This window comes from Roseibium aggregatum (assembly GCF_017309185.1).
Classification (GTDB): Bacteria; Pseudomonadota; Alphaproteobacteria; order Rhizobiales; family Stappiaceae; genus Roseibium; species Roseibium aggregatum_B.
Map to the genome: position 1 here is coordinate 342,756 of NZ_JAEKJZ010000003.1, position 114,117 is coordinate 456,872.

Consider the following 114,117-nt stretch of genomic DNA (forward strand, 5'->3'; position numbering starts at 1 on the left):
GTCGGTGTCACGACGGACGGAACGCCGCGGCCGGATCTGTTCGAAATCGAGCCGACCGGTATTCCCATGGACGCGGTTCGCACGGCGGCCCAGGGCTTTCTCGACAGTTTGCCGGAAGATGTGCGGGAAACCGTGATTTATCCCGTCGAAAGCGACGAATGGCGGCACTGGTCGAACTTTCACCAGTTCCCGGGGCGCAACGGTCTGTCCATGGAAGACATGAGCGATGCGCAGCGCGAAGCCACATACAACCTGTTGCGCGCCTCGCTCAGCGCCAAGGGCTACGAGACCTCACGCGACATCATGCGGCTCAATCATCATCTGGGGGAACTGGTCGACAACTTCGAGGAATATGGCGAGTTCAAGTACTGGGTGACCGTTTTCGGGACCCCGTCTTCCGAGGAACCCTGGGGCTGGCAGTTCGAAGGCCATCATCTGGTGATCAACTATTTCCTGCTGGGCGATCAGCTTGTGATGACCCCGACCTTCATGGGGTCCGAACCGGTTCGTGCGCAGAGCGGCAAATATGCAGGCACGGAAGTCCTTCAGGAGGAGCAGGATGCAGGGCTGGCCTTTCTCCATCTCCTGCCTGAAGACCTGCGCGAGCGGGCGATCATCGGCGGCAAGGAAGGCAGATCGAATGCGCTCGGTGAGCTTTTCAAGGACAATATCGTGGTGCCTTACGAAGGTCTGCCGGCGAAGGATCTGGACCAGGAAACCTTGAAGGCGTTGACGGGGCTGATCGCCCTTTTTCTGGAAAGCCTTCCGGAAGACCAGGCGAGCCGCAAGATGATGGAAGTGCTCGATCACCTCGACGAAACCTATTTCGCCTGGCGGGGCGGTACGGATGACGAGAGTGTCTATTACTTCCGAATCCAGAGCCCGGTCGTTTTCATTGAATTCGACCACCAGGGCCTGATCGCGCTTGAGGGCGACTGGAACCTGCCGTCGCGCAGGCACGTCCATACCGTCATCCGCACGCCGAACGGAAACGATTACGGCCGGGATCTCCTGCGGCAGCACTACGAAGAAGCCGCCGCCGATCCCGATCACGGGCATTCACACCCGCATCGGCCCCAGGCAAAGTAGGTTGGAATGGAGGGGCTCCGCCGGAAAGCCTTTGCAGGCTCGCCAGCGGAGCGTTGTCTCAGTTCGGTCCCTGACGCAGGTTGTCCGGCAGCCAGGTGGCGAGGTCCGGGAAGAGGATCAGGACGAAGACCATCAGGACCATGATCAGGAACATCGGTACCGCGGTGCGGGCGATATAGCCCATCTCGTGATGGGTCATGCCCTGCATGACGAACAGGTTGAAGCCTATGGGAGGCGTGATCTGCGCCATTTCGACCACCACCACGATGAAGATGCCGAACCAGATCAGGTCGATGCCCGCAGCCCGGATCATCGGCTCGACCACGGCCATGGTCAGCACCACCGAGGAGATGCCGTCCAGGAAACAGCCGAGGATGATGTAGAACACCAGAAGCACCATCAGGAGCTCGAACCGGCTCAGGTCCCAGGCGGCGATCAGATTCGCCAGGCCGCGCGGCAGGCCGGTGAAGCCCATGGCGAGCGACAGGAAGGCCGCACCCGCCAGGATCAGGGCGATCATGGCGCTGGTGCGGGTCGCACCCATCAGGCTCTCGGTGAAGGTCTTCCAGGTCAGCGAACCCTGGCTGGCGGCCAGGATCAGTCCGCCGATCACGCCGAAGGCAGCCGCCTCCGTCGGTGTCGCGTAGCCGAGATACATGGACCCGATGACGACGACGATCAGCGCAAGGACCGGAAGAAGGAAGCGGGAGTTCTGGAGCTTCTCCGCGAACGTCATCGGATCTTCCACGTCCGGTCGCCACTTGCTGGACACCTTCGAGTAGATGGCGACATAGGTCATGAACATCATCGCCAGGACCAGACCGGGAACGATGCCGGCGAAGAACAGCTTGGTGATCGACTCGTTGATGGTCACGCCATAGACGATGAGCGTGAGCGACGGCGGGATCATCAGGCCGAGCGTGGCCGCGCCGGAGAGGGTGCCGATGATCATGTTTTCCGGATATTTGCGCTTGCGCAATTCCGGGATCGACATCTTGCCGACGGTGGTCAGCGTGGCCGCGGACGAGCCGGAGACGGCGGCGAAGACCGTGCAGCCGACGATGTTGGTGTGCACCAGGCCGCCCGGCAACCGGGCCATCCAGGGCGAAAGCCCCTTGAACATGTCTTCCGACAACCGGGTCCGGTAAAGGATTTCTCCCATCCAGATAAACAGCGGCAGCGCCGTCAGCGTCCAGCTTGAGGACGCGGACCAGACGGTGGTCAGCATGACGTCGCCGACCGGGCGGGTCGTGAACAGCTCCATGCCCACCCAGGCAACGCCCATCAGCGCCAGGCCGACCCAGACGCCGGTGCCCAGAAGCGTGAACAGCACGAACAGGAAGAGAATGACGATCGAAAGGTTTTCCATGGATCTACTCTCCCGAACTCTGGTCCGCCAGATCCCGTTCGATCCGGTGGGTGCCACGGAAGACCACGTAAAGAAGGTGATCGGTCAGGGCGATGGCAAGGATGATGCTGCCGACCAGTAGCGGCATTTGCGGAATCCAGAGCGCGGTGCGGTCCTGGCCCTGGCTGACGTCGTTGAACTTCCAAGACCAGTAGACGAAACGGAAGCAGTAATAGACGAAATACCAGGTAATGGCCGCGCCGATCAGGAAACACCAGGCGTCGAGCCAGCGCGAGGCCTTTTCAGGCAAGGCGTTGAGCAGAAGCGAGACACGGATGTGCGAGCCCCGGTTCAGCGCATTGGCGAAGGCAAGGAAGGAAGCGGCCGCCATTGTGTAGCCGGCGTAATCGGGTGCGCCGGGAAACACCTCGCCGGTCCAGCGCGCCAGCATCTGGAGAACGATCAGCAAAAGGATCGCGATCAGGCACAGGGCCGCGGCGACGCCGGCCGCCAGATAGATAAAGTCGAGACCACGGCGAAGTCCCCGCAGGAACGCCATCACCCACCTCATTCGTTGGTAACTTGGAAAAAGGCCGCTCCGGGTTCGCCGGAACGGCCTCAGACTGTCAGCTTAGTTGCCGGAGGCCTTGAAGGCATCGACAATTGCCTTGCCCTGATCGCCTGCGTCGGCGAGCCATTCCTCGGTCATGGTCTCGCCGATTTCCTTGAGCTGAGCCTTGAGCTCATCGGACGGCGGAGCGACGGTCATGCCGCCGTCGCGCAGCCCCTGCAAGGTGAACTGGGTGTATTCCTTGGCGCGCCAGGTGCCGGCATATTCGGCCAGTTCCGCACAGCCCTTGATGACGTTCTTGTTGGCATCGGAAACGCCGGACCAGACATCGGAGTTGACCATGATGTAGTTGCGCGGCAGCCAGGCATCGACCTCGTAGAAGTAGTTGAGGCTCTCCCAGACCTTGCGGTCGTATCCGGTGGCGCCGGAGGAGATCATGCTGTCGGCGACGCCGGTGGCGAATGCCTGGCTGATTTCAGCCGCTTCGATGGTGACCGGGAGCATGCCGGTCAGCTCGGCCAGACGCGAGGTGGCGTTGGAATAACTGCGGAACTTGACGCCCTTCATGTCGTCCACGGACTTGACTTCGTCCTTGAAGTACAGGCCCTGCGGCGGCCACGGCACGGAGTAGAGCAGGGTCAGGCCCTGGTCGGCGAGAACGCCGGTCAGCGGGTCCTTGGCCGCATCCCAGAGTTTCGCGGCGTCATCGAAAGAGGTTGCCAGGAAGGGGATGGAATCAACCCCGAAGATGGCGTTTTCGTTCTGGTGGCCGGACAGCAGACGCTCGCCGATCGGCACTTGGCCGGTCTGGATGGCGCGCTTGATCTGGGCGCCGGGGAACAGCGACCCGGACGGATGGGTGACGATCTCGATTTCGCCGCCGGTGCCGGTGGTCACGCATTTGGCGAATTCCGCCGCCGTCATGGAGTGAAAGTTGGTCGCCGAATAGGCCAGCGGCATATCCCATTTTTCCGCGGATGCCGGTACAGCCGCAGCCGCCGTCATCGGCAGAACCGCCACGGCGGCCTTCAAGGTGGTTTTCAATCTGTTCATGTTCCGCTCCGTTGTTTTAAGGAAGGTGATTTTTTTATCTTGGCACCTGGTGACTGAAACGTCCCGGCGCATAGGGGGTGAGGTCGAGGTTCACCGGTTGGTTCGCCACGAGCCCCGCAACCAGGCGGCCGGTTTTCGGGCCGCCGGTCAAACCGATATGATGATGGCCGAAGGCCGTGAAGACCCCCGAGCCATTGACCTCGCCGATCAAGGGCAGACTGTCGCTCGGCGCAGGCCGGTGCCCGAGCCAGGGTTCCTCGCGCGAGAACTTCAGGTTCGGGAAGGTCTCCTTCACCTTCCGGCGCAAGAGCTCGAGAGGAGCCTTGCTCGGACCGGCCTCCAGTCCGCCGAACTCGACAATGCCGGCGCAGCGCAGGCCCGCGCTCATCGGCGTCGCGACGAACTTGCCTGAAGCGACCATGGCCGGTGCTTTCGGCCCGCCTTCGGGATCTTCAAAGACAATGTGGTACCCGCGTTCGGTTTCCAGCGGTATGTTCAGGCCGAGCTTCTTCATGAGGGGAGCAGACCAGACACCGGTCGCCAGGACAACCCTGTCGCAGTCGAATGGGCCTTCTGAGGTCAGAACTTTGGTGACCGTACCGTCTTCAATGTCGAAATCCTTTACCTCGGCCTCGACGACGACACCGCCCAGTGCGGCGAAATCCTTGGCAAGGGCGGCGACATAACCGCCCGGATCCAGAACGAAGCCGTGGTCCTTCATGGAGGCGAGCAGGGTGACGGCGGGGCCGAAAGCCGGATCGTAATCCTGAACCTCTTCTCCCTCGATGAGTCGCGGCTCGAAGCCGGAAGCCTTGCGAAGGTCCCACACATAGGCGTCGGCGTCGAAGGCCGCCCGGTCCCTGTAGGCGAAATTATAGTCGCTCTGTTGAACGAAGGTGCGCGCGCCGAGGCCGTCGGTCAGGGAGAGATGTTGCTCGACGGTATCGCCGACAATCGGATTGAGGGCGGTCGCGATCCGCCTGGTGTCGGCGTCATTGGCGTGGCCGAGGTATTTCGTAAGCCATGGCAGCAGCTTCGGCAGGTAGCCCCAGCGCAGGAAAAGCGGAAAGTCCGGGTCGAGCAGAAGCTTGAGGCCCTTGAGGATCAGTCCGGGCGTCGTTACGGGCACATTCGAACAGGCGGCGAGAACGCCCGCGTTGCCGAAGGAGGTTCCCTGACCCGGTTTGTCCCGGTCGATCAGCGTGACGTCCAGCCCCATGCGACGGAGCCAGATGGCGGTTGAAACGCCGACGATGCCGCCGCCGATCACCACGGCCTTCATCGGCATGTCCCGGTCTCCCTGTCCCCCAGAAAACCCAGCCTAGTCCCCATTCGCTCCGGTTCCCCTTACCTGACGATAATTCTCATTTGCCTCAAGGAGCGGAAAGCTGTCCCCGGATGGGCATGCTTTCAAAAGCCTGAACGTAAGTCCTTGAGATTAGTGCATCGTTTGACGATCCGTTCAATAGGCAATTGTGAATTTTTCTCTGTACTTGACGCTGCACTTTGATCTGTATACAGACGGTAATGCAAAGTCAACACGCCCTTCGGATGGGCAACCGGGAGTTGGAACGTGAAGGAACGGAACACGGCGAACACCATGACCGGCGCGGAAGCGATGGTGCGGATGCTGGAAGCGCATGGGGTGCGGCACATCTTCGGGCTGTGCGGCGATACAACCCTGCCGTTCTATGACGCGCTATATCGTCTGGATCACAAGATCGAACACATCCTGACCCGCGACGAACGCTGCGCCGCCTATATGGCCGACGGCTATGCGCGGGTGACGAAAAAAGTCGGCGTCTGCGAGGGGCCGTCCGGCGGCGGGGCGACCTATATCCTGCCCGGTCTGGTGGAGGCGAATGAAAGCTCCGTACCGATTCTGGCGATCACTTCCGACGTCGGTACGCGCTCAAAAGGCCATTATCCGTTGACGGAACTGGATCAGGAAGGTCTGATGCGGCCCCTGACCAAATTCAACACGGTCATCCAGCACGCGGATGCCATACCGGATACGGTGCGCACCGCGTTCCGCAAGATGACGACGGGCCGACCGGGCACCGCGCATCTGGGGCTGCCGATCGACGTTCAGCGCGGCGAGGCCAATCCGGACGATATCTGGGCGGATCCGGCGCATCAGACCTATCCGGCCTATCCCTCCGGACCGGACCCGGATGCTGTCGAGGGGGCGCTGGACGCGCTGCTCTCTGCCAAGTTCCCGGTGGTGATCTGTGGCGGCGGGATCGTGCTCGCCGGCGGCGAGGCCGACTTCGTCTCATTCGTGGAATCGCTCGACATTGCCGTGGCAACGACGATTTCCGGTCAGGGCTCCATTCCCGAAACCCATCCGAACAATATCGGTGTGGTCGGATCGAACGGTGGTGTGCCGGCGACCCGCGAACTGGTGCAAAAGGCGGACCTCGTGCTCTTCATCGGTTGCCGGGCAGGCTCGGTGACGACGGAACTGTGGCGTTATCCCTCCAAAGCGACCCGGATCGTCCATATCGACAGCGATCCGGAAGTGATCGGCGCGTCCTACCGGACCGAGGCCGCCCTGGTCTCCGACGCAAGGCTGGCCTTGAAGGCGCTGAACGGGGCGCTGGCGGCGCGCGGTCCTCAAGCGGGCTTTGGCGGGGCGAGCGCCGTCGCGCCGCTCAAGACAAGGAAATGGGAGGTCTTCAACCGTTTCTCCGGAACGGCGGAGACGCCCATTCGGCCGGAACGGACCATCGCGGCCCTGCGACGGGTTCTCGACGACGACGCGATCCTCGTCGGCGATCCGGGAACGCCCTGTCCCTATCTCTCCGCCTACTACGAACTCAACACCACGGGGCGGACACTCTTTTCCAACCGCGCGCATGGCGCACTCGGTTACGCGCTTTCGGCCGCCATGGGCGTCAGCGTCGGCGCGCCCGGCAAGAAGGTCGTCTCGCTCATGGGCGACGGCAGCTTCGGCTTCACCTGCGGCGAACTGGAAACAGTGGTCCGCAAGAACATGCCGATCACCTTCATCGTCTTTTCCAATTCGGTCTACGGCTGGATCAAGGCCGGACAGAAGACCGGCTTCGACGAGCGCTATTTTTCCGTCGACTTCAACCGGACCGACCACAAGGCGGTGGCCGAGGCCTTCGGCGTCAAGGCGTGGCGGGTGGAAAATCCGGAAGATCTGGACAGTGTCCTGCGTCAGGCGGTCGAGCATGACGGCCCGACGCTGGTCGACGTGATCAGCCAGCCGCTGAACGAGGCGAATGCGCCGGTCAGCGAGTGGATTGCGTGATGGCGGATCACAGAATTGAACGCCTTCGGGTTCATCGGGTGCATATCCCCGCGAAGGCGGTCCATTCCCATGGCTCCGGCGATGTCTCGGGCATCAGCGCGGTGCTCGTCGAGATTGTCACCGATACCGGCCTGACCGGATGGGGGGAGGCATCGCCCTGGCCGGTCTTTACCGGCACCGTCGAGGCCAATGCTGCGGCCTTGCATACCTATTTCCGACCTTTCCTGATCGGCAGCGATCCGTTGCAGGTCGAGGTGCTGGTGAACCGGGCCGACAAGGTGCTGGTCGGCCACCCGGAAGCCAAGGCGGCGCTGGAGACCGCACTGCTGGACCTGACCGGACAGATCGCCGGGCTTCCCATTGCCGAGCTGGTCGGTGGCCGGTTCCGCGATGAAATTCCGATGAGCTTTTCCATCGCCAATCCGGATTTCGACAAGGATCTGGAAGACGTCGCCGCGCTCTGGGCGGATGGGGTGCGGATCTTCAAGCTGAAGACCGGTTTCAACGATCATGCCTTCGACGTCATGCGCCTGGAGCGGCTGCGGGAGGTCTATGGCGCGGAGGCGGATCTCAGGATCGACTACAATCAGGGTCTTCCCGCCTATGACGCCGTCCGCCGGGTGCGCGACCTGGAACGCTTCGCGCCGACCTTCGTCGAGCAACCAGTCCTGATGCATGAGCGCGAGGTTCTGGCCGAGATCACGCGGGCCGTGGACGTGCCGATCATGGCGGACGAATCCGTGTTCGATCCGAAGGATGCCTTCCGGGGCGCCATGAACCGGGTCGCCGATATCTTTTCTCTGAAGATCTCCAAGTCCGGCGGTATCCGCCGGGCGCTGCAGATTGCAGCCATCGCGCGCGCGGCCGGGATCGACGTCTATGGCGGCTGCATGTTCGAGACGTCCATCGCCCACGCGGCAGGGGCGCACCTGATGGCGGCGGTTCCCGATCTGCGGCTCGGCTGCGAGTTCTACATGTCGAACTATTACGCGGAGGCCGATATCGCCCAGGTGCCTTTCGCGGTCACCGGTGGCAAGGTGCAGGTTCCGAAGGTGCCGGGCCTTGGGTGCGTCCCCGACCCGGACAAGCTCGCCCGCTACCGGCTGGAGGTTCTGGAGTAGATCGTGACCATGTCGCCGGTTCGAGACCGCTGGATGTATACAGAGGCGTATATTGAGTAACACCCGGCAATGTGCCAAGAGACCCCGAGTGTCGGCGGGAGGATGGAATGAGTGAGACGCGGGTCGAGACCCTATATGCGCGGGTGAAGGAGATGGCGGTGAATTTTCACCTGCGTCCCGGTGAGCGCATCAACGAGGTCAGCCTTGCGCGCGAGCTCAATGCCAGCCGCACGCCGCTGCGCGAGGCGTTGAACCGGCTCGTGACGGAGCAGCTGCTCGTGTTTCAGGCCGGCAAGGGGTTCTTCTGCCGTGCGCTCGACGCCCAGTCCATCTTCGATCTCTACGAAATGCGCGCATGTCTCGAAGTGATGTCCGTTCAACTGGCCTGCGAGCGGGCCTCGGACGAGGATATCGCGAAGCTGAAAGAGACCGAGTTCGTGGACGGCATGCTTTACGCGGGCCGCACGATCGGCGATGCAACCGCCGGCGACGAGGCCTTCCATGTCGCGATTGCCCGTCTCAGCGGTAACGCGGAGCTGGTCAGGCAGCTTGAGCGGATCAACGAGCGGACGCGCTTCATCCGGTGGGTGGCGATGGCCGAGGCCGTGGTGCGGACCAAGGGCGAGCATGAGATCATCATGCAGGCGCTCGAAAAAAAGGATGTGGCCAAGGCGGCCGACATCATGCGCGGCCATGTGATGCGCCGCATGGATCAGGTCGTTGCCGCCGTGCGGGAAGGCTATTCCAATATCTATGTGTCCGGACCGGAAGAAATTTTCGAGCGCAAGCTCGTTGGAGAAGAGGTGTCTCAGTGAAAGTTACGGGCGGCAAGGCAGTCTACGGGGCAAGTGTCGGCATCCTTATGCTGGAGGCCCGGTTCCCGAGAATCCCCGGCGACATGGGCAATGCGCTGACCTGGCCCTTTCCTGTGCTTTACAAGGTGGTGCGCGATGCCACGCCAGACCGGGTCGTGCGCAACAAGGCAAGCGGTCTGCTCGACACCTTCATCGGCGCGGCGCGCGAGCTTGTGGCGGATGGCGTCGACGGAATTACCACGAATTGCGGTTTTCTGGCCCTGTTTCAGGACGAGCTGGCGGAAGCCGTTCCGGTTCCGGTGCTGACCTCGTCCCTCATGCAGGTGGCCATGGTCAACCGGACTTTGGCCGGGGGAAAGCGGGCGGGCGTTCTGACCATTTCCGGCTCCACGCTGACGCCGCTTCACCTGGAAAAGGCCGGTGTTCCCGAAGGCACACCCCTTGGGACAACGGAAGGCGGGTGTGAATTCACCCGGGTCATCCTGGACAACGAGCTCGAACTGGATGTGGAGCTGGCGCGCCGGGATAATGTCGAGGCAGCCCTCAGGCTTCAGGCGGACAATTCCGATCTGGGCGCCATCGTGCTGGAATGCACCAACATGATCCCCTATGCCGCCGACATCCGCCGGGCAACGGGACTGCCTGTCTATTCCATCGAGAATTTCGTGCGCTGGTTCCAGGGCGCCCTGGTCCCGCGCACCTTTCCGGCACCGTGACTACCGTTTCTGTCCATAGGCAAGGGTGATGGAGTGCGCCGCGGCCGTCACCAGCGGCGCGAATTTTTCTTCCGCTTCCTCCGGTGTATAGCGGCTCCGCGAAACGCCGATATTGATGGCGGCGGTCGGACGCCCCGCGCGACCGAAGATGGGGGCGGCGACCGACAGATCGCCGATGAAATATTCCTCGAACGCCGTGGCATAGCCGTCGCGCCGGGCCGCGCGAACCCGGTCGAGCACTTCGGCCTCGTTCCAGATCGTATACGGTGTGACCGGCCGGAGATCCGAGCGCCCAAGCAGTTCGCTTAGCTCATTGTCGGCCAGACCGGAGAGCAGGGCACGTCCTGGCGACGTGCAATAGGCGGGCAGGCGGGTTCCTATGACGACATCGTTGTTGAGCACATGGCGGCTCATGAAACGGGAGACGAAAACGATCTCGGTGCCGTCGGGAACCGTCAGATTGACCGTTTCCTCCGTCGTTTTGCTCAAGTGCAGCAGGAAAGGCATGGCCTGCGCCAGGAGGGTATTCGAATGGGTGTAACGATAGCCCATCTCGAGAGCCTTCACGGTCAGTTCGTAGTGCCGTGTCTCGCTGCTTTTCCTCAAGTAGCCCAGCTCTGCAAGGGTATGGGTGAAACGCTGTGCGGCGCTCATGCCCATCCCGGTCTCGTCTGAAATCTGGGAAAGGCTCAGGGAAGGCCTGTGGCCGTCGAACAGATCTAGGACCCGGAAAGCCTTCTCCACCGAATGGACCATCAGGGGATCGCGGGCCACCGGATCCTTGCTTGTTCTTTTTTTCATTGAAGACCGTGCCGCTTCGAGAGGCCTCTCTCAAGAGACGTGCCGACACGAGACAATGCTCCGGCAAGCGAGTCAGCTTGACAGGGGTAATTTTCGATTACTATCATAATGCAATAAGAGTTATTGTATTGCAATAGTAGAGTGTGAAGAGGCATCCAGATGAATGAGTTTGTTCTGATTGAGCAGCGGAAGACCGTCGGTATCATCACCCTGAACCGGCCGGAGGTTCTGAATGCCTGGCACAGCCCCATGCGCAAGCAGCTTGTGGCGGCGTTGAAGGTTTTTGAAACGGATGAAGCGATCAGGGCGATTGTGCTGACGGGGGCGGGCGATCGGGCCTTCAGCGCGGGTCAGGACCTCAACGAAACCAAAACCTTCTCGCCGGAACGCAGCAAGGAATGGGTCGGCGAATGGGAAACCCTTTACGAGACGATCCGTTCGCTGTCCAAACCGCTGATCGCAGCGCTCAATGGTGTGGCCGCGGGGTCCGCGTTCCAGGTTGCGCTTCTGTGCGATTTCCGTGTGGCCCATCCGGGGGTGCGCATGGGGCAGCCGGAAATCAAGTCCGGCATCGCCAGCACCACAGGTCCGTGGATCATGAAGGAGATCCTGGGGCTTGCCCGCACCATTGACCTGACCCTGTCCGGCCGCCTGATGGAGGCGGACGAGTGCGAGCGGGTAGGCATTCTAAATCGGATCGTTCCCCAGCCAGACGTCATGCCGGAAGCCATCCGGCTGGCTGAAGACCTGGCGGCCCTTCCGCCGGTGGCCATGCGGCTCGACAAGCAGCGTTTCAGGGAAATGACCGAAGCCGGTTTTCGGGACTGTCTGGAGGCCGGCACGCGGATCCAGGCGGAAGCCTATGCGTCCGGGGAGCCCGCACGGATGATGGAGGAGTTTCTGGAAGCACGGCGCAAGCGCAAGGGGTAACTGCTTTGACCGAGCTTGCCTGCTTTGTGCGCTCGTTCCGGCAAAAGGCCGGGGCGTGCCCGGACAAGGTCTTTGCGACCTTCGACGGCGAGGCCATAACCTTTGGTGACCTGGACAGGATGTCGGACACCTTCGCGGCGCACCTTCGCGGCGAAGGTGTCCGGCGCGGCGATGCCGTCGCGGTGATGATGCGCAATTCGCGGTTTTCCCTTGCCATCCTGTTCGGCCTCGCAAAGGCGGGTGTCGTCTGGGTGCCCGTAAACGCCCAGCTCAAGGGAGAAGGGCTGGCCTACATCCTTCAGCACTGCGCGGCCAGGGCGGTGATCTGCAACAGGGATCTGCTTGAAACCATTGACGCCTGCGGAGCCGATCTCACCGGGCTTGAGCTGATTGTCGCAGACGATACGGAGCGCGCCGGCGCTTTGGAGCCGATCTTCGACAAGCCTCTGCCCTTTACCGAAACACCACCCGAGGCGCAGGACCTTTTCGCGGTCATGTACACCTCCGGGACGACCGGGCGGCCGAAAGGCGTCATGGTCACGCACGGCATGCTGCGCCTGTCGGGCGAGGCGGTGAAGCATCTCTCCCGGGCGGACGACGGCGACGTTTTCCTTGTGTGGGAACCGCTCTATCATATCGGCGGCGCCCAGCTCATTATCCTGCCGCTTCTGGCCGATGTCGTTCTGGCCATGGTCGCGCGCTTCAGTGCGAGCCGGTTCTGGGAGCAGGTCCGGACCTGCGGCGCAACCCATATTCATTATCTCGGCGGCATCCTGCAGATCCTTCTGAAGCAGCCGGAAGGTCCGGGCGACCGGAGCCATCCCGTGCGTGTCGCCTGGGGCGGTGGGTGTCCGAAGGAGATCTGGACCGCGTTCGAGGAACGGTTCGGCGTGGAAATCCTGGAATGCTACGGCATGACGGAAGCCTCCAGTCTCACCACCTGCAACGACGAGGGCGTTGTCGGCGCGGTCGGCCGGCCCATGCCCTGGTTTTCCGTCGAGGTCGTCGATGACGACGGCTTGCCGGTGCCGACCGGCGAGAAAGGCGAGATCGTCGTGGAGACCTCTTTGCCCGGAGCTCTTTTCAAGGGCTATCTGAACAACCGGGAAGCGACGGAAAAGGCGCTGCGGGACGGCAGGCTTCATACCGGCGATTGCGGATCGATCGATGGCAAGGGAGTCCTGTGGTTTCACGGCCGCCTGACCGACAGCGTGCGCTGCAAGGGCGAGAACGTCTCGGCTTTCGAGGTCGAAACCGTCGCCGGACGCTATCCGGCCGTCGAGGATTGCGCCCTGATCGGTGTTGCCGCGGAGGTCGGCGAGCAGGACATCAAGCTCTTCGTCAAGCCCAAGGCCGGGCAGGTGCTCGATTTACAGGCCTTTTCCGACTGGCTCGGCGAACGCCTCGCCGCCTATCAGCGGCCGCGCTACCTGGAGCTGGTCGAAGAGTTCGAGCGTACGCCAAGCCAGCGGATCATGAAGCACAAGCTTAGCACGGACGTCTCAGGGAGCTGGGACAGGCTGGCCACCTGATGCTATCGCTCTCCTGACGTACTCTGCCTGAGCTCACGAGCGACTTGCTCAAAGCGACAAAAACTAAGTCCGATATCCAGGCTTCAGGACCCGCTCACCGCGATTAACACGCAACTGTTTTCTTCAAGCCGCCGTACCTGGTGGCGCAAGGGGCCGGGGAATTGCACGGAATCGCCCTTGTTGAGGATAAGGTTCTGGTCCGGGAATCGGATCTCAACCCTGCCGGATACGACAAAGAGCAGTTCCTCGCCTCTGTGTTCGGCGTCCGGTTCGTCGACCAGTTCAACGGGCGGGTACATAAGGAAAACCTCGAGGCCGGAACTCGTATCGCTCTGGGTCAACAGGCGCATAACATAGTTGCCGTCGTCTGCCGTCAGTTCATTGGCCTCGTCCGCGCGGGTGACGAAAAGCAGATCGTGGTTCTCAGCAGCGCCGAAAAGCTGTGCAGCGGAGACTTCGAGAACCGTTGAGATGCGCAGGATGATGGCGACCGACGGCACTTTAAGTCCGCGTTCCACGCGTGACAGGTAGCCCTTGTCCAGAGACGCTGCCAGCGCGAGTTGCGACAGGGACATATCCTTCTCGGTCCGCAGGGCGCGTATCGCCCTTCCCAGACTGACGCCTGCCGGAAAGTCCATTTTTCGGGCCGTACCCTTGAGTGCCATGTTCACCAACCTCCCAGTTCTGGCGAATTGTTCATCTCAAACTTCTCCGGTCAACCGGCTGTCGCGCCAATGAGAGCATCGCCAACCAAAATCTGATTAAAGAGTCATGCAATCCTGCGTTGCCAGGATTCAACGTTGTTTTTTGCCTTATAGGCAAAAGACCTGGTCTCGTCCATAGTGAGATCGATATGTTTTCCCGTTGATATACGTATAAATGTTTATTTTTTAATCACTTTCGCACATATTTCGCGCATGCGGCATGATTGCCTTTTAGACAACGTTGTCTAAGATCTTCTTTATACAACAGAAGGGGACAATCATGAAATTCACCAAATTGCTCGCTGTGACGGCCTTGAGCGTTGCAACGGTTCTTCCGCTGGCATCCACAGCGTTTGCGCAAGATGCTCCGGTCAAATGGAAGATGGCGGGGACGTTCTCCAGCTCCCTGCCGCAGCTCGGAACGCTCGGCAAGCGCCTGGAGGAAAAGATCGGGCTTGTCTCCGGCGGCAATATCGAGCTGCGCTTCTACGAGCCGAACGCGCTGGTGCCGCCGCTCGAAACATTCGATGCCGTCTCCCTCGGTGCTATCGATGCCGCTTTCTCCACTCCGGGTTTCTGGGGTGGCAAAGTACCGGCCCTGCAGGTTTTCGCGGCTCTCCCGTTCGGCCCCTCTGCTCCCGAATATATGGCGTGGTTCTATTTCGGCGGCGGCAAGGAAATCTTCGACGAAATTTACGGCAAGTACGGCATCAAGTCGGTGATGTGCGGCATGCTGGCGCCGGAAGGGTCAGGCTGGTTTCGGGAAGAAGTCAAAAGCGTTGACGATCTGGCCGGCATGAAGCTTCGCTTCTTCGGTCTTGGCGCCAAGGCACTCGGCAAGTTCGGCGTTTCCGCGCAGCTTCTGGCGGCGCCCGATGTCTATCCCGCCCTTGACCGCGGTGTCATCGACGGCCTGGAATTCGTTCAGCCGGCGATCGACTTGAAGATGGGCTTCTACCAGATCGCCAAGCATTACTATTTCCCCGGCTGGCACCAGCAGTCGACCTTTTTCGATCTGATGATGAACAAGGACAAGTGGGATGCCTTGAGCGAGACCCAGCAGGCGCAGATTGAGGCGGTCTGCGGCGACAACGTGCGCCACGGGATCGCCGAAGGCGAGGCCATCCAGGTTCCGGCCCTCAAGGAACTTCAGGAAAAGGGCGTCCAGATTCACAAGTGGTCCGACGAGGACCTTGCCAAGCTGAAGGGCGCCGTCGACGAGGTCATAGCCGAACAGGTTGCCGCAGACCCCGACTTCGCACGGGCCTACGAGAGCTTTTCCACCTTCCGGGAAGAATATACGACCTGGCGCGAAATCGGGTACCTGAAGTAAACGCAAATGACCGCACTCCTGGTTTCTGCCCGTTTCTTAAAGGCGGTCGCGCGGCGTATCGGTCAGGTCTCGGCATGGCTCATCGTGCTGCTGGTCCTGACCGTCGTCCTCGACGTGATTACCCGCCGCTTCGTGGTCCTCGGATCCACGAAGCTGCAGGATCTCGAGTGGCACTTTCATGCCGCGCTGTTCCTGCTGTCTCTTGGATATGCCTATGTCGAAGGCGAGCATGTCAGGATCGATGTCCTGCTTGAGCGTTTCGGTCCGAAAACCGCCGCGGCGATCGAGTTTCTCGGCGCGGTCCTGTTTCTGGTGCCGTTCTGCGTCATCGTCCTCTACTTCGGCTGGACCTTTGTCGAACGGTCATTCCTGTTGAACGAAGGGTCGGCCTCACAGACCGGGCTTCCCTACCGTTGGATCATCAAGACGACTCTCCTGACCGGCTTCTTCACGTTGCTGGTCGCAGCTCTCGGCGTCATTGCGGACAGTCTGGCAACGCTTCTGGGGGGCAAACGGGACCCGGAACCCGATACTCATTACGACGAGGTGGGGTTGTGACCGCATTCGAAACCCTGCTTCCCCTGACGATGATGGGCATTCTCATCGTCATCCTGTTCACCGGTTATCCGGTGGCGTTCTGTCTCGCTGGTGTCGGGCTGATCTTCACCGTCGTCGGCGGCATGCTCGACATGTTCCATCCGATGCAGCTCTTCCTGATCGTCAGCCGCATCTGGGGTTCCATCGCGGAAAACCTGGTATTGGTCGCGATCCCGATGTTCATCTTCATGGGCATCATGCTGGAGCGCAGCGGCGTTGCCCGCCACCTTCTGGAAATCCTGTCGGTGCTGCTCAGGCGGGTACCGGGCGGGCTGGCGCTGGCGGTCGTTCTCATGGGAACGATCATGGCCGCGACCACGGGCATCGTCGGTGCCTCGGTGGTCATGCTGTCGCTTCTGGCGCTGCCGGTCATGATGGACCGCGGCTACGACAAGCAGATCACTTCCGGGGTCATTTCCGCCTCCGGTACGCTCGGCATTCTCATTCCGCCGTCGATCATGCTGGTGATCATGGGAGACATGCTGGCCGTGCCGGTCGGCGATCTCTTCGCCGGTGCCGTCATTCCCGGCCTCGTCCTGTCCGGCCTTTATCTTGTCTATATCGTCTTCATGGCCATGACCAAGCCTTCGCGCATGCCAAAGCTTGAGGAAAGCAATACCGATGACGGGCGGTCCTTGCTGGGTCTCATCCTGCGCGGCTTCCTGCCTCCGACGCTCCTCGTGGTAATGGTGTTGGGCTCCATCATCGGCGGCCTTGCAACACCGACGGAAGCGGCAGGGGTCGGGGCCTTCGGGGCAACGCTGCTCGCCGTCTACAACCGGACCTTCAGCCTGAGCCTGCTTCGGGACGTCGTTCGCGGCACGGCGCTCACAAACGCCATGATTTTCGGGATCTTCTGCGGAGCGACACTGTTTTCGTACGTATTCCGCGAATTGGGCGGGGACGACGCGATCATCCATGTGATCGAGGTCCTCGACCTGCATGACTGGACGCTGCTGGTCCTGTTGATGGCAATCATCTTCGTGCTCGGCTTTTTCTTCGACTGGCTGGAAATCACGCTGATTATCCTGCCTGTCTTCCGGCCCATCGTGATGTCGCTGGATCTCGGAAATGCGGTTCCTTCGGATCATCTGCTCCTTTGGTTCGCGATTGCCGTGGCGGTCAACCTGCAAACCTCGTATCTGACACCGCCTTTCGGCCCCGCGCTCTTCTACCTGCGCCAGGCCGGGCAGGGATATCTGTCCCTCGGCGACATCTACAAGGGGGTCATTCCCTTCACCCTGCTGCAGCTCACCGGACTGGTCCTGTGTCTGCTGTTCCCGGCACTCGTGCTCTGGCTGCCGACTTATCTCGGTTATTGAGCCAGCCATCGGACAACCCCAAAAACATCAAGAGAGGAAAATCATGTCCCGCACCGTAATCGCTCCCCCGTCGCTGACCGCTCCCGGCGTTCCCCTGTCTCCGGGCATTGCCTTCGAGACCCTGGTCTTCGTCTCGGGACAACTGCCAATCGATCCGGAAACGGGCGCATTTCCCGATGGCGTCACAGCGCAGACGAAGGCATCTCTGGCAAATCTGAAAACCGTTCTTGAAGCGGCCGGCGCAACCATGGAAGGCGTGGTCAAGACCACGGTCTTCCTGAAGAACATGGATGACTTTTCGGCCATGAATGCCGTCTATGCGGAGGCATTCCCCAGCGAGCCGCCGGCGCGTTCCGCCATTGAAGTCGCCCGTCTTCCCAAGGACGCCCTCGTTGAAATAGAAGCCGTCGCCATTCGCGCGCGTTGAGTTTGAGCCATGACAGACCAGAATCCTGAAATGACCGAAGCCTTCCGCCACCCGGCGGCGAAAGCCGCGCTGGAAACCGAAGGCGGCACGACCGACTGGAAAGGCGTCCTGCTGCACATCCATATCGCGCCAAAAGCGAGTTTCGAAATGGAGGAGCTTTCGGAAGCGGAATGCGTTCCGGGCCGGGGTATCGTCGGCGACAGATACTTTCTCGGTACGGGAACCTATTCCCCCCGGCCGGATGTACGTGAAGTCACCCTGATCGAGCAGGAAGCGCTGGATGCGATTGCGCGAAACGACCCGCCGCTTCAGGAGGGCTCCATCGAGCTCAAACCCGTCGATCACCGCCGAAACCTGACCGTGCGCGGCGTGCCGCTCAATCATCTGGTCGGGCGCCGGTTCCGGGTCGGGGAGGTGATCCTACGCGGCGGACGCCTGAATTTCCCGTGCAAATACCTGGAGAACCTGCTCGACTCCCCGGTGTTCCTGCCGCTCTACAACCGGTCGGGGCTGAATTGCGGCATCGAGAAGGGCGGCATCATCCGCCCGGGTGACGAGATCGAGCTGCTGGACTGACCCATGCCAAACCGCCTGATCATGAGGCTCTCGGTCCAGGATGTCCGGGCCGAGACACCGGACGTTATTGTCCTGAGCTTCTCGCATCCCCGCCGCCCGGAGCTTCCCGCATGGAGCGCTGGAGCTCATGTCGACGTGCATCTGCCTGACGGCTCGGTTCGCCAGTATTCCCTGTGTGGCGACCCGCAGGACAGATCCATCTACACAATCGCCGTCAAACGCGAGCCGGACGGGCGGGGTGGCTCGCTGTGGCTGCACGAGACTGCGGCGGCCGGTCTGGAAATCCCGGTCTCGGCGCCCAGAAACCACTTCAGCTTTCATCCCGAGAGCGGCCGCCACGTTCTGGTTGCCGGAGGGATCGGGATCACGCCGCTGGCGCCCATGGCGAAGCGGCTCGTGGCGGAGGGACAGCGCTTCGTCCTGCATTACTGTGCAAAAAGCCGGTCGAAAGCCCCGTTTTTCGCAGAGCTGGAAGCACTTTGCGGCAGCAGGCTTCGGCCTTGGTTTTCCGAGGAAGGCACGAGGTTCGATCCATTGAGCGCCCTGACCGGCGAGACCGGTTCGGAACTCTATGTGTGCGGACCGCAGGGACTGATTGCTTCCATTGAGGAAGCTGCCTCAAAGCTCGACTGGCCGAACGGGAAATTCCACATGGAACGCTTCACGGCGCTTGCGAACGACACCTTCGTGCCAGAACCGTTCAAGGTCGTTATCGCTTCGAGCGGAAAAGAGCTCGATGTTCCGGAGGAACGCACCTTGCTTTCGGTCTTGAGGGAAAATGGTTTCGCGCTCCATTCGTCCTGTGAGACAGGAACTTGCGGAAGCTGCGAATGCGGCTACAGGGAGGGCGACGTTCTTCATCGGGATGTCGTGCTCACGCCGGACAAACAGAAATCCAGGCTGATGCCCTGCGTTTCCAGGGGCAAGGGAACGCTCGTCCTGGATCTTTGATCCAGGCAACCGGAATCCACTGAGCACGGAGGTCTCAGGGAGCTGGGACAGGCTGGCGACTTAGTGTACGGCTTCTAACCCATGCGCTCCGAGGCGTAGGAACCCGGGGAGGCGGGGAAGACGATGGTGCGGTTGCCGCTCAGAAAGACGCGGCGGTGAATATGGGCGTGGATCGCACGGGCGAGGATCCGGCTTTCCACGTCCCGCCCGAGAGACACATAATCGTTGGAGTTCTGGGCATGGGTGACCTGAACAGTGTCCTGATTGATGATCGGGCCTTCGTCCAGATCGGACGTCACGTAGTGCGACGTTGCGCCGATCAGTTTCACCCCACGTTCGTAGGCCTGCTTGTAGGGATTGGCGCCCTTGAAGCTCGGCAGGAAGGAATGGTGGATGTTGATGATCCTGCCTGAAAGCTTGCGGCACATGGCGTCCGACAGAACCTGCATGTAACGGGCGAGCACCACCAGTTCTGCGCCGGTTTCCTCCACCACACGCATCTGGGCCGCTTCGGCCTCCGCCTTGTTGTCTTTCGTGACCTTGATGTAGTGGAAGGGAATGTCGTGGTTCACCACCAGCTTCTGGTAGTCCAGATGATTGGAAATCACCGCCACGATGTCGACGGGAAGCGCGCCGATCCGCCAGCGGTAGAGCAGGTCGTTCAGGCAATGGCCGAACCGCGACACCATGATGATTACTTTCATCCGCTCCGCCTCGTCGTGGATCGCCCAGGTCATGCCGAAGGGCTCCGCGACCGGCTTGAAGCCTTCTCGCAGGCTGTCGATGTTTGCATCAAGCTCCGACTTGAAGCTGACGCGCATGAAGAAATCGCCGGAGGCCGGATCGTCGAACTGGGCACAGTCGGTGATGTTGCAGCCGGCCTCGGACAGGAAAGCGGTGATCGCGGCGACAATGCCGCGCCGGGACGGGCACGTGACCGTCAGGACAAACTGGGTCATGGGAAACTCCGAGGGAATTGATCTGGTCAGGCGCCGGGAGGCAATTCGGCGAACTGGAAGCCCGATCCGAGACCTTCCGCCGTTTCGGTGAGCACATCGAGTGCGAAACCGGCGGAAGAGACGTCGAGGAAGAGCTCATAGGAGGGGCTGCCAAAGCGGTCGAAGCGGACGGCCACCACGTCGAGATGCAGAGCGCGGGTCTGGGCCACCTGATTGACGGGAAAACCTTGCGGCCTCAGATCGGTCATGGAGATTCGCGCCATCAATTCCGGCGCGGCGGGACCGGACACCAGGAACCAGGCCCAGCCTTCCTCGCGATAGGCGTCGTAGCCCTTCGTCTCAAGCGTACTTTCCAGCCACGCCTGCCGAATTTCCCGCAACCGCTCTCCACTTCCGCCCGGTGGGGCGGTGAAGAGAACTTCCTCCTGGCCGAGCCGCAGGAGCGCGGTGCCGCAGGGCAGGATCACAGCGGCGTTCACCTTCTCCGGCGCGGTCATCTCCCGGGAGGCGATCCAGCTCATGGTGCCCGGCCCGCGCAAGCCGAACCGTTCCGAACGGGTGCAATCGAGAACACAGTTCCGGTCGGCGCTAGCAATGGTGTCCGTCTGGGGCAGACGTTCGGCCAGGGGACTGCTGCGCATTGCCTGGTCGATGCTTGCGGGAGACACGGTGGAGGCGATGTCCTGTGTCATGTCAGATCTCCTGCCGCAGGTTCTCGGAGTCGTAGAAGGGCGTGGTGACGACCGGCGCGTTGAGTTCCTTGCCGCACAGCCCTCGGATCGTCAGACTGCCGCCCGGTTCGGCATCGCGCGGGTCCGCATAGGCCAGCCCGATCCACTTGCCCAGGGTCGGAGAGTGGCAGACCGACGAGACGAAGCCGACCGGCGTTCCCTCGCGCAGGACCAGGCAGGAGTCCGACAGCCGGGCGCCATGGCCTTCCGGCACCTCGAAACCGCAGAGCTTGCGCTTGAGCCCCAGGCCTCCGCGTTTTTCGACCGCCGTCTTGCCGATGTACATGGGCTTCTTTTTCGACAGCGCCCACTCCATGTTCAGTTCCGCCGGGCTCGACAGGGCGTCGGTGTCCTGACCGATGATGATATGGCCTTTTTCCAGCCGTAGGACGCGCGAGGCTTCGAGCCCGTAGGGTGCCAGGCCGTAAGGCGCGCCCGCTTCTTTCAGCTTGCGCCACAGCGCCGCGCCGAAGGAGCGGGGCACATGGAGTTCATAGCTCAGTTCCCCGGTGAAGCCGATGCGCATGACACGTGCCGGCGCGCCGCCAATGACGCCGGTCCGGCCGTTGAGATAGGGGAAAGCGTCCGGAGACAGATCGATGTCGCCGCCAAGGGCTTCCAGCACCTTGCGCGCGTTCGGTCCGGTCACATTGATGGCCGCGAAGGCGGAGGTGATGTTCTGAATGTCGACCCGCATGCCCCATTGGGCGTTCAGGAAGCTCATTTCGGTATAGACACGGGCGACGGCGCCGGTGGTGGCGGTGACATAGAAGTCAGTTTCGGACAGGCGGTAGGCGACGCCGTCATCGATGACAGAGCCCATGTCGTTGAGCATCAGGCAGTAGCGGACCCGGCCCACCGGCTGCATCGCATGGGCCATGGTGTAGATCCGGTCGAGAAAGGCTCCGGCGTCCGGTCCCCGTATCGCGAGTTTGCCCAGGGTGGAGACGTCGAGCATGCCGACCCTTGTGCGCACCAGATCGACTTCTTCGGCGATGGTTTTCGCAAGGTCCCGGTCGTTGCCATAGTGATAGGGCCGCCACCAGGCCCCGGCGGGCTTCATCCGGGCGTTGTCCGCCATGTGCTCGCTCTGGATGGGCGTATGCCGGTAGAGCACGTGCAGCGGTCCGGCGAGGACGCCCAGTTTCTCCGGCCCGAAGGGGGGGCGTGATGTGGTGATGCCGACGTCGCCAACCTTGCGGTCCGTCATTCCAGCGACGATCCGGGCCGTATTCAGCGCCGAATGACGGCCCTGGGAGGGGCCCATGCCGACGGTTGAATAGCGCTTGACCAGTTCCAGCTCGCTATATCCGTCCTTGACGGCGTTCCGGATGTCCTTGACCTGCAGGTCCTCGTCGAAATCGATGAAGTCGCGGCCTTTTTCATGAGGGATCAGGGCCTGGGCGTGGTTCATGCCGGGGGCGGCCGGGTCGGTGAGCGGTTCGGGTACGTCCGTCTCACATCCGCAGCTCACGGTGGCCCTGGCGCCCGCGATTTCTCCGCTGCGCAGGACGGCCTGAAGATCGAAGCATCCCGCAGCCGATCCGGCGACATGCATGGATGCGGGAAGGTTGCTCAGGACGAACTGGCGGCTGTCGTCGTCATATCCGAGCTTCGCACCGGCATTCAGCGGCAACTGATAGGTTGGCGTGTAGCCTGCCGCAACGACGAGAAGGTCGCAGGCAAGCGTTTCCGCCCCGTGGCCGTTTTGCTCGAAGGTGACCGCGCGGATATGACGGTTACCCGCCGTTGCCCGGGCTTCGGTGACCGTTGCCGCGCGGACCAGGCGCACGCCCCGGTTTTCCAGCCGTTTGGCGACCTCCGGGCAAGACGGGGTTGCAGAGGGTTCCAGTACCGCCTGGAGTGACACGCCGGCGTCGAGCAGGTCGAGCGCGGTCAGGTAACCGTCCCGGTTCCCGGCGAAAACCACCGCCTCTTGTCCGGGGCGCACCGCGTAGTGGCGCATCAGGCGCTGGGCGGCGGACGACAGCATGATGCCGGGAAGGTCGTTGTTGTGGAACACCAGCGGCTGTTCCTGCGACCCGGTCGCGACAACCACCTGGCGGGCGCGCACCCGGTAGAGCGTGTTGTCCTTCAGCACGGGCAGCCAGTTGTCGGCGAACCAGCCGTTGCAGGTCGCACCGGTCATGATCCTGAGCGAGGGCAGGGCCCCGGCTTTGGCGCGGAGGTCATCCAGCAGACCCTCCGCTTCCTCGGTCTTCGTTGCGAAGCGGGCGTAGGTCAAGGCGCCACCGAGTTCGGGTGCGGAGTCGACGAGAACAACGTCCAGTCCCGTTTCCGCTGCCTTGATCGCGGCCGACAGTCCCGCCGGTCCCGCGCCGACGACGAGCACATCCGTGTGGATGTTTTCCTTGATGTAGCGGCCTTTGGGGGCGGCGGGATCGATCCTGCCGAGACCGGCGGATTTGCGGATGATCGGTTCCCAGAGCTTCAGCCAGGCCTTGTTGCCGGGTTTGAAGAAACTCCGGTAGTAGAAGCCGACCGGCATGAAGCGGCCGAACCGGCCGAGGATCGAAAGCCGGTCGTTTTCCGCCGTGCCGCTGACATTCTGGGAGGTGACGTTGAGGCCGTCCGCGATTTCGCGCAGGTCGGCGCGCACGTTGGCTTCATCGGGAAGCTGCACCAGGGTGTTGGCGTCCTGACCGGCCATGGTCAGAACGCCGCGCGGGCGGTGATATTTGAAGGACCGCGACAGGATCCAGCGGCCGTCTCCCGCAAGCGCCGACGCGATCGTGTCGCCTTCAAACCCTTCGACGCCCTTGCCGTCGAAGGAAAAGCGGATTGTGCGGGACCTGTCGATGCGCGATCCGAAGGGGGCGTTCAGCCGTTCGCTCATGGTCAGTCGGGCTTTCTGCTGGGAAGATAGGTGGCGAGGATCTCATCCGTCACCGTGTGGCGTTCCGCGATGAAGACGGTGTTGGACGGCGTGTGGCGCCACCACTCCGTGAGCACGCCAAGCGGGTTCTCGGCGAAGAACAGCGCCTCGGTCAGCTCGCCCGGATCTTCGGCGCTGGCCGCGCGCACCGGACCCAGATATTGAAACTCGGTGATGTTGCGTGTCCCGTTCACAGGGCAGGTCAAAAGCTTCATCGTACCCTCGTCAGTGGCTGGCTGCCGTGGCGCCCATCTCGTTCAACAGTTCGAACTTCTCGAAGCGCTGGAGGTCGAAGGGTTTCAGGATGTCGGAGACTCGGCCCCTGGCGACGGTCTCGGCCATGTATTTTCCGGCGACCGGGGTCGCCTTGAAGCCCCAGGTGCCCCAGCCGCAGTCGAGCCAGTAGTTTTCCAGCGGCGACGCGCCCATGACCGGGCTGTAGTCCGGGGTCATGTCGGTGATGCCCGCCCATTGGCGCAGGAGCTTGACCTTGTGCAGGAACGGGAAGAGATGCAGCGCGCCTTCGGCCAGATGCTCCTTCTGGTCAAGGGTGGAGCGGGTCGAGGCCAGCTGATAGGGGTCGGAGCCGCCGCCGATGACAAGCTCGCCGCGCGAGGACTGCAGGATATAGGTGTGCAGGTTGGCGGAGGAAATCAGCGTGTCGAGGAACGGTTTCAGCGGCTGGGTGACCATGGCCTGCAGGGGGAAACAGCGGATCGGCAGGCGGATGCCGGCCAGACCGGCAACGTGGCCGTTGAGACCACCGGCGGCCTGCAGCACCTGGCCGGCCGCGATCTTGCCCCGGTTGGTCTTCACATGGGTAACCCGGTTGCCGTTTTTTTCGAAGCCGGTTACCTCGGTGCGCTGGTGGATTTCCACCCCGCGTTCGGCCGCCCGCTTGGCGTAGCCCCAGGCGACGGCGTCGTGACGGGCGGTGCCGCCGTCCTCGTGCCAGAGGCCGCCGAGCACCTCGTGCTGACCGCCCATGTCGAGATTGAGCAGCGGGCAGATTTCGGCAACGGTTTTCGGATCGACAACTTCGATCCGCGTGCCCATGTGTTTGCCCATTTCTGCGCGCAGATGAAAGCTGCGCAGGGTGGCTTCCGAATGGGCGAGGGTCAGCTGGCCGCGCTGGGAGAACATGATGTTGAAGCCGAGATCCTCGGACATGGTCTCGTAGAGCTTTACGGCTTCCTTGTAGAAGCGTACCGACGGTTCGGTCATGTAGTTGGAACGCACCACCGTGGTGTTGCGCGCCGTGTTGCCGCCCGCCAGATAGCCTTTCTCAAGGACGGCGACATCGCGGATGCCGTGCACATGGCTCAGGTAATAGGCCGCCGCGAGACCGTGGCCGCCGCCGCCTAGGATCACGACGTCATAGGACGGTTTCAACTCGGGCGTCGGCGGTATGTCGTTGAACGACACGTGCCTGTTGCGCAGACCGTATTTCAACAGGGAAAGTGGCATGGCGTCCTGCAGGTTCGGTAGCCGGATAACAAACCGCAGTGAGCCTTGCTTTCAGACTTGGCGCAAGAAACCGATCTTTACCCAGTGACCTCGTTTTCGTAATGTCTCCAAAATTTCATTGGGGTCTTTATGCGCAATCTGCCTCACCTGATCTATCTGGAAGCCTTCGAAGCGGCTGCGAGACATTTGAGCTTCACGCGCGCGGCGGAAGAACTGAACTGCACGCAGGCGGCGATCAGTCAAAGGGTGCGGGCGCTGGAGCATTTCTTTTCTAGACCCTTGTTTCACCGGCGCAGCAACGGTCTGGAACTGACCGAGGTCGGCGCGGCCTATCTGCCGGGGATCGCCGATGCGCTCGACCGGGCGGCGACAGCCACCGAAGGGCTCCTGGGGGCGCGGGCACCGGCGAGCGTGACGGTTTCCGCGCCGGTCAGTTTCGTGCTGCTCTGGCTGGCGAAGAATGTGAACCGTTTCGCCGACGCCCATCCCGAGGTCGAGGTGCGGCTCAACAGCACGGTCTGGACCGATCCGAATGTCGAACTGGCGGACCTGAGCATTGAGGTGATGGACAGTGCCCAGCCGGTCTCGGGCGCGCGCCGGCTCGGGCGGGAACGCCTGATGCTCGTTTGCGATCCCGAGACTGCGGCAAGAGCGGAGGAGATGCCAAGTGCCGATTGGGTCAATGCGGGAAGGCTGGTTTATGTGCAGGGCAAGATGCAGCTTCTCGACCGCTGGGCCGCTAAGCAGGGCATTCCTCTCACGCCGGGGGGCGCTCCGGTCAAGGTGGACAGCGTGGCCGCGGCCCTGGAGCTGATCTCAAGCGCGGGCGGCATCACGGCGGTCATGTCGACCTATGCGGAGGGCTATCTGACTTCCGGCCGGCTCGTCGCTCCATTCGGCCCGGGAGAGCTTCTCTCCCAGGCCCTGCATGTTTTTCCGAACCGGCAGGGGCGGATGTCCCGATCGGCATCCGCTTTTCTGGAGTGGATATCCAGTGAGTTTACCGCTTTAGCTTAAGGCGTTTCGAGCGCCGGACGCGACCAGCCGTCGAACGCCGAAACAAATCGCGCGCTGATCCAGCCGCCGTTGGACAACTGGTACCAGACCCCCTGCGGTCCCGGCACGACCCGGCACGCGGCGATCTGGATTTCCTCTCCGGCCCGCAGGCTGCCGACGGTCGCCGCCTCAAGAGAAGGGCTTTGGCGGACATTGACGTCCCGTCCGACGGTTCTTTTCCAGTCAACCTCCGACGTATTGTCCGTCGTGCCTCCGTAGGAGAGGACGTCGAGCCCCCAGTATACGAATTTTTTCGTCAGTTTGCCTTCGTTGCAGCCTGTCGCGAGTGCCAGAAGCGCATTGGTCGCCTTGAACATGCCGTTTCGGTCGCCTTTTTCCGCGCACCAGGCATCTCTTTCGAATTCGCCTGTCTCGCAAGGACGCCTGCCGGCTGTCATGCGTATCCCGACGGAGCCGTCGCTGTTATATTCAACCGTGCAATATCCCGCTCCGTTGTGGCTCGCGGAGAAGCGCGGTGAGCCGGCGCGGTCTGCCATGTCCTCGAGACCCAATTCGTTTGCGTCGGCGATGATCATGTCGATCGAACCGAATTCGTACTCGACTTCCGACTTCAGGATGGAATTCTCCGCCATGAAGAGCTGATTGCACATGGCATTGACGGCATTCATTTTCAGAGCGCTGTCGTTGAGCGGTTGCGCGAGCGGACCGCTGGACACCGGGCTCATTCCCATGGCGAAAGTCCTGATCCCGCCGGTCAGGTAAAAGAAGCTGTCCGGAGAACGGTGCGACAGGGCTTCCTCGAGCAGAATGGAGGGGGCGAGACCGCCCTTGATCAGGGAGACGTAGGTTTGGGTGACCTCATAGGCGAGGTTCATGGCCGTCTGCACGGCGACCAGTTGGTTGGCCTGCTCGTCGGGCAGGAATGCCATGTGATACCCGAGAAGGGCGCCGACTTCGACAAAACGCGTATCCTCGCCAAGGACAATGTTTCTGGGCGTTGCCGACAGGGTGAAGGCGAGCGCGCAGGCGGACAGGCACCTTTTGCCCTTCAGCACGAAGACGCCGTACAGGTCCGAGTCCTGAGAGCCGACATTTTCCTGAAGATAGCGGCCTATCCGAATGCCTTCGGTGAAACTGCCGCCGGGACTGTCGAACACGATGACCTTGCCCCAGGTATCGCCAACGGCTGACTGGAGTTTTTCCAGATCGCCCTTCTCGATGACGCCTGAAACGTGAAAAATCGCGGTGTCGCCGCCGTAAACGCTGGCATCGCTGTTCTGGCCGCGCGGGTAGAGCAATTTCAGTTCCGACAGGCGCGGCGCCAGATCCTGCCGGCGCGTGATTTCCGCGGCCTGCGCATGTCCCGCAGCCAAAGTGACCGCTATCAGAATCAGCAATGTCCTTAAAACCATAAGACGTATTTTCTCCTGGATGTCTGTCTGCGGAAAACGGCGAAGACAGCCTCAAACAAGTCCAGAAAACCGCCCGGCGCAAGCAAAAACAGGCTTGGCGCGAGAATTAAGATCGCGCACAAGTGTATGTTTCCAATCCGAAAAATTCCAGGTTGTCGATTTTGTTTGCGGAAACGTTGCCGGGGTGGAACGTGACCCGGAGATTCCGGCTATTGACTTCTGCTTCTTCCGGCAGACTTGTGTCCTCATATGCAATTCAGTGGGGCAACATGAAGAATTTTTGGTTGTATTTCTTTTCCCTGGCAATCCTTGTTGCAGGTGTTTCGTCCGCCAACTCGGCTGAAATCGCGGTCGGCGGAGACCGGTCTCTCAACTGTATTGCCACGATTTCCGGTCCGATCGCCACCGGCGACGCCCAGAAGCTCAAATCGTTCCTCGATGATTTGTCGGGACGTTCGAACGAGTCCATCAACGGCGTCAGTCTTCTGGCTTTGCAGGACGGCAATACACGGGCGCGCCTGTGCCTCGACAGTCCGGGCGGATCGCTGGCGGAGGCCGTGCGCATGGCGGATCTGCTGCTGAAGGATTTCGGCAGCAACTACTGGGTCAATTCGCTGGGCACAGCGGTCCCTTCCGGGGCAACCTGCGCGTCCGCCTGTGCCGTGTTTTTCATGGCCGGAGGCGAAAACACCGAGAGCGACATCGGACGCGTGGCGGACCGGGTTCTTCATGTCAACGGAATATTGGGCTTCCATTCGATTTCCATTTCGTTGCCCGAAGCCAACTACAGCCGCGACGACGTCGGCAAGGCTTTCGGGCTGGCGCTGAAAAGCATGGGGGCGGTCGCGACGCGGATGGAAGCGCTTAGGCTCCGGCTGTCGCTTCTGCAGACCATGCTCGCGACAGCGCCTGAAGACATGTACTACGTGGAGACGATTGGTGACGCCGCGCATTGGAACATCCAGCTTGCCGGGCTTCCGATCCTGAGGCAGCCGACACCCGCCAACATTCATGCGGCCTGTTCAAAACTCTCACGGCAGCTGACGCCGGAGGACGGTTCGACGGCGACGAACTATGCGCACGAAAAGGTTCAGGATGGTTCGAATGGCGTTCTTCAGCACCGCCTCTGGCCGGAAAACGACATTCGCCGCGACGCTTTCCAGAGTTACAACCAAGCTGAGGACGGTCGGATCGATTTCGTGAGCGACGGCGGAACCGAGCTCGGAGATATCGGCTGCAGGGGCAGCTACGATCCGTCCACTGGCGAGCTGGTCGCGAGTGTGGAAGCAAGCAATGGCTGGACCCTGGCGGTTCCGAACGCCTTCCTCTATCCGGGCGGCATGTCGCTCCGGGTTATTCTCGGTCTTGCAGAGGGAGGGGGGGATCTCGCACCGGATCTTGTGATCGCACAAAAGAGCGAGGCGCCTGTCGATACGACCTGTCTGGTTTTCAAAGGCGAAAACAAGACGGATGAAGACCCGTGCCGAAAAACCGTTGTCACGACCTTGAATGCCGGACTGCACAGCCATGGCATCGAGAGCTATCAATGGCCGTCCGGTGGCAAGACGGTTGTCGAACGCGAGGAGGGAAAGGTGCTCATCAACGGGGCGGTCGCGGAAGAACTCTGGCGCAAGACGAAGCCGAAGGCCGTTGCCGAAGAAACGGACATCAGCTGCCTGAAAAACTCGGCCTCAGGAAACGTGTTCTGTTACAGGCGCGTCTATTGACAATTTCCGGATGCCCGAGATCCGGCACAGCTGCTAAGGCCGGATCTCGTACTCCTTGTAGCCCGCCGCCCAGCTGACGCTGCGATTTGTGGTGTCTCCGGTCCAGACCGTGTTCAGGCGGCCGGAGATCTCCTTGATGAAGCCCATCTTGTCGTCGATCGGTTCGAATGTGCCGTTTGCCGCGAGCAGATCCTCAAGGTCGACCCGGTCTTGCGTCACGATCGCCAGCAGCTTGCCGTTTCCCGCGGGGGCTTCGGCCACGAAGCTGAAGCCGTAGGAGGGGTCGGGCACCGTCAGTGTCGAGTTGGCCCGGATCTTCCCGGTCTTGCCCGCCGCACGGTCTTCGTCGGTCGGGAACAGCAGGACGAGTTTGCCCTCCGCCGTCAGGTCGAGCAGGGTGAGATAACCGTCGAGTTCGCTGGTCAGCTGAAACTGGACCTCGTCACCGATCTCATGCATGGCGCCAGGCAGGATCCGGACCGCGATCTTGTCCCGTTCGCGTTCCGGCAGAACGTCGGAGACGTCCTCGGAGCTGTCACCCGTGACCGTCTGGACCGGTTCGGCGGGCCGGACCGGCTGAAGAACGAAGGCTTCGTTGCGGGGACTGACATTCGGTGTGAACTGAAGCTCCCGGCATTGCTCGACGCCCTGGCACCAGGCTTCCGTCTTGGGACGCATGAAGTTGAGCAATTCCGCGGTCGTGATCCGGCCGTTGCCGTTCTGATCCGCCTGTCCGGAGGACAGCCCCTGGATGAGCGTCTGCGTGAAAATGCCGGATCCGTTGGTTTCCCAGGCTAGTTGATGCGGCAGGGCCGCGGACAGGTTGAGGTGCGTGTCCACCTCTCGTGCAAGCGGTTCCACGTCGCGGGCGTCGGCGAAGAAGGTGGAAGACCCGGAGAAAGGGAGGTAGCGCGGCCTGGCGTCGATGCCGTCCTTCGCGAGTCCCGGGACGATATCGCGGTTGATGGTGCCGGAGTGACAGGAATCCGCGATCAGGATCACTTCGCGGCCCTTGAGCATGTTGAGAGCCCGCCCGATCTCGTCGTCGCTGAGCATGTCGCTCGCCTGGTCGCCGTTGCGGCCGAAATCAGTCGGTACGAAGGTCTCGTCCTTGCCGTCTTCCTCGTCTCCGCTGGTGTCCGGGATCTGCGAACCGTGGCCGGAGTAATAGATGATCACCCGGTCGCCGGGCTGGGTCGCTCCGGGCAGCCAGCTCTGGATCGCATTCAGGATCTTCTGCTTGGAGGCGTCTCCATCGACAAGAATGCGGATGTCGGACTTGGAGAAACCCCAATAGCCTTCGAGGAATTGCGTCATCGCACGAACGTCGTTCGCGGGACCGCTCAGTTGCGCTTTCGGCGGCAGATAGGGGTATTCGCCGGCGCCGATCAGCAGGGCCTTTTGCGCTGCCTGGGCCTGCGTTGCGCCAAGTCCCAGGCAAAGGCCGGCCGCGAGCGCTGCGGCTGAAAGGAATTTCACGGCTGTTCTCCTTTGTGGGAATAAAGTCCGATCCAGTCGAGGCCGAAAGACTGGCCTTTCAGGACATGGCCGAAATCCTGGGCCAGGGCGGCGAGGTCCCCTGTTGCCTCCGCCGTTTTGACGGCGTCGACGAGACCGGGCTCAAGACGGCCGGTGGTGATCGCGATCAGGTGGTCCGCGCCGAAGGGAGCGATCACCTCGGAACGGAATTTCTCCGTTCTTCCGGCGCGCAGCCTGCCGGAGGCCAGGCCGGAACCGCCTTTACGGACGGGGCCGACGAGCTGGATTTCGCCGGAAGAGGCCAGGTTGAAGAGCACGACATTCTCCTGTGACGGCGACTGGATGGAGAAGGTGACCCGTTCGCCCTCGTAATATGTCCGGCTGCCTTTGGAGAGGTTCAGCGCCGGGTTTTCCGTGGACGTGATGCCCGACAGAAACTGGATGAAGCGCCACTTGTCGACAACCGGCTGGAGGACCTTCGCCGTGAGTTCCTTCGGCAGGTCCGCCACCTTGTCGCCGGTCTTGTAAAGGAGCGCGCCGGTTTCGCCGTCGACAACCAGGTCGGCATCCTCCCTGCGCCCGGCGGGGCGGATACCCGTGAGGTCGGGCAGAGCCGTGCTTGCGCCGGCGAATACAGACAGGACCGGTAGTTCGAAGACGGCCGGCGCGGTCCCGGCTGTTTCGTTCAGGTCGATTTCCAGATCGCGCGAACCGGCATTGACCTCCGGTCTCTGGCGGCGCTCGGTGTGGCGCGTTACGGAACGGTTGACGAAGCTTTTCAGTTCGGCGGTGTTGAGCACCCGGTCGCCGTCCCGGTCGGCGTTGCCTTCCAGGGCGCGGGAAAAGGCATAGGAAAGGGCGCCGCGCGACTGGTCGTCGATGCGGATTTCCTGGGTAACCTTGTTGCGGTCCTGGGCGTAAACCCAGATCACGTGCTCAAGGGACGCTTCGTCTACCTCGCCCAGGGATTTTACCCTGTCGGCGACGTGGTCCTGGGCGGGATCGACCCTGACGTCGGCGACCCTGAGGCTGACATCCGTTCCAGGTGCGAGGTCCCGTGTCATGCCGCCGGCGAAGCAACTGTCGGCGACAAAGACCACGGTGGCCTCTTTTTCCTCAGCGAGCATGTGGCCGATCTCGTTGTCGACGATGCGCTCGTTGACGCCCGCACCGCTTTCGGCAAATCCCGCCAGAAGGAACATGTTGTCCATGTCCTCGTGCCCCGGAACGATGGCCTCCTGACGTGCGCCGTGACCGGCATAGTGAAAGACCAGCGTATCGCCTTCCCGGGCCAGCGCGGTGAGCAGCTGCCAGGATGCAAAGATGTTTTCGCGTGTCGCCTCGCCGTCGGTCAGCAGGATGATCTTCTCCGCGCCCAGACCTTCAAGTGTCTTTGACACATCCTTCGCGTCGTTGACCGCACCCGACAGGTCGTTCAGGTGGTCGTAGGTATCGATCCCGACAACTAGGCCGTAAAGCGCTCCCGCGGAAGCAGGCAGGGGCGCGAGGAGCGATGCGGCCAGAAGGGACGCGCCGAGAGAGGCGCGTTTCCAGAACGCGATCAAGGTCGGAGACTGTGTCATGAAGGAACCGGACATAGTTTGATCATTTCAGCACGAATTCCACCCGACGGTGCGCCTGGTTGCGGACGTCCTCGCTGTAAAGAGAGGGATCGTCAAAGCGGAAAGGCTGGGCCTCTCCCATGCCGACAACCTCGATCGAGCCCGCATAGCCGCTTGCCTGCAAGGCGCGGCGGATGGCCTCCGCCCGTTTCAGCGAAAGCTGAACATTATAGGCGTCGGACCCGACGGGGTCCGTATGGCCTATCACCTGAATGTCCGGCGCACCCTGCTTTATCAAGGCCTTTTGCGCGTCCTCGAAACTGGTTCTGCCGGTTTCCGTCATCACGTCCCGGTCGTAGACGAACTGGATCGGCACCAGGGTTTTCTTGCGTCCGTAGCCGCGCGTCTGGAAACTGTATTGCGAAATGGACTGGCCGCTGCGCGTCACCGGGATCTTGATGTCGCTCGGGTCGGTCGAAATCTGCGCGACCACGACGGCCATTTCGTCGAGGCGGTCTCTCAGGCGCGCGATCATCGCATGCTCCGGTTCCGCCGGTGTCAATTCCTCGTCGTCCACCAGACCGAGGGCTTCCTGGTAAGCCTTCAATGCGGGAACGGCTTGCCTTTGCTTGCGATAGATCTCTCCCAGGAGAAAGGAGATTCGCCAGTGGCTGCCGAATTCCTGCAGATCGAAAAGCCCCTGTTTCAGCTGCTCGGGATCGCCGCCAAATCCGTCGAGGTCCTGAAACGGAGCCAGCGCATCGAGGCGGGCCTCGATGATTTGCTTGCCGATGTTTTCGACGACTGCGCCGTCGCAATCGCTGTCGTTGAAAGCCTGATCGTAAACCCGGGCGCGGTCCTCGTGGGACGCGCTCAGCGGCAGGTTGCGCCAGGCTTCCTCGACCTTTGCACAGTCGATCAGCTGGGCGTTGGCGCCGACGGTGAAAAGGGGAAGGAGGAATGTGACGATGGCGGCACGGCGAAGAACTTTGTAGGGCACGTTTTCAGTCCGGTTTACGCAATTCAACATGTCTGAAAGTTTCTCCGGCATTAGCGTAATATTGCTAAAAATATATTTATTATCCGTAATTTACTTCTTTTGGCTGCGGCCGGAGGATCCGTTTCGCCCATATCGCCTCAAATTTGTCTTCAAGTCAAAATCCCGGTTGCCTGCGAAGTGCTTTTTTCGTTTCTTAACGTCCGGAAAAGATACTGATGCAAACAAGATTGAGGCGATTTTCAGAGTGCCATGACAGTTCAAAGTTCTTTTTTCTGCGGTACGCGCTCGCAGTGCGCGGTTCCGGGCGCGGTTTCGGGTGCGAAAGCCGCCTGGCTTTCAGCCTTCGCGGTTTTCTGGTTTGCAATCCTCGCGCTGACCGGCGGCGCCGTTGCCGCCGAACAGCGTTTCGCCCTGGTGATCGGGAATTCCGGCTATGAGAAGATTGGCCGTCTTGCCAATCCCGCCAACGACGCCGACCTGGTCGCAAAATCGCTCGAGGCGGTCGGCTTCGAGGTTGCCGTTCATTACGATCTTGATGAAGAAACCATGGGTCAGGCGCTCGACGATCTCGCCGACCGGGCGCCTGAGCTCGATGTCGCCGTGCTTTATTTCGCGGGCCACGGCATCCAGAAGGACGGCGAGAACTATCTGATCCCGGTGGACGCGCAATTGCGGTCGCCGACCGCGATCGAGAGGGAAACCGTGAGCCTGCGTTCCTTCATGGAGGTGATGGAGGAAGTCCCGATCAGTCTCCTGTTCCTCGATGCCTGCCGCAACAATCCCTTCGCCGAGGAGTTGCTGACCCAGGCCTCCTCCGAAGGCCGGTCGGCGGGGATCACGCGTGGTCTTGCCCCGATCCGCACGGTCGGGGACATGCTGGTCACCTTCGCCACGCTGCCGAATTCGGTGGCCAAGGACGGGTCGGGGCAGAATTCCCCCTTCGCCAAGTCGCTTGCGCGTCACATGAAGACGCCGGACGCGGAAGTGTCGGTTCTCATGAAACGCGTGACCCGGGACGTGATGGCGGAAACGGACGGCGACCAGCGGCCGCAGCAGCTGTCGCAGATGCAGACGGAGTTCTATTTCGAACGCACAGCGGCTTCCGCCCCGGTTAAGGACGATTTGCAAACCCTGCTTGCCGTTTATCCGGGCTCCGTGACGGTCGGTGAGGAAGTCTCCGTGCTGGCCGACGTGCCGCGAAAGTGCCTCCCGAATTTCTTCAATATCTCGCCGTCGAGCAAGGTAACGCCGATCCCGGCGCAGTTCTTCAAGACGGTCGAACTCGGCGGCGGACAGGTCCGCTACGAGATTTCGCCCGGCTCCAGATACGGCCTCATCGTTCAGGATCAGGACGAAAAGGGCGCGAACCGGATCGGTTTCTTCTGCTCCCTGGGGACAGCCCTTTCGGACGACATGAAGCGCGAGGTGCTCCGCCGTATCAACGGGCAGCTTGCAAGCAATGAACTGTCGGGAACGATCGGCTCGGCGCCCGAAGCGGTCGCCTATCATTTCGCCGAATTCAAGATCAACTGAACCAGGCCCTTCTGGACCGGCTTGCCGGTCCAGTGGGACCGTCGACGACTTCTCGGATCGTCATTCCGGACAAGTGAGGCGTTAGCCGAACGCAGATCCGGAATCCAGAAATCTTTGCGCCGAAGGCGCTCGATTCCGAAATCAAAACAAACAGATATAAGAATTGGAGCTCGTTGCCGCTCGCGCTGATTTCTGGCTTCCGGATCTGCGCGCAGCTTTGCTGCACTTGTCCGGAATGACGGTCCGAGGGGCGGTCAGCCGTCCGACGAGAGCGGCTTACCGGTCCCGTTTCGAAGTCATTTCACCGGAACGAGCACGAGCTGAACCCGCCGGTTCTGTTCGCCGAACGGATCGGAGGCGTCCTTGAGCTTGGAAGCTCCCATGCCCGAGGCGATGACGCGCTGGTCCGGCAGGCCCGCGCTGGCGGTGACGAAAGTGGCAACCGCCTGGGCGCGTTTTTGCGACAGCGCCATATTGTACTCGTCGCTGCCCTTGGCGTCGGTGTGCCCAAGCAGCAGGAAGCGGTAGTTCCGGAACTTGTCCTGGCTGAGCACGCGCGAGAGTTCGGCGATCTTGATGAGCTGGTCGGGGCGCAGGTTGGCCGAGTTGTAGTCGAACAGAATTTCCATATCGATCGACGGCAGCGGATCGGCGGCGGCGGTGACCGGTGCGCCGCCGGTCGAGGACTGGCTGTCCGAGACCTCCTCGCGGTCGACAATGCCGAGATTGACCACGTCGTCCAGCGAGAACGAGGTGTTGGACTTGTATTCGGAATTGTCGCAGGCGGTCGGGTCGAGCAGGCATTTTTCCATGTCCGAGCCGCCGGATGCGTCTTCACCGGCACCGCGAGAGGCGGTGGCCGCCGGCGCGGGATCGGACCCCAGATCGAAATCCTCCAGCGTGATGGTGGATTGGGCCATCGCAGGCAAGGATAAACTCAGGATGGCAAGGGAGACCGCAACAAACTTCATATGGAAAAATCCTGAACTTTATTTACCGTAGTTTCATGGACTTAGCAGCTTTAGTAACATAATTGAGGTAAGTCTTTCCAGAGGGAAAGGCAAACTAAAGCAAGGGTCATGGAGCTTGGTTAAGGCACCATGAGACTGTGCCTTTCCCGGCCTGTCATTGTGAAAACCGAAAGCAAAGGCACCCTGCATGTTTATTGGAATCTCAATACCGCTTTCGAGACGGCTTGTCGGCGGAACTGTTCTTGCGCTCGGTGCGCTTTTCCTCTCGCTCGGCGCTGGAAGCGTTGCGGAGGCGGCTGAAATACGCTTGCTCGACCGCAATCCGGCGGCGGGGCCGGGGTATGAGTTGCTGGATCTTGGAACGGTGACGGAACAGGCCTACCTGCATGCGACGGGCCTGGAAGACGGATTTACCTCCAAGGCGGAGGTCAAGGGTTCTTCGCTTGCCTATTTCGAAAACGGCATCGCGGGAGACGGGGCGCATACCTACGAGACGCTGCATATCGTTCCGGCGTGGGGCGGCCTCAAAACCGGACGGGTCATCTCCATCGAAGGCCAGATCGAAAAGGGAGATCTGGAAAAGCTCAAGACGCTGGTCGAAACCGCATCGTTTTCGGAGTGCCTGAAACCGGGTTACTGCCCGTATAACAACATTATCATGCTCAACAGCCCGGGCGGCAGTCTGCGGGAGGGACTTGAGCTTGGAAAATATATCGCCAGCCAGAACTTCATCACACTGCTGCCGGAAAACGCGATTTGCGAATCCGCCTGCTCCCTGGTCTTTCTGGGCGGCTACACGCGCTACGAGGGCTTTTTCTTTCCGCGCCGGTTCGCGCATGAAACCGCCCGGTTGGGCATCCACCAGCCGTTCATCCAGTTGCCGGAGGGCAACTACCGGTCGGCCGAGGTCAACCAGGTGGTGCGCACCATCAACCAGGGTTTCATCGAGGTCACCGACTACCTGATCGATACGGGTATCGGAATCGGTTTCCTGCGCAACATGTACAAGACCAAGCCGACCTCCATGTATCGTCTGTCCGTGTCTGAACTGGCGGCGGAAAACATCTTCGTGGTCGGGCGGCCGTCGCAACTGACGGAACTGAGCCGTGGCCAGATGCTGACTTACTGCGCGAACATCTACCAGAGCAAATACAACCGCGTATCGCCTGAATTGCTGGCCAATCTGCAATCCAGCGAGAGCGCCTTCCTGACATTCGTCACCGGCCAGAATTTCGTCTGTCTCGGTGTCAAGCAAAGCGCGGACGCACCCTGGAAGTCCTATGTGTGCGACGGCAAAAGCAAGTGCCTCCTGGCGGATTACGGTCAGGTGACCATCTTCGATCTGGAAGCGAAGGGTAAATTGAGCGGTTTCCGCAAGTCCGATCAGTCGGTCATTTACGGTGTGGCGACCGGCATCGACAACACCGAGGTCGGGTTGGCTCTCAAGGAGTATAACCACCGGGTGGCGCTGCTTCACTATATCCGGCTGTTCGCCAACAATATGGGGACCTTCGATACGACCTTTCGCGATATCCCCTCCAGTCAGATTGCCCGCAGCGTTCCGCAAGACTTCTGCGGTCAGGTGGACGAACACGACGCGGGCCTGGTCAGGAAGCTGCAGGCCTCGCTCAATGCCAACGGGATCGATGTCGGCAAGCCGGACGGGTCTCTTGGGCCGAACACCCGCAAGGGGATCAGAGCGTCCAACAACACACTCCTGAGCCGGAACACGGAGACCGTGGATACGGTGCTCCTGAAGGCCCTTGGCATGCCGCAGCAAGATATTGCGACGCATGTCTTTTGCCAATGACGATGGCTGAGGTCTGACATCGGACCCCCGCGTCGCCCTTGAACGCGGGGGTCTGAAAACACCTGAATGAAACGCAGCCCCGCGTCAGCGCGAGATGCTGCCCTGACGCACGACCGGACCCCAGGGGGTTCGCCGGACAACGGTTCCCGTGCAGGTGCCATTGCTGCACTGCCCGACCGCGGCGCGGCCGGGACGCACGGCGACACCGGCGCAACCGTTGCCGTTACACGCGGCGGCAGCGCCCGCGGGCGCCCGGTAATAGGTGTTCCAGCTGGCATACCAGGGCCGGCCGACGTAATAGGTGTTCCAGTAGGCCCTGTTGAAGGTGACGACCGCCAGTCCGACGGCGGGCGCGACCGCGGGTGTGACCACGACCGTCTGGCCCTGATAGGTGACCTGAATGTAGCTGGCGGAAACCCAGCCCCGGTCCGGCCCGAAGCCGACGTCGCACCATGTGGTGCCGGCGGTGCAGCCATAGATCACCACCGAAGCGCTTCCGGGAAGAACCCGGACAACGGGATAATGGGTGCCCGGCCCCGCCCGCATGTTCAGATCGGTCATGACAACCGCGGTTGCGGCGGATGCCCCGGTGGGGGCAAATGCGGTCAGGCTCAGGAGGACCAGGGTCGCGGCGGCAAGCGATAATCGTTTTATACTACGCATGAACAATCTCCGTTCAGAAAAGACTACCCTGTGTCCTAGGTAGGAAGCCGTCGTAACCGGCATGCAAACGGCGCGTGTCGAAATGTTTCGATTTGTAAAAAGGCGCTGGAGATCGCGCGGCGCGCCGCATCGAACCGGTTACGGAATGTAGAGAGGGACCGTCAGGCTTGCCCGGCCGCCGTCCGGGTGGTTGGACAGCTCGATTTGTCCGCCATGGGCCTCGGCCAGCGTTACGGCGACGGACAGACCGAGACCGGCGCCGCCGGTGTTTCGGGCGCGGGAAGGCTCGGCGCGCACGAAAGGCTCGAGAAGCAGGTCTGCTTCGTCCGGATTGAAGCCCGGACCGCGGTCGTCGACCTGAACCGTCGCGGTCTCGTGGTCGCGCAGAAGCGTTACCTTCGCGGATGTGCCGTATTTGACGGCATTCTCGATCAGGTTCGTCAGAATTCGGCGCAACGCCAGCCGGTCGCCCAGGATCATGGCCTCTACCGGCGCGGCCCGGCTGTCGAACGTGACGTCCAGGCCGACGGACTTCAGATCGGAGATTTCCGGCGGCAGCCACTCGACCAGATCCAGCATTTGCCGGTCCAGGGCGCCGAAGCCGGCTTTTGTGGTCAGCAGTGCGTTGTCCAGCAAACCGATCATGTCGTTGATGTCGGCAATGGCCCGTTCCCGTTCGAATTCGTCGGGAAGAGCCTCCACCCGCAGGCGAAGGCGGGTCGCGAAGCTGCGCACGTCGTGCTGAATGCCGCCGATCAGCGCCATGCGCGAGCGCGTGAGGGCCTGCAACCGGGTCTGAAGCGTGTCGAATGCCCGGCGCAGGGTTTTGATCTCGGGTGTTGTGGTGTGGAATTTCGGCAGGTCCACTTTCTCTCCGGCCGGATCGATTCTTTCGACCGCAGCGGCGAGTTTTTTCAGCGGGTTGATTTCCCGGTGAAACAACAGGAAGGCAAGGAAGGCGAAAACGGTGCCGACGATACCAGCCCCGAGGCCCGCGGGGAGCCCGAAGGGTGTCACGACGAGGGGGACGTTGGAGCTGGCGATCAGAACGGTGCCATCCTCCATGGCGATCCAGAAGCTCAGGGCGCGGGCCGGCGGGCTCATCGACCTCACCTGCCGGATGGCGACCCAGAAGGGTTCCCTCAACATGCCCTTCAGGCTGATCTCGACATGGAGCAGACGTTCGCCGAGCACGGCGGAATAGGGAGCGCCGATCGGGTCGTTGACCAGTTCGCCCGCGTCTTCCGCCGGAACGGCCTTTTCGGCCGGAACGACCTCAAGCTTCAGAAAAGACGACTGGATGGCCTGGAGAACGGCGTCTCTTTCGTCGGGCGGGACCTGCTCGATCAGGTTGACGATGGCCGCGAGCTTTTCCGGAGAGGGATTGATCTCGTCTCCGGATAGATCGTTTTTCATATAGTAATGGGCGATCACCAGGGTCCAGAAAGCCAGGAAAAGGCTCAGGAAGATCAGCAAGAACCGGAATGTCAGACTGACGCCCACGGCTCCGGCCCTAACTGATCTGCTTTACGTTGGCGGTGAAGAGATACCCCCCGTTGCGGATCGTCGAAATCAGATTGCAGCCGGGCTTCAGGTTCTCCAGTTTCTTGCGCAGCCGGGACACCAGAATGTCGACCGTCCGGTCCAGGGGATCGGCCATTCTGCGATGCGTCCAGTCGAGTATCTGGTCGCGGGACAGAACCCGCCTCGGGCGCAGCACGAAGCAGGAAAGCAGTTCGAACTCGGCACCGGTCAGTGGAACCAGTTCGCCGAGGTCGGTCTGAAGCTGGCGCGCATCGAGGTCGGCTATAAAGCCTTCGAAGGAAAACCGCCTTGAAAGCTGCTGGTGCTGTTGAGGACCCGTGCGGCGCAAGAGCGCGCGGATGCGTGCCAGAAGTTCGCGCGGCGAGAACGGCTTGACCACATAGTCGTCCGCGCCGATTTCCAGCCCGACAACCCGGTCGGTCTCGTCGCCCTTGGCGGATAGCAGGACGATCGGAACGTTCTGGTCGGAGCGCAGGCGGCGGCAGATCGAGAGGCCGTCCTCGCCGGGCAGCATGAGGTCGAGCACGACCACATCGGGGCGCAGTCTCTCCAGAACAGTGTCCATCTCGCGGCCGTCTCCGGCCAGTTCTACCTCAAAGCCTTCACCGCGCAGAAAACCGGCGATCAACCGGCGTATCTCCGGATCGTCATCGACAATCAGAACCGTCTTTTTTTCAATGTCCATGAGCGTAGATGGGCATTTCGGATCTTGAAAATCAACTGTCATGCTTGTTGCCGGATCGAGCTTGGGCGGAAAACGCCAGACGGCATTTGCCGCCATACGCCGGGGATGCCCCGGTGCGGAGACCTGAACAATGGTTTGCGCCGAGAGACGCTTCGTCAGGAAACGTCTCCCGGAACCGGGGTTCCTTAGTGACGGGCGCAAGACGCTGGCGGTGATCGTGCTGTCCGCCGGGCAGGTCTGGCTGTCGTGGAAAGGAAGACGTTCGGCAGAAACTGTCGCCGGTCAACTGGTCGGACAGGCAGATCGTATAGCCGGCCTCGTCAAGGAAGAACGCCGCGCATACTTCGAGGGCGGAAACGTCTCCGGGCAGGCAGATCTCCGTTACGGGCCCCGTTTCCGGTACGGGTTCGGCCTTGGGGTGTTCAGCGATGCTCGGCGAAGGAAGAAGAATGCCGGTCAGAGCGAACATGAAGATGGCGCATAGGGATTTGGAGGTCATGCAACTGGTCTTTTGCTCATCGATAGGGTCCAGCCGTCTGCGTTGCGCAAGACGCCGTGAGGTTTCGCTGGTCTAGGTAATGACACGAGGTGAACCAACTTCATCGGAAGTTCCGGCCGAGGGAGAATTGCGGTTGTCTGAGCCAATATCGGGACTGTTGTTGGCCGATGTTTTTCCGGTCTGTGCCGTTTTGTTGCAAAATGTTGCTCGGCAACCGGAGCGGCCGATTCTGAAAAACCGGCGTTGCCGAAAACATACGCCGGACGTGATGCTCCAGCGGGCTGTTGAAATAAATTTCAGTGTGTCTCCCAGGGTCTCCGCTTACGCAATGTCTGGGGGGACACTTCCGGGAGGCCTGTTTTCTCGACTTCCTGCTAGAACAGGTAATCCAGAACGGACATGTCGTTCAGCGAGCCGAGCGCGGCGTAGCTCGCCTCGAGCTGGACCTCGTAGTTGGAAGCCTCGACAATCAGGACCGCGATATCCGCGGACCCCAGTTCCGTGATCATTTCCTCGGCGCTGGCGATGTAGTTCTGCTCGGAGGATATGAAGGATTCCAGACTGGAGGCTGAGGCGGAACTCATGCTTTGCAGGGCAATGATGCCGTCCTGCGCGCTGACCAGCAGGTCGGCCAGGGCCTCCATGTCGTCCAGGGACAGCGTATCGGCGGTCGCCATGTAGGAGAGCGCGCGCATGGCCTCCTCGATCGCGTCCGCGTTGCCGGTTACCCCGTAGTCCAGCGTCCGGTCGGTGCTGAGGCGGACGGATTGAACGTAGTCGTCGCCGGTATAGTAGTCGGTGTTGACGGTGGTCAGATCGTCGGCTTCATAGGTTGTCAGGTCCACCGGAGGGGTCTGGGTGTTGCTGCCGGCGAAGAGATACCGGCCCGCGAGCTGCGTGTTCAGGAGGTCGGTCATGTCTTCGAGGTAGTTCTCGGCGATCAGCTGCAGGCTGGTCAGGTCGTCTTCCTCCACGACGCCGGTGACCTCCGCGCGCATGGACGTCAGGATATCGCTCACGCCACCCAGAACGGAATAGGTCATCTCGACCCGGGCGAGCGCGTCCTCGGCGACGGAGACGGCCGCTTCCGACCGGGCCAGGGAAACTTCCAGGTCGACCAGCGTCGCCGCGTCGTTGCCGAGCCCGGCATAGTCGGAGGAGAGAACACCGCTCGACTGCTGTTCCTGGTTCTGCGCGAGTTTGGCTTCCGTCCTGAGCGCGTTTTGCAGGATCGTCGACGACTGGCTGAATGTGGCGACACGCATGACCATCTCGGGTCCTCCTATTGGACTGCTTCGAGGAGGTCGTCGAACATTTCCTGGACGACGCTCAAAAGGGTCGAGGCGACGGAGTAAAGCTGCTCCAGTTCCGACAGGCGCGTCAGTTCCTCGTCCACGTTGACGCCGTAGGTCGAGGTGATCGTGTCAGTGACCGTGGTCAGTTCGGATTCCGCTATTTCAAGCTGGGTCTGTGAGGCGTTCGTTTTCACCACGGCATCGGCCAGAATGTCGTTTGCGTAGTCGGCGAAGGTCATGTCGCCGGCCGCCAGATTTCCGGCCGCGTCGAAGCTTGCTCCGGTCTGCAGGGCGTCCAGGAGGTCGTAGGCGACTTCGGACGGCAGGGTGTTGCCGAGAAGCTCCGTTGGGTCCGCTTTGACCGTGCCGCTGACGGCGATGTCCGAGGCGCCGGTTCCGGTCAAAAGGCCTGGGGTGATCGCGTTCAGGCTGTCGATGAAGGTCGTTGCCAGTTCGTCCAGCATGTCCTGGTAGGCGGGCAGGGTTTCGTCGCGCAATTCGATAAGGGCTCCGAGCTTGCCGTTGTCCAGCTCGCCGGTGATGTCGGATCCGTTGACGGACACGGTGGTCTTGCCGTCCGCATCGGTGTCTGTCGACAGAAGATGGGCGGCGTCGCCGACCAGCACCTGACCGCTCGACGTGTAGACCTTGACCGTGCCGTCGTCGGCCCGGAAGGTGGTGATTTCCATCTGTTCGGACAGGGTTACGAGCGCGACGTTGAGTTCGTCCTCCAGGTCCGCCGTGCTGACGCCACGCGCGGCGGCGGTTTCGATCTGCTCGTTGAGTGAATCGATGGTCGCAATCGCCTCGTTGGCGGCAGTCACGGCATCGCCGATTTCCTCGTCCGCCTGATCGATCTGCTCCTGGATGCCGGACGACAGGCTGTTCATCTGCGACGTGACGTCTTCAAGGGCCGAGACCGCCGCGCTCGCAAGGCTCTCGCTTTCCGGTGTCTCGGCGAGTTCGGTCAGAGCGCTTTCCAAATCGGCGATGGAGTTGGCAAGCGAACTGCCGTCGCCGTCGTCGCCGGTCGTCTGGCCGAGGGACTGCTGCAGGGCGTCGAGATAGTCCGCCGTGACGGTGGCGCCCGCCGTGTCGCTGGTCGCGCCGAGCAGGTCCTCCAGTAGATACTTGCTGACGCTGGAGGAAATGCCGGTGACGGCGACGCCGGCTCCGTAACCGAGCGTGGACTGGGAGGCAACCGTCGCCGATTTCGCGGTGTAGCCATCGGTATCGGCATTGGCGATGTTGGCGGAGGCGACAGACACCTGGACCTGGGTCGCCCTAAGCGAGCTTGCCGCGATATAGGACGCTGCGTTGAGGCTGGTCATGAGACGGTCTCCCTCCTGGGTATCGCCGGGTCAGGCCTCGTAGCGCGGGCCGACCGAAACAGGGTGGGAGGGCGTCGCGCCATACCCGCCCCTGCTGTCGTAGCCGGTGTTGGCGGCCTGCTTTTCCCGGATTGCCCGCATGATCGTTTCGACCCGGCGCCGGCTGGCTGTCAGGGCGCGGACGAGGTTCTGGCTGTTCGAGGACAAGGCAAGCGTCAGCCGTTCGTTGCTCATCTGCAGTTCGGTGAACTTTTTCGGCGACGCCAGCAGGAAGATGTTGCTCTGGGCCTTGAACTGTTTGAGGAACGTCTCCATTTCGCCGACCAGTTTGCGTTTGCATTCCAGAAGGTCATCGATCGTGGCCGGCCGGCCGCTTGCCAATCTGCGGTTTTCCTCTTCCGTGATCGCGAGAAGGTCCTCCGAAACCCTGATGGCGTTGTCGATGACGGACTCGACCTTCGCGATGTCGGCCGGAGACAGCAGGACCTTGACGCTCTTCTCCGACTTCCGCTTTTGAGGTTTCGCTGACATTCTCACTTTCCTTGTGTCTTCAATGCTTGCGCCGTTCTGGCGTAGACGTTGACGGCCTGGCTTACTGCAGTGGACCGGGACATCTGGCTTCCGGCCTCCGCCTGTTTTTCCCGCATGTGGCGGATCAGGTCCTGCAGGTTCCTCTTGGCAACGAGCAGCTTGAGCTTCGTGGCCGGAGAGCGGGGCTCCGCCTCCAGCCTGCGGATTTCCTGTTTGAGACGGCGGTGCTTTTCCCGGCACGCCTTGAGATCGCCGGACATCGGCGTTACCGGACCGCGTCGAGCAGCGTGTCGAACATGTCGTTGGCCGTGGACATGATCTGGGACGCGGCGGAGTATGCCTGCTGGGCCGACAGCATCTTGGAAAACTCGTCTCCCGTGTCCACCGTACTGGCCTCCAGCCAGCCGCCCTGGATCGTTCCGGCTCCGCCTTCGCCCGCCTCGTGCAGGGTCGCGTTGCCAGAGGTGGAGGAACGGGCGTAGATGCCGTCGCTCATTTCCTCCAGGCCGTCGGAGTTTCCGAATGTCGCGACAGGGATCTGGTAGATCGGGCGTTCCTCGCCATTGTCGAAATAGGCGATGACCATGCCGTCGTCGGAGATCTCGATGGAGCTGAGATTGCCGTAGGCCAGCCCGTCCTGGTCAATGGACTGGACGTCGATCGAGGGATCGTCCGTTCCGGAGGAATACTGGGTCAGCCCGTTGGTGCTGCCCGCGTCGCCGAAGTCCACGCTGATCGAGCTGTCGTCGGCGCCCGTCGTCCAACTCTCGATGGTGAGTTCCGCAGGATCCGGGTTCGTCGAGGCGAGTGTGCCGTCCGCATTGAACGTCACTTCCACCGTCCCGGACGTGACGGTTCCGATTGTCGCACCGGTGGAAGGAAGGGTCGGATCGGAGTAGCTGATTTCCCAGGTGTTTTCCGCGGTCTTCTCATAGGTCGCGGTCACCGTGCTCGTGGTCCCGAGGGAATCGTAGACCTCGAACGTTGTCTCGAAAGTGTCGCCGATCTCGGCGTCGGCAGGAAGGTTGGCCTGGATCGCGACGCTTGAAGTCGCATCCACCGAGCTCTGGACGGAGTCCAGATCGATCGGTTCAAGGGCGTTCTCGCTGGTGCCGCCGATCGGATTTCCGTCCGAATCCGTTGCCCAGCCAAGAAGATAGTAATCGCCGTTGACCAGATAGCCGTCGCTGTCGACGGCGAATTCCCCGTTGCGGGTATAATAGGTCGAGGCGCCGTCGGAGGAGTCCGACACAATGAAGAAACCGTCTCCCTCGATGGCCAGGTGGGTGGCTTCCGTCGACTGAACGAGAAGGCCTTGCTGATCGACATTCGAGACCATGGTGGCTGAGACGCCGCCGCTCGAATTGGAACCGCTCCCGGCGACTAGGCTTGAAAAGCTGGTTGAGGAGGATTTGTAACCGTTGGTCTGGGAATTCGCCAGATTGTCGGAGATGACGGAAAGCGCTGTGCTCTGCGCGGACAGCGCGGAGATGGACGCGTTGAGGGCTCCCTGCAAGCTCATGCCGGCCTCCCTTACTGCGTCGACTTGACGGCGAGGACGTTGTCCAGCAGGACGGACGCGTCGCCGATGCCCAGGACAGCGTCGTCACCGGAAGCGTCGATGGCGGTAACCTCGGCGATGACCGTGGTGGATCCCGAGACCTCGTTGCCGTCGGCGTCGTAGGCTTCAACCTGAATGGTGTACTGGCCGCCGTCTTCAAGCTGTTCCCCGTCCGAGGTCACGCCGTCCCAGGTGAAGGAATGTGCGCCGGAGCTGGTCTCGCCGCTTTCGCTGTAGACCGTGTTGCCGTCTTCATCGAGGATGCTGACGGTGACGGTTTCGGCTTCGCTGTCGAGCGAGTAGGACCACTGGGCCTCGCCGTCCTGAAGTGATGTGGTATTGCCGACGGCCTCCACGGTCTGACCGAGGTAGCCGAGCCCTTGCGAGTTCATGTAGGTGGAAATCGTGTCGGTCAGCGTGGCGAGCTGGTCGGAAATCTCCGACTGGGTTTCGTAGCTCGCATAGGAGATCATCTGACCGATGTATTCGCTGGTGTCGGTCGGGTCGGTCGGATCCTGGTTCTGAAGCTGTTCTACCATCAACATCAGAAATTCATCGCTGTCGATGGAAGTTCTGGCTGCATCCTCAGTTGCTGACGATGTTGTGCTTGTTGTTGCGCTGTAAGAATTTAGCGTGGATATAGTCATACCCGAGCCCTCATCAATTGAATTCGAGTCTCGGGCGAGTAAGACTTGTCATCGATCGATGGATCGCCCGATCTATTAGTGAAACGGGCGCGGGCAGCGTTCCGGGCGCGGTTTTTTCAATTTTTTACTTGGGAATAAATTGCCGGCCCTTGGTGTTTCCGGTGCGGAAATTGTTGCCTAGCTTGTGCCGGCCTTCAAAACGGAGAGATTGGCCAGTTCGCCCGCGCGGGCGAGCCGAAATTTCCATGAAGAAAATTGTTGATAGAGCCGCCGGAGCCGTCTCCGGCAAAAATTGCCGGTCGTCCACGCGGTGCAATTTCAGGAAAGATCCCGTCAGGACATGGAGGCTTTGAGCGGCGGACGAGGGAGGGTTTACGCCCGTCCGCTTGTTCGTATCAGGAAGACTCGCGCGCTTTCGCGATGATTTTTCCTGCGAGCCCCTTGGGGGCCTTGAGGGCAGGACGTGCAGACAGCAGGGCCGAAAGCGCCTGCTCTTCTTCCAGCAGTTGCCTCGCGTCGCTTGATGTTTTCAGTAATTCTCTTGCCGGACCCTGCTCAGTCAAAGGCCATGTGTCCAGGTTAGATCCATAACGATCCAGGAGCGCATTGAATTTTTCGAGTGCCATCAAAGGCATTGCAGCGACCATATGCGAACCAGCGTGTCTCCGAGCGTGCGTCGAACGGTACATGCCCGGAAACTGGTTGTCTATGGTTCAGAAATATTCTGCAACAATGCGTTCCCCGTGGATGTCGCTCATCAGCGTTTGCGCATTTCTCGGGGCGAGCGTGGTCATATCGGCCCAGGCGTTGCGCAGTTCCAGAAGTCCTTCGGCCAATGTCGCGAAGCGGTTGGCCGCATCCGGCTTTCCAACGGCGGTGTTGAGAGCAAAGATGTTGCGTGTGTACATGGTGATGAGCTGTTGCCCGAGCGCCTGGTCGATGTCCGGGTTCACGTTCTGGCGCAGGCCGCGCAGAATGCCGGTCGCCCGGGCAATGCGGCGATGGGATTCCTCGTAGTCCTTGTCGCGCAGATGGCGGGCCGCCAGCACGATCGCGTTCAGGACTTCGTCGAACAAAAGGGTCACCGCTGCGGGAGGGGCAACGGTCGTCGCGGCGGTACGGTAGGCCGAAATGGCCCGGTTCATGGCATAGCTCATCGCTTAATCTCCTGAATCGAGAAGAGCTTCGATATAGGCGAGGTCGGATTCCGCTTCCTCGATCTGGGCTTGGTAGTTCGCATAAAGAGTTGTCAGATAGTCCCGGTAATCCTCGGCGCTGGATATGATGCTGTCGTATTCCTCCTGATAGTCGCTGTTCTGCTCCGTCAGGTCGGTAATGATCTCGGTCAGCAATCCATCGGTGGCGTCCGCGTAGTAATTGACCGCGTTGTAGAGATTTTCAACGAGGCCGGAGGTGAAGGTCATGTCCACCGTCTGGCTTTCCGTGCCGGTGAACACGAAGCTGATGCCTTCGTAGGCGGTGCCTTCGACGCCCACGATCCGCGAGCCGCTGACCTCGAAAAGCCCGTCCTCGCCGTCAACGAGAACGCTTGTGACAGTGCCGTCTCCGTCCACTTCGATGTCGAGCGACAGTGCGTCCGGCATGGCGTCGTTGCGGGCAAGAAGCGCCAGATCGTTCGAGCTCGACTCAATGTCGAACATCAACAGGTCCTCGATTGCGTCGAGATCCGTCAGAAGCGCGTCGGCAAGGGTGTCGTCGTCGACCTCAAGATAGTTGCTGCTGTCATAGGACAGGCCGAGCAGGGCCATGCTGTCCTCGTCGATGACGGTCGAAAGACCGTCGGCGATATCGCTGTTGGTGCTGCGCAGGATGCTGTCGCCGAACAGCACCGCGTCGTCCGATGCGCCGCCGCCGGAGGCGACCTCCTGCTGGGTCAGCGCCCATTCCCTGTAGGCGTTGTAGGCGTCCACGAGCGCGTAGACGGCATCCTGGATGCTTGTCAGGGAGTTGGAAATCTCGACCGAGATGTAACTGTCGTCACCGGTCTCCTGGTAGACGGAAAAGGTGACGCCCTCGATGACGTCGTCGATCGTGTTGCTGTCGCGGGTGACCTCGACGCCGTCGACGCTGATGATCGCGTCCTGCGAGGCCTGCAACTCGTTCACGAAGGCGCCGCTCGTGTCCGTCAGGCCGAGCGCCTGTCCGATATCGTTGCCGGAGACCGCGTTCAGAACGATGTCCTGACCTGTCTCCGTCGCGCTGAGGACGAGCTTGTATTCATCGTCGGAAATCTGGATGACCGAGGCGGAGACGCCGGTGTCGTCGGAGTTGGCGTTGATCTCTTCGGCGATTTCGTCGAGAGACATGCCTTCCGTAATCTCGATCTCGACGGCCTCCTCGCTGTCGGCGCCATCGAGCGCGAGCGTGAAGGTGCCCGAAAGATCCATTCCCGCGGTGCTGTCCTCGAAGACGTCGCCCGCCACCTTCTGGCTCGTGGCCAGCTGCAGAACCTTGAGTTCGTAGGTCGCGACGTCGATGCCATCTTCCGCGGTCACGACTACCGCCGATTCCGCGTCCACATCGCCGAAGCCTGTCAGATAGGCGTCGCGGAGCGAAAACACGTCGTCGGATTCGGTCAGCGAATTGTCCGTGCCACGGATGGTGTCGAGCGCGGAGACAAGGTCCTGCAGCAGCGTCTGCATTTCCTCGTAAGCGGCGATCTCCGCCTCGTTCTCCTCCATCTTGATCTCGATGCTGTCGGCGGGAACCTGCTTTTCGAGGACCGCCGCTTCGATCAGCGCGTCCCAGTCGACGTCCGCGTCGGCGTTCGCCGACGCCGTGTAGACGGTCTGGGTCGTGGTTGTCGTTGTTGTGGAGGTCGTGTCGGTCACGCTCATTGCGGAGATCCGGTTTTCGTGCGGTCGAAAGGAGGGGTACGGACAGCCCCGGTCTCTGCATCGGCAGATCGGTAGTGGGACTGATCGGGACGGTCCGTACCCCTGGAGCATCGGAACCGATGTCGAGCGCGGTTCCGATGCTCAGGACGATTGGCCGTCAGGGATCGCCCGACGACCGGCCGATCTGCCGTTAGCGGATCAGCGACAGGAGGTTTTCAGGCATTTCGTTGGCCTGGGAGGCGGCGGCGACGGCTGCCTGAACCTTGACGCTTGCAGCCGAAAGCGCGGCCTGTTCCTTGGCGATGTCGACGTCGGCGATCGCGGACTGGGCCGCGTCGAGGTTTTCGATGCTGGTGTCGATCTGCGCGGAACGGAATTCGAAACGGGACATGGTCGCCCCCATCTCCGCCCGGGCGTTGGACACCTCGTCAATCGCCATGTCGAGAACGGAGAGGGCTTCCTTGGCGCCGTCCGCGGTCGACACGTCGAGATCCGCGATGCCGAGCGCCTCGGCTGTCAGTTCCGGAATCGACAGGTTGATCGTGTCGGCGGAAGACGAGCCCACGACGATATCGGCGCCGGTTGTGTCGACCTCGGTGGTCGTGCCCGTGGTGGTTCCGGCGGTCAGGCCGAGGGTGGCCAGGTTCAGGGTGCCGGAAACGTCGGCCAGGGTGATGGAGGCGTCGTCGCCGGTGTCCAGGGTGGTCAGCGTCAGCGTACCGCTGTCGTTGGTCGCTGTGATCGTGTATTCGCCCTCAGCCTGGAGGCCGTCGTTGATCAGGTCCACCATCTCGTCGACGGTCATCGATGTGTCGTCGGTGGTGAGTTCGATCTCGATCCCATTGATGGAGATGATACCGTCGGTATCGGCCGTAACGGTGGCGGCCGCGTTTGCACCGGTTACCTCGGCGGCTGTTTTGGTGCTGTCGTCGGAAAAGTCGCTGGAGCCGTCCAGAAGGCTCTGGCCGTTGTAGCGGGTGCTTTCGGCGATGCCGTCGATTTCTTCCTGGAGCTGTTCGAATTCCGCCTGGATGTAGGCGCGTTCGGAGTCGGTCACGGTGCCGGACGCGGACTGGGAGGCGAGGGTCTTCATCCGCTCCAGAATGTCGCTGACATTGGCGGCGCCGCCGTCGGCGGTCTGCAGCACGGAAATGCCGTGGGAGGAGTTGGTGGAGGCCTGCTCCAGGGCGGCGACGTCCGAGGAGATTCTGGTGGCTATGGCCAGGCCGGCGGCATCGTCCGACGCCTTGGTGATGCTGGAACCGCTGGCCAGCTTGGCAAGCGATTCCGACTGGTCGCTTGAGTTCATGTTCAGATAGCGGACCGCTGTATTGGCGGCGGTATTCGTTGAAATGACAGGCATTGCTTTCTCCTGATGTCACTCGATCCACGCCACCGGACGGCGTGCACAGCGCGATTGGCCGCGCTCTGACAGTTCAACGGAGGCACGGTGTGAATTCAGGCGATTTTTTGTTTTGACCGGATCAAGTAGAGTTAACGGTTTGTAAAAGCGTTCAGGATATCGGCGCTTTGCTTTTTCAGTATTACCCGAAGCTTTTGACGCCCTCGTTTGAGAAGAGACTCTACGGCGGACACGGTGGTGTCCATGATTTCAGCGATCTCGGAGTTGTTCATGTTCTCGTTGTAGGAAAAGACCAAAGCGATTCTTTGTTGATCGGGCAGTTTCATCATGGCTCGTTCAAGCATCTCGGTTGCTTCCCGGCGCTCCAGGTCCCGTGACTGATCGCAGTTGCCGTCTTCCAGCTCAGGGAGTTCGTCGACCGTCTCCGCACGCGGCTTGCGCAAAAGATCGATGCAGCGGTTGCTGACCACGCGGAACAGCCAGGTCGAAAATTTCGCCCGGCCGCTCTGCCACATCTCCCGGCGCGTCCAGACCTGAAGAAAGGCATCCTGGACGACGTCTTCCGCATCGGAACCGTTTTGAAGGATGCGATAGGCGACGGCGTAGCCCCGGTCGACATGGCGCTCGACCAGTGTCTGGAAAGCGTCTTCCCGGTTCGATGCAATAAGCTCCAGAAGCAGGTCGTCCGAAAGAGATTTCAAATCCGCTGTGGCGGACGGCATTCCCGGCTCGCTGTGCGACCCTGGATCCCCCTCGAACTCAATGCCTGTCGTCTCAGACTTAGATATCGCAACACCCATATTCCGTTTCCCAATAGACGTGGGCAAAATCGGTGAATAGCCATGGCTACAAGTCTATAACGTAGTAATAACCAAGTTCAGGCGCGAAAAAGTTAAATTAATTTCGTTTTTTACTAGGAAAAATATTCACTTTTACTAGGAAAAAATGTTCATCCGATAGGAAAAAAATGCCTACCTAAGTTTTTTTAACATTACATCTGGAAATAAAGCAATATACTATAGTTTATAAATTGTTAATTTTGTTTTTTATCTGGAACATCTATTGGGTTTGCTGAATTGTGTTGATGATATGTCGAAGCTGGAGGTGGTCATCTTGCCTGTAGTGCTCTGCGCAGACGGCAGGCGGTGACTGGTATTACGGCCACGCGGCATAAGAGTCGTCTCCCGCCGCGCGGCGCGCCTTTGCCCTTTTTCGGAACTGGGCCGGAGACACGCCGCTCATGCGATTGAAAAAGCGGGTGAAATAGGGCGGGTCTGAAAAGCCGAGCCGGAAGGCGACCTGCCCGACCGGCATGCCGGTGTTGGCGAGGAGTTCGGCCGCTTCGCGCATCAGGAGCTGGTGTAGGTAGCCCTGAGGCGAGAAGCCGGTGGCGCGGCGGACCGCCGTTCCGAGCCGGTCGCGGCTGACGCCGAGCGAGCGGGCATAGTCCTCCACCTTGATGTGTTCGCGCAGGTGCTGTCCGGCAAGCAGGACGAAGCGCTCGGCGAGACCCTGCGGCGCCCGGCCGTGGGTCACCAGGTCTACGCGGGCAAGCCGCCACACATACAGAAGCAGAAGCGAAACATAATGCAGCGCGGCAACGTCGGCTCCCGCCAGGCCGCCTCTCTGTTCGGCCTCCAGGCCTTCGATGATCTCTCTGATCCGGTTGGTTTCCTCGAAGGGGAGGGTCAGTTCCTGCCGAAGGGTGCGGGCGATCTGTTCTCCAAGCGGGGTCGCGGGCAGCGCGCCCGTCAGGACGAGCTGCGGTAGCGAGACCATGAGCGCGCGCGTGCCTGCGTCGGCAACCAATTCACCGCCGTCGCCGTCGGCGAACCACAGAATCCGCGGCCCGTCGGCCAGCGAGCGGCGTGCGCCTTTCGGCGGCTGGAACTCCAGCCGGCCCGCGAAGGTCAGGACAAGATGGGCGTTGCCTGCCGCGAGCGTATAGCCGCCCCGTGTCAAGGGGCTGGAAATGCGCAGCACCGCCGGCGTGGACCGGCGCGTGGGTATGCGAGGCAAGGAGGATGTCATTGTGCCGAGAATATCGGCAGATCAGGGATGGAAATCAAGCAAAAGTACAAATCATAGTCGCATGAGTGCATTTCTTGGGGCGCGCAGTTCGGACTACGGTCAAACCCAAGGCCTTTCGATAGCCGCGCTGAGACGCGGGTTCTGGCCTTGGGATATGCATCGGCTCGTGGAGGCGGGCCGTTTGAGCACCATGCGTCCGGTACGACGCGGGTGGGTTGCTCTCAAAACTAAATCAATCGGCATGTGGATTTGGGCCGGCTCCGGTCGGAAGGTCCGCCGATCCAGGGAGGATTTCATGACCAAGATTTCGCGGCGTGCGGCCTTGCGCGCACTCAGGTGCGGACTGATGGCAACCGCTACGCTTTCCGCCGGTTTCGCATCCGCCGAGGGGGAAACCGTCAAGATCGGCTATGCCGTTGCCCGGACAGGTGCGAATGCCACCGGGGCCGGAATCACGACGATCCCCAATTACGAGCTCTGGGTGAAGACCGTGAACGACGCCGGCGGGTTGACCATGCCCGACGGTTCCAAGCGCAAGATCGAGGTGATCGAATACGACAACCGGTCTTCCAACGGCGATCTGGTGCGGTCCATCGAGCGGCTTGCGAGTCAGGACAAGGTGGATCTGATCCTGCCGCCCTGGTCGACCGGCGCCAATCTGGCGGTCGCGCCGCTTTTCGCGAAATACGGTTACCCGCAGCTGGCAGTGACCGCCGTGACCGACAAGGCGCCGGACTTCGTCAAGCGCTGGGACCGCAGCTTCTGGATGCTGGGGGGCGGCCACGACTATGCCAACGGGCTTGTCGAGCTTCTGTCCGCCGCCCTTGAGGAGGGCAAGATCAACAACAAGGTCGCGGTCGTCTCCGTTGCGGACGGTTTCGGTATCGATCTGATCAAGGCCGCCCGCCCGGCTTTCAAGGAGGCGGGTTTCGAACTGGTCTACGACGAGACCTATCCGCTCGGCACGTCGGATTTCGCGGCGATCATGAGCGAGGTGCAGAACTCCGAGGCCGACAGCTTCGTTGCCTTCTCCTATCCGCCGGGCTCCTTCGGCATGACCAAGACGGCCCAGTCGATCGGCTACAATCCAAAGGTTTTCTATATCTCCGTCGGAGGCGCCTTTCCGATCTACCCGGGCATTGCCAACGGCAAGCCGGACGGGGTCATGGCCATAGGCGGCGTCGACGCCGACAGCAGCGCGATAAAGGACTATTTCGCCAGTCATACCGATTCCGTCGGCAATCCGCCGGACAGTTGGGCGAGCGCCATTACCTATGCCTCGCTGGAAATGCTCGAACAGGCGGTCGGGCGCGCAGGTCTCGATCACGAAGCCTTGTCGAAAGAACTGTCCACCGGCACGTTCGATACCGTCGTCGGCGAGGTGAAGCTGGAAGACAACCAGTTGCGCGATCTCTTCTGGGTCGGGCAGTGGCAGGACGGCGCGTTCCGGGCGGTCAGCCCCGCAGGCAAGCAGGGCGCGTCCGCTGCCGTAATCCCGAAGCCCGAATGGTAAGACCGTTCTGACCTATCCGACGCGGGCCGAAGTGTCAGGCCCGCGTCCTTACCGGTGAATTGAACTCCATGCTTTTAACCACCTTGATCCTGGGCCTCGTGCTCGGAGCGACCTATGCGTTGCTCGCTCTCGGCCTGACGCTGCAGTACGGCATCTGCCGGATCATGAATCTGGCCTATGGCGAACTGACGCTTGTGGCCGCGTTCCTGCTGGTCGTGCTGTTCAAGAGCTTCGGGCTGCCGCCGCTCGTGGCGCTGCTTCTGATCTGTCCAGCCGGTTACGCGGCCGGCTGGTGCCTTTACACGGTGATGATGCGGCCCCTGGTGCAGCGGTCCGGGGCGCGCGGCCGTCTCGAAGTCGACTCGATCCTCGCCACATTCGGTCTTCTGTTCCTGATCCAGGGCGGCCTTTTGGTGGTGTTCGGAGCGAATTTCACATCCATCTCCTACCTGGATCAAGGCGTTTCCGTGCTCGGCGTGCCGGTCGCGCTCAACCGTTTGGTGGCGCTGGTCATTTGTGTCGTCGCGGGCGGAGCCCTGGTCGCGGCGCTGAACCTGACCCGCTGGGGGCTGACCATCCGGGCGGTCGCCCAGTCGCCGGGATCGGCGCCGCTGGTCGGCATCGACGTCAATCGCGTGGCACGTCAGGGCTTCGCGCTCGGTACGTCGCTTGCCGCCACGGGCGGAGCGTCGCTTGCCATGTATCAGACCTTTTCCGCGACCGACGGGGTTGTCTTCACCATGAAGGCGCTGGTCATCGTGATCATGGGCGGGGTCGGCAATGTTGCGGGTGCGCTCGTTGCCGGCGTCGCGCTCGGTCTTGTCGAAACCGTTGTGGCAACCGCTATCGACCCCGGCCTGACCCTTGCCGCCACCTTTGCGATTTTCCTTGCCGTGCTGTTGTGGCGGCCGAACGGTCTCTTCGGCAGGAGGAGTTGAGATGAAGGTTCTTCTCATAGCGGCGGGCCTGGCTGTTCTCGCCTGTGCCCCCTTCGCCGTCTCCGACTACGGTCTCGGCCTTCTGATCGGCGCGGTCACCTATGTGACGCTTGCCAGCGGCTGGGCGCTCTTTTCCGGCCCGACGCGTTACGTGTCCCTGGCGACCGTTGCCTTTTACGGGATCGGGGCCTACACCGTGGCCGTGCTGAACGAAGCGCTGCCCTATCCGCTTGTTCTGATTTCCGCCGCGGCGGTCGGAGCCGCCATCGCATTGGTGGTCGGTCTGTCGACGCTGCGGCTTGCCGGGATCTATTTCGTGATCTTCACCTTCGGCCTTGCGGAACTGGTGCGCCAGTTGATCACCTGGTTCGAGGTCAATGTGACCGGAACGCTCGGGCGTTACATATTTCTCGACCTCACGGCGCGCGATATCTACTGGCAGATGCTTGCCCTCGGCGCGGCGACGATCGGGCTGACGGCCTGGATCAACCGGAGCCGGTTGGGGCTCGCGCTGCGCGTCGTCGGCGACGACGAGGTGGTCGCCGCCCATTCCGGCATCAACCTGGCGCGCACCAAGCTGATCGCTTTCGTGCTGTCGGCGACGATCCTGACCCTGGCCGGGGCAATCGCCAGTCCGCGCTTCGTCTATGTCGAGCCGGCCATCGCGTTCAACCCGACGATCAGTTTCCTGACCGTGATCATGGCGCTTCTGGGCGGCGCGAACCGCCTGTGGGGACCGGCGCTGGGCGCGGTTCCCCTGTTTCTTGTCTTTGAGTGGCTGTCGGCGAATTTTCCCGACACCTATCCGATCTTTCTCGGCCTTCTGTTCATCGCGGTCGTTTTCGCGCTCCCGGATGGAATTCTTGCGGGTCTTGAAAAACTGCGCCGCCGGGGCGGGGAGGTCAGGGCATGACGCTTCTTGCGATTGACGGCGCAACGAAAAAGTTCGACGGCCTGACCGCCGTGAACGAGGTGTCCTTCGGCCTCGAGGCCGGGGAGATCGTCGGCTTGCTCGGACCCAACGGGTCCGGCAAGACGACCCTGATCAACCTCGTTTCCGGTGAGTTGGCCGTTACCGCCGGCTCGATCAGTCTTAACGGGCAAAGACTGACCGGCCGGCGGCGGGACCAGATCGCCCGGGCGGGCATTGCGCGCACCTTTCAGCTGGTGCGCATTCTTCCCTCCTTGACCCTGATCGAGAATGTCACCATCCCGGCGGTGTTCGGTCCCGGCCGGCGGACCGTCGCAGAGGCGCAGGAGGTGGCTCTGGAAGCGCTGAAGCAGGTGGGCCTGTCCGAAATGGCCACCGCTTCGGCCGCGGATCTCACCTATATCGACCAGAAGCGTCTCGAACTTGCGCGCGCCCTGGCCTCGGAGCCGAAGGTGCTGCTGCTCGACGAATGGCTGGCCGGGCTCAATCCGACGGAACTCGCCGAAGGCATCGCGCTGATCAGGTCCCTGAAGGAAAGCGGGATCACGATCCTCATGGTCGAGCACATCATGGAGGCGGTGCGCGCGCTGTGTCCGCGCGTCGTCGTGATGAACTCAGGCAGGCTGATCGCCGACGAGGCGACCGAGACGGCGCTTCGGGATCCGCATGTTATCGCGGCCTATCTCGGGGAGGGAGCGGATGCTTGAGGTTCGGGATCTGACCATCCGATACGGCAAGCATGTCGCCTTGCAGGACGCTTCCCTGAGCGTCTCCAAGGGGACCATGGTCGCTATCCTCGGCGCCAATGGGGCGGGCAAGTCGTCTCTTCTGGGCGCGATCGGCGGCCGGGTGCGCCCAAGCGGCGGCGAGATTCTCTATGGGGCGCAGAACCTGCTTGAGCTGAAGCCGCATGAGCTGGTGGAAAAGGGGATTGCCCTCGTTCCGGAAGGCCGCGGCATCTTTCCGGGCCTGACGGTCTCGGAAAATCTCTCGCTTGGAGCCAATCCCGTCCACGCACGTGCGAAAAGCGACGCCGGCCGCGAACAGGTTTTCACCCTGTTCCCGAAGCTGGCGGAACGCAGGACCCAGATCGCGGGAACGATGTCGGGAGGCGAACAGCAAATGGTCGCCATCGGCCGGGCGCTGATGTCGGCGCCGGAAATGTTGCTTCTGGACGAGCCTTCCCTCGGTCTGGCTCCGATCGTGGTTCAGGAGGTCTTTTCGGCCCTCAGGCGCATTCGCCAAACCGGCCTGACGATCCTGATCGTCGAGCAGAATGCCCGCGCCACGCTCGATCTTGCCGACCACGCCTATCTGCTGGAGGCCGGGCGGATCAGCGGGTCCGGTCCGGCCGAAACCCTTAGAAACGACCCAGCCGTCGTCCGCGCCTTCCTGGGCGGGGCGGTAACGGCACAGACTTGAAAGGACCGCAGACATGCACAGTCTCAACCTCTATATCGACGGTCAGCATCTTCCCGCGGAAGGAAACCGGCGCTTCGTACGCGAAAACCCGGTCACCGGCGAGAGCGTGACCGAAGCGGCGGCGGCCAGTGTCGCCGATGCCACGCGTGCGGTCGACGCCGCGGCGCGCGCCTTTCCCGAGTGGTCCGCGACCGGCCCCGGCGAACGGCGCGCCAAACTGCTTGCGGCCGCGGACAATCTGAAGGCCCGCGCCGGCGATATCGTCGCGGCGATGAAGGAAGAGATTGGCGCGACCGAGGCCTGGGCCGGTTTCAACGTCAAGCTGGCGGCGGACATGCTGGTCGAGGCGGCCGCGCTCACCACGCAGATCAAGGGCGAGGTGGTGCCGTCCAACCGTCCCGGGTCAACCGCTCTCGCAATCCGCCAGCCTGCCGGTGTCGTCCTCGCCATGGCGCCCTGGAACGCACCGGTCATTCTGGGTGTCAGGTCCATCGCGACGCCGCTGGCCTGCGGCAACACCGTGGTCATGAAAAGTTCCGAACTCTGCCCGAGGGTTCATGCCCTGATCATCGAAGCCGTGGCGGAGGCAGGGTTTCCGGACGGCGTGCTGAACGCGATCTCCAACGACTCCAAGGATGCGCCCGAGATCGTCGAGGCTTTGATCGCCAACCCTGCGGTCCGCCGGGTCAATTTCACCGGCTCGACCCGGGTCGGCCGGGTGATCGGCGAACTGGCGGGACGCTATCTGAAACCGGCGCTGCTTGAACTCGGCGGCAAGGCGCCCCTGATCGTTCTGGAAGACGCGGATATCGATGCGGCGGTCGCCGCCGCCGGTTTCGGCGCCTACATGAACCAGGGGCAGATCTGCATGTCGACGGAGCGGATCATCACGGTCGGATCCTCCGGCGATGCCTTCGCCAGCGCCTTTGCCGCGAAGGTCGAGAGCCTGACGGCGGGCGATCCCGGCGAAGGCAAGCACCCGCTCGGCTCCCTGGTGACCCAGGCCGCGGCGGATCGTGTGCGCGCCCTTATTCAGGATGCGATCGACCACGGCGCCACCCTGATCGCGGGCGGCGGAAACGGGACCATGCTCAATGCCGCGGCTCTGGACCACGTGACCCCGGAGATGAGGCTTTACACGGAAGAAAGCTTTGGCCCGGTCTCCGCGATCATCCGCGCGGGCTCCGTGGACGAGGCCGTTCGGATCGCCAACGAAAGCGAATTCGGCCTGTCCTCCGCCGTCTTCGGCCGCGACGTGATGAAGGCGATGCAAGTTGCCAAACGGATCGAAAGCGGCATCTGCCACATCAACGGGCCGACGGTGCATGACGAGGCGCAAATGCCTTTCGGCGGCGTCAAGGCCTCAGGCTTCGGCCGTTTCGGCGGCACCTGGGGTGTCGCGGAATTCACCGAACTGCGCTGGATCACACTGCAGGACGGCGACCTGCATTACCCGATCTGAGGGCTGTTTGAAGCAAGCCGTACAAAGCCTCCTCGCGCCTGTTCGCGGCGCGTGGAGGCTTTTGTCTCAAGAGGGTCTGCCGCACTCTCTTGCATAGAGGTGGCAGTCCTCCGTGGCCTCGATCAGCGAAAACCCACTGGTCCGGAGCCTTGACGTCATTTCTCCGATTTTTTCTTCGCCAACCACATGCGGGTGGGTTTCGACGAAGATCTTGCCGACAGGTGCGAGGTCGGCGCTGCAGAGAAGCTCGACCTCCGCACCCTCGATATCCATGACGATGACATTGGGCCGGAAGCTTTGAAGAACGTCGGCAAAGGCATCGCACTCCACGCTTGTGCCGCCGCCAAACTTCCGGTCTATGAGGCTGGAGGAAATGATGTTGTCGTTGAAATAGAACGTTGTCGTGCCCGATTTCAACGCCAGCGCTTTTCCACGCAACCGAGGCTTCATGCCGTTGAGAGCGAAATTCTCCGCAATGAGTTTTTGCGACCGGGGATTTGGCTCGTAGCTCAAGATATTTTCTTCGCCGACGATCCTGGCGCACACCATGCTTACCAGACCGATGCCCGCGCCGATTTCCAGAACCCGGTCGTTCTTGTCCAGGTATTGCCGAACCAACATCCGTTCCGGCTTTTCGTAGCTGTCGTCAAACAGAAATTTACAGATGTCTTTGGGAGTGCGTCTGTAATCTGAAATCAGTTTCAGTCCGTTCACTGTGACGGTTTTCTTTTTGATAACGTGGAAGACTTTACGCCTGATCTTGAAAAAGTTTTCTTCAATTGATTTCTGAAGTTGCTCAACATGCATGGCTGGCTCCAGAATAACTCTGCGTATTCTGAATTTCTGGCATCTCCTACGGTAAGTGTCAAGAATTGCAACCTGGTTTCAGGCGCCCATGCTCCTGTGTTGGGGGGGGGGGCAATCGCCTCCTAGAAAGACGGACATCGCTCGGCCGAAGGTCTTTTCGTCAGCTTTTTGTGTTAGACGGGAGACACGCGTTGAAAAAAGGCCGGTTTGCCGGTACCGCCATGCGTTGCGATCCGACGTGCCAAGGGCCAGTACCGAGCCAGCTGATGACAAAACTATGCATTTTCACCTTTGCCTATCCGCACCGCTTGCACACCATGGTGAACTTTCACATCGAAAACCTGTTTTCGGGGACCTCATGTGTGTGCAGTACAAAGGGGCAAAGCGTTGACCCTTCCGGGCGCGCGGTCCTTTGCCGTTCCGACGTTCAGGGAAATTGGTCTGACGGGCTCCTGAAAGCGGTCGTCAAGGTCCGGAACAATCTTCTGAAGTTGCCGAAATACAGTATTTCCGGAACCGAACGGCAGAGAATTATCGATTTCCTGAAAGAGGAGCAGGTCGACGTCATTCTGTGCGAGTTCGGCGACCTCGGAGCGGAGGTCGCCGACAGTATCGGAAACATCGGCATTCCGATCTTTCTCTACTACCGGGGCTTCGACGGTACGCTGCGGATAAAGTCTCCCAAGCACCAGAAACTGACGGCGCGTGCGTTCAGGAAGGCCGAGGGCGTCTTTTTCGTTTCAAAGTATCTGCAGGACAATCTTGCGCGCTATGGCCTGGTTCATCCCAACAGCTACATCGTGCCAAGCGGCGTCAACACCGACGAATTCCGTCCGGCGGAGAAGAAAAAGGCCAGGTTCGTGGCGGTTGGCCGGTTGATTGAAAAGAAACGTCCGGAGATCACCGTGCAGTCCTTCTGCGACGAGGCCAGAGCACATCCCTCCGCCACCCTCACCATGATTGGCGACGGTCCGGCGCTGGAGGCCTGCCGGGACATCGTCCGGAAGGAAGGTATGGAAGACCAGGTCTCGTTCCTCGGCGATCAGCCGCACGATGAGGTCTGCAGGCATCTACGGGAGGCGGAATTCTTCCTGCAGCATTCCGCCCCCAGCCCCGAAGGCGACGCGGAAGGCGCGCCAAGATCGATCCAGGAGGCGCTCGCCTGCGGCTGTGTTGTTCTCTCCACCCGGCATGCGGGGATTCCGGAGCTCATTTCGGAAGGTGAAACGGGTTTTCTGGTCGACGAACTCGATGTAACCGGTTATCGCAAACTGATCAGCGACGCGCTGTCAGGCAGCTTCGATGTAGAGCGGATATCGCGCGCGGCACGGGCGTTCGCGGTTGAAAATCTCGACAACAGGCGGTTGACCGACCGGATCGAGGCCATCCTGAGCGCCAGCGCCGGCCGGTGATGCAGGCGGTTTCGGGTTAAATCGAAAATACGGGTCCAGAAAGTTAGACACCAAATATGTGCAGTTTCCTTTTTTCCTCGCTTCCGCCGGCCAATGACGACTTCAACCGGATCATGTCCCTGCGGGGCCCGGACCACACCCAGGGCATCACGATCAACGGTTATTTCTTCTGCCATAACCTGTTGTCCATGCGCGGAGACTTTGTCGGGCAGCCCTTTGTGTCGGACGACGAGAAAATCGTCATCATGTTCAATGGCGAGATCTACAGCTGCCCGGACGACTACGAGAGCGAAGTCCGTTACCTGCACGATCTCTACAAGGAGCACGGCGGAGCGCTGTTTTCAAAACTCGACGGCGAATACGCGATCATCATCGCCGATTTCGAAAACAACGTTCTGCATGTCGCGCGGGACTGCTTTGGAACGAAACCGCTGTTTTTCGGCGCCAGGGGCGGGGCTTTCGGGTTCGCGAGCTACCGGGATCCGCTGACCGTTCTGGGATTCGATGAAATCCGGCCGCTCAAGCCAAATCATTCCGTCGAATATGCGCTGGACGGCACGAACGTCGTCGAGCGGGAGACCTACGCCTTTAACATCGCCCAGTTCAAGACCGGGCTGGACGACTGGTGCGAGGCCTTCGACCGGTCCGTCGCGAAAAGGGTGAAGCATTTGCGGGGCGGGCCCTTCGTCGGCCTGTCGAGCGGTTATGACAGCGGCGCGATCGCCGCCTCCCTGATCGCCCAGAACAAGGATTTTCTGAGTGTCACGGTCGAAGGCCGGGAAGACCCGGATATCATTGGCGCGCGCCTTTCGGCGGTCAGGGGCTCCGGCAACCAGGCGGTGGTCATTCCCGAAACCGATCTGGTTGTCGAGGACCTGAGAGGGTGGCTCCAAAACCGGGTCGAGGACCAGCCTTATTTCATCGTCAACGACGACGGCGAGCGGCTTGAGGCCGGCAAGAGCATTTTCAAGGACAATGCGGCGCTGATCCTGTCAGGTGTCTGCGGGCGGGCGAAGAAGGAAGGCGCGCTGGTCTATCTGTCGGGGAGCGGCGCCGACGAGATCTACGCCGATTATGGCCACGGCGGTCACAAATTCTTCGCGCACAGCAATTTCGGAGGCCTGTTTCCGAACAATCTCCTCGGGCGCTTTCCCTGGGCGTCCGTGTTCGGGAGCACCCAGGCGGCCTATCTCTCAAAGGAGGAAATGGTTGCCGGATCCTTCGGAATGGAGGCGCGCTATCCCTTTCTGGACCTCGCCGTCGTGCAGGAATTCCTGAACCTGACGGCCGAGGTCAAGAACAGCGAATACAAATCCGTCATCCGCGGCTATCTGCGGCGCAGGGATTTTCCGGTGAAGGAAAACGTCAAGATCGGCTTCGGCTTTACCAAAGAGAACAATCCGAAGGCGAAGAAGAAGAAAAAGCTGTCGACGAAGCTGAAACGGATGCTGGGCTACAAGAAGCGCTGATCGGTCAAGGCAGCCTGCGCGTGTAGGGGCACAGGCTGCCTTGGGGGCCCTTCGGAGACCGGAAGCCGGTCATCAGATGTCGAGCGTCTGCTCCCGTTCCCAGTGGGACAGGTGAGAAGCGTAAGCGTTCCATTCGCCGTGCTTGAGCTTCAGGTAGGCGCTGGAGAAGGCCTCGCCCATGGCGCTTTTCAGCTCCGTGTCCGCGTCGTAATTGCGCAAGGCGTCGAGAAGGTTCAGCGGCAGGCGCGGCGCGTCGGTGACCAGATGGCCTTCCGCGTACATGTCGATGTCGTAGCGCTTGCCCGGGTCGGCCTTGGCCCGCAGGCCGTTGAGGCCGGCGGCGATGACGACCGCCTGCATCAGATAGGGGTTGGCGGCCCCGTCCGGCAGGCGCAGTTCGAAACGGCCGGGACCGGGCACGCGCACCATGTGTGTGCGGTTGTTGCCGGTCCAGGTTACCGTATTCGGCGCCCAGGTCGCGCCGGAGAGCGTGCGCGGCGCGTTGATGCGCTTGTAGGAATTGACGGTCGGATTGGTCAGCGCGACCAGGGCCTCGGCGTGTTTCATGATCCCGCCGAGGAAATGGCGTCCCTGTTCGGACAGTCCGAGTTCCATGGAGGGATCGGCGAAGGCGTTCTCGGTGCCGTCCTTGTTCCAGACGGACACGTGGCAGTGGCAGCCGTTGCCGGTCAGGTGGCTGAAGGGCTTGGGCATGAAGGTGGCCCTGAGACCATGCTTCTCGGCGACCGACTTCACCATGAACTTGAAGAAGGAATGCTTGTCGGCGGTCTTCAGGACGTCGTCGAATTCCCAGTTCATTTCGAACTGGCCGTTGGCGTCTTCATGATCGTTCTGGTAAGGGCCCCAGCCCAGTTCCAGCATGTAGTCGCAGATTTCGGAGATGACGTCGTAGCGGCGCATGACCGCCTGCTGGTCGTAGCAGGGTTTTTCGGCGGTGTCGTAGGGGTCCGAAATCTCGGTCCCGTCCGGAGAGATCAGGAAATATTCCGCCTCGACCCCGGTCTTGACGTAAAGGCCCTGGCTTTCGGCTTCCGCGATCTGGCGCTTGAGGGTGTTGCGTGGCGCCTGCTCAACGGCTTCGTCCTCCATGACGCAGTCGCCGGCGACCCAGGCGACGTCCTTTTTCCAGGGAAGCTGGATCACCGAGGAAGCGTCCGGAACGGCGAACAGATCCGGGTGAGCGGGTGTCATGTCCAGCCAGGTGGCGAAGCCGGCGAAGCCTGCCCCTTCCTTCTGCATGTCGGCGATCGCGGCCGCCGGAACGAGCTTGGCGCGCTGCGCGCCGAAGAGATCGGTGAAGGAGATCATGAAATACTTGATCCCCTTCTCCTTGGCATAGGCTGCCAGATCCAGTGTCATGAAGTTCCCCTTCTGCCTCTGTGTCTATTTTCGTGCGGTTTGCCCGCCGTATTTTCTGTCTAATCAAATCCCACTCTTGCCGGGAATCCAATCGGTGCCGGCAAGCGGGACACCGGCCATGGCCGCCGACTCGATGGTCAACGCGCAAAGATCTTCCGGTTCGAGATTGTGAACATGGTTCTTTCCGCAGGCCCGTGCGATGGTCTGGGCTTCCAGCGTCATGACCTTGAGATAGTTGGACAGGCGCCGCCCGGCGGCTTCCGGATCTAGGCGCTGCATCAGATCGGTGTCCTGGGTGGAAATCCCGGCGGGGTCCTTGCCTTCGTGCCAGTCGTCATAGGCGCCGGCCGTCGTGCCGAGCTTTTGATATTCCTCTTCCCACTTGGGATCGTTATCGCCGATGGCGACAAGGGCCGCCGTGCCGATGGAGACCGCGTCCGCGCCGAGCGCCAGAGCCTTGGCGACGTCGGCGCCATTGCGAATGCCGCCGGAGAGGATCAGCTGCACCTTGCGGTGCATGCCAAGGTCCTGAAGCGCCTGGACCGCGGGGCGGATGCAGGCAAGGGTCGGCTGACCGACATGTTCGATGAAGACTTCCTGGGTGGCCGCCGTGCCGCCCTGCATGCCGTCGAGGACGACCACGTCGGCCCCGGCCTTGACCGCAAGCGCGGTGTCGTAATAGGGCCGCGCACCGCCGATCTTGACGTAGATCGGCTTTTGCCAGTCGGTGATTTCGCGCAGTTCCAGGATCTTGATTTCCAGATCGTCCGGACCGGTCCAGTCCGGATGCCGGCAGGCGGAGCGCTGGTCGATGCCCTTGGGCAGGGTGCGCATCTCGGCGACCCGGTCGGTGATCTTCTGGCCCAGAAGCATGCCGCCGCCGCCCGGTTTCGCGCCCTGGCCGACAACCACCTCGATCGCGTCGGCGCGGCGCAGGTCGCGCGGGTTCATGCCGTAGCGCGACGGCAGGTACTGGTAGACGAGGGTCTCGGAGTGGCCGCGTTCCTCCTCGGTCATGCCGCCGTCGCCGGTGGTGGTCGAGGTGCCGGCCATGGTCGCGCCGCGTCCGAGCGCTTCCTTCGCCGGGCCGGAGAGCGAGCCGAAGCTCATGCCGGCGATGGTGATCGGGATCTTCAGCTCGATCGGCTTCTTGGCGAAGCGGGTGCCGAGGACGACGTTGGTGTTGCAGGTTTCCCGGTAGCCTTCGAGCGGATAGCGGGACATGGACGCGCCGAGAAACAGGAGGTCGTCGAAATGCGGAACTTTCCGCTTCGCCCCGCCACCGCGGATATCGTAGATCCCGGTTGCCGCGGCACGGCGGATCTCGGACAGCGTGTATTCGTCGAAGGCGGCGGCCTGGCGCGGGGTCGTGGTCGGATTCCGGTAGGTCATGGGCGCCTCAATACGCGTCGTAATTGTCGATGTTGAAATTGTAGAGCTTGCGGGCGGAGCCATAGCGGGTGAACTCCTCCGGCTTGACGTCGGTTACCCCGGCACGCGCCAGAAGACCGGCGAGCAACTCCAGATGCTCGGGCCGCATCTCCTTCTCGATGCAGTCCGCACCGAGGCTCTTGACCTCGCCGCGCACGAAAAGACGGGCTTCGTAGAGCGAGTCGCCGAGGGCATCGCCCGCGTCGCCCAACACCACCAGATTGCCCGATTGCGCCATGAAGGCGGACATGTGGCCGATATTGCCCTTGACCACGATGTCGATGCCCTTCATCGAGATGCCGCAGCGCGAGGAGGCGTTGCCCTCGATCACGAGAAGACCGCCGCGTCCGGTCGCCCCGGCGTACTGGCTGGCGTCGCCTTTGACGAAGACCGCGCCGGACATCATGTTTTCCGCGACACCCGGTCCGGCGGAGCCGTGAACCGTGACCGTGCCTTCGCAGTTCATGCCGGCGCAGTAATAGCCGACGCTGCCGCGGATATCGACGCTGACAGGCGCGTCGACACCGGAGGCAACCGCATGGGCGCCGCGCGGATTGAGAACTTCAAACGCAGTGTCGTTGCTGGCCGCCGTCACATCGTGAAGCGCCTGATTGAGGTCGCGTAACGGGGTCTCAGCCAGATCGAAGGTCGGCATTCTTCAGTGCTCCCAGAAATAGACGGTGGCGGGCTCGGGTTCCCAGACCTTCGCGGTCTCGATGCCGGGAAGGTTGGCCAGCGCCCGGTATTCGGAGCCGAAGGCGACATACTGGTCGGTCTCGGCCATGACCGCGGGTTTGCAGGCAATCGGGTCGCGGAGGACACCGAAACCGGATTTCGTTCCGACGACGAAGGTGTAGAAGCCGTCGAGGTCGGAAAGGCCGTGTTCCAGCGCCTCGCCGAGATTTTCGCCCTGAGCGAGCTTGTTGGAGATATAGGCGGCGGCGACTTCGCTGTCGTTTTCCGTTTCGAAGCTCATGCCGTCATGGATCAGCTCGCGGCGCAGGTTGTTGTGGTTCGACAGCGAGCCGTTGTGAACGAGGCATTGGTCCGGCCCGGTGGAGAAGGGGTGGGCTCCGAATGTGGTCACGGCGGATTCGGTCGCCATGCGGGTGTGGCCGATGCCGTGCGAGCCCCCCATGGAAGCGATGTCGAACCGGGTGGCCACATCTTTCGGAAGGCCGACTTCCTTGTAGATTTCGATGCTGTCGCCGCTGCCCATGACCGTCACATCCGGACGCAGGTCCGCGAGGATCGCGCGGGCTTCCGCAATCTTTTCGGCCGGCAGGGCGATGACCGCGTGGCTGGCCTTCGCGCGAACCGTCAGACCGGTTCCGAGCGCCGCCGACAGATCGGCTTCCAGGGTCGGGAAATCGGTGTCCGGGGCAGGCGATTGAACGGTGATCTTGCCGAGACCCGGCTCCCCGTTCGTGTAGATGGCGAGACCGGCGCTGTCCGGGCCGCGTTCCGTCATGGTGATCAGCATTTCGGACAAGAGCGCGCCCAACTTAGGCTCCAGCGTCCTGTCCTTTAAAAACAAACCAACAATACCGCACATGGGCGGATACCCTCCGTTCCGTGATCTGGAGCGGACGCTAACAGCCTCGATCTGGAAATTCAACTGGTGAGAATAAAATTTTCATTTCAGGAAATAAATCTGCCCGGGTCAGTCCCTCACTGCTCGCTGCGGGTAGCAGATGATCGACAGGTAGCGGATCGGAAACGCCATGAGTTTCTCCGGACCGTGGGGCGCATCCGCATCGAAAAACAGGCTGTCGCCCGGGCCCATGGTGAATTGCTGATCGCCGTGCCGGTAAACCACTTCGCCTTCGAGCATGTACAGGAATTCGGTACCGTCGTGCTGGAAGGTGGGAAAAACATCCGATTCAGCGGTCAGGGTGATCAGATAGGGCTCGACGATGACGCCGGAACTGGTGTTGTCCAGATGGCCGAGCAGATTGTACTGGTGTCCCGCGCGCGTGCCGCGGCGTTCGAGCTCGACACCTTCGCCGGCCTTGACAAAGACCGCGTTGCGGGGTTCCTCGTAGCGCCGGAACAGATCGGTCAAGGGCACGCCGAGGGCGCGCGCGACTGCCTGCAGGGTGGTCAGGGACGGCGAGGTCATGCCGTTTTCCAGCTTGGACAGCATGCCGACGGATATCCCGGTGGCCGAGGCAAGATCAGCGACCGTGATGCCGAGCTTCTTGCGAAAGGCCCGCACCTCGTGGCCGATGGCCGCCTCCAGGTTCTTCTCCTTCGGCTCGCGCAGGGCATGCGGGTCCTGGGCGAGGGGAGGGGCGGTCCCGGTTTGCGGCTGTGAAGGGGGCGATGGTTTGCGGGTCATCCTCAGGCCCTTGCATGTGCGGGAAGCGGTTTCTTCGCGGCGTGCACCTGCGGTGCGACGCCTGATCTCTCGCTCAATTACACCTGCAGTGAAATTTTTTCAACCTGGAGGAAAGTCCGTCAGCCGTTGAACATCGATTTCCGGATGATGGCGTGAACGCCCCAGTTTCCGTCAACCACCTGGGTCACGCCGAAATCGACCGCCGAACTCATGAGCATGATCGCCTCGTCCTCGCTCAGGCCGTGGGACGCCATCAGGAAACGGCGGGTCTTGCGGAAGGCGTCTTTCATGGCCAGGTCGAGAGAGGATTTGGCGTAGACTTCTCCCTGACCTTTCGCGCCGAACTCGGCCAGATAGTTGGGATGGCTGAAGCCGGTCAGGACCCATTCCTCGGGCGTTTCGATCAAAGGGTAGGTGAGATCGGAAAAGCGGTTGCCCTTCTTGTGCAGAACAATGGTGAAACGGCCGGTCATCGAGCATTCGATCGCCGTTCCGGCAACTTCGCCGTCGCCCTGCGCTGCGTGCGGGTCGCCGATGGACAGCAGCGCGCCCGGTACGGAAACCGGCAGATAGACGGAGGCCCCCTTGCCGAGCCGCCAATTGTCGATGTTGCCCCCGAAATAGGCGGGCGGAACCGAATCCACCGGATCGGCTTCGCGCGGAGCGACCGCGATCACGCCGAAATGCGGCCGAAGGGGGATCCTGACATCGCGCAGCACCGGATTGACCGGGGTTATCGTCGCCGGGTCCACGGGCACGCCCGGATAGTCGTAGGTCTTGTGGTTCACGCCGAACGGATCGGTCTGCGGTGCCCAGCGGTAGGAATAACGGGCCTGGGCATAGCCGCCTTCGAGTTCGTCGGGAAAGATCTCGTAGATGACGACATTTTCCCTCGGCCTGGGGTCCTCCAGCAGTTCCGAGTACTGGTAACCCCACCATGCGGCAACGGAGCTGCCGAAATAGCGGCCTTCGTAATCGGGATTGCCGCTCGGGCGCGGCGACATGTCGTCGATCCGGACTTCAAGCACGTCGCCCGGTTCAGCGTCATTGACGAAGATCGGTCCGGTACAGACATGCACGCCGAAGCCTTCGCCCGCGCCACGGCCGTAGACAGAGGCATCCAGCGGGCCTGCGCCGCGCCGGTCCACGTTCTTTTTTTCCGCGCTCCAGAAAAAGACGTCCTCGGCAGCCGTATCGCCCCGGATCATGAGGTCCGGATCGTCGGAGGCGTGCTGTGTCAGCGTTTCCACTTCAACGGTGTCTCCGGAAGTCACTTCGAGCACCGGTCTGAGGGACCGACTGAAGTAGCCCCAGTGAACGGTCCTGGAGTTGGCCGCCAGAACGTGATGGGTGGCGTCGGTGTCGCGCGCGTCGTCCAGACCGGGGTCTTCGCCCTGGGTTCCATCGACGGCGCTGCGTTTCTGCGCCTTGCGGTTGGTCAGGGCCTTGACCGGCCAGCCGCGCTGTTCCGCGTTGGCGGTCTCCATCAGGGTCTTGAGATGGTTGGTGCGGAACGCGCCGGGGGGCAGGCCGAACCGTTCCTTGAACAGGCGGTTGAAGTTGGCCGCGTCGGAAAAGCCGCAACTGTAGGCGACTTCCGCGATGGGAATGCGCAGTTCGTCGGGTGCGACAAGCGCCAGCCGGGCATGCTGAAGACGCCGTTCCCGAAGATAGTGAGTGAAACTTTCGCCGTTCTGCTCGAAGAGTTTTTGCAGATAGCGCTCCGAGATGCCTTCCTGTCCGGCTATGCGGCTCGCCGAGAGCTCAGGCTCCGACAGACGGCGTTCGATGGCCATGGTCAACCGGCTGAACAGCGCGGCCTGGCTCGCGTTGGTTCCGGTTTCCGAAGGGATGCAGGAGACGATCGTGGTCAGGAAAAGGTTCGCGATGACCTGTTCGAGGGATTGCCATTCCAGGTCGTTCAGACCGTCCAGGTCCTGAGCCGCGGCGCCAACCGTGCGGATGAACACGCTGGCCAGTCCCTTGGCCGAGATCAGGTGGGGCGCGACAAGCGGCGACAAGCCGAAGCGCTGGCCGTTCAGCGCCGAATCCGAAAGGCAGATGACGGCGACATGCATGGTGCGAGGCAGGCTTGCCTTCCAGCTCCGGTCCGCGGGAAGGATGACAGCCTGACCGCTGGCGACCGTGAACCCGCAATTTTCGGCCGAGATCTCGATGTCGTCGTCGAGCGGGATCAGGACGAGGGGCAGGCGGCCTCTCTGCCGGATCGGGGTCAGTGTCTGGGCTGTGGCGGTAAGACGGCCGAGAAGAAGACCGTCGGCATGGCCCCGCACGACGGCGGCGGTGAACTCGGCGCCTTCCTGGTTTTTGAAGTCGGAGCGCAGTTGCAGCGCGGCCAATACGTCCCGCCAGGCAGTGTCCCGCGTGTCGACCGGATAGGATTCGCTTATGAACTGCCTGATATTCATTCCCTGGTCCACGGTGCCGGCCGGCGTCACACGGACGCCGGTCAATTTATATTGCACCTGCGAAGGGAGGAATGCCAGTCCCGTTCGAAATATCATTCGAAGATGGCCTTGCGGATGGACCCGTGTACACCCCAATTCGCGTCCACGACCTGGGTGATGCCGAAATCGGCCGCCACCGACATCAAGGAGATCGCCTCGTCTTCCGACAGATTGTGGACGGTCATGAGGAAGCGCCGCAGCTTTCTGAAGGCGTCGCGCATGGCATTGTCCAGGCTGGAACTTGAGAGGATCTCATACTGGTGGTTCGGGCCGAGTTCCGACAGGTAATTGGTCACGCTGAAGCCGTAGACCGACCAGATCTCGTCGTTTTCCAGAAGGGGATGGGTGAGGCCTTCAAGGATTGTTCCGGGATGATCGGCCTTCTTGTGCAGGATAAACTCGAATTCTCCGGTCAGGGAGATCTCGATGGCGGTTCCGCTCAGTTCGCTGTCGCCCTGGGAAGCATGCGCGTCACCGACGGAAAAGAGAGCGCCCGGAACCGCAACGGGGTAGTACATGCGCGCGCCCTTGCCGATCCGCCAGTCGTCCATGTTGCCACCGGTATAGTTGGGCGGAATGGTGCTGACGAAGTCCGCTTCCGCCGGCGCAACACCCATGGTGCCGAAATGAAGGCGCGCGGGTATTTTGGCATCCGACAGGATTCCTTCCTTTTTGACGATGGTCGAATGATCGACCCTGACGCCCGGATAGTCGATGGTCGGGTGAACGATGCCGTCCGGATCGGTCTGCGGCGTCCAGAGGTAGGAATAGAGCGCGGAGACGGTCGCCGGTTCGCTCATGTCCAGCTCGTAGATGGTGACCACTTCGCGGGGCTTCGGCTCTTCCAGATAGTCCTTGTATTGAAATCCCCAGTTCGCGGACGGATTGGAACCGAAAAAGCGGCCCTCATAGTCCGGATTGGCGCTGGGGCGCGGATAGGCGTCGAGAATGCGCACTTCGAGGACATCGCCCGGTTCGGCGCCTTCGATCTCGATCGGTCCCGTCAGCAGGTGAACGCCGAGCCCCTCGCCGGACCCGTGCTGCAACGTTCCGTCCACGGGACCGGCGCCCCGGCGCTTGATCGTCTTTTCCTCCGCCGTCCAGCGAAAGATGTCTTCCGCTTCCTTGTCGCCGGCGATCATCCGGTCGTAATCGTCATTTGCGTGGTGGGTAATGGTTTCGACCGTCACCCGGTCGCCGGACTTGATGCTCAGGCGCGGCTCCAGGGTCTTGCTGAAATAGCCCCAATGAACGGTCTCTGGGGTGGCTGGAAGTTTATGATCGGTCATCGGGGTCTCTCCGGATGGTGCAGGTAAAAGGGGCTTGGGAAGCGCGGAGCTTCCGGTTTCGAAAGCAGGGCTTCGTTTGCGTCGGCGCCAAGGGTCTCAGCCGGCCAATACGGGGTCTTCCTTCATGATCTGAAGGAACTGACGGGTGCGCGGGTTGTCCGGCCGTGTCAGCACATGGTCCGCCGGGCCCTGTTCGACGATGGCGCCATCCGCCAGGAAGACGGCCCGGTCGGCGACATCGCGGGCAAAGCTGATCTGGTGGGTGGAAATCACCATGGTGAGCCCGTCCTCGACCGCCAGTCTGCGGATGACTTCAAGCACTTCGTTGACCAGTTCGGGATCGAGCGCCGAGGTCGGTTCGTCCAGGAGCAGAACCGCCGGGTTGGGCGCGAGCGCGCGGGCGATGGCCACCCGCTGCTGCTGGCCGCCGGACATGTGGCGCGGCAGGGCGTCGGCCCGGTGGCTCAGGCCGACTCGTTCCAGCAGTTCGTCCGCCCGGGTGTCGGCTTCCCTTGCCGTGGCGTTTTGGACCCAGCGCAAGGGTCCGGCGATGTTCTCCCTGGCGGTGAGGTGGCCGAACAGGTTGAAATTCTGAAAGACCATTCCGACACCGACCGCTGCCCTGGCGTTGGCGATTGCCGCGGGCGACAGCACCCGGCCGTTGTCGCCGACACCGAGCTGGCGCCCGATCACGCGGATTGCACCGCTGTCCCAGGGTTCCAGGCGGTTGATACAGCGCAGAAGGGTGCTTTTTCCCGAGCCGCTGGGGCCGAGCAGGGCGACGACTTCGCCGAGGCGCACCGTCAGGTCCAATCCGTCCAGAACCGGGCGGCCATTGTAGCTTTTGGTCAGGTTTTCGATTTCGACCGCGGGACGGCTGACGGCGATGGCCTGGGCGCGTTTCGCCCGGTCGAGCGGAACCGTTGCCTTGGCCCCCGCCGGCGGAAGAGTGGCTGCCGTTTCCTGCGCCTTCTCCGTGCCTTCGTTCGCATCCGGCAGGGCCACAGGAGTGCGGTACCAGGGCAGCAGGCGCGCGAACCGGGCCTTGGGGTCCGGGTGATCGAGGTCCATCATGATTTCCACCGCGATCTGCAGACCCGCGATGCTGCCCGCCAGAACCAGATACATCAGACCGGAGGCGAAGAAGATGGAGAAGAAGTCGAACGTCGCGGAGGCGAGCTGGGTGCTGCGCAACGTCAGTTCCTGAACAGAGACGACGGAGGCGAGCGAGGAGTTCTTCAGCGCGCTGACCGCTTCGTTGCCGAGGGCCGGTATCATGGTCCGGAACGCTTGCGGGACGACAATGCGGACCATGGTGACGAAGGGCGTCATTCCCAGCGCTTGTCCCGCGGCGATCTGGCCGCGGTCCACGGCGACGATGTTGCCCCGGATGATTTCGGCGATGAAGGGTGCCTCGTTCAGCGCCAGGGCCAGGCTGGCGGCCTCCAGGGCGGTCAACTTGATGCCGATCATCGGCAGGGCGTTGTAGCAGAAGATCATTTGCAGGATCAGCGGGGTGCCGCGGAAAATGACCGCGTAGATGCGGGCGGCAACGGACAGGGCGCGGAAGCGGCTCAACTGCATGCCGGCCAGGACGATGCCCAGGACAGCGCCGCCCGCCAGTCCGAACAGGGTGATCAGAACCGTGTAGACGATGCCGGTCAGCAGATAGGGCTGACTGAGATAGTGAAAGAAGAGTTCCATGGAAGCCTGTGCTCTTGATCGAGGCGGGAGTAGCGGCCCGGCGCGTGGCCGTGCCGCTTGGGCGCGCTTACTCGGCGAGGACGAGCTTCGGGGTTTCCAGCTGGTCTTCCGGCAGGTTCCACTTCTTCATCAGTTCGACCTGGAGACCCGACTTCTGGATTTCGGTCAGAGCCGCCATCACCGCGTCGCGGAACTCGACATTGTCACGCGGAACCGCGATGCCGACCGAATAGGGCAGCGTGACCGCCGTCGCCTTTTCCAGTTTGTCCGGATAGGCCTTCACCGCACCGTCAACGGTGTTCACATCGTTGATGTAGGTATCGGCGCGTCCGGACAGGATCGCCTGGATGCAGTTGGCGTTGTTGTCGTAAAGCTGAATTTCCGGTGCTGGCTTGCCGATTTTTTCACATTCGGCGGCAAGCGCCTGAATGAGCGGGACTTCCACGTATCCGGTGTTTTCAGCCGCGACGGCGCCGCACATGGACGTGTTGATGCCGTCGATGCCTTTCGGGTTGCCCTTTGCGACAAGCACGCCATCGAAGACCTTCAGATAGGTGATGAAGTCCGCGGCCTTGGCACGGTCGACGGTCGCATAGATGTCGGAGATGACGATGTCAGCCTGTCCGGCCTGCAGGGTGGTCAGCAGGGCCGCGAAGGTCACGGCCTTGTAGGTGAGGTCGAAACCGAGGCAGTCGCCGATGGCTTCGCCGAGGTCGATGTCGAAGCCGATGTATTTGGTCGGATCGTTCGGATCGATCGATTCATATCCCGGCGTATGGGGATTGATGGCGTTGACCAGGGTCTTGCCCTTGAGAGAGGGGTATTTGGCCTGCAGATCCGCGCAGGCAGCGGGAATGGCCGTTTCCGCCTGAGCGACGGTCGCTCCCGTCAGTGTGGCGCCGGTGAACGCGGCGGCGACCATGTTTGCCGCGAAGACTGCGCCCGCGGCCGATCTTGCTAGGGGAAGTGACCTCTTGAACCCGGTAGTTTTCATTTTACGCTCCGTCGTTTCGTGGAAGGCTGCTGTCTGAATTCGACAGTTGGAGCGTAAAACCGGCTTTGGAATTTGGCGTTGTCGGTAACCGTACTCTTTATTGTAATCTATTGTTCGGATTTTGCTTCGGTTCGATCATCTGATTAAGTAATTTGCATATTGTGACCATTAAATAATCAAAATGTCCTATTTTTAAACTTCGGTTTGATCGCGCTGGGATCTTGGTCGATGCGCCTCTCCGTTGGCCAAATTCGCGGACGGTGGTTCATTCCGTTGAAACGGACACGGCCGGCGGGAGCCGGCCGCGCGTGGCATATGGAGGCCTGACAGCAAGCATTTGCTGCGCTCGCCGTCTTAGCGCTTCCAGCCCTCGGTCTTCATGATCTCTTCCGCCTCCGGGGTCAGCAGGAAGTCGAGAAAGGCCTGGGCTTCCGGGTCGGCCTTGGGGGAAAGTACGACATTCACGTCGCGCCAGATCCGGTGATCCTCGTCCAGTTCGACGTAATCCAGGACATCCGGGTTGTTGATCGGCCAGTTCGGCCAGGTGATCCAGGCATCGGCCTGCTTGTCCTTGAACGCCCTGAAGCTGGCGCCGGAGCCCTTTTCGAAGGCCACTATATTGGCTCGGAAGGCGGCGACGTCGTCAAGACTGCCTGTCCGGCCCGCGACATCTTCCCAGACCCCGGTGCCGGAGGTGTTGGCGACGCCCGCGCCTTCCGTCACGACGATCTTCATGCCGTCCTTGAGAAGATCGTCAAAGCTTTCGATCCCCTTAGGATTGCCCGCGCGGACGGCGATGATGGCGGGGCGAATATAGATCGGACGGACTTCGGTGGTGTCGAAGCTGCCGTAGGTTTCCAGAAACGCGGTCATCGACTGTTCGGACGTGCCCCAGAGGATGTCGGCGTCGGCCTGCGCCTTTGCCGACCAAGTGGTTTCGGGACCTGCGGTGATGACGAGCTTTGTTCCTGTCTTTTCCTCAAAGACATCGGCGACCTTCTTGAAGGCGGTGTGCGGGCCGCCGGCACCGTAAAGTTTCACGACGCCGTCCGCGGGATTGTGTGTGGTCGCCGGATCGGACGGTGTGCTTTCCTGGGCATGAAGCGGTCCGCTCAAGGCGACGAGAGCGAGGGCGCATAGCATTGTTCTCATGGGACTATCCTGATTGAGACTGGTTGGAGAGACGCTTAGCGCAGAACCGTGCCACGTGTCAGGCGCCTCTGCCGGGAACCACGCGCTTCAGGGCAATTAAATTCCTCTCCACCCGGTCACGAACGCGAGAGTGCCCGGGCAGCTTACTGTTTTGCGCGGTCCGGATCGAACTGGGTCTGGATCAGATTGGCCAGGTCCAGCAGCTTCTGGCGGGAAAGGTCGCCGGTTACGGCGTAGGTGAAGCCGTTGTTGCTCCAGAAAAAGGCCTGTTCCGGCCCGGATTTGGCGAACTGGAACTTCGCTTCGCCGTCGGCGTCGCGGCGCAGATAGACCGTGACCCGCTTGCCGTCGGCATCGTCATACATGAGCTGCGCGGCCGGGTCGGCGGCGCCGGGCAGGAGGCGGCCACCCATGAGTGTCAGCCCGGCGACACGGAGGTCTGGAATATGGAAGGGGCGGTTCAGCCGGTTTCCGAGCCAGGTCGCCAGATGGCGCTCATCCTCGGCCGCGACCTCGACCGGGTGGACAACCTCCACGGCGAAGGTCCGGTGCGCGGCGAGCGCGTCGGAGAGAAAGGCCGCTCGGGCCGGTGGCTGGGTGACAGGTTTCAGTGTCCAGCCGGCGAAGACGCCGATCAGCAGCGCGGCGGCAATCGCTCCCGTCATGGCCAGCGGAGGGTAAGGAGTTGCCCGGCGCCGCTCCGCCAAGACAGGCGGGTTCACCGGCAGCCCGGAAAAAGCGGCTTTCAGATCTCCGGCGATCTTCCTGTCTTCGGCGACCCGATCCGCCGCGTCCCGGTTTTCCCGCAGATAGGCTTCGACCTCCAGGCGGCGTTGCGGAGACAGTTCATTGTCGACATAGCGGACAAGATCCTCCTCGCGAATGGGCGTTTCGGTGGACGAATTCATGTCACGCTCCTTAACTGGGGGCGCCTCGCCTTACTGGAGTCTTGCCGCAAACTGGCACGGGCCCGGCTGATACGGGACATGATTGTTCCTTCCGCAACCCCCAGTATTTCGGCTGCTTCCGCATAGGTGCAACCCTCGATCCCGACAAGATGCAGCGCCTCGCGCTGTTCGGCGGGCAGGTTCAGCATGCGTGTCAGCAAGCGGTTGAGCTCCGCGCTGCCTTCCTGGGCCGCCGGCACCTGAGGCGGCGCTTCCATCTCGTCCAGGGGAACCTGATTGTCATGTTTCTTCGTTCGCCGCCAGCGGCTGACATGAAGATTGCGCATCATCCGGAACAGCCAGGGCCTGAGAGGTACGGACGACTGGCGCAGCGTCCATTTTCTCAAGGCCCGTTCCATGCAATCCTGGACCAGGTCCTCGGCGTCCGACCGGTCGCGCGTCAGCGTGACCGCATATCGGTGCAGGACTTCGGTTTCTCTGAGCAGGCGCTGTGATCGGTCTGGCAAGTCTTCTTCCTCGCGGGGGACTGATATCGGCAACGCCGCTCGCGGCCATTCTATTCCATGCCGAACCGGATTTCTTTTTCGGCCGGTTGGGAAATTCCGTCTCGAACGGGATTTCTTGCGGAACCCGCAAGGATTTTCAGCCGAAGGGAAGCAGGTCAACATTTCGTGATCCTTTCGGACCGGAAGCAAACCGCCATTCGCAACGTAGACGCCACGGGATGCGGACGAACGCCTCCCTGTCTTGAAAGAATGGAGTTTCGAAATGAAATCGATCAGTCAATTTGCGACCGCCGCCCTTGTCGGCACCTTTTGTTTTGCCTCAAGCGCTTTCGCGGGTCCGGGGGAAGACATGGCGCGTGCGCATTTCGCAAGCATCGGCTCCGGCAAGGTGGATGCTCTCAACGCCGCCTACACGGACACGTCGGTGCTGGAATGGGTCGGCGGCCCCCTGGACGGGGTTTACACCGGCCAGGCCAAAATCGGTGAAGTCTGGAAGAAATTCACCGGGGCGCAAGGGGCCTTGAAGGTCGATGTCACGAACATTCAGGAAAACGCCAATCCGGCGGGTGTGACGGTCACCGCCGACGTGCGTTTTTCCGGCAAGAACACGATCCCGGTCCGTTATGTTCTGACCTATCGCGGCGATAAGCTCTCCAGCGAAGTCTGGCAGATCGATCCCAAGCTCGGGAAATAGGCGAAGACGCTGCTGCCGCCCCACCGGCAGCGGTGCCTTGCGGCCGAAAAGCCGGTCCGGCGCGTGTTCGGAACGAACGTGCCGGGCCTGGCTGACCAGTGCACAGCCGTTGGGCCCACAGAAATGTTCGTGGAAACTCCGGACTGAACGATCGAGTGCCTGCAAAAGCGGGCCGCTGCTCGTTCAATTGCTTTCAGCAGGTCCTACTCAGCGCCGAAAGATGCGTTTTCGGTCTCTTTCAGGGCGGCCTGCAATCGACGCTTGGCACGTTCCACATGGCGAAAGAACGCCTCTTGCGAACGCAGCTTGTCTCCCGAAGCCAGACTGTCGACCATCTCGCGGTGCTCTCGGTTGGAAAGTGCGAGGCTTCCCGGTTGAACAAGCGCCTTCGCTCGGCACAAGTGCAGCTTGTTGACGAGATGATTGTACTCTGTCTGCAGCGTCTTGTGCCGGGTTGAGCCGATAAGGAACTGGTGAAATTCCAGATTGACGGGGTAGTACGACTCGAAGTGCTTGTCCCTGGCCAGAGCGTCCATTGTGTCCACGAAGCCGTACAGCTTGGTCAGCATGTCGTCGGTCACGAGGTCGACCAGCAATCTGCCCGCCAACCCGAATACAGCCGCCCGGACATCGTAGATTTCGAGCGCTTCGTCGAAGGGGATTGAGCGGACGAAAACGCCTCGATTGGGAAAGAAGTCAACGAGGCCGCGCGCAGCCAAGGCCCGTGTCGCTTCCCTCAAGGGGCCGCGGCTGACGCCGAACCGTTCAGAGAGCTTGATCTCGTTGAGCTTTTGACCGGGTTTCAGATTTCCGGTCAGGATAAGGTTCTGCAACTCGCGTTCCAGTACCCCGGTCAACGAAGACGTCCGTAACACCTGAAGCTCTTCCGACCCGCTCTCCGGGGCTGCTTTGTCTAGATTGCTCTCAACCATGACTAAATTGTAGACAAAATACACTCTTCTGAGAAGAGCGTTGTGTTGCTTTTGCCGCTTTTTCCTAGTTCATGGCATTGAGGATTGCGTCGACCATCGAAAGTTGCGTTCCCGTTCCCCGGATGTCCTTCGTTCGTGTCTCCGGTCGAGCCAACGCCGCGTCGATGCCGGTCTTCATCAGCCGTGACATGTGCGACGCCCCTGCTAACCTCCTGTTGTTGCCGAGCCATTCGAACAACATGCGGGTCGATTCGATCATCGCGAACGGGTTGGCCAGGTTTTTTCCGGCGATATCGGGTGCCGACCCGTGCGTGGCCTGAGCCATGGCGATCGAGCCGCGTCCGATGCACAGTCCGGGAGCCATGCCAAGTCCGCCGACCAGGCCCGCGGCTTCGTCGGTCAGGATGTCGCCGAACATGTTGGTCGTCACGATTGTATCAAAACTCTGCGGATCTCTGACGAGACGCATGGCCATTGTGTCGACAATCACTTCATCGACCGTTACATCCGGAAAATCGCGCGCGACTTCGTAGCAGCTTTCGACGAACATCCCGCAGCCGAGTTTGAATACCGTGTTCTTGTGGACGAGCGTCAGTCGCTTGCGCCGGGAGCGGGCGATCTCGAACGCGGCACGGGCGACTTTGCGGCTTCCTTCAGTGGTTATCACCCGAACCGAAATCGACACGTCTTCGTTCGGCCTGAACTCGCCACACCCCATGACGACGTTGCGGTCGGGTTGGAAACCTTCGTTGTTTTCCCTCACGATTACCAGATCGATATCGTCGTAAAGGCACCCCAGGTCAGGGTAGGAGCGTGTCGGCCGGACGTTCGCGAAGAGATCGTAGCGTTTTCGCAGGATCGGGTGCGGGTTCACGGCTTCCGGGCGCCTTGGGTAATCTCTGTGGCCGATCGGGCCGAGAATCCAGCCGTCCAGCCCGTCCAGGGTCTTTAGCGTCCCCTCCGGCAAAGTGTGTCCGTGGGTCTCGAGAGCGCGGTATCCAATGGGTACGTCCACCCATTGGATCGTTTGGCCCGAGATTTCGGCCGCTTTTTTCGCGATTTCAACCGATGCGGGGACGATTTCGTGTCCGATATCGTCCCCCTCGAGAACTCCGATCTTCAGCGTCTCTCCGGTCAAGCCGCTGCTCCCGAAACCCAGGCGTTTTCGCTCGAGGTCCGCGCTACGTCGGCAACGTCATCCAGTTCCGGTGTGCTCCAGCTTACATCGAGCAGTTTTTGTGTGGCTTCCTCGCCGATGACAAGGGCGGACTGGGCTCTGAACTTCTCGGTTACCTGATCGTCCGTCAGCGGAACTTCGCGGCTGCCGAGCGCGCGCTCGACATGCTTGATGACAGGCGGACCGTCCTTGAACCGCACCTCGATGGTCACCGATGCGCTGTGACAGGCCGGATCGGCCACCGCCGTTATCGTGTCCCGGAGCGCGACGACATCGGGCTCCTTCACTACCGTATCGGTGAAGGCCGTCGGCGAACCGTCTCCGCGCAGCAACGCGCAGGCCGCCGAGTGAAATACGCTGAATTTTGCTTCGAGACCGGTTTGGGGCGTTTGTTTTCCCGTCAGTTCCAGGACGAGCGGATGCGCGACGAGGTGAACGCTTTCAATGTCGTTTACCCGATCGCCCAGCTCGGACCGCAGCTGGATGCAGCCGTCGATTGTCGGGTGAATGACAATGCCGCAGGCAAACGGTTTATAGGAGTTCAGCCCTGCTTCCCACCGGGTTCCCAGGCCCTCGATGATTTCGTCCCAGTCCTGCTTGTCGGACATGACGCAGGCGAAGCCGCGAGGGGCTTCCAGCACGCGCTCCGAACTGTCGAAGCCGGCCTGGGCGAGCAGGGCGCTGGCCAGTCCGTTTTGCGCCGCCCGGCCCGGGTGAAAGCTCTTCGTCATGGTGCCGAACTGCTCGCGGAAGCCGGAAGACTGCGTGCCGGCAATACCGAACGCCCAACGCATCTGTTGTTTTGTAAGGCCGAGGATCTTTCCGGCGGCGGCCGCCGCGCCAAAGACGCCGGCCGTTCCGGTGATGTGCCAGCCACGATCGTAGTGGGCGGGATAAACGCAATTGCCGATGCGGCATTCCGCTTCGACACCGAGAATGAGGGCTGTCAGAAAGTCGTAACCGGAAACGGGGCGCGTCTCAGCCAGAGCCAGAATGGCGGAGGCCACCGGACCGGCGGGGTGAATGATGGTCTTGAGATGTGTGTCGTCGTAGTCGAGCACGTGTGAGGATATGCCGTTGAGCAATGCCGCGTGGAGAGCGTCCATGCGCTCGGCCCGCCCAAGAACGGTGGATGTGGATCTCCCCGAAAAGGCCAGCAGTCCGTTAAGCGCCGCATCCACGGTCTCGTGAGAAGCGCCGCCTACCGCGCAGCCGACCCAGTTCACGAAAGTGCGCAAGCCTTCATGACGAATTTCGTTCGGGATGTCCGGGCCGTTCGTGTCGACAATCCAGTCGGTCAGGATGCCGGTTACGTTCGGTGTTCCGGGAGGGGTGGGTTGGTGTCCGCTCACATTCGTCTCCTAATTGCTCGATTCGCCTCCGAAGGCCGGTCTCAAGGGGGCGCCAAATCGCGCTGATCCTCAGGGTTCCGGCAAATCCCGGTTTTGCCGGGCGAGGGGTGATGCCGTTAAAGATGGCGGGAGCGTATCTTCTCGTTTTGTAAATTGTCAACAATATTGTCCAATTTCTTGATCAAGTAGATTTTGAGTCAGAAAATTTCCTGTTTTCTGGTGAGGTATTTTGCGAATTTATCGAATGTAGAATTTTAAATATCTGAAAATTAATGAGAAAATGAGATTCTATAAATTGTTGACAATATTGAGGTGTGGGGTTTATGTTTGCCTTGGGTGCTCGACGGATGGAGGTCGTTGTGCACGATGATTTCACCGAACATCAGTGGGAGGACTTAATGCTAAAGACAGCACTTGCGACCTGTGCGATCGCAATTTCATTCGGCCTGACGGTGCCGGCAAATGCGCAGGACTATCCTGTCGACACGATCACGCTCATAACGCATTCCAGCCCGGGCGGAGGAAGCGACGTCTTCTTGCGGGAAATGTCGTCGTTCCTGGCTCCCGTTATCGGCGCCAATGTGGTTGTCGAGAACGTGCGGGGCGGTTCCGGCGCCAAGGCGATGGCGGATCTCGCGAACGCGCCCGCCGACGGGTCCCGTTTTTATGCAACAACGCCGACGTTCATATACACGTCCCTGCTGTCGCAGCCGGAATATACCTACGAGGACGTCCTGCCGCTCGTGAACTTTTTCACGGATCCGGAAGTCATCTATACCGCCGCCGACAGCGACTACGAGACATTGGGGGAGGTTATCGCGGCGGCCAAGGAAAATCTGGGCCGGTGGGGCGCGGCCAATCCGGCGTCTCTGGAACGCCAGGCGCTCGAGCGCCTGAAAAGGGCCGCGGATGTGAACGCGGCGATCGTTACCCATGAAGGTGGCGGTGACATGATGATCAATGTCCTCAATGGCACACTCCAGATCGGGGTCGGAGAGGTGCAGGAACTGAAGTCGCAGCTCGAGGCCGGCCAGATCCGCTTGCTTGCCACATTCTCCGATCGCAGGCTGGACCAGTATCCGGATGTGCCGACGGTCGAGGAACTCGGCTACGGTGTAACCGTGCGAAAATTCCGGGGTCTCGCTGCTCCCAAGGGAACGCCAAAGGAAATCATTGCGCTCTGGGAAGCTGCTGCCCAGAAAGTGCTCGAGAACCCCGAATACCGGGCCAAGTACCAGGGCAACAACCTGCGGCCGGAATTCATTCCCCACGAGGAATACGTGACCTTCATGAACGGTTTCGCCGACGAAACCGCCGTCTTTCTGAAGGAAGCGGGTGTGATCGACTAAGGGCAACCCGACCGCTGCCTGGAAAATCCGGGTGGCGGTCTTTTTAAAAAAATCGCGAAATGGAGGCGGGGCATGTTCTGGACCCGGGATTTCGTCGGCGGTGCGGGCACCGCCCTCGTCGGTGCCATTTATTATTATTATGCGATCCAGATGCGGGTCAGCGCACTTGACGACACCGTCGGTCCCTCGGGGCTGCCAAAAGCTTACGGTCTTATCCTGATGGCGCTCGGTCTTGCGATCGCCGTCATCGCCCTGTTGCGCAGCTTGCGGCAGCGTTCCGCCGGGAGCGCGCTGGAAAACGAGTGGACCGGCCAGGGCATCAGGTTTGCCCGCGCGGCAGGTATCGTCGCTATCGGCGTGATTTACCTGCTGATCGTTTCCTATGTCGGCTACGCGCCGGGCATTGCCCTGCTGCTGCTGGCAACGGCGCTCTACCAAGGGGCTGCGAGAAACTGGCGCTCAATCGCAGTGGCGGTCGGTGGCGCGGCCGCGCTCTGGTGCATCTTTGTTCTTGTTCTCGGCGTCTCGATGCCGCGCGGTCTTCTGTTCCCGGGCTGAGAGGCCTTCGCTAAAAAAGAGGTCAAACCTTCATGGAGACAATTCTCCTCTCCCTGCAGTCCCTTGGTGATGTCACGTTGATACTTGCGGCGATCGTCGGGGTCGCCTGGGGCATTGTCGGCGGTGCCATGCCGGGAATTTCTCCGTCCATAACGATGGCGCTGCTCTTGCCGTTCACCTATACGATGAGTCCGGCTCCCGCGATCGTCCTGCTTGCTTCGACTTATGTCGGCGCGGAATACGGGGGATCCATTCCAGCCATTTTGATCCGGACCCCAGGGACCAATGCGGCCGCCGCCACCGTTATCGACGGCTACGAGATGAACCGGCAGGGAAAGGCCGGCGAGGCGCTGGGGATTTCTCTCTATTCGGGTGTCCTGGGCAGCCTTTTCGGACTCACGATGCTCATTCTCCTGTCGAAACCCCTGGCTGGCGTTGCCCTCTCTTTTACGCCTCCGGCCTATTTCGCGCTCGGCATACTGGGGCTTTCCGTGATCGCCACCTTGAGCGGCGAGAACATCCTCAAAGGGTTCGCCGCGGCCACACTCGGCCTCATGATCGCAACGATCGGGACCGACCCGGTGACGGGCGGCAACAGGTTCACTTTCGGGAGTTCGGATCTCCTGACCGGGATCGCACCGGTCATGATCATGGTGGGTCTCTTTGCGATGAGCGAACTTCTCGTTCAGGCTGCCGGCAAATCCGGCGGTGAAAAAGTCACGTCCCGACCGCGGATCGCCTTTCCCAACTTCGCCATGGCGAGGCGCCTGGCCGTGCCGCAGGCCATCGGTGCGGGCATCGGTACATTCGAGGGCTGCATGCCCGGGGCGGGCGGGACGGTCGCGTCGTTCATGTCCTATAACGAAGCGCGGCGCTGGTCTCCGAACCGCAGCCAGTTCGGCAAGGGGGCGCCGGAAGGGATTGCGGCTCCTGAAACCGCCAACAATGCCGTGGCCGAAACCGCGCTCGTTCCTCTTTTGTCGTTCGGTATTCCGGGATCGAATTCCACCGCAATCCTGCTGGGCGGTTTTCTTATTCACGGCATTGCCCCCGGTCCGATGCTGTTCCAGCGTTCCGGAGATGTGGTTTACGGCCTTTACGGAGGATTGCTGGCCGCGGCGATTGCTCTGCTGTTCGTCGGAATGGCGCTGTTGCCGGTGTGCATATGGATGGTAAACCGGCCCAAGCCCTGGCTGTCCGCCTTCATTTTCGCCCTGGTGATGTCCGGGATCTACTCGATCCACAACTCGCTTTTCGACCTGTCGGTTCTGCTGATTGCCGGTGTCGTGGGCTTCCTCATGAGGATCCTGAAGTTTCCGTTCCTTCCGGCCGTTCTGGGTCTGGTGCTCGGATATCTTGTCGAGAGCAATTTCAGAAGGTCTCTCGTCTTGTCGGGTGATGACTATTCCATTTTCTTCACCGACAAGATCTCGTTTGCCCTGCTTGCGCTTGCCGCGGTTTTCATTATCGGCGCCCTCGGAAAGCGGGTGTTCGATTTCTTTCTTGCCCCACCCAACGCCGACAAAGCCGGAGATGTTGCATGACTCAAATGAGTTCCGTTCAAAATGAGAGCCTGTCCGAGCAGCTGGCTGACTGGATCGCGTCCGTGTCACCCGAAGATCTGCCGGAGGCAACGCGCGGAAAGGTCCGGGATATTCTCACAGATATCGTCGGCCTGTGCATCGCGGCTCGTAAAACGGATTACGTCGCCGCTGCCAAAGCGGCGAATGAAGCTGGCGATCACATCATGATAGGCCACGTGGAGCGGGCGGCGGCGTCATCTTCCGCCCTGGTAAACGGAACCGCGGCCCACGGAGAGGATTTCGACGACACATTCGAAGGTGGGCCGGTGCATTCCGGCGTGGTCGTCGTGCCGGCGCTGTTGGCGGCGTCCCGGGCGTGTGGCTTCGGCAATGAAAGACTGGTTCTGGGGCTTGCCGTCGGCACCGAGCTTCTCTGCCGTCTTGCGATGACCGTTCCCAAGGCCGTGCACAAGGCGGGGTTCCATCCCACAGCCGTGCTCGGGGCTTTCGCGGCGACGGCCGGGATCTGCGCGGCGTGCGGCGCGGATCGAAAGACCACGGCCAACGCGCTCGGCGTGGCCGGTTCGATGGCGTCGGGCATTATCGAGTATCTGGGTGACGGCAGCTGGACGAAAAGAATGCATCCCGGTTGGGCGGCGCAATCGGCTCTGAAAGCCTACAAGCTCGCTGCTGCCGGATTTGTCGGGCCACGATTTGTTTTCGAGGGCACACACGGTGCCTTCAAGGCATTTGCGCCTTCAATTGAGGCGGACCCGGAAAAACTGCTCGGTACGCTGGGGAGGACCTGGGTCATGGACACGATCACGTTCAAGCCCTATCCCTGCGGGACCATGGTGCAGCCCTATATCGACTGCGCGGTGGCCTCGAAAAAAGCCGGAGCCGTTGCCGAGGGGATCGAACGGATCGTCTGCAAGACCGCGGAAGGTATCGTTCACCGGCTTTGGGAGCCACTCGAAATCAAGCGTTTTCCGCCGACACCCTATGCCGCGAAGTTTTCCGTTCCTTATGGTGTCGCGCTGGGGATCGTGCGTGGCCGCGCGGCGCTGGGCGATTTCACCGACGAGGCTATCCGGGACGAAGCTCTGCTCGGAGTTGCGTCCAAGGTCGATTTCGAGATCGATCCGGACAACCCGTACCCAGCCGCCTTCACCGGTCACGTGCGGATCGAATATGCAAATGGCCAGGTTCGGGAGCACGAGCAGGGCCACATGCGCGGTGGCGTTCTGGAACCGCTGAGCCGCGATGAGGTCGACGGGAAATTCCGCGCCAATGCCGCCTTTGGCGGGGCCGACGACGCCAGGATCGCCAAGGTTCTCGACATCTGCAACCGGATTGCGGCCGGAGACCCGGACGGAAACCTTCTGGAAGGATTGTCGTTCGCATGACGCAGCAGAGCTCCGGGAAGGTCGCACTTGTCACCGGCGCGTCGCGCAATATCGGGCGCGCCATTGCCGTCGAGCTGGCGCGCGCCTGTGCCCATGTCGTGGTTCACGTCGCCAACGACGTTTCGTCCGGAACTGGGACTGTTCAGGCCGTTGAGGCCGTTGGCGGTACGGCTTCGCTCGTTTGCGGCGATCTTGCCGCCGAGCAGGAAGTCGCGCGTGTCATCGAGGAGGCGGCCGGGACATGCGGGCGCCTCGATATCCTCGTCAACAACGCGGCGATCCGTCCCGAGGCGCATTTTTCCAGGCTGGATTTTTCCGAATGGAAACGCGTGATGGCGGTGAACCTGGATGCGGTCTTTCTGGCAAGCAAAGCGGTTCTGCCATTTCTCACCGATAGCCCGGAGGGGGCTATCGTCAACATAGGTGGCCTCACCGGACACACCGGAGCGCCCGATCGGGCCCATGTCATTGCGTCCAAGTCTGCGATTGTCGGTCTCACCAAGGCCATGGCACACGACCTGAGCAGTTCCGGGATCACGGTGAATTGCGTGTCGCCGGGTTTGATCGAAACTGAGCGAAATCCTCTCGGCTCCCCTCCCAAACACCATGGCAGCCGGCGCAATCTGCTGGGGCATCGCGGATCGCCTCAAGACGTGGCCGATGCAGTGGCGTTTCTGTGTTCCTCCAGAGCGAGGTACATCACGGGCGAAACGATGCACGTCAACGGCGGTGCCTATCTGGCGTAGCGGCCGTGCAGGCCGCTAGCCGGCCCCGTCCTCGAGTTCCTCCGCGATATCGGCGATCAGTTCGCGGCGGACGTTGGCCTTGGTTCCGAGCCTCTGGGCGACCGCACCGGCGAGAATCTGGCTCATGCTCAGAATGCTGGTCTGGGTGATCTCGTTCCATGGCGTGGAGACATGGCAGTTCAGCACTATGGCGTCCTGACGCTGGGCCTTGCCGGCGCTGGTCGGATCGGTGATCACCACGGACTTGAGGCGGGTGGTCTTGGCGAAGGCCAGGATGGTCGGGATCTGTTTCGGCCAGGGGCGCAGCGCGATCGTCACGAGGGCATCGTTCGGACCCGTCGAAGAGAATTCCTCCGGCCAGGTTGCCGCGTTTTCCGAGATCAGGTGAACGCCCGGCCTGACGCGGGCAAGCAAAATGCGCAGGATGCGGGCGATGCCGTTCTCGTTGCCGAGCCCCGCGACCCAGACCCGTCCGGCGTTGGCGACCTGTTCGGCCGCCTTGTTCAGAACATCGGTGCGCAATTCCTCGAAGGTCCGCGTCAGGTTCGCGCTTTCGACCTGCAAATGCATCGGCACCGTCATGGCCTTGCCGGTGGTGACCTGGGGCATCGGGATCTGCTGGACCGGACCCGTGCGATTTCGTTCCTCCCGGGCCTGAAGGCGCACATCGTTGAAATCGCTGTACCCCAAATTCCGGAACAGACGGGCCGCCGTGGCTTTCGAGACGCCTGAATAGCGCGCGAGTTCGGTTGCCGAAGAGGCGAGAATCTCGTCGGGGCGATCCAGAAGGAACTGCGCGAGCTTTTGTTCCGAGGGCGTCAGCTCGTCGTATCTTTCCTGAATGCGCAAGGCCAGGCGCGTTCCCATGAAGCGATTCCCCAAATCTCCGGTTCCGCCGTGATAGCAGGTTTTTCGCAGCGCCGAAAAAATGCGTGACAACGGCCGGGATCTATGAAACCATCGTTTCAGAAATTGTCAATTAAGAAACAAACGGAACTTTACGCGTGACCAAAACGAAGATCGTCCGGGAAAAAATCTGGTCGAAACTGGCTGACGTCGCTTTGCCGGACTCCCGGTTTCACAAGAATTTCGCGGAAGTCATTCCCGATTTCACCGGATCGGACAAAGCCACCGATCTTCTGGTGGAACAGGCCTTTTACAAGGACGGGTCCTACGCCTTCATCACGCCGGACAACTGCCTTGTCGATCTGCGCAAGCGCATGCTGGAAGCCGGCAAGAGCATGGTGGTCTCCACCTATGGCATCTACCGGGGCTTCTGGCTGCTGGAGCCGGATATGGTGCCGAAGGGGCAGGAGCTGTTTGCCGCCTGGCTCGACGGTCTGGAGCATTTCGGCCGTCCGATCTCACTTGAGGAAATCGCCCGAAAGGGCCGTTTCGACTTCATGGTGACCGGAGCCTCCGCCGTTTCCGTCGACGGCGTGCGTTTTGGCAAGGGGCACGGCTTCTTCGACCTGGAATGGGGCATGTTCACCGAGCTCGGCATCGTCGACGACAGGACGCCGGTCACCGCGGTCGTGCATGACGTTCAGGTGGTCGAGGACAAGCTGTTTCCGAGCCCGACCGATATTCTGGTCGACCATATCGCCACACCCACCGGCTTCAGAGGCGTGGAAAACCGCGGCGTGCGGCCGCGCGGCATCCACTGGGACCTGCTGGAGCCGGAGCAGATCGCCGCGACGCCGCCGCTTCAGGAATTGCGCAAGATGCGCGGGTTGGACGGTTGAATTCCAAAATCTTCCAGACGCAGAAAAGGGGATCAAATCCAATGTCAATTTCCATCACCAGACGTTCCTTCGTGAAGGCATCCGTCGCCGGAGCGGCGGCGCTTTCGGTTCCGGGCTTCCTGACGAGAGCGCATGCCGCGACGCCGCTCACCATGCAGGCGGCATGGATCAACGATGCCGAATTCTGCGGCTACTTTGCTGCCATCGACGACGGTCTTTATTCGGAAGCCGGGCTCGATCTGACCTATCTGCCCGGCGGTCCGGACGTTATTCCGGAAAGCAGCATCATCGCCGGCCGTGCCGATCTGGCGCTGACCACTCCGGACACGACCATCAAGGCCATCGTTGACCAGGGCGCGCCGTTCAAGATCATCGGCGCCCAGTATCAGAAGAACCCGATCGGGATCGTGTCTCTTGCCAAGGCGCCGATCAAGTCGCCGGAAGAACTCAAAGGCAAGACCCTGGCGGTGCCGCCGGTCAATGTCATCTCCGTCGAGGCGATGCTCGCAATCAACGGGATCGACAAGTCCGAGGTCAATATCGTGCCTTACGCCTACGATCCGACGCCGCTGATCAAGGGCGAGATCGACGCTTCCCTCGATTTCACCACCAACGTGCCCTACACAATCGAGCAGCAGGGCGAGAAGGCCCACAGCTTCCTGCTCTACGATTTCGGCTACAAGACCTACAACGACACCGTGGTCGTGACCGAGGAAACGCTCGCCGCCAAGCGTGACTTGCTGGTTGCCTGGCTGCGCGCCAGCCGCAAAGGATGGGACGCGAACTTCGCCGACACGGCGGCCTATCCGCCAAAATTCGCCGAGACCTGGTTCAAGGGAACCGGCCGGACCATCGACAACGAGATCTTCTTCAACGGCGCGCAAAAACCGTTGATGGAGCATGCGGGCGGCATCTTTACGATGGACGAGGCGGGGATCGACGCCAATATCGAAACCCTGAACCGCATCGGCATCAAGGCCACCAAGGACATGTTCGACACGAGCCTTCTGGCGGAAATCTAGGATCGTTGTGAATGCAGGGCCTTCCTCTTTCTTTCACGGACGTCGCAAAAACGTTCACGATCAAGGGCGAGGCCCTGCGGGTCATCGACGGGCTTACCCTCAATTGCCCCGCCGGTTCCTTCACTGCCATTCTGGGACCGTCGGGCTGCGGCAAGTCCACCTTGTTGAGACTGGCCCTTGCCCTGGAAACCGAGGACGGCGGCTCGGTGAAGATCGGTGGTGAGGATCCCGTCATCGCGCGGCGCTCCGGTTCCGTCGGCGTCGCCTTTCAGGATGCGGCGCTCTTGCCGTGGCGGAGCGTGCGCGACAATGTCCGGCTGCCTTTCGAGGTTCTGGGCACGGCGCCGGATGACGATCAGATTGCCGACCTCATCGAACTTGTCGGTCTCAAGGGCTTTGAAACGGCGAAACCGGGCGAATTGTCCGGCGGTATGCGTCAACGCGTGGCCATTGCCCGCTCGCTTGTGACCGACCCCCGTGTCCTGCTCATGGACGAACCGTTCGGCGCGCTCGATCTGATCCTGCGGCGCCAGATGAATCTGGAACTCCAGCGCATCTGGTCGGCGAAACGCCCGACGACGCTTCTGATCACCCACGGTGTCGACGAGGCGGTCTATCTTGCCGACCGGGTCATCGTCCTGTCTTCGCGGCCTGCAAGAGTCGTCGCAGACATCAAGATCCCTTTCGACCGGCCCCGTGGCCCGGAGCTGCTCCGCGAAGCCGAGTTTCATGGCCTCTGCGATGAGATCGGCGCCTATCTCGAAACCGGGCGGGAGGCCGCATGACGGGCCGCTTGACAGGCAATTGGGGTCATCTCGTCACAGCTGTCCTGATCGTTTGCCTGCTTCTCGCCTGGGAAATAGCGGGACAGATGAAGCTGGTGGCCGGCGGCACCTTACCTGCGATCTCGGCTGTGATCCTTCGCCTGATCGGCGAGTTCGACGATTACTGGCCGCATCTGACGGCAACGCTCAGAACGGCGTCAACGGGGTTTGTCATCGGCAATCTCGTTGCCGTTGCTGCCGCTGCGATGTTCTGTCTGTGGCCGTTTTCCGAACGCCTCTTCCGGGGGATCAACATCACGGTGTTCACCGTGCCGCCGATTGCCATCGCGCCGGTGCTGGTGATTGCGCTGGACGGGGATACGGCGCGGATCACGCTGGCAGCGTTATTGGTTTATTTCCCGACCATGACGGCGGCGCTGACCGGCATGCAGACGGCCGATCCTCGCGTTATCGACCTGGTTCATGCCTATGGCGGCGGCAATTTTAAGGCGCTCTATCTGGTGCGGCTCAGGACGGCGCTGCCCGCCATTCTAAGCGGCTTTCAGATCGCGGCCCCGGCCGCCGTTCTCGGCGCGATCCTGGCGGAATTCGGCTCCGGTGCCCGCTGGGGACTGGGCAGCTTTCTCCTGGGCTCGCTCGGGCGGGCGGAACCGGACCGGCTCTGGGGCATCGGCCTGACGGCAACCGCGATTTCGGCTCTGGGTTATGTCGTTGCCGCAGTCGCCGCGAAATGGGTCACGGGAGAAAACAAGGCGCTCAGCCTGACGGTCTCGCAGGTGCGGGCAGCCCCCGCCCAGGGGCGGCTGCAATCGTTCGCCATGGTCCTGGCCGCGCTCTTGTTTCCTTTCCTTGTCTGGCAGGGACTGATCTGGGCGTCCGGGTTGTCGCCGATCATCGCGAAAACGCCCTTCGGGGTGATCGACTACCTGTTTCTCGGCAAGACGGCGGAGTCCGCGCAGGCGCGTCTTCTTGTGGCCCTGTCCCAAACCGTTCCGATCACCTTGCTTGGCATGATCGCCGGATTGCTGTTTGCCTTTCTGCTCTCGCTCGTCTCCTTTGTATCGCCTGCCATCATGCGGGCGATCCTGCCCTTCGCGCTGTTCACCCAGACCATGCCGCTGGTCGCCCTGACCCCGCTTGCCGTTCTCATCTTCGGCCGCGGGATCACGGTCACCCTCGTGATCACGATCTCGGTGACGTTCTTCGCCGCCTTCGTGGTGCTGGCGCAGGGCTTCGCGCTGATCCCGAAATCGGCCTTCGATCTCGTCGAATCCTATGGCGCCTCGACCTGGAAGAAATTGTGGCTGATCGCCGTTCCGGCTTGCGGAAAATGGATCTTCGTCGCCGGCAGGCTGGCGCTGCCGAAGGCCCTTCTGGGCGTGATGATCGCCGAGTGGCTCGCGACGGGGAAGGGGCTCGGCAATCTGCTCAACCAGTCGCGCGGCTATCTGGACTACGGCATGATCTGGTCGGTCGCTGTGGTTTCCATCCTGCTTTCCGTCGCGCTTTACCAGCTCGCGGAACTGGCCGAGAGGCTCCTCGGCAACGGGCGGGTGACACGAGACTGACATCAATGATCCTTGGTATCGATCACAAATTGCCGCCAGGGTGCCCCATTCCTGGGATTCATTACCCGCGTTGAACCCCGTAACCTTTCAACGCTCCAGGATCTCATGCGACAGATGCTTCTCCTTGCCGGACTGTTTTTCGGACTGGCCTTTTCCCTTGCCGCCCACGCCTCGGACCTCGCGGGCCTGCGCGGGGAGTCCGAACCCTTCAGTTTCGAGGTGCTGATCGATCGCGCGCGTGACACCGCCGCGCACCCCTATCAGCCGGGTGAGGTGCGGGCGGCGGAAACGCTGGAGACGATCGACTATGACGCGCACTGGAAGATCCGGTTCAAAAGCGCGGAAACCGTAGAGATCGCGCCGGGCGTCCCGCTGCAGTTCTTTCATCTCGGGCGTTATTTCAAGGAACCGGTAAGGCTGCATGAAGTCGCGGACGGGACTTCGCGGGAAATCCTCTATTCACCGGACTACTTCAGCATGCCTGAGGACAGTCCGGGCAAAAGACTGCCATCTGATATCGGCTTCGCCGGCTTCCGGGTGATGCGGGAAGACCTTGAAACCGACTGGATTTCCTTTCTCGGGGCCTCTTATTTCCGGACCGACGGTCAGTCGCGGCAATACGGACAGTCAGCCCGGGCGCTTGCCATCGACACGGGCCTGTCGAAGGCCGAAGAATTCCCGCGTTTCACCGAGTTCTGGTTCGAGCCGTCCGCTTCCGGGGACGCGACCCTGGTCGTCTATGCGCTTCTGGACAGTCCGTCCGTTGCCGGCGCCTACAAAATGACCATGAAAAATGAGGACGGGGAGGGGCAGGTGATCGACGTTGACAGCCATCTGTTCTTCCGCAACGAAGTGGAACGGCTCGGTATCGCGCCGCTCACCAGCATGTTCTGGTACTCGGAGAGCAACCGTCTGAAGGGCCGCGACTGGCGGCCGGAAGTCCATGACACGGACGGCCTGGCGATGATCGGAGAAAGCGGCGAACAGATCTGGCGGCCGCTGAACAACCCGTCAGGGCTTCGAACCTCGTCATTCCAGGCGCACAACGTCCAGGGCTTCGGGCTGGCGCAGCGGGACAGGGTCTTCGACCATTATCAGGACGACGGCATCTTTTACGATAAACGTCCGTCCGTCTGGATCGAGCCGAAGGAGGCTTTTGGCGGCGGCGCGGTGCAGTTGGTGGAAATTCCGACCGACGATGAAATCTACGACAATATCGTGGCGTATTTCATGCCCGAAACGCTGCCGAAAGCCGGAGAGGAACGCCATTTCGCCTATCGTATGCACTGGCGCGACCGGCATCCCCTGCCGGATTCGGGAGCGCAGGTCGTGGCGACACGGACGGGGCCGGGCGGGGTTCCGGGCCAACCGCGGCCGCAGGAACAAATCAAGGTGGTCCTCGACTTTGAGGGCAAGTCGCTTGCGGGCATGACGAGAGAAGACGGCATCGAACCGGTGGTCGAGCTTTCCACGGGTGACGTGATCAACCCCTATGTGCTGCCGGTGGTCGGGACCGAGCGATGGCGACTGGTGTTCGACGCCAAGACATCCGGTGCCGAACCGATCGAGGCCCGCGTTTATCTGCGCAATGGCGACGACGTCCTGTCGGAAACCTGGCTGGGTCAGATTTCAGGGGAAATGCTGGCCAAACCCTGGTAAGCGCTTTCCGGAGGCCCTTGGCTGACCGGGCTACCAGGCCCGGCTGAACCGTGCCCTGAAAACGGAGGTGGGCGTTTCCGCCTGCAGGTCTTCGACGCTTGCCTGAAGCCGGAAGGTCTGGCTCACCGGTTGTTCCATCGACAGGCTCGAGTGCCAGGCCGCATCGTCCAGCGATGCGTTGAAGGCGGCCGTAAACTTCGTCTTCGTGGATTTCACCGACAGCTCGATCGCCTTTTTCGTGTTCCAGCTCAGTGTCTCCGGTTCGAAGCGGTCCGCGGAGAGTGCGTAGCTGTCGCGCAATGTGAAATCCAGCAGTCCGGTCAGGCTGAATGTCTTGCCCGCAGACAACTCGGAGGTTGCCGCGTCGGTTTGCGGATCGTAGCGCATCGTGAGGCCCGTATCGTCCAGACCGAAAAGTTTCCGATTGTCCGAAAACCGCAGTTTCGACCAGAGCGTTCCCGAGGGGACGTAGCTTCTTGGAGCATTCAGGGAATCCCTTGGCAGGGCGGAAGGCAGGGTGACATCGGAGCCGAATTCCGGTTGCCCGAGGACCGGCAGGCGCGCACCGACCGTCATTTCATACTTGCTGTTTGAAGGTTTTGCGAAAGACCAGATATAGGGCTTTATTTCGCCGGACTTCGCGGGGGTGACGGCCCCGGCGGTCATCGCCGCGAGGAGGAGGCCTGCCGCCTTTCCGGGTCTTGATCGGGTTGACAATCCGCTCGTCCATTCGCCTGTTTGCGTCTTGCAAACTCAAGCGTGGCGGAATTTGCCTCCCGATTGGTTAACGAAACGGGACCTGCCGATAATTGAGGCAGTTTGGCGTTGCTTTTCCCCGTTGTTCAACCTGTTGCAAATGAACGAACCCTGGGAAACCTGCTTTTCGAGAAAAGGGCATTCCGCTCTTTCCCGTGGCGGCGGCGAGGACTGTCTGCCTTGAAAAGAAGGCCGTCAGGCCAGTTCATTGACGATTTTTCTCAGGAGCGCGAGAAATTCCTCCTTCTTGTCGCCGACGATCGCGTCGAGTTTGCGGTCGTGCTCTTCGGCGTGCGTGAGCAGCGACCCGAGCTCTTCCTCGCCTGCGTCCGTGAGCCACAGGGTGACACGGCGCCGGTCGACGTCGCAGGACTTTCGAATAATCAGCCCCTGCTGCTGAAGCGCCTGAACAAGCGGTGTCACGCTGGACTTGTCGCGGGCAAGCGCCCGGCTCAACTCCATTTGCGTGAGGCCCGGATTTTGCCCGATCAGCAACAGAGCGCCGAACCGCCCTGGCTTGACACGCGATTCACCAACGTGGTGAGCGTACGTCTGGAAGGAGACATCCTGGGCAATGCGCAGGTGGAACCCGATAAATGTCTCCAGCGGCCCGAGAGCAATCTTTCCGCCGCTTCCGGAAGGCTCCACCAGCGGGTGCCCCTTGGTCTTCTTCATGCCCTCGTTCCCCCCTCGGTCAACCGCCTTGCGCCTGTCGACGCAGATGCCATTGTTCCCTCAGACCGACCATAACAACGCCGCTTGATATAGAGCTGCTTTTTCTCAAGACCAACTGCAACCGCCCCCAACCTGTCCGGCCGCGTTCCGGGCTACTCGCCCGCAAGCGCGGTTACGGGGTCGAGACGCGAGGCGTTGTGGGCCGGCAGGAAGCCGAAGACGACGCCGATCAGGCTGGATACCGCAACCGCCCAGAGCATGGTGTCGGCGGAATAGACCAGGCTGAAATTGGTGCCGAGTGCTGAAAAGCCGACGCCGAAGGCGAGCGCGGTCAGGATGCCGAGGGCGCCGCCCGTCAGGCAGACCAGCACGGCCTCGATCAGGAACTGCAGCATGATGTCGCTCTGGCGCGCGCCGACCGCCATCCGGACCCCGATCTCGACCACCCGTTCCGAGACCGAGACCAGCATGATGTTCATGACGCCGATGCCACCGACCAGAAGCGAGATGACGGCGATGGAAGCGATCAGGATGGTCAGGGTTTCCGTCGTGCTGGTGATGGTCTGGCGGATGTCGTCCGTGTTCAGAATGAAGAAATCCTTGCTGCCATGGCGCATGGTCAGGAACTCGGTGACGGCGGTTTCCGCGAGATCCGTTTCCACGTCGTCCGCGACCCGCACGGTGATGCTGCGCAGGCTGGTGGAGCCGAGCATGCGTGCCTGCACCGTCGTGTAGGGCAGATAGACCGACAGGTTCTGGCTGCCGCCAAATCCGCCCTGCTGCTGCTTGGCGACACCGACGATGCGCGCGGGCACCGTCCCGAGCAGGATCACCTTGCCGAGGACGTCTTCTTCCGTGCCGCCGAACATCGTCTCAAGGGTGTTTTCGTCGATGACCGCTTCCTGTCCGTAGGTCTTCAAGGCCCGCTCGTCGAAGAAGCGGCCCTGCAGCAGTTCCAGTCCCTTGGCGTCGAAATAGGAGACGCCGACGCCGTTCACCTGGGCGTTGGACTCGTTCGCGCCGTAGCGGACCGTGCTCGTGGTCGTCACCGTGGGGGTCACCGCGGCGACATAGGGCTGCCGTGCCAGTTGCTCGGCATCCCCGATCACCAGCGTGGTGATCTTGCCGGAGCGCGTGTCGCCGAAATCCTTGCCCGGAAAGATTTCCAGCGTGTTTGTTCCCAGGTTGGAGATGTTGGTCAGCACCTTCTGGCGGGAGCCTTCACCGAGGGCGACCACACAGATCACGGAGGCGATGCCGATGATGATGCCAAGCATGGTCAAAAGCGCACGCACCTTGTGAGCCCGCATCGCCCTGAGTGCCATCCAGAGCGCCTCGACGGACCGGTCGACAGAGCTCCTGAACGCTCCGAAGACCGATCGCGGCGGTGGCTCCTGCGTGCCCGGAGCGGTTTCGGGGACTTCAACAGCCGCTTCCCTTGCGATTGTCTTGTCGGAAACGATCTCGCCGTCGCGGATTTCGATTTCGCGCTCCGCATGCTGCGCGATCAGAGGGTCGTGGGTGACGAGAATGATCGTCTTGCCTTCGGCGTGCAGCTCCTTGAGAACCTGAAGAACCTCCTCGCCGCTCCTGGTGTCCAGGGCGCCGGTCGGTTCGTCTGCGAGGATGATCTCGCCGCCGTTCATCAGCGCGCGGGCAATCGAGACCCGTTGCTGCTGGCCACCCGACAGTTTGTTGGGCGTATGCTCGAGCCGGTCGCCGAGACCCAGCCGGATGAGGATTTTCTCCGCCCGCTCCCGGCGCGCGTCGGAGGGTGTGCCTGCATAAATCGCGGGAACTTCCACATTTCCGGTGGCGGTGAGTTCGCTCAAAAGGTTGTAGCGCTGGAAAATGAAGCCGAAATGCTCGCGCCTGTAGGCGGCGAGTTCATTCGCCTCCAGTTCGGAGGTTTCCCTGTCGTATATCTGATAGCTGCCGCTGCTTGGACGGTCCAGGCAGCCGAGAATATTCATCAGCGTCGATTTGCCGGACCCGGACTGACCGATGATCGCGACGAATTCCCCCTGCCGGAAATCCAGATCGACATTCTTCAGAACCTCGACTTCGCCGTCTCCGGAGGGAAAAGCCCGCCCGATGCCGCGCAATCTGAGACAGATCCCGCTCATGGTCAAAGTCCCATCGGTGGTCCGGGCCTCCGCGAGCTTGTCGCCGCGGACGCACCCGTCCGTTCACCCAGGATTACCCTGTCGCCTTCCTCAATACCGGACAGGATCTCCACCGTGATCTTGTCGTTGAGGCCCGCTTCGACGGCGCGGATGGCGACCGAACCGGAGGGGTCGAGCACCTGGACGGCGTAGGCGCCGGTGCTTGAACCGGATTTCAGCGCCGCGGCCGGGATCGTCAGAACGTCTTCCGCCCGGCCCAAAACGATGTGCACTTCCGCGGTCATGTAGGTTCGCAGCATGCCTTCCGGGTTGGGTACGTGGAAGATGCCGTTGTAGTAGATCGCCGAGGTGGAGGTGGATGAACTGGAGGACGAGGAGGAGGTTGACGACGTGATGCTGCTGTCGCTGGTAATGGATTCCGGCGCGGGTTCGATCGACTCGAGCTGTGAGGTGTAGGTCACGTCCGGCGCGCCGATGATCGAGAAGGAGACTTCCTGACCGGCCTTGACCTTCACGATGTCGGCTTCGGAGATTTCCGCCCTGACCGTCATGACATCGAGTTGCCCGATGATGACAATGGTCGGCGCCGACTGGGTCGCGTTGACGGTCTGGCCTTCCTGGCTGACCACCGCCAGAACGGTGCCGGAAATCGGCGTGGTGATCCTCGTGTAATCCAGATTGGCCTGCGCTGTCTCCACCGCGACTTCGGCGGAGATGATTTGCGCCTTCAGGGAATCGATCTGTGCCTCGACCGCTTTCATGTCCGCTTCCGCGGATTCCAGGTCCGCTTGAGCGGTTGCGTTTTGTGAAGAGAGTTTGGTCTGACGGGCGAAGGTACTTTGCGCAAGCACGAGATTGGCTTCCTGCTCGGCGAGTTCGGCCTTTACCTGGGCAAGAGAGGCTTCGGCCGTGCGCAGGTCGTTCTCCTGGGTGACACTGTCGATCTCGGCGATGAGGTCGCCTTCCTCGACTTCCTGTCCCAACTCCACATGCAGGGCCGTGATCCGGCCGGAGACCTGCGCGCCGACGGCGACGAGCTTGCGCGGCTTCAGGATGCCGGTCGCCAAAACGGTTTCCTCGACATCGCCCCGGGTCGCCTGCGCGGTCAGATAGGCCGTGGTCTCCTCCGCGGGCAGGAGGCTGCCGCGAAAATAATACCCTACCGCCGACAGTCCGGTGGCGAGCACCAGCACGAGAAACAGTTTCTTTCTTCTAGATGCACGCACAGTCATGTCCTGCTTCCCGGAGCGCTTCGGGGCCTTTTATTCGCGAGTTCATGTCTTGTTTGAAAAGTGTTCTAAGGGGTGCTGAGCTGTCGGGATAAGTTTCACTTCTGGAGCTGTGTTTCTTGTAAATACATGAGGCAACAAATATTCAATCGAGTGTGCAAGTCAATATCGGATATTGTATCTTTGTGTATTCGTCCTATGGAAATATTTGGAAATATATTTGTTTGAAATATGTTTGTCGGCGCTGTTTGTTGCGTTTCCAAAGACCGGCTATTGCGGCGCGAAGTTGAGTTCACGCTGTTTTCCACTTGTGGCTTGAATGCGGCAGGTCCGCTTCAGGACACTCTGGCGGTTCTGGGGACAGCGCGCTGCGGATTGTGCAGCCATTGGGTCAGGTCGAGTGTGGAGCGCTGGCCAAGGTCCGTCCCGTGGTCCGCCAAGAACCGTTCGGCTGTGCGTCGGCCGGCCTCGCGGAGGTCCTTGAGGAACTGCCATGTGGAGTTCAATTTCGACTGGCTGCTGTGTCCGTCCATTTCCTCGCCGGTGATCCGGTGCAGGCGCAGGTCCGAAATCGGATGGTTGCCGTTCTTGCCGTATTTCTCCCGGCGCCCGCCCAGGACGGACAAGGCGGATGAACCGCCCGGACGTCTCTGCGCGGAACCTGCTCCGGCTTGCCGTTTCAGTTCCGCAAGGAACCGGAGTTCCCTGATCAGGGGCGCGTTGAACGAAATCTCCTTTTCGCGCAGGGCGATCTGGCGGGCGTTCAAAGGCGCCTCGGACCAGGTCGTCGGGCTGGTCTGTACGATCAACAGATCGGAGGCGCCGGTCTCATGCACAAGCGGCATCAGGCTCGGGTTGCCGGTGTAACCGCCGTCCCAATAGCTCTCGCCGTCGATCTCCACCGCATGGAAGAGGGTGGGCAGGCAGGCGGAGGCAAGCAAAGTGTCGGCGCCGATCTCGTCATTTGCGAAGACGCGGGCGTCGCCGCTGCCGACATGGGTGGCGGTCACGAAAAACGCGATCGGAGACTGCGCGATTGCCTCGAGGTCGATCGTGTCCCTGATCACCTTGCGCAGCGGGTTGAAACCGGCAGGATTGAAGTCGTAGGGCGAGAAAAGCTGCATGCCGGCGCCGAGAAAGGGCTGCAGCGCGGCGGCATCTATGCCGAGCGCGCCGAAGGCGGCTTGTGCCGAAGCGATGTTTGTGGGGGCGAAGCGTCCCCGGTGCGAAACGCCGCGCCAGAAGGCTTCCAGTGCCTGACGCGCTCCGTCGCGGCCGCCATGGGCCAGGCCGGAGATCAGCGCCGCGCCGTTCATCGCGCCGGCGGAGGTGCCTGAAACGGCGTTGAAGGTTATGGATTTTTCCTCAAGAAGGCGGTCCAGAATACCCCAGGTGAAGGCCCCATGCGCACCGCCGCCCTGGAGACCCAGGTTGAGAGGGAGAGCCTCGCCGTTCGATCGCTGCTGTCTCACTGCCGCATCCTTTCCGTTGCATTGGTCCGGGCATGCGCAAGCCTTGCCCGTCACGTCCCTGTCGTGACCCGTTGTCGGGCCTTATCCTCCTCCAGAGATGAAATTCGTCGCGTGTTTTCGGTTAGGCCCGCACCGCGGGCGATGGACACGTGCTGTCCCGGCCCTCGAGGGGGAACGGGTCGAGACAGATTTATGTTGCAATGCAGCAAAATCAAGGCGGTCGCGTGCCGATATGCGTGTTTTCCCTAATGAGTTCCTAAGTCTCTCTCATTTTCAGGGGTCTGATCCTGTGGATTAGGCGTTACGACGGGGGAGCCGTCCCAAGCCGATCCCTTCAGGACGCGACATCCGGTTTCGACACAACAGCCCGTGCTGCCGCGCACGCGGAAGGGAGTTGCCGCCTGTTGCGAATTGCTTCCGTATCTGGACCGGATTTCGCATCTAAGGTACGAATAATACGTCCGGCGACAAAAAAGACGCGCCTTGAATAAGTTCACGCCGGTATTGGGAGAAACAAAATGTGCCAGGTATTCGCGGGACAGGACCCCGAACGCTACGCCAGTCAAACACGAAGCATCCGCCTCAACGGTCAAAGCACCAGCATCCGTCTGGAAAACGCCTTCTGGGAGATCCTGGACGAGATTGCGACACGCGACGGTGTCTCCACGGCCGTCTTCATCTCGACATTGCACTCCGAGGTTCTGCAGCAGCGTGGCGAGCCCAGTAATTTCACGTCTCTCTTGAGATGCGCCTGTCTGAAGTTCATGGAACTGAAAGCTGAAAACGCTGCGGCAAGCTTCGCGACCGAACCCTTCAGGACCCGGGAGCCGGAAAAAAAGCTGGCAGTGGTATAGACATACTACCCTGGCCGGTTTTTGCCCGCCTAACCTTTCGTGACATCATTCACACGGAAGGAAGGTCATTTGGCCAAGGCAATACATTCCATGATCCGCGTTCTGGACGAAACGCGGTCGCTGGCATTTTACGAGAAGGCCTTCGGTCTGCAGGTCGCGGACCGGCTCGATTTTCCGGACTTCACGCTGATCTATCTGAGCAATCCGGAAAGCGAATTCGAACTTGAACTGACCGTCAACAAAGGTCAGAGCGATCCCTACGATCTCGGCAACGGCTACGGTCACCTGGCTGTTTCCGTGGACGATCTCGACGCGGAACACGCGCGTTTCGAGGCGGAAGGCCTCGCCCCCCGAAAACTCGTTGAATTCGCCCCCGCCGGCGAGGTGGTGGCACGGTTTTTCTTTGTCGCGGATCCGGACGGGTACCAGATCGAGGTGCTGCAGCGGGGGGGACGCTACAAGTAACAAGTTGAGGACTATGAGGGAGGAAAGACATGACCAGCAAGACCGGCCCGAAAGGGCTTTCCCGCAGGCAGCTTCTGCTGCGGGCCAGCGCCGCGGGCGCATCCTTTGTGATCGGCTCCGGCTTTATCGCGGCGAAAGATGCGGCCTGGGCGAGCGAAACGGCGGCGCTCAAGCCGGAAACCTTCGCCACGCTCGTTCAGATGGCGCGCGACATCTATCCGCATGACCGCATCGGCGACGAGTTCTATGTGATCGCCGTGAAAGGCTACGACGACCCGGCTTCCGCCGAGGACATCGAGGCCGGAATAGAAGCGCTCGATGCCGCCGCGCGCGGCAAGGGACACGCCAGCTATCTCGACACGGGCTGGGAGCGGGACCGTGTCGACATCCTGCGCGGCATGGAGGAGAGCGCCTTTTTCCAGACGATCCGGGGAGGGCTCGTCACCGGTCTTTACAACCAGAAGGCCGTCTGGCCGGTCTTTGGTTACGAGGGCGAGAGCTACTCCAAGGGCGGCTATATCGACCGCGGCTTCGACGACATCAACTGGATCTAGGGCTGACGACGCCGCTGTCCCGAGGGACGCGGGCGACTGGCTTCAAGCAATTGAGTTCGATCGGCGTCTGACTGTCCGGCCGGGACCGGTTGGGTATCCGTCGATCGAAGGGAGGAGAGGACATGAGTGCACCATTCGATCTGAACGACGACACCGTCGTGGTGATCATCGGCACGGGCGCCGGCGGCGGCGTGCTTGCCAACGAACTTGCCCAGAAGGGCGTCAGCGTGGTCGCGCTGGAAGCGGGCGGGCGCTATCTGCCCGACGACTATATCAACGACGAGTGGGACAGTTTCGGCCAGCTTGCCTGGACGGACCCGCGTACGACCTCGGGCGACTGGCGGGTGGCCAAGGACTTCTCGGGGCTTCCGGCCTGGATCGTCAAGGCCGTCGGCGGTACGACGATCCACTGGGCGGGTGCCAGCCTGCGGTTTCAGGAGCATGAGTGGAAGGCGAAAACGGCCTACGGCGATGTGCTGGGCGCCAACCTGCTCGACTGGCCGATCGACGCGGCCGAAATGGCGCCCTGGTACGACCTTGCGGAGGACAAGCTGAAGGTCACCCGCACCGGCGGACGCGACGGTCTGCCGGGCAACAACAACTTCAAGGTCTTCGAGGCCGGCGCGAAGGCACTCGGTTACGAGGAAGTGCATACGGGCCGCATGGCCATCAACTCCGCGGAGTATGACGACCGTTTGCCGTGTCAGCAGACCGGCTTCTGTTTCCAGGGCTGCAAATGGGGCGCCAAGTGGTCTGCCGCCTACACGGATATTCCGCGCGGCGAGGCCACCGGCAATCTCGAGGTTCGCGACAACAGCCATGTCGCCCGAATCCTGCACGACGACAGCGGCAAGGTGACCGGCGTCGAATATTTCGACAAGGACGGCAATCTGCAGCTCCAGAAGGCGCGGATCGTCTGTGTGGCGGGCAATTCCTTCGAGAGCCCCAGGCTCCTGCTCAATTCCGCCTCGCCGATGTTTCCCGACGGGCTCGCCAACAGCTCGGGCCAGGTCGGGCGCAACTACATGCGCCACATGACCGGTTCGGTCTATGCGGTGTTCGACAAGCCGGTACGCATGTGGCGCGGCACGACCATGGCCGGCATCGTCCAGGACGAAGCGCGGCACGATCCGTCGCGCGGTTTCGTTGGCGGGTTCGAATTGGAAACGCTGTCGCTCGGTCTGCCTTTCATGGCGGCCTTTCTCGATCCGGGGGCCTGGGGTCGAGAGTTCACGAGCGCCCTGGACGAGTACGAGAACATGGCGGGGCTTTGGATCGTGGGCGAGGACATGCCGCAGGAGACCAACCGCGTCACCCTCAACCACGACGTCAAGGACCGGTGGGGGCTGCCGGTCGCCAACGTCAATTTCTCCGACCACCCGAACGACCGGGCGATGCGTGACTACGCCTACCGGAAAGGGGCGGAGATCTATGACGCGGTCGGCGCCACCCGCACCTTCCCGACGCCGCCTTACCCCTCGACCCACAATCTGGGCACCAACCGGATGTCGGAAAAGGCGCGCGACGGGGTCGTCAACAAGTGGGGCCAGACCCACGACATCGCGAACCTGTTCATCTCCGACGGTTCGCAATTCACGACGGGGGCGGCGGAAAACCCGACGCTCACCATCGTCGCACTGGCGATCCGCCAGGCGGACCACATCGCCCGGCAGATGAGTTCCGGGGAGCTCTGACCCGAAAAAGAACCGATGACATTGACGGCGGAGGCGGCAGCGCCTTCGCCGTTTTTTGTGGCGCAATTTTGAGATCATTCCTGTGTGGGGCCATCAGGCCTCGGCGAAATCTGGCCAGCAAGGCAGAACGGGTTTCCCTGAGCCTGAATGCCGAACTCGAAGGCCCTCCGCGCAACAGGATTGGGCCGCGAAGGCCAAGGATGCTCCGGGGCTGCGAGGAACGGACGGTTCTGCGGCCATCGTCCGACTTTTCATTTCTCACGCACCTTCAGTGACCTTTTCCTTTGGCATGTCCCCAAATGTGGATATCGCCCGTTCCCCACACGAGTCATTAGTTGCGTCGAACTGAAACCAAGGAGCGGGCACGAATGCGCAGCGGGAACGTCAAAGGAGATTGGATGGAAAGAGACAGTCGCCTGAGCTCTCCGCATATGTTCATGCTGGCGGCAGTCTCCGTCCTGGCAGGTATTTCCATGTGGTGGATGTTGAGTTTCACCTTTGTGAATTCAACAAAGCTGCTGAAGGCACAGTCGGCCAGCCAGGAAATGCTGACGTTCCTGGCCTATGGCCGCAATCAGCTGGATCGGCTGGACGTCGCCCTGAACGCGGTGGCGAGCGATAATTCGCAAGAGCGGGTCCGGTCCGCGCAGGAGATTTATCAGTCGTTGCTGGACAGCCTGCAGGTTGCCGGGGCAACGGCCCCGCTCTCGCCCGCGCAAACCCATTCCGAACTGTTGGACGTGAATGGTCGGCTGGTCTCGAACCTGGAGACGTTGCGCGAGGATTTCGTCAGGCTGGCGAACACCCGTGAACGCGGCCATGCCGTTCGCCTGGCAAGGCAGGTCGGGTCCATTCGTTCGCATCTTGATGCCGTCGACTGGCGGCTGATCCATGAGATGACGTCGGAAAGCCAGAACAAGATCGTCAGCACCGGCCAGGCCCAGCAGGTGGCGGTCGCAAGCATCGTCATTCTGGCGCTGCTCGCATTCACCGTCAGTTTCACGCAGAGTGTCAAGCTCAGGGAGCAGCGCGAGAAGCTTCTGCAGTCCGCGGCGAAAACCAGACGGGTCATGGAAGCGGACGGGCTGACCGCGCTGGCAAATCGGGACGCCTTTCTTCATGCGGTCAGCGATCTTGTCGAACACCCGAGAGCCTCGGACGGTTTCGGTGTCATCGTTCTCAAAATAGGTGGCCTGAAACGCACCAACGTTCAATTCGGCTATGGCTTCGGCGATGAAGTGATCGCCGGTCTGGCCAACGAGCTTCAGAACTACATCTCTACGCTCGATCACAGAAACAAGACAGCCAGAACGGGGAACGTGGAATTTGCCTTTCTGCTTCATGGTGTGAATACGGAAGCGGAACTCTGTATTGTCGCGCACATTCTGGTGGCGATCGTAAATGTCCCCATTGAACGCGAGGACTTTGTTGTCACGCTGGATGGCCATGCCGGAATTGCGGTCGGTGACGGTGACGAGGTTTGCGCCAGGGACCTTGTCCTGCACGCGGACCTGGCGATGCAGGATGCGTCGAGACGCGGTCCCAACGAAGTGGTCGTCTTCTCCGAGCCTCTGCGGAGCGGGCAGACCAGGCGCCGGACTATTGAAGACAGGCTCCGGTCGGCCGTCCTTGGAAATCAGATCTATCCGGTCTATCAGCCCCAGTTCGACATGGCGAGTGGCCGCATGGTGGGCATGGAAGCACTTGCGCGCTGGCACTGCCCCGAATTCGGCATGATTCCGCCGCAGGAGTTCATTGCGGCCGCGGAACGGATCGGGGCGATCGTGCAGATCGGTCAGCACATTCTGAAGACGGCTTGTGAAGACGCGGTCTCCATGCGCGGCGGTCCGAGTGTCTCGGTAAACCTCTCCGTCCTCCAGATCGTTCAGGACAACGTTCCGGCGTTCACGAAACAGGTGCTTGAAACGACCGGTCTGCCACCGGCGCGTCTGAAACTGGAAGTGACGGAATCCGTCATTATCGGCGACAGCAAGCGTGTTTACGAAACCCTTGCCGGGTTGAAGGAACTGGGCGTTTCCATTTCATTGGACGATTTCGGTACCGGTTATTCCGCTCTGTCCTATCTCACGGATTTCGATTGGGACGAGTTGAAGATCGACCGCAGTTTTGTCGAGAAGGCCCTCCAGAGTGACAGGGCCCGGCACGTTGCAAGGACGATTGGAGCGCTTGCGGAGAAGATGAAAGCACGTCTGACCGTCGAGGGGATTGAAACGCGTTCGCAACGGGACCTTTTCGCCGATATCGGCTATCAGGTGGCGCAGGGTTACTTCTACGCCAAGCCAATGCTCTTCAGTGAATTGAACAGCTCTCCGTATGTGCTGACTTCGAATAAGTTGCTGCCTCAGGGTTGATTTCCTAATTATTAATCATGATAATTTCAATGTTAAAATAACTATACATTTCTTCTTTTATATAGTTTTGTCTATATATTATTTTTACTTTGTCCGCTTACTGTGTATTCATGAGCGAAATTCGACCGCGTATTCTTTTCGTCGATGACGAAGCCTTGATGCTGAGTTCCTTGCGACGGGTTTTCAGGACCCGGCGCGAGGAATGGGAGATGGCGTTCGAAAGCGAACCGCTGAAGGCTGTCGAGCTTTGCCGGAACGAACATTTCGATGTGATCGTCAGCGACCTCCGGATGCCTGATCTCAACGGAATCGAGATGATAGGCGAGATGAAAAGCCATCGGGATGCTGAGACAGAGTATATCTTGCTGACCGGAAATGCGGATCTCGCCTCCGCGATCGATGCGATCAACAAGACCGGAGTGTTCCGGTTCCTGACCAAGCCCTGCGCCTCGGAAAACCTCCTGGAAGCCATCGAGCTGGCGCTGACGGCGATCGAGTCCCGCAGGGAGCACCCGGGCAACATGGCCACTGCGGCGCTGTCTGCCATGTCCCCCGCCGTCGCCGTTGTCGACGGCCGAAGCCGAGTGATCTACCTCAACGAAAGTGCCGATGAAGTGATGAAATCGCACAAGGGAATCCTTGTCGACCGCAACGGTGTTCTGGCCGTGAATGTATCCGGTGCGCGCGGTCACTTTCAGGAAGCGGTCCGAAAGGCTGCGGACGAGCCGGACACGGGTCCCAAATTCGTGTCCTTATCCGATCCGGAGGATTGCGAAGCGCTGACCGCAGTCGTGATGCCTGTCGGACAGAAACGCGCCGCTGTCCTGTTTACCGTTCCCGGACGGACGGCGCCGCCGTCCGTTGAAAGTCTGGTTGACCTGTTCGGTCTGACGCGGGTCGAGGCCGTTATCGCGCGGACGATCGCGAGCGGCGGTACCGTGGAAAGCGCTGCTTGCGATTGCAAGGTGACCCTGGAAACGGCAAGGACCTATCTCAAGCGCATTTTCCAGAAAACCGGTGTCCGCCGCCAGGTCGATCTGGTGCAGTTGATCCTCACGACGCCCGTACCTCTTGTGCGCTCCCGCATGTAGGTCGAGCGGCGGAAGCAATCCGCAGACCCGGAGCGCTTCCCGCGTCACGCCGCGCCGGATCGTTAAAATTGTACCCAAATGGGGATATGGCGCCCCCGATCCGGCATTTACCCTCGGCATCAATCGGTTTTCGCAAGCGCGGAGCGTGCCATGTCCCGGAAAGTCAGCATTCTGTTTGTCGATGACGAGCCCAATATCCTCAGGGCCGTGAGACGACATGTGTATTCCTACCGGGACCGCTGGGACATGCATTTCGCGTATGGCGGCGTCGATGCGGTCAAGGTCATCACGCGCGAAACGGTCGACATCATCATCACCGACATGCGCATGCCGGAGGTCGACGGGTCCCGGCTGCTGGAATGGATCTCCGAACATCATCCTCAGATCATTCGCATCGTCTTGTCGGGGGAAGCCAAACTCGACGAGATTTACCGGATCGTGGGGCGCAGCCATCGTTTCCTTGCCAAACCCTGTTCGCCCGGGGCGATCATCTCGGTGATCAAGGATGTGGTCGATGCAAGACTGCACGACCAGCTGGAGAACGGAACGATCGAGCTTTCGATGCTCGACAGGCTCAATACCCCCTCCAGCCTTTCGAACGAACTGCAGCTTGCCCTCCAGGCCGACGCTCCCAGTTGCGAAGAGGTCGCCGCAATCGCGCGCAAGGACCCAAGCCTGACCCTTCGTCTGCTGCAGCTTTCGAATTCGGCCTATTTCAAGGATCCGTTTCCAACCTGCAGTGTCCGCAAGGCGGTGGCCTATGTCGGTGTCGACCGCCTGCGGGATCTGATCGAAGTCGGCCGGCTCGGTCAGGAAAGCCGCGGGCAGGACCGGGAGGGTTTCCAGCCGGAAGAAGCCTACTGGCTTGCGCGGGCGTCCCAGAACCATTGCTCATCGCTTACGAACGATGCCGATGCCATCTCGGCGGCCTATGTCCTGGGCATGGGCCTGCGCTCCGGAGCGGTCGAGCCGAGCGGAACGCTGGGTCAGGTCGCCAAACGGGCCGCTTATCTGATGGTGTTGCTCGGCTTGCCGGAAATTCTGGGCGCATCGCTCATGCATCTTGCCGCATCCAATGCCTCTGCGCCGTTCGAGCAATGGCCAAGGCTGATCGGCGACGCGGTCGTCGAGCAAAGCGCGCGTCTTCAAGATCGAGGGGTCGCCGCATGAGTGGAAACAGAACTGTCCTTCTGGTCGACGACGATACCAATGTCTTGAACGCGGCCGCCCGGGTGCTGCGCAAGGTGGTTGACGTGGCAACCGTCAACAGTCCGCAACTGGCCCTGGAAAAGATAAAAACGTCAGGTCCTTTTGCGGTGGTCGTCAGCGACCAGAACATGCCGGGAATGGATGGCATTAAACTGCTTGGTCTCATCTCAAAAAAAGCCCCATCGACCACGCGTATAATGCTGACCGGCGACAACGACCAGAAAACCGCGGTCAAGGCCGTGAATGACGGTCGTATATTCCGGTTCATCGGAAAGCCCTGCGATTCCGAGAGCCTTCAAAAAGTGATCGAGGAGGGAATTGCGCACCACCAAACGCTTGTAGCGGAACGCGAGCTCCTGGAGCACACCTTGTCCGGCAGTGTGAAGATGCTCGTTGACATCATTGCCCTCTCGCGGCCGCATGCCCATGTGCGGGCCTCGGTCATTCAACGCTGGGCACGAAAGATCAGCAGGGCGCTCGGGACGAAACCCTCTCTCGAACAGGGCGTTTCGGCCATGCTGTGCACCTTGGGTTACCTAACGTTGCCGGATCGGCTCGCGGAGCGGTACTTCGTTGGCGACGCCCTGTCGCCGGAGGAAATGCGCCAGGTCAACGAAGCGGCCTCGCAGGCGCGCGACCTTGTGTTGAACATTCCCCGCATGGAGGGCATCGCGGAAGCGATTTACTACTGCAGGAAAGGGTTCGACGGCAGCGGCTTTCCGAACGACGAGATCGAGGGAGAATCCCTTCCTGAAGCGTCGAGGGTGTTGTGCGCCCTGATTGACCTTGCCGAGATCGCGACGGGCGATCAGCCCAATTTCGAAGCCTGTATTACCGAGCTGGAACAAAATGCTCCGCGCTACGATCCACGCATTCTCGGTGCCATGCGTCAGGTCCTTGGTGGCGATCAGGTCTTCGCGGGCACCGTCGATGTGGAACGTAAGAAGGTTCCGGCCGCGCGGTTGCTCTCGGGAGACACGCTTGCCACCGACGTCCGGGACGGCGAGGGGCGCTTGCTCCTGGCCGCGGGTAGCCATCTGAGCCCGATCACGATCAAGCGTCTGCGTGCCGTTTCCGTGATGAATTCTCCGGACGTCCACTTCGATGTCTGGCGGCAATCTGTGCCCGCATCTGCGTCCGCTGCGGCAGACGAACCTGTTTCCTAGTTCTTTACCAATAAATAAAGGAGGTCAATCTGTCCCTATATGGGGATCGTATGTCAGGCCGAATTTCGGCATCAATAAAGAAATTGGAGTTTGATGCCATGAAAACGGCTTTTGAAGTGAAAGTACCACTGAACAACTCAAGGCGGCGCGCTGCGGCAAAAACTTTGCTGGCAGCTGCCGCCGTTTTTCTTTTCTCGTGCGATCAATCGGTTGCTGACGAGAAAGTCTATTCGTTCGGAGTGGTTCCCCAGCAATCCGCGACCCGTCTCGCTCAGGTCTGGGTGCCATTTCTGGAAGCCCTGGGTCGCGAGACGGGGATGAAGCTCAAGTTCACGACCGCCAAGGACATTCCGACCTTTGAGGCCTGTCTCGCCGCCAAGGCCTATGATTTCGCCTACATGAACCCCTATCATTACACGGTCGTGCATGAAACGGCCGGCTATCAGGCGTTCGCTCATCAGTCGGAGAAGAAGCTGACGGGCCTTCTGGTCACCAGGGCCGACAGCCCGATTGACGACCTGAAGGACCTGAACAAGGCGGAAATCGCTTTCCCGTCACCGGCCGCCTTTGGTGCGAGTGTCCTCCCGAGGGCCGAGTTGACGGCGCAAAACGTAGACTTCAAGCCGCGATACGTAAAGTCGCACGACAGCGTTTACCGGGCGGTGGCCCTGGGTCTTGTTCCCGCGGGTGGTGGAGTGGTTCGGACCTTCGGAAACATTCCGCAGGACCTGAGGGAGCAGCTCCGGGTCTTTTACAAGACGGGGCAATATACGCCCCACGCCTTTGCGGCTTCTCCAGCGGTGGACCCCGTCGACCGGGGGCATGTCGCGGAAGCAATGCTGGCGATGCGCGATGACGGCGTTCTCAAGCCGCTTGGAATGTCGGGTTTCGTCTCAGCCGACGACAGCTCCTGGGACGACATCCGTGCCCTGAACCTGACCTCCGGACAAACCGAGATCGCGACTGTGGGAGAACAGACATGTCATTCAAACTGAAAACAATACTGGGTATTGCGCTCATTGAGGTCGTCGTTCTCGGTATTCTCGTCATGACGAGCCTGCAGGATCTCAGATCGTCGAACGAACAGGAATTGCGGACACGAGCGCAGACGTCGGCCAAGTTGCTGGCCACCATGACCAGCGATGCGGTGGTGGCGCTCGACCTGGCCACGCTGGACGCGCTCGTAGAGCAGGCGCTTGCGAATGAAGGCCTGCTCTATGTACAGATCAGGAATTCAAGCGGTCTGGTGCTCGCCGAAGGCGGCGAGGTTCCCGCAAGGACGCTGAAACATGGAAACGGTTTGGACGACCATGATCTGAGCGACAACTATTTCGACGTCGCCGCGCCGATCCTGGCGGGGGGAGCGAATTTCGGCGAGGTTCAAATCGGACTGTCGGCGTCACTTCTAAACGACGTGGTCGCGGCCGGGACACGCCGCATGCTGACGATAGCCGGGTTCGAGGTGTTGCTGGTTGCCGTGTTCGGCTACATGCTGGGCTCCGTTCTGACTAGGCAGCTGACACAGCTTCGCGACAGTGCGGCCCGCGTCGCCAAAGGAGAGTTCGGCTATCACATGCCCGTGCGGGGCAATGACGAACTTGCTTCTACAGCGCATTCCTTCAATACGATGTCGACGGCCCTGGCGGAGTTCGCACGGACCGCGAAAAATCAGCGGGACGAGGCAGAGGCCGGCCGCAAGATCGCCGAGACCCTGCTTCACAATGCGATCAACAGCGTCTCGCAAGCCATTTTCATCGTGGCGGAAAACGGAGAACTCCGTTTTGTCAACCGCGCCGCCCTGGACCTTTATGGCCTGAAAAACGAAGACTGCCTTTCCGGAGCGCGGTTCGAGGATGTCCTGCTGACCGCTTATGCCGCGGGAACCGCGAAGGATGCCGATGCGCAGACAGCCGTTGTTCAGGACCGTTTGCAGCGTCTCGACAGCGAAAGCATCCAGACCTGGCAAAGCGAATGGATGGGTGAGCGGATTCTCCTGCACACGCAACGCCCGATCGTGACTGGCGGCTTCGTCATGGTCGATACGGATATCACCGCGTTGTGCGAGGTAAACGAGAAGAACCGCCGGCTGGAACTGGAGCTGATGGAAACCCACAAGCTCGAGTCTCTCGGCACGCTGGCAAGCGGCGTTGCCCATGAAATCAACACGCCGACCCAGTTCATCGGCGATAACCTGAAGTTCCTGCGGGAAGCCTTTACCGATCTGACCGAATTTGTCGACAAGGTCGAGAAAAACGCCGGTGAGGAAGATTTGGAACAGCTTCGCGGAATGGACTGGGACTTCCTCAAGGACGAAATTCCCTCGGCGCTTCTGGAGGCCGCGGAAGGGGTCGAGTCGATCGGCAAGATCGTGCGGTCGATCAAGGAATTTGCGCATCCGGACGATACGGAGTCGACCGAAGCGGACATGATCAAGCTGATCGAGAACGCCGTGACGGTCTCTAGGTCGCAGTGGCGTCATAGCGCGGAGCTGACGTTCGAGCCAGCCGAGCCCGACATGATGGTGCCCTGTTATCCGGGAGACATGTCCCAGGTGGTCATCAATCTGGTGGTCAACGCGGCGGACGCCATCTCGGAGTACTCTCAGTCGCGCGATTACAGCGGCGGCAAGGGAGAAATCACCGTCAGCCTGGAGAAGGACGAGCAGTATTGCACCATCAAGGTGGCGGATAACGGCCCGGGCATCCCGATGAATTCGGTCCGCCGCATCTTCGACATGTTCTACACGACGAAACCGCCAGGCAAGGGGACCGGCCAGGGCTTGGCCATCTGCAAGTCCCTCGTCGAGATCAAGCACAAGGGCAAGCTCAGCGTCCATTCGGAGATCGGGAAAGGCAGCACATTCGTCGTGAAATTGCCGCTCAACCCGGTCCACTCCAAACACACCGACCCGGCCCAGTCCCGGGCCGCGTGAGTGACGCCGGGCTCGCGGAGCAAGTCCTCGAAAAGGGTTGCCGAAAACAGGAGTGAGCATTCAAGGCGAAGGCGGCAAAAACGCCTTCGCCCGCCGGTTTTTCCGGCTTGATTGAACCCTGGGCCACTTTCTGGGAGGCCTCCAAGGCGGTCCGGCGCGCCGAGTGTCAAAAAACTGCGTTGTTTTGCACGTACTGAAGCGGGATGCAGGTTTTTTCTCATCCCAGGAACCAGGCCCGATCCGCCGGGGCTGTTCCGGGAGATGTCAGTCGTCGTTCCCCGGATCTTCCATGCGCCAGCAAAAACTAGAAACTCTGGTCTGGCTGGCCAGGCTGAAGAGCTTCCGGGCCGTGGCGGAAAAGCTGAACACCACGCAGGCCGCCATTTCGCAACGGGTCGCCTCCGTGGAGAACCAGCTCGGCGTAACGCTGTTCGAGCGCAGGAAGCGCAATTGCAAGCTGACGGCGGAAGGACGGGAAATCATCCCTTACGCCGAGCGCATTCTCGAGCTGACATCGGAGATGCTGAACCGGGTCGCCAATGTCGATGCCTTTCGCGGGGTGATCCGCCTCGGTGTCGTCGACACGATCGTCCATGTCTGGCTGACGACCCTCCTCGAGCATCTGCAAAAGCATCATCCGCATGTCACGGTGGAGCTCAGAGTGGATACGTCCTCCGTCCTCAGGGAGGCGGTTCAGAGCGGGTCGCTGGACATGGCGTTTCTGGTAGGGCCGCTGGTCGATGCGGATATGACCGCGCGCTACCTGTGCAGCTACGAATTCGCCTGGGTCGCCAACGCAGGCATGAATCTGCAAAACCGGCTGGTCGGCATCGAGGAGCTCTCGTCCAAACCCATCGTCACCTTTCCAAAGTCCTCAAGGCCCTACGCTATCGTGAAGGAACAGTTGAAGGCCGCCAATCTCCAGGCGGCGCGCATCAACGCTTCGGGCTCGGTGACGGCATCCATCAATCTGGTCGCCAATGCGGGCGGCATCGGCTTTCTGCCCGTGGTTTCCATCCGGGAGGAGCTGGCTCAAGGCCGTTTGCACATGATCGAGACAGAGGCCCTGTCCGCCGACCTGCAATATTTCGCCTATTACCCATCGGATCTGCCGCATGCGCTGACCGAGGCAATCGTCGATCTTGCGAAGGAAGTCGCCGCGGTAAATTCGAATGAGCTGGTGTCATAAATACTTCATATTTTCATCCATTTTGGCGGTCTGTGTGTCGCGTTCAACAACATTTTCTTATCAATTACTATAAAGATTAATCGTTTGAGCGCTCGATGGCCTGCCTTTATTACAGTGACCGTTGGCCGATGCCTAGAATTCCACCCGTCCCCTCCCAAGTCATCGAACAAGATTGGATATCGCCATGAAATTGAGAATTGCGGGCAAAACCGTCCGCGGCCTGGTCGCCGCCACCCTGGTTGCCACGACTGGTCTTGCGTCCGCCTTTCCGGCATTCGCCGCGGACAAGGTGCTGAAATTCGCCCATGTCTTGCAGACCAATCACCCGTATCATGACATGGCGCTCAAGTTCAAAGAAGAGCTTGAAGCACGCAATGTCGGCCTTTCCGTCGAGATCTTTCCCGCCGCCCAGCTTGGCAACGAAAGCGAACTGATCAGCGGCCTGCAGCTTGGCAGCGTCGACATCGCCACCATCACCTCCGCGGTCACCGCGAATTTCGTTCCCGACTTTCAGGTCTTCAGCCTGCCGTTCATCTTCCGCGACGCCGGCCACCTGTTCCGGGTTATGGACGGCAAGATCGGCGACGAAATGGCCGCCAAGATGCAGGACGTCGGGCTGGTCAAGCTGGGTTACGGCTATGGCGGCACGCGCGACCTCTACACCAGCAAGGCTGTCCATAAGCTCGACGATCTTCAGGGCCTGAAGATCCGCACGATGAAGAACACCGCCATCATCGACACATGGAACGCACTCGGAGCGGTCGCCACTCCGGTCGCCTGGTCCGACGTTCCGGTCAGCCTCAAGCAAGGCCTGATCGACGGTGGCGAGGGCACCGGCGTCAGTTACCGGTCCATGGCCTTTTACGAAGACACGAAGTATTTCACCCGTCTGGCCTATATCTTCAGCTGGCACAACCTGATGATGTCGAAGATCACCTTCGACGGTTTGAGCAA

The 114,117-nt window shown here is 61.1% G+C and carries 102 protein-coding genes and 3 pseudogenes (2 of these 105 running past the window's edge); 48 read left to right on the forward strand and 57 right to left on the reverse strand.

What is annotated here, in order from left to right:
- A protein-coding gene (locus JF539_RS16750) for a DUF3500 domain-containing protein (protein ID WP_207141842.1) crosses the window boundary here: on the forward strand, positions 1-1,089 show its 3' portion. The gene continues 114 nt to the left of window position 1, outside the view; only the last 1,089 of its 1,203 coding nucleotides appear in the window; its start codon lies beyond the left edge, outside the window; its stop codon occupies positions 1,087-1,089.
- A 58-nt stretch (positions 1,090-1,147) separates the two neighbouring features.
- Here JF539_RS16750 and JF539_RS16755 read toward each other — a convergent pair whose 3' ends face one another.
- The 4 genes from JF539_RS16755 to JF539_RS16770 form a co-directional block, all read right to left on the reverse strand.
- On the reverse strand, positions 1,148-2,458 hold the full coding sequence (locus tag JF539_RS16755; protein ID WP_207141843.1) for a TRAP transporter large permease: 1,311 nt from the start codon (positions 2,456-2,458) through the stop codon (positions 1,148-1,150).
- 4 nt (positions 2,459-2,462) lie between these two features.
- Positions 2,463-2,996 (reverse strand): TRAP transporter small permease, encoded by a 534-nt coding sequence (locus JF539_RS16760; protein ID WP_207141844.1) that lies wholly within the window; start codon positions 2,994-2,996, stop codon positions 2,463-2,465.
- Between the two features lie 72 nt (positions 2,997-3,068).
- Positions 3,069-4,061 (reverse strand): TRAP transporter substrate-binding protein, encoded by a 993-nt coding sequence (locus tag JF539_RS16765; protein WP_207141845.1) that lies wholly within the window; start codon positions 4,059-4,061, stop codon positions 3,069-3,071.
- Positions 4,062-4,095: 34 nt separating this feature from the next.
- Positions 4,096-5,349, reverse strand: a complete 1,254-nt coding sequence (locus tag JF539_RS16770; RefSeq protein WP_209017367.1) for an NAD(P)/FAD-dependent oxidoreductase — start codon at positions 5,347-5,349, stop codon at positions 4,096-4,098.
- A gap of 285 nt (positions 5,350-5,634) precedes the next feature.
- Here JF539_RS16770 and JF539_RS16775 point away from each other — a divergent pair, with 285 nt between their 5' ends.
- The 4 genes from JF539_RS16775 to JF539_RS16790 all read left to right on the forward strand — a co-directional run bounded on the left by JF539_RS16775 (position 5,635) and on the right by JF539_RS16790 (position 9,990).
- Entirely contained in the window at positions 5,635-7,338 is a 1,704-nt protein-coding gene (locus tag JF539_RS16775; protein WP_328809255.1) for a thiamine pyrophosphate-binding protein, read from the forward strand.
- Entirely contained in the window at positions 7,338-8,459 is a 1,122-nt protein-coding gene (locus tag JF539_RS16780) for an enolase C-terminal domain-like protein (RefSeq protein ID WP_207141846.1), read from the forward strand. The genes JF539_RS16775 and JF539_RS16780 overlap by 1 nt, the downstream gene beginning before the upstream one ends.
- A gap of 107 nt (positions 8,460-8,566) precedes the next feature.
- Entirely contained in the window at positions 8,567-9,274 is a 708-nt protein-coding gene (locus JF539_RS16785; protein ID WP_207141847.1) for a GntR family transcriptional regulator, read from the forward strand.
- Between the two features lie 47 nt (positions 9,275-9,321).
- Positions 9,322-9,990 (forward strand): aspartate/glutamate racemase family protein, encoded by a 669-nt coding sequence (locus JF539_RS16790; protein ID WP_236042545.1) that lies wholly within the window; start codon positions 9,322-9,324, stop codon positions 9,988-9,990.
- Here the strand turns inward: JF539_RS16790 and JF539_RS16795 are convergent, their stop codons facing one another.
- Complete coding sequence (locus JF539_RS16795) at positions 9,991-10,791, reverse strand: IclR family transcriptional regulator (RefSeq protein ID WP_207141849.1); 801 nt, start codon at positions 10,789-10,791, stop codon at positions 9,991-9,993.
- A 159-nt stretch (positions 10,792-10,950) separates the two neighbouring features.
- Between JF539_RS16795 and JF539_RS16800 the strand changes: the two genes are divergently transcribed.
- Entirely contained in the window at positions 10,951-11,721 is a 771-nt protein-coding gene (locus JF539_RS16800) for an enoyl-CoA hydratase/isomerase family protein (RefSeq protein ID WP_207141850.1), read from the forward strand.
- Between the two features lie 5 nt (positions 11,722-11,726).
- Positions 11,727-13,253 (forward strand): AMP-binding protein, encoded by a 1,527-nt coding sequence (locus tag JF539_RS16805; protein WP_207141851.1) that lies wholly within the window; start codon positions 11,727-11,729, stop codon positions 13,251-13,253.
- An 83-nt stretch (positions 13,254-13,336) separates the two neighbouring features.
- Here the strand turns inward: JF539_RS16805 and JF539_RS16810 are convergent, their stop codons facing one another.
- Positions 13,337-13,918, reverse strand: a complete 582-nt coding sequence (locus tag JF539_RS16810; protein WP_207141852.1) for a helix-turn-helix domain-containing protein — start codon at positions 13,916-13,918, stop codon at positions 13,337-13,339.
- A 319-nt stretch (positions 13,919-14,237) separates the two neighbouring features.
- Between JF539_RS16810 and JF539_RS16815 the strand changes: the two genes are divergently transcribed.
- The 6 genes from JF539_RS16815 to JF539_RS16840 are packed head-to-tail and all read left to right on the forward strand — an operon-like array spanning position 14,238 to position 19,163.
- Entirely contained in the window at positions 14,238-15,290 is a 1,053-nt protein-coding gene (locus JF539_RS16815; RefSeq protein ID WP_207141853.1) for a TRAP transporter substrate-binding protein, read from the forward strand.
- A gap of 6 nt (positions 15,291-15,296) precedes the next feature.
- Positions 15,297-15,848 carry a TRAP transporter small permease subunit gene (locus JF539_RS16820; RefSeq protein WP_207141854.1) on the forward strand — a complete coding sequence of 184 codons (552 nt, stop codon included), beginning with the start codon at positions 15,297-15,299 and terminating at the stop codon, positions 15,846-15,848.
- On the forward strand, positions 15,845-17,209 hold the full coding sequence (locus JF539_RS16825) for a TRAP transporter large permease subunit (protein ID WP_328809256.1): 1,365 nt from the start codon (positions 15,845-15,847) through the stop codon (positions 17,207-17,209). Before JF539_RS16820 ends, JF539_RS16825 begins: the two co-directional genes overlap by 4 nt.
- A gap of 43 nt (positions 17,210-17,252) precedes the next feature.
- Positions 17,253-17,636, forward strand: coding sequence for a RidA family protein (locus JF539_RS16830; protein ID WP_207141855.1), 384 nt, complete (start codon positions 17,253-17,255; stop codon positions 17,634-17,636).
- 9 nt (positions 17,637-17,645) lie between these two features.
- Positions 17,646-18,212: an MOSC domain-containing protein gene (locus tag JF539_RS16835; protein WP_207141856.1), complete on the forward strand. Its 567-nt coding sequence runs from the start codon at positions 17,646-17,648 to the stop codon at positions 18,210-18,212.
- A 3-nt stretch (positions 18,213-18,215) separates the two neighbouring features.
- Entirely contained in the window at positions 18,216-19,163 is a 948-nt protein-coding gene (locus JF539_RS16840; RefSeq protein WP_207141857.1) for a PDR/VanB family oxidoreductase, read from the forward strand.
- A 74-nt stretch (positions 19,164-19,237) separates the two neighbouring features.
- Here the strand turns inward: JF539_RS16840 and purU are convergent, their stop codons facing one another.
- From purU to JF539_RS16865, 7 genes and pseudogenes are all read right to left on the reverse strand, one after another.
- Positions 19,238-20,122, reverse strand: coding sequence for a formyltetrahydrofolate deformylase (gene purU, locus JF539_RS16845; RefSeq protein ID WP_207141858.1), 885 nt, complete (start codon positions 20,120-20,122; stop codon positions 19,238-19,240).
- Between the two features lie 26 nt (positions 20,123-20,148).
- Positions 20,149-20,814: a hypothetical protein gene (locus JF539_RS16850; protein ID WP_207141859.1), complete on the reverse strand. Its 666-nt coding sequence runs from the start codon at positions 20,812-20,814 to the stop codon at positions 20,149-20,151.
- 1 nt (position 20,815) lies between these two features.
- A complete protein-coding gene (locus tag JF539_RS28120; protein ID WP_419247685.1) occupies positions 20,816-22,411 on the reverse strand; it encodes a glycine cleavage T C-terminal barrel domain-containing protein in 1,596 nt (531 codons plus the stop codon).
- 111 nt (positions 22,412-22,522) lie between these two features.
- Positions 22,523-23,218 (reverse strand): annotated as a pseudogene (locus JF539_RS28125) (FAD-dependent oxidoreductase); the annotation flags it as partial.
- 213 nt (positions 23,219-23,431) lie between these two features.
- Positions 23,432-23,710: pseudogene (locus JF539_RS28130) on the reverse strand ((2Fe-2S)-binding protein); the annotation flags it as partial.
- Between the two features lie 2 nt (positions 23,711-23,712).
- Positions 23,713-23,964, reverse strand: coding sequence for a sarcosine oxidase subunit delta (locus JF539_RS16860; RefSeq protein ID WP_207141861.1), 252 nt, complete (start codon positions 23,962-23,964; stop codon positions 23,713-23,715).
- Between the two features lie 10 nt (positions 23,965-23,974).
- Positions 23,975-25,216, reverse strand: a complete 1,242-nt coding sequence (locus JF539_RS16865) for an FAD-dependent oxidoreductase (RefSeq protein WP_207141862.1) — start codon at positions 25,214-25,216, stop codon at positions 23,975-23,977.
- A gap of 129 nt (positions 25,217-25,345) precedes the next feature.
- On the opposite strand from JF539_RS16865, the gene JF539_RS16870 reads away from it, so the two are divergent.
- Complete coding sequence (locus JF539_RS16870; RefSeq protein WP_207141863.1) at positions 25,346-26,233, forward strand: LysR family transcriptional regulator; 888 nt, start codon at positions 25,346-25,348, stop codon at positions 26,231-26,233.
- Here the strand turns inward: JF539_RS16870 and JF539_RS16875 are convergent.
- On the reverse strand, positions 26,230-27,645 hold the full coding sequence (locus JF539_RS16875) for an SH3 domain-containing protein (protein WP_207141864.1): 1,416 nt from the start codon (positions 27,643-27,645) through the stop codon (positions 26,230-26,232). The two genes, JF539_RS16870 and JF539_RS16875, sit on opposite strands and share 4 nt — an antisense overlap.
- A gap of 269 nt (positions 27,646-27,914) precedes the next feature.
- Here JF539_RS16875 and JF539_RS16880 point away from each other — a divergent pair, with 269 nt between their 5' ends.
- Complete coding sequence (locus JF539_RS16880) at positions 27,915-29,372, forward strand: hypothetical protein (protein WP_207141865.1); 1,458 nt, start codon at positions 27,915-27,917, stop codon at positions 29,370-29,372.
- 33 nt (positions 29,373-29,405) lie between these two features.
- Here JF539_RS16880 and JF539_RS16885 read toward each other — a convergent pair whose 3' ends face one another.
- From JF539_RS16885 to JF539_RS27520, 3 genes are read right to left on the reverse strand one after another with little or no spacing between them, the layout of a single operon-like run.
- Positions 29,406-30,851 (reverse strand): caspase family protein, encoded by a 1,446-nt coding sequence (locus JF539_RS16885; RefSeq protein ID WP_207141866.1) that lies wholly within the window; start codon positions 30,849-30,851, stop codon positions 29,406-29,408.
- Entirely contained in the window at positions 30,848-32,434 is a 1,587-nt protein-coding gene (locus JF539_RS16890; protein ID WP_207141867.1) for a caspase family protein, read from the reverse strand. Before JF539_RS16890 ends, JF539_RS16885 begins: the two co-directional genes overlap by 4 nt.
- A gap of 22 nt (positions 32,435-32,456) precedes the next feature.
- Positions 32,457-33,443, reverse strand: coding sequence for an OmpA family protein (locus tag JF539_RS27520; protein WP_209017368.1), 987 nt, complete (start codon positions 33,441-33,443; stop codon positions 32,457-32,459).
- A gap of 219 nt (positions 33,444-33,662) precedes the next feature.
- Here JF539_RS27520 and JF539_RS16900 point away from each other — a divergent pair, with 219 nt between their 5' ends.
- The gene (locus tag JF539_RS16900; protein WP_207141868.1) at positions 33,663-34,946 is read left to right on the forward strand and encodes a caspase family protein; all 1,284 of its coding nucleotides are present in this window, start codon (positions 33,663-33,665) and stop codon (positions 34,944-34,946) included.
- A 296-nt stretch (positions 34,947-35,242) separates the two neighbouring features.
- Here JF539_RS16900 and JF539_RS16905 read toward each other — a convergent pair whose 3' ends face one another.
- A complete protein-coding gene (locus JF539_RS16905; protein WP_207141869.1) occupies positions 35,243-35,917 on the reverse strand; it encodes an OmpA family protein in 675 nt (224 codons plus the stop codon).
- Positions 35,918-36,104: 187 nt separating this feature from the next.
- Here JF539_RS16905 and JF539_RS16910 point away from each other — a divergent pair, with 187 nt between their 5' ends.
- Complete coding sequence (locus JF539_RS16910) at positions 36,105-37,727, forward strand: hypothetical protein (protein WP_207141870.1); 1,623 nt, start codon at positions 36,105-36,107, stop codon at positions 37,725-37,727.
- A gap of 84 nt (positions 37,728-37,811) precedes the next feature.
- Here JF539_RS16910 and JF539_RS16915 read toward each other — a convergent pair whose 3' ends face one another.
- The 17 genes and pseudogenes from JF539_RS16915 to JF539_RS16990 all read right to left on the reverse strand — a co-directional run bounded on the left by JF539_RS16915 (position 37,812) and on the right by JF539_RS16990 (position 52,724).
- On the reverse strand, positions 37,812-38,390 hold the full coding sequence (locus JF539_RS16915) for an SH3 domain-containing protein (RefSeq protein ID WP_207141871.1): 579 nt from the start codon (positions 38,388-38,390) through the stop codon (positions 37,812-37,814).
- Between the two features lie 138 nt (positions 38,391-38,528).
- Positions 38,529-39,893 carry a sensor histidine kinase gene (locus JF539_RS28025; protein ID WP_207141872.1) on the reverse strand — a complete coding sequence of 455 codons (1,365 nt, stop codon included), beginning with the start codon at positions 39,891-39,893 and terminating at the stop codon, positions 38,529-38,531.
- A 10-nt stretch (positions 39,894-39,903) separates the two neighbouring features.
- Complete coding sequence (locus JF539_RS16925; RefSeq protein ID WP_207142051.1) at positions 39,904-40,620, reverse strand: response regulator; 717 nt, start codon at positions 40,618-40,620, stop codon at positions 39,904-39,906.
- 31 nt (positions 40,621-40,651) lie between these two features.
- Positions 40,652-41,119, reverse strand: a complete 468-nt coding sequence (locus JF539_RS16930; RefSeq protein ID WP_207141873.1) for a hypothetical protein — start codon at positions 41,117-41,119, stop codon at positions 40,652-40,654.
- A gap of 374 nt (positions 41,120-41,493) precedes the next feature.
- Positions 41,494-42,390, reverse strand: a complete 897-nt coding sequence (locus JF539_RS16935) for a flagellin (RefSeq protein ID WP_207141874.1) — start codon at positions 42,388-42,390, stop codon at positions 41,494-41,496.
- Positions 42,391-42,401: 11 nt separating this feature from the next.
- Positions 42,402-43,745 (reverse strand): flagellar hook-associated protein FlgK, encoded by a 1,344-nt coding sequence (gene flgK / locus JF539_RS16940; RefSeq protein ID WP_207141875.1) that lies wholly within the window; start codon positions 43,743-43,745, stop codon positions 42,402-42,404.
- Positions 43,746-43,775: 30 nt separating this feature from the next.
- Positions 43,776-44,276: a hypothetical protein gene (locus JF539_RS16945; protein WP_207141876.1), complete on the reverse strand. Its 501-nt coding sequence runs from the start codon at positions 44,274-44,276 to the stop codon at positions 43,776-43,778.
- A 2-nt stretch (positions 44,277-44,278) separates the two neighbouring features.
- On the reverse strand, positions 44,279-44,536 hold the full coding sequence (locus tag JF539_RS16950; protein ID WP_207141877.1) for a hypothetical protein: 258 nt from the start codon (positions 44,534-44,536) through the stop codon (positions 44,279-44,281).
- A gap of 5 nt (positions 44,537-44,541) precedes the next feature.
- The gene (gene flgE, locus JF539_RS16955) at positions 44,542-45,798 is read right to left on the reverse strand and encodes a flagellar hook protein FlgE (RefSeq protein WP_207141878.1); all 1,257 of its coding nucleotides are present in this window, start codon (positions 45,796-45,798) and stop codon (positions 44,542-44,544) included.
- Between the two features lie 11 nt (positions 45,799-45,809).
- A complete protein-coding gene (locus tag JF539_RS16960; protein WP_207141879.1) occupies positions 45,810-46,484 on the reverse strand; it encodes a flagellar hook assembly protein FlgD in 675 nt (224 codons plus the stop codon).
- 395 nt (positions 46,485-46,879) lie between these two features.
- Positions 46,880-47,110, reverse strand: coding sequence for a hypothetical protein (locus tag JF539_RS16965; RefSeq protein WP_207141880.1), 231 nt, complete (start codon positions 47,108-47,110; stop codon positions 46,880-46,882).
- Between the two features lie 87 nt (positions 47,111-47,197).
- Positions 47,198-47,641 (reverse strand): flagellar export chaperone FliS, encoded by a 444-nt coding sequence (gene fliS / locus JF539_RS16970; RefSeq protein ID WP_207141881.1) that lies wholly within the window; start codon positions 47,639-47,641, stop codon positions 47,198-47,200.
- A gap of 3 nt (positions 47,642-47,644) precedes the next feature.
- Positions 47,645-49,342: a flagellar filament capping protein FliD gene (gene fliD / locus JF539_RS16975; RefSeq protein ID WP_207141882.1), complete on the reverse strand. Its 1,698-nt coding sequence runs from the start codon at positions 49,340-49,342 to the stop codon at positions 47,645-47,647.
- A 190-nt stretch (positions 49,343-49,532) separates the two neighbouring features.
- Positions 49,533-50,147, reverse strand: coding sequence for a flagellin (locus JF539_RS28030; protein WP_328809264.1), 615 nt, complete (start codon positions 50,145-50,147; stop codon positions 49,533-49,535).
- Between the two features lie 126 nt (positions 50,148-50,273).
- Positions 50,274-50,705, reverse strand: a pseudogene (locus tag JF539_RS28035) (flagellin); the annotation flags it as partial.
- A gap of 131 nt (positions 50,706-50,836) precedes the next feature.
- Positions 50,837-51,427 carry a sigma-70 family RNA polymerase sigma factor gene (locus tag JF539_RS16985; RefSeq protein WP_236042532.1) on the reverse strand — a complete coding sequence of 197 codons (591 nt, stop codon included), beginning with the start codon at positions 51,425-51,427 and terminating at the stop codon, positions 50,837-50,839.
- A 433-nt stretch (positions 51,428-51,860) separates the two neighbouring features.
- Positions 51,861-52,724: a helix-turn-helix transcriptional regulator gene (locus tag JF539_RS16990; RefSeq protein ID WP_207141884.1), complete on the reverse strand. Its 864-nt coding sequence runs from the start codon at positions 52,722-52,724 to the stop codon at positions 51,861-51,863.
- Positions 52,725-53,031: 307 nt separating this feature from the next.
- Here JF539_RS16990 and JF539_RS16995 point away from each other — a divergent pair, with 307 nt between their 5' ends.
- From JF539_RS16995 to JF539_RS17020, 6 genes are all read left to right on the forward strand, one after another.
- Positions 53,032-54,249, forward strand: coding sequence for an amino acid ABC transporter substrate-binding protein (locus tag JF539_RS16995; protein WP_207141885.1), 1,218 nt, complete (start codon positions 53,032-53,034; stop codon positions 54,247-54,249).
- A 68-nt stretch (positions 54,250-54,317) separates the two neighbouring features.
- Positions 54,318-55,187 carry a branched-chain amino acid ABC transporter permease gene (locus tag JF539_RS17000; protein WP_207141886.1) on the forward strand — a complete coding sequence of 290 codons (870 nt, stop codon included), beginning with the start codon at positions 54,318-54,320 and terminating at the stop codon, positions 55,185-55,187.
- 1 nt (position 55,188) lies between these two features.
- On the forward strand, positions 55,189-56,100 hold the full coding sequence (locus JF539_RS17005; protein ID WP_207141887.1) for a branched-chain amino acid ABC transporter permease: 912 nt from the start codon (positions 55,189-55,191) through the stop codon (positions 56,098-56,100).
- A complete protein-coding gene (locus JF539_RS17010) occupies positions 56,097-56,825 on the forward strand; it encodes an ABC transporter ATP-binding protein (RefSeq protein WP_207141888.1) in 729 nt (242 codons plus the stop codon). The genes JF539_RS17005 and JF539_RS17010 overlap by 4 nt, the downstream gene beginning before the upstream one ends.
- Complete coding sequence (locus tag JF539_RS17015; RefSeq protein ID WP_207141889.1) at positions 56,818-57,540, forward strand: ABC transporter ATP-binding protein; 723 nt, start codon at positions 56,818-56,820, stop codon at positions 57,538-57,540. The genes JF539_RS17010 and JF539_RS17015 overlap by 8 nt, the downstream gene beginning before the upstream one ends.
- A 13-nt stretch (positions 57,541-57,553) precedes the next feature.
- A complete protein-coding gene (locus tag JF539_RS17020; protein WP_207141890.1) occupies positions 57,554-59,002 on the forward strand; it encodes an aldehyde dehydrogenase in 1,449 nt (482 codons plus the stop codon).
- Positions 59,003-59,068: 66 nt separating this feature from the next.
- On the opposite strand, the gene JF539_RS17025 is transcribed toward JF539_RS17020, so the two are convergent.
- Positions 59,069-59,716, reverse strand: a complete 648-nt coding sequence (locus JF539_RS17025) for an FkbM family methyltransferase (protein ID WP_207141891.1) — start codon at positions 59,714-59,716, stop codon at positions 59,069-59,071.
- 359 nt (positions 59,717-60,075) lie between these two features.
- On the opposite strand from JF539_RS17025, the gene JF539_RS17030 reads away from it, so the two are divergent.
- Positions 60,076-61,221, forward strand: coding sequence for a glycosyltransferase (locus JF539_RS17030; protein WP_207141892.1), 1,146 nt, complete (start codon positions 60,076-60,078; stop codon positions 61,219-61,221).
- A gap of 56 nt (positions 61,222-61,277) precedes the next feature.
- Positions 61,278-62,690: an asparagine synthetase B family protein gene (locus JF539_RS17035; protein ID WP_207141893.1), complete on the forward strand. Its 1,413-nt coding sequence runs from the start codon at positions 61,278-61,280 to the stop codon at positions 62,688-62,690.
- A gap of 72 nt (positions 62,691-62,762) precedes the next feature.
- Here the strand turns inward: JF539_RS17035 and glnT are convergent, their stop codons facing one another.
- The 12 genes from glnT to JF539_RS17095 form a co-directional block, all read right to left on the reverse strand.
- Positions 62,763-64,070 carry a type III glutamate--ammonia ligase gene (glnT, locus tag JF539_RS17040; RefSeq protein WP_207141894.1) on the reverse strand — a complete coding sequence of 436 codons (1,308 nt, stop codon included), beginning with the start codon at positions 64,068-64,070 and terminating at the stop codon, positions 62,763-62,765.
- Between the two features lie 63 nt (positions 64,071-64,133).
- Complete coding sequence (locus JF539_RS17045) at positions 64,134-65,462, reverse strand: FMN-binding glutamate synthase family protein (RefSeq protein WP_207141895.1); 1,329 nt, start codon at positions 65,460-65,462, stop codon at positions 64,134-64,136.
- Positions 65,463-65,469: 7 nt separating this feature from the next.
- A complete protein-coding gene (locus tag JF539_RS17050) occupies positions 65,470-66,156 on the reverse strand; it encodes a GXGXG domain-containing protein (RefSeq protein WP_207141896.1) in 687 nt (228 codons plus the stop codon).
- A gap of 3 nt (positions 66,157-66,159) precedes the next feature.
- Positions 66,160-67,056 (reverse strand): class II glutamine amidotransferase, encoded by an 897-nt coding sequence (locus JF539_RS17055; protein WP_207141897.1) that lies wholly within the window; start codon positions 67,054-67,056, stop codon positions 66,160-66,162.
- Between the two features lie 108 nt (positions 67,057-67,164).
- Entirely contained in the window at positions 67,165-67,842 is a 678-nt protein-coding gene (locus tag JF539_RS17060) for a helix-turn-helix domain-containing protein (RefSeq protein WP_207141898.1), read from the reverse strand.
- 119 nt (positions 67,843-67,961) lie between these two features.
- Entirely contained in the window at positions 67,962-70,271 is a 2,310-nt protein-coding gene (locus JF539_RS17065; protein WP_207141899.1) for an acetamidase/formamidase family protein, read from the reverse strand.
- A gap of 92 nt (positions 70,272-70,363) precedes the next feature.
- Positions 70,364-71,599, reverse strand: coding sequence for an acetamidase/formamidase family protein (locus JF539_RS17070; RefSeq protein ID WP_207141900.1), 1,236 nt, complete (start codon positions 71,597-71,599; stop codon positions 70,364-70,366).
- 96 nt (positions 71,600-71,695) lie between these two features.
- Positions 71,696-73,303 carry an amino acid ABC transporter permease/ATP-binding protein gene (locus JF539_RS17075; RefSeq protein WP_207141901.1) on the reverse strand — a complete coding sequence of 536 codons (1,608 nt, stop codon included), beginning with the start codon at positions 73,301-73,303 and terminating at the stop codon, positions 71,696-71,698.
- A 67-nt stretch (positions 73,304-73,370) separates the two neighbouring features.
- Positions 73,371-74,225 (reverse strand): ABC transporter substrate-binding protein, encoded by an 855-nt coding sequence (locus tag JF539_RS17080; protein WP_209017393.1) that lies wholly within the window; start codon positions 74,223-74,225, stop codon positions 73,371-73,373.
- Between the two features lie 426 nt (positions 74,226-74,651).
- A complete protein-coding gene (locus JF539_RS17085) occupies positions 74,652-75,449 on the reverse strand; it encodes an extracellular solute-binding protein (protein ID WP_207141903.1) in 798 nt (265 codons plus the stop codon).
- Between the two features lie 143 nt (positions 75,450-75,592).
- The gene (locus JF539_RS17090) at positions 75,593-76,357 is read right to left on the reverse strand and encodes an anti-sigma factor family protein (RefSeq protein WP_207141904.1); all 765 of its coding nucleotides are present in this window, start codon (positions 76,355-76,357) and stop codon (positions 75,593-75,595) included.
- Positions 76,354-76,863 carry a sigma-70 family RNA polymerase sigma factor gene (locus tag JF539_RS17095; RefSeq protein WP_207141905.1) on the reverse strand — a complete coding sequence of 170 codons (510 nt, stop codon included), beginning with the start codon at positions 76,861-76,863 and terminating at the stop codon, positions 76,354-76,356. Before JF539_RS17095 ends, JF539_RS17090 begins: the two co-directional genes overlap by 4 nt.
- Before the next feature lie 262 nt (positions 76,864-77,125).
- Here JF539_RS17095 and JF539_RS17100 point away from each other — a divergent pair, with 262 nt between their 5' ends.
- Entirely contained in the window at positions 77,126-77,557 is a 432-nt protein-coding gene (locus JF539_RS17100) for a nuclear transport factor 2 family protein (protein ID WP_207141906.1), read from the forward strand.
- A 203-nt stretch (positions 77,558-77,760) separates the two neighbouring features.
- Here the strand turns inward: JF539_RS17100 and JF539_RS17105 are convergent, their stop codons facing one another.
- From JF539_RS17105 to JF539_RS17115, 3 genes are all read right to left on the reverse strand, one after another.
- Positions 77,761-78,414, reverse strand: a complete 654-nt coding sequence (locus JF539_RS17105) for an FCD domain-containing protein (protein ID WP_207141907.1) — start codon at positions 78,412-78,414, stop codon at positions 77,761-77,763.
- A 139-nt stretch (positions 78,415-78,553) separates the two neighbouring features.
- Positions 78,554-79,627 (reverse strand): isocitrate/isopropylmalate dehydrogenase family protein, encoded by a 1,074-nt coding sequence (locus tag JF539_RS17110; RefSeq protein ID WP_207141908.1) that lies wholly within the window; start codon positions 79,625-79,627, stop codon positions 78,554-78,556.
- Positions 79,624-81,018, reverse strand: coding sequence for an MmgE/PrpD family protein (locus tag JF539_RS17115; protein ID WP_328809257.1), 1,395 nt, complete (start codon positions 81,016-81,018; stop codon positions 79,624-79,626). Before JF539_RS17115 ends, JF539_RS17110 begins: the two co-directional genes overlap by 4 nt.
- A gap of 398 nt (positions 81,019-81,416) precedes the next feature.
- On the opposite strand from JF539_RS17115, the gene JF539_RS17120 reads away from it, so the two are divergent.
- The 5 genes from JF539_RS17120 (at position 81,417) to JF539_RS17140 (ending at position 86,600) form a co-directional block, all read left to right on the forward strand.
- A complete protein-coding gene (locus tag JF539_RS17120; protein WP_207141909.1) occupies positions 81,417-82,367 on the forward strand; it encodes a Bug family tripartite tricarboxylate transporter substrate binding protein in 951 nt (316 codons plus the stop codon).
- A gap of 72 nt (positions 82,368-82,439) precedes the next feature.
- Complete coding sequence (locus tag JF539_RS17125; RefSeq protein WP_207141910.1) at positions 82,440-82,925, forward strand: tripartite tricarboxylate transporter TctB family protein; 486 nt, start codon at positions 82,440-82,442, stop codon at positions 82,923-82,925.
- A 32-nt stretch (positions 82,926-82,957) separates the two neighbouring features.
- Positions 82,958-84,469 carry a tripartite tricarboxylate transporter permease gene (locus JF539_RS17130; RefSeq protein WP_207141911.1) on the forward strand — a complete coding sequence of 504 codons (1,512 nt, stop codon included), beginning with the start codon at positions 82,958-82,960 and terminating at the stop codon, positions 84,467-84,469.
- Positions 84,466-85,854 (forward strand): MmgE/PrpD family protein, encoded by a 1,389-nt coding sequence (locus JF539_RS17135; RefSeq protein ID WP_209017372.1) that lies wholly within the window; start codon positions 84,466-84,468, stop codon positions 85,852-85,854. Before JF539_RS17130 ends, JF539_RS17135 begins: the two co-directional genes overlap by 4 nt.
- Positions 85,851-86,600 (forward strand): SDR family oxidoreductase, encoded by a 750-nt coding sequence (locus JF539_RS17140; RefSeq protein ID WP_207141912.1) that lies wholly within the window; start codon positions 85,851-85,853, stop codon positions 86,598-86,600. Before JF539_RS17135 ends, JF539_RS17140 begins: the two co-directional genes overlap by 4 nt.
- A 15-nt stretch (positions 86,601-86,615) precedes the next feature.
- Here JF539_RS17140 and JF539_RS17145 read toward each other — a convergent pair whose 3' ends face one another.
- Entirely contained in the window at positions 86,616-87,467 is an 852-nt protein-coding gene (locus JF539_RS17145) for a MurR/RpiR family transcriptional regulator (RefSeq protein WP_207141913.1), read from the reverse strand.
- Positions 87,468-87,604: 137 nt separating this feature from the next.
- On the opposite strand from JF539_RS17145, the gene JF539_RS17150 reads away from it, so the two are divergent.
- From JF539_RS17150 to JF539_RS17170, 5 genes are all read left to right on the forward strand, one after another.
- Positions 87,605-88,345 (forward strand): 5-formyltetrahydrofolate cyclo-ligase, encoded by a 741-nt coding sequence (locus tag JF539_RS17150; protein ID WP_328809258.1) that lies wholly within the window; start codon positions 87,605-87,607, stop codon positions 88,343-88,345.
- A gap of 41 nt (positions 88,346-88,386) precedes the next feature.
- Positions 88,387-89,367 carry an ABC transporter substrate-binding protein gene (locus tag JF539_RS17155; RefSeq protein WP_207141914.1) on the forward strand — a complete coding sequence of 327 codons (981 nt, stop codon included), beginning with the start codon at positions 88,387-88,389 and terminating at the stop codon, positions 89,365-89,367.
- 11 nt (positions 89,368-89,378) lie between these two features.
- Positions 89,379-90,152: an ABC transporter ATP-binding protein gene (locus JF539_RS17160; RefSeq protein ID WP_207141915.1), complete on the forward strand. Its 774-nt coding sequence runs from the start codon at positions 89,379-89,381 to the stop codon at positions 90,150-90,152.
- The gene (locus JF539_RS17165; RefSeq protein WP_207141916.1) at positions 90,149-91,720 is read left to right on the forward strand and encodes an ABC transporter permease; all 1,572 of its coding nucleotides are present in this window, start codon (positions 90,149-90,151) and stop codon (positions 91,718-91,720) included. Before JF539_RS17160 ends, JF539_RS17165 begins: the two co-directional genes overlap by 4 nt.
- 105 nt (positions 91,721-91,825) lie before the next feature.
- The gene (locus JF539_RS17170; RefSeq protein WP_207141917.1) at positions 91,826-93,379 is read left to right on the forward strand and encodes a glucan biosynthesis protein; all 1,554 of its coding nucleotides are present in this window, start codon (positions 91,826-91,828) and stop codon (positions 93,377-93,379) included.
- Positions 93,380-93,409: 30 nt separating this feature from the next.
- On the opposite strand, the gene JF539_RS17175 is transcribed toward JF539_RS17170, so the two are convergent.
- From JF539_RS17175 to JF539_RS17195, 5 genes are all read right to left on the reverse strand, one after another.
- On the reverse strand, positions 93,410-94,096 hold the full coding sequence (locus JF539_RS17175; protein WP_207141918.1) for a hypothetical protein: 687 nt from the start codon (positions 94,094-94,096) through the stop codon (positions 93,410-93,412).
- A gap of 234 nt (positions 94,097-94,330) precedes the next feature.
- A complete protein-coding gene (locus JF539_RS17180) occupies positions 94,331-94,810 on the reverse strand; it encodes a MarR family winged helix-turn-helix transcriptional regulator (protein WP_207141919.1) in 480 nt (159 codons plus the stop codon).
- Positions 94,811-94,962: 152 nt separating this feature from the next.
- Positions 94,963-96,936 (reverse strand): MacB family efflux pump subunit, encoded by a 1,974-nt coding sequence (locus tag JF539_RS17185; RefSeq protein WP_207141920.1) that lies wholly within the window; start codon positions 96,934-96,936, stop codon positions 94,963-94,965.
- A 2-nt stretch (positions 96,937-96,938) separates the two neighbouring features.
- Positions 96,939-98,168 (reverse strand): efflux RND transporter periplasmic adaptor subunit, encoded by a 1,230-nt coding sequence (locus JF539_RS17190; RefSeq protein ID WP_207141921.1) that lies wholly within the window; start codon positions 98,166-98,168, stop codon positions 96,939-96,941.
- Between the two features lie 332 nt (positions 98,169-98,500).
- Complete coding sequence (locus tag JF539_RS17195) at positions 98,501-99,637, reverse strand: patatin-like phospholipase family protein (protein ID WP_207141922.1); 1,137 nt, start codon at positions 99,635-99,637, stop codon at positions 98,501-98,503.
- A 518-nt stretch (positions 99,638-100,155) separates the two neighbouring features.
- On the opposite strand from JF539_RS17195, the gene JF539_RS17200 reads away from it, so the two are divergent.
- From JF539_RS17200 to JF539_RS17255, 12 genes are all read left to right on the forward strand, one after another.
- Positions 100,156-100,491, forward strand: a complete 336-nt coding sequence (locus JF539_RS17200; RefSeq protein ID WP_207141923.1) for a ribbon-helix-helix domain-containing protein — start codon at positions 100,156-100,158, stop codon at positions 100,489-100,491.
- A gap of 69 nt (positions 100,492-100,560) precedes the next feature.
- Entirely contained in the window at positions 100,561-100,956 is a 396-nt protein-coding gene (locus JF539_RS17205) for a VOC family protein (protein ID WP_207141924.1), read from the forward strand.
- A gap of 29 nt (positions 100,957-100,985) precedes the next feature.
- Positions 100,986-101,510: a Twin-arginine translocation pathway signal gene (locus tag JF539_RS17210; protein ID WP_207141925.1), complete on the forward strand. Its 525-nt coding sequence runs from the start codon at positions 100,986-100,988 to the stop codon at positions 101,508-101,510.
- Between the two features lie 122 nt (positions 101,511-101,632).
- Complete coding sequence (locus JF539_RS17215) at positions 101,633-103,204, forward strand: GMC family oxidoreductase (RefSeq protein WP_207141926.1); 1,572 nt, start codon at positions 101,633-101,635, stop codon at positions 103,202-103,204.
- 398 nt (positions 103,205-103,602) lie between these two features.
- A complete protein-coding gene (locus tag JF539_RS17220; RefSeq protein ID WP_207141927.1) occupies positions 103,603-105,576 on the forward strand; it encodes a putative bifunctional diguanylate cyclase/phosphodiesterase in 1,974 nt (657 codons plus the stop codon).
- A gap of 110 nt (positions 105,577-105,686) precedes the next feature.
- Entirely contained in the window at positions 105,687-106,667 is a 981-nt protein-coding gene (locus JF539_RS17225) for a DNA-binding response regulator (RefSeq protein ID WP_207141928.1), read from the forward strand.
- A 150-nt stretch (positions 106,668-106,817) separates the two neighbouring features.
- A complete protein-coding gene (locus JF539_RS17230) occupies positions 106,818-107,837 on the forward strand; it encodes a response regulator (protein ID WP_207141929.1) in 1,020 nt (339 codons plus the stop codon).
- On the forward strand, positions 107,834-109,042 hold the full coding sequence (locus JF539_RS17235) for an HD domain-containing phosphohydrolase (protein ID WP_207141930.1): 1,209 nt from the start codon (positions 107,834-107,836) through the stop codon (positions 109,040-109,042). Before JF539_RS17230 ends, JF539_RS17235 begins: the two co-directional genes overlap by 4 nt.
- A gap of 98 nt (positions 109,043-109,140) precedes the next feature.
- On the forward strand, positions 109,141-110,037 hold the full coding sequence (locus JF539_RS17240; RefSeq protein WP_207141931.1) for a phosphate/phosphite/phosphonate ABC transporter substrate-binding protein: 897 nt from the start codon (positions 109,141-109,143) through the stop codon (positions 110,035-110,037).
- Positions 110,022-111,974, forward strand: coding sequence for a sensor histidine kinase (locus tag JF539_RS17245; RefSeq protein WP_207141932.1), 1,953 nt, complete (start codon positions 110,022-110,024; stop codon positions 111,972-111,974). The genes JF539_RS17240 and JF539_RS17245 overlap by 16 nt, the downstream gene beginning before the upstream one ends.
- A gap of 289 nt (positions 111,975-112,263) precedes the next feature.
- Positions 112,264-113,163 carry a LysR family transcriptional regulator gene (locus tag JF539_RS17250; RefSeq protein WP_207141933.1) on the forward strand — a complete coding sequence of 300 codons (900 nt, stop codon included), beginning with the start codon at positions 112,264-112,266 and terminating at the stop codon, positions 113,161-113,163.
- Between the two features lie 184 nt (positions 113,164-113,347).
- Positions 113,348-114,117: the 5' portion of a TRAP transporter substrate-binding protein gene (locus tag JF539_RS17255; RefSeq protein WP_207141934.1), read on the forward strand. Its footprint extends 229 nt past the window's final position; the window shows 770 of its 999 coding nt (coding positions 1-770); its start codon is at positions 113,348-113,350; its stop codon lies beyond the right edge, outside the window.

What these genes read in the sequence shown, in the direction of transcription:
- JF539_RS17220 (WP_207141927.1), top strand. Translation starts at nt 103,603, where the DNA reads ATGGAAAGAGACAGTCGCCTGAGCTCTCCGCATATGTTCATGCTGGCG.
- JF539_RS16875 (WP_207141864.1), bottom strand. Translation starts at nt 27,645, where the DNA reads ATGGTTTTAAGGACATTGCTGATTCTGATAGCGGTCACTTTGGCTGCG.
- JF539_RS16995 (WP_207141885.1), top strand. Translation starts at nt 53,032, where the DNA reads ATGACCAAGATTTCGCGGCGTGCGGCCTTGCGCGCACTCAGGTGCGGA.
- JF539_RS17075 (WP_207141901.1), bottom strand. Translation starts at nt 73,303, where the DNA reads ATGGAACTCTTCTTTCACTATCTCAGTCAGCCCTATCTGCTGACCGGC.
- JF539_RS17090 (WP_207141904.1), bottom strand. Translation starts at nt 76,357, where the DNA reads ATGAATTCGTCCACCGAAACGCCCATTCGCGAGGAGGATCTTGTCCGC.
- flgK (WP_207141875.1), bottom strand. Translation starts at nt 43,745, where the DNA reads ATGACCAGCCTCAACGCAGCGTCCTATATCGCGGCAAGCTCGCTTAGG.
- JF539_RS17100 (WP_207141906.1), top strand. Translation starts at nt 77,126, where the DNA reads ATGAAATCGATCAGTCAATTTGCGACCGCCGCCCTTGTCGGCACCTTT.
- JF539_RS17035 (WP_207141893.1), top strand. Translation starts at nt 61,278, where the DNA reads ATGTGCAGTTTCCTTTTTTCCTCGCTTCCGCCGGCCAATGACGACTTC.
- JF539_RS16925 (WP_207142051.1), bottom strand. Translation starts at nt 40,620, where the DNA reads ATGGACATTGAAAAAAAGACGGTTCTGATTGTCGATGACGATCCGGAG.
- JF539_RS17230 (WP_207141929.1), top strand. Translation starts at nt 106,818, where the DNA reads ATGTCCCGGAAAGTCAGCATTCTGTTTGTCGATGACGAGCCCAATATC.
- JF539_RS16840 (WP_207141857.1), top strand. Translation starts at nt 18,216, where the DNA reads ATGCCAAACCGCCTGATCATGAGGCTCTCGGTCCAGGATGTCCGGGCC.
- JF539_RS16880 (WP_207141865.1), top strand. Translation starts at nt 27,915, where the DNA reads ATGAAGAATTTTTGGTTGTATTTCTTTTCCCTGGCAATCCTTGTTGCA.
- JF539_RS16900 (WP_207141868.1), top strand. Translation starts at nt 33,663, where the DNA reads ATGACAGTTCAAAGTTCTTTTTTCTGCGGTACGCGCTCGCAGTGCGCG.
- JF539_RS16960 (WP_207141879.1), bottom strand. Translation starts at nt 46,484, where the DNA reads ATGACTATATCCACGCTAAATTCTTACAGCGCAACAACAAGCACAACA.
- JF539_RS16800 (WP_207141850.1), top strand. Translation starts at nt 10,951, where the DNA reads ATGAATGAGTTTGTTCTGATTGAGCAGCGGAAGACCGTCGGTATCATC.
- JF539_RS16870 (WP_207141863.1), top strand. Translation starts at nt 25,346, where the DNA reads ATGCGCAATCTGCCTCACCTGATCTATCTGGAAGCCTTCGAAGCGGCT.
- JF539_RS17165 (WP_207141916.1), top strand. Translation starts at nt 90,149, where the DNA reads ATGACGGGCCGCTTGACAGGCAATTGGGGTCATCTCGTCACAGCTGTC.
- JF539_RS17045 (WP_207141895.1), bottom strand. Translation starts at nt 65,462, where the DNA reads ATGACCTACCGGAATCCGACCACGACCCCGCGCCAGGCCGCCGCCTTC.
- JF539_RS17130 (WP_207141911.1), top strand. Translation starts at nt 82,958, where the DNA reads ATGGAGACAATTCTCCTCTCCCTGCAGTCCCTTGGTGATGTCACGTTG.
- JF539_RS17000 (WP_207141886.1), top strand. Translation starts at nt 54,318, where the DNA reads ATGCTTTTAACCACCTTGATCCTGGGCCTCGTGCTCGGAGCGACCTAT.
- JF539_RS17140 (WP_207141912.1), top strand. Translation starts at nt 85,851, where the DNA reads ATGACGCAGCAGAGCTCCGGGAAGGTCGCACTTGTCACCGGCGCGTCG.
- JF539_RS16795 (WP_207141849.1), bottom strand. Translation starts at nt 10,791, where the DNA reads ATGAAAAAAAGAACAAGCAAGGATCCGGTGGCCCGCGATCCCCTGATG.
- flgE (WP_207141878.1), bottom strand. Translation starts at nt 45,798, where the DNA reads ATGAGCTTGCAGGGAGCCCTCAACGCGTCCATCTCCGCGCTGTCCGCG.
- JF539_RS16930 (WP_207141873.1), bottom strand. Translation starts at nt 41,119, where the DNA reads ATGACCTCCAAATCCCTATGCGCCATCTTCATGTTCGCTCTGACCGGC.
- JF539_RS16785 (WP_207141847.1), top strand. Translation starts at nt 8,567, where the DNA reads ATGAGTGAGACGCGGGTCGAGACCCTATATGCGCGGGTGAAGGAGATG.
- JF539_RS17010 (WP_207141888.1), top strand. Translation starts at nt 56,097, where the DNA reads ATGACGCTTCTTGCGATTGACGGCGCAACGAAAAAGTTCGACGGCCTG.
- JF539_RS17135 (WP_209017372.1), top strand. Translation starts at nt 84,466, where the DNA reads ATGACTCAAATGAGTTCCGTTCAAAATGAGAGCCTGTCCGAGCAGCTG.
- JF539_RS17155 (WP_207141914.1), top strand. Translation starts at nt 88,387, where the DNA reads ATGTCAATTTCCATCACCAGACGTTCCTTCGTGAAGGCATCCGTCGCC.
- JF539_RS17190 (WP_207141921.1), bottom strand. Translation starts at nt 98,168, where the DNA reads ATGACTGTGCGTGCATCTAGAAGAAAGAAACTGTTTCTCGTGCTGGTG.
- JF539_RS17145 (WP_207141913.1), bottom strand. Translation starts at nt 87,467, where the DNA reads ATGGGAACGCGCCTGGCCTTGCGCATTCAGGAAAGATACGACGAGCTG.
- JF539_RS17120 (WP_207141909.1), top strand. Translation starts at nt 81,417, where the DNA reads ATGCTAAAGACAGCACTTGCGACCTGTGCGATCGCAATTTCATTCGGC.
- JF539_RS16905 (WP_207141869.1), bottom strand. Translation starts at nt 35,917, where the DNA reads ATGAAGTTTGTTGCGGTCTCCCTTGCCATCCTGAGTTTATCCTTGCCT.
- JF539_RS17065 (WP_207141899.1), bottom strand. Translation starts at nt 70,271, where the DNA reads ATGAATATCAGGCAGTTCATAAGCGAATCCTATCCGGTCGACACGCGG.
- glnT (WP_207141894.1), bottom strand. Translation starts at nt 64,070, where the DNA reads ATGACACTGGATCTGGCAGCCTATGCCAAGGAGAAGGGGATCAAGTAT.
- JF539_RS17200 (WP_207141923.1), top strand. Translation starts at nt 100,156, where the DNA reads ATGTGCCAGGTATTCGCGGGACAGGACCCCGAACGCTACGCCAGTCAA.
- JF539_RS17235 (WP_207141930.1), top strand. Translation starts at nt 107,834, where the DNA reads ATGAGTGGAAACAGAACTGTCCTTCTGGTCGACGACGATACCAATGTC.
- JF539_RS17085 (WP_207141903.1), bottom strand. Translation starts at nt 75,449, where the DNA reads ATGAGAACAATGCTATGCGCCCTCGCTCTCGTCGCCTTGAGCGGACCG.
- JF539_RS17080 (WP_209017393.1), bottom strand. Translation starts at nt 74,225, where the DNA reads ATGGTCGCCGCCGCGTTCACCGGCGCCACACTGACGGGAGCGACCGTC.
- JF539_RS28030 (WP_328809264.1), bottom strand. Translation starts at nt 50,147, where the DNA reads ATGACCGTCGACGAGATGGTGGACCTGATCAACGACGGCCTCCAGGCT.
- JF539_RS17125 (WP_207141910.1), top strand. Translation starts at nt 82,440, where the DNA reads ATGTTCTGGACCCGGGATTTCGTCGGCGGTGCGGGCACCGCCCTCGTC.
- JF539_RS16865 (WP_207141862.1), bottom strand. Translation starts at nt 25,216, where the DNA reads ATGCCACTTTCCCTGTTGAAATACGGTCTGCGCAACAGGCACGTGTCG.
- JF539_RS16810 (WP_207141852.1), bottom strand. Translation starts at nt 13,918, where the DNA reads ATGGCACTCAAGGGTACGGCCCGAAAAATGGACTTTCCGGCAGGCGTC.
- JF539_RS16760 (WP_207141844.1), bottom strand. Translation starts at nt 2,996, where the DNA reads ATGGCGTTCCTGCGGGGACTTCGCCGTGGTCTCGACTTTATCTATCTG.
- JF539_RS17070 (WP_207141900.1), bottom strand. Translation starts at nt 71,599, where the DNA reads ATGACCGATCATAAACTTCCAGCCACCCCAGAGACCGTTCATTGGGGC.
- JF539_RS17170 (WP_207141917.1), top strand. Translation starts at nt 91,826, where the DNA reads ATGCGACAGATGCTTCTCCTTGCCGGACTGTTTTTCGGACTGGCCTTT.
- JF539_RS16945 (WP_207141876.1), bottom strand. Translation starts at nt 44,276, where the DNA reads ATGTCAGCGAAACCTCAAAAGCGGAAGTCGGAGAAGAGCGTCAAGGTC.
- JF539_RS17210 (WP_207141925.1), top strand. Translation starts at nt 100,986, where the DNA reads ATGACCAGCAAGACCGGCCCGAAAGGGCTTTCCCGCAGGCAGCTTCTG.
- JF539_RS16935 (WP_207141874.1), bottom strand. Translation starts at nt 42,390, where the DNA reads ATGGTCATGCGTGTCGCCACATTCAGCCAGTCGTCGACGATCCTGCAA.
- JF539_RS16915 (WP_207141871.1), bottom strand. Translation starts at nt 38,390, where the DNA reads ATGCGTAGTATAAAACGATTATCGCTTGCCGCCGCGACCCTGGTCCTC.
- JF539_RS17215 (WP_207141926.1), top strand. Translation starts at nt 101,633, where the DNA reads ATGAGTGCACCATTCGATCTGAACGACGACACCGTCGTGGTGATCATC.
- JF539_RS17055 (WP_207141897.1), bottom strand. Translation starts at nt 67,056, where the DNA reads ATGTGCGGTATTGTTGGTTTGTTTTTAAAGGACAGGACGCTGGAGCCT.
- JF539_RS16890 (WP_207141867.1), bottom strand. Translation starts at nt 32,434, where the DNA reads ATGACACAGTCTCCGACCTTGATCGCGTTCTGGAAACGCGCCTCTCTC.
- JF539_RS16755 (WP_207141843.1), bottom strand. Translation starts at nt 2,458, where the DNA reads ATGGAAAACCTTTCGATCGTCATTCTCTTCCTGTTCGTGCTGTTCACG.
- JF539_RS17015 (WP_207141889.1), top strand. Translation starts at nt 56,818, where the DNA reads ATGCTTGAGGTTCGGGATCTGACCATCCGATACGGCAAGCATGTCGCC.
- JF539_RS16985 (WP_236042532.1), bottom strand. Translation starts at nt 51,427, where the DNA reads ATGCCGTCCGCCACAGCGGATTTGAAATCTCTTTCGGACGACCTGCTT.
- JF539_RS17180 (WP_207141919.1), bottom strand. Translation starts at nt 94,810, where the DNA reads ATGAAGAAGACCAAGGGGCACCCGCTGGTGGAGCCTTCCGGAAGCGGC.
- JF539_RS17240 (WP_207141931.1), top strand. Translation starts at nt 109,141, where the DNA reads ATGAAAACGGCTTTTGAAGTGAAAGTACCACTGAACAACTCAAGGCGG.
- JF539_RS17030 (WP_207141892.1), top strand. Translation starts at nt 60,076, where the DNA reads ATGACAAAACTATGCATTTTCACCTTTGCCTATCCGCACCGCTTGCAC.
- fliD (WP_207141882.1), bottom strand. Translation starts at nt 49,342, where the DNA reads ATGAGCGTGACCGACACGACCTCCACAACAACGACAACCACGACCCAG.
- JF539_RS16860 (WP_207141861.1), bottom strand. Translation starts at nt 23,964, where the DNA reads ATGAAGCTTTTGACCTGCCCTGTGAACGGGACACGCAACATCACCGAG.
- JF539_RS17005 (WP_207141887.1), top strand. Translation starts at nt 55,189, where the DNA reads ATGAAGGTTCTTCTCATAGCGGCGGGCCTGGCTGTTCTCGCCTGTGCC.
- JF539_RS16830 (WP_207141855.1), top strand. Translation starts at nt 17,253, where the DNA reads ATGTCCCGCACCGTAATCGCTCCCCCGTCGCTGACCGCTCCCGGCGTT.
- JF539_RS17225 (WP_207141928.1), top strand. Translation starts at nt 105,687, where the DNA reads ATGAGCGAAATTCGACCGCGTATTCTTTTCGTCGATGACGAAGCCTTG.
- JF539_RS17245 (WP_207141932.1), top strand. Translation starts at nt 110,022, where the DNA reads ATGTCATTCAAACTGAAAACAATACTGGGTATTGCGCTCATTGAGGTC.
- JF539_RS16820 (WP_207141854.1), top strand. Translation starts at nt 15,297, where the DNA reads ATGACCGCACTCCTGGTTTCTGCCCGTTTCTTAAAGGCGGTCGCGCGG.
- JF539_RS16790 (WP_236042545.1), top strand. Translation starts at nt 9,322, where the DNA reads ATGCTGGAGGCCCGGTTCCCGAGAATCCCCGGCGACATGGGCAATGCG.
- JF539_RS16765 (WP_207141845.1), bottom strand. Translation starts at nt 4,061, where the DNA reads ATGAACAGATTGAAAACCACCTTGAAGGCCGCCGTGGCGGTTCTGCCG.
- JF539_RS16815 (WP_207141853.1), top strand. Translation starts at nt 14,238, where the DNA reads ATGAAATTCACCAAATTGCTCGCTGTGACGGCCTTGAGCGTTGCAACG.
- JF539_RS27520 (WP_209017368.1), bottom strand. Translation starts at nt 33,443, where the DNA reads ATGTTGAATTGCGTAAACCGGACTGAAAACGTGCCCTACAAAGTTCTT.
- JF539_RS17250 (WP_207141933.1), top strand. Translation starts at nt 112,264, where the DNA reads ATGCGCCAGCAAAAACTAGAAACTCTGGTCTGGCTGGCCAGGCTGAAG.
- JF539_RS16770 (WP_209017367.1), bottom strand. Translation starts at nt 5,349, where the DNA reads ATGCCGATGAAGGCCGTGGTGATCGGCGGCGGCATCGTCGGCGTTTCA.
- JF539_RS17020 (WP_207141890.1), top strand. Translation starts at nt 57,554, where the DNA reads ATGCACAGTCTCAACCTCTATATCGACGGTCAGCATCTTCCCGCGGAA.
- JF539_RS16965 (WP_207141880.1), bottom strand. Translation starts at nt 47,110, where the DNA reads ATGGCACTCGAAAAATTCAATGCGCTCCTGGATCGTTATGGATCTAAC.
- purU (WP_207141858.1), bottom strand. Translation starts at nt 20,122, where the DNA reads ATGACCCAGTTTGTCCTGACGGTCACGTGCCCGTCCCGGCGCGGCATT.
- JF539_RS17185 (WP_207141920.1), bottom strand. Translation starts at nt 96,936, where the DNA reads ATGAGCGGGATCTGTCTCAGATTGCGCGGCATCGGGCGGGCTTTTCCC.
- JF539_RS17160 (WP_207141915.1), top strand. Translation starts at nt 89,379, where the DNA reads ATGCAGGGCCTTCCTCTTTCTTTCACGGACGTCGCAAAAACGTTCACG.
- fliS (WP_207141881.1), bottom strand. Translation starts at nt 47,641, where the DNA reads ATGAGCTATGCCATGAACCGGGCCATTTCGGCCTACCGTACCGCCGCG.
- JF539_RS16950 (WP_207141877.1), bottom strand. Translation starts at nt 44,536, where the DNA reads ATGTCCGGCGATCTCAAGGCGTGCCGGGAAAAGCACCGCCGTCTCAAA.
- JF539_RS16850 (WP_207141859.1), bottom strand. Translation starts at nt 20,814, where the DNA reads ATGACACAGGACATCGCCTCCACCGTGTCTCCCGCAAGCATCGACCAG.
- JF539_RS17050 (WP_207141896.1), bottom strand. Translation starts at nt 66,156, where the DNA reads ATGCCGACCTTCGATCTGGCTGAGACCCCGTTACGCGACCTCAATCAG.
- JF539_RS16910 (WP_207141870.1), top strand. Translation starts at nt 36,105, where the DNA reads ATGTTTATTGGAATCTCAATACCGCTTTCGAGACGGCTTGTCGGCGGA.
- JF539_RS16835 (WP_207141856.1), top strand. Translation starts at nt 17,646, where the DNA reads ATGACAGACCAGAATCCTGAAATGACCGAAGCCTTCCGCCACCCGGCG.
- JF539_RS28120 (WP_419247685.1), bottom strand. Translation starts at nt 22,411, where the DNA reads ATGCATGTCGCCGGATCGGCTGCGGGATGCTTCGATCTTCAGGCCGTC.
- JF539_RS17060 (WP_207141898.1), bottom strand. Translation starts at nt 67,842, where the DNA reads ATGACCCGCAAACCATCGCCCCCTTCACAGCCGCAAACCGGGACCGCC.
- JF539_RS16780 (WP_207141846.1), top strand. Translation starts at nt 7,338, where the DNA reads ATGGCGGATCACAGAATTGAACGCCTTCGGGTTCATCGGGTGCATATC.